We start from the raw sequence: 108814 nt of genomic DNA on the forward strand, positions 1-108814 counted from the left end.
GCTTTTCTGTGGGAGCTGGCTTGCCTGCGATGCAGACAACTCGGTTTTTCAGATGCACCGAGGCGAGGCCATCGCAGGCAAGCCAGCTCCTACAGTTGGACCGTGCCCGCTCTGGCTTTTGATTTTGATTTTGCCTTTGCTTCACACCACTCAAGCCGGCCTGTAGGCCGCTGTGCTGTTGATCTGCTTTTGATCTTGATCTTAGGCGCCCCGTTAAACCACGCTGGCCGAACGCAGGTAGTACGGAGCGGGTAAACCGGCAGGACGCCGGTTTAGCCGCGACGGGGCAGGGACGCCCCGTCGCGGCGGCCCGCGGAGTAGTACCGGAGAGAGGGCACACCGAGCCTGAGCGAGGTGCCGAGTGGTGGGGCAAGAGCGTTTTGCTTACTTTTGCGCTGTTCAAAAGTGAGCCGCTGTAAGAGCGGAACCATAGGCGGCCGTTACCTGAATAACGGATAAACACACCCACCCAGCTCCACATTTTTGATAAGCGTATGTCAGGCGTGTACGCGAACCCACACGCTGACCAACACCGTAGCCGCCATCAACCACGCCACTGCCGCCACAGCCAGCGAAGCCTCCAGCCGCATCCGGTCGACCATCACATACAACGTCGCCAGGTACACAAAGTACGGAATGATCGACCACATCCCGAACACGATGGTGGTCTTCAAATCCTCCACCGAACGGCCCTTGCCGACGATGTAATGCGCGATCAGCGCGAACGTCGGAAACAGCGGCACCAAGCCGGCGATGTAATAGTTCCTGGTCTTGGCCAACGCCGCCAGGATCAGCACGACCCCCGCGCCCAATGCGGCCTTCAGCAATAAATCCACAATGCGCTCCTAGTGGCTCAGCCCGTATTTCTTGACCTTGTCGAACAGCGTGGTCTTGGCCATCCCCAGTTCCTGGCTGGCCTGGGTCAGGTTGCCGCCGCTGCGTTGCAAGGCGTCGTTGAGCAGGTTGCGCTCGAAGGCTTCCACCGCTTCGGTGAACGCCAGGCCGTGGTTGCCACTGCTGGCGCCGCTCTTTTTGAACGCCGGCAAGCCCAGGGCAAAGCGCTCGGCGACGTTGCGCAGTTCACGCACGTTGCCCGGCCAGTCGTGGCTCATGAGGTTGGACAGGGTCTGGTTGTCGAGGTCCGGTGCGGTGCGGTCGAAACGCAGGGACGACTGCTGCAGGAAGTGTTCGAACAACTGCAGGATGTCTTCACGGCGTTCCCGCAGTGGCGGCAGTTCCAGGGTCACCACGTTGAGGCGGTAGTACAGGTCGCTGCGAAACTGGTTGGCGCGGCTCAGGTCGTCGAGGTCGGACTTGGTGGCGGCGATCACCCGGCAATCCACCGCCACGCTCTGGTTCGAGCCCAGGCGTTCCAGGGTGCGTTCCTGCAACACCCGCAGCAGCTTGATCTGCAGGTTCATCGGCATGCTTTCCACTTCGTCGAGGAACAGCGTGCCTTCGTGGGCGTGTTCGATCTTGCCGATGCGGCGTTTGCCGGCGCCGGTAAACGCGTTGGCCTCGTGGCCGAAGATTTCGCTTTCGAACAGGTTTTCCGGCAGGCCGCCGCAGTTCAAGGCGACGAACTGGTGGGAATGCCGGCGGCTGAAATCGTGCAGGCAGCGGGCGACCAGTTCCTTGCCGGTGCCGGTCTCGCCTTCGATCAATACGTTGGCCGAGGTGTCGGCGACGTTGGCGATCAGTTCCCGCAGGTTTTGCATGGCGGGGGAGCGGCCGATGATCCGGCCTTCCAGGGAATCGCGCTCGGCCAGTTGCCGGCGCAGCGACCAGACTTCCCGGGCCAGGCCGCGTTGTTCCAGGGCGCGGCGGGCGACGTCCACCAGGCGCTCGGGGGAGAAGGGTTTCTCCATGAAGTCATAGGCGCCGTTGCGCATCGCGCCCACGGCCATGGAGATGTCGCCGTGGCCGGTGATCAGCACCACCGGCAGGCTTTTATCCAGGGCTTTGAGCCGGGTCAGCAGCTCCAGGCCGTCGATGCCCGGCAGGCGGATATCGCTGATGACGATCCCGGCGAAGTTTTCACCGACCCGGGTCAGGGCCTCTTCGGCGCTGGCCACGCCCACGCTGGGAATGTCTTCCAGGGCCAGGGCTTGCTGGCAGCCGAGCAATACATGGGGGTCGTCTTCGACGATCAGGACGGTCAGGTCGGTGGTTTTTTCTGCGTTCATTTCGACTCGACTTGTTGAGGGTTCACCAGCGGCAAACTCAGGACAAAGGCAGTACCACCGCTGGCCGGGTGCTCGACAGCGAGGTTGCCGCCGGTGGCGGCCGCGAGGCTGGCCGAGAGTGTCAGGCCCAGGCCCAGGCCTTGTTCGCCGGGTTTGGTGGTAAAGAACGGTTCGAACAAATGCTTGCGGGCCTCGGGGTCAATGCCGTGGCCGTTGTCGCGCACCTGCAGGCGGTATTTGCCGTCGACGGTATCGCCTTCCAGCCACAGCTCGGGGGCCGGTTGCGCCTGCATCGCGTCCAGGGCGTTGCCGATCAGGTTGACCAGGATCTGCTCCAGGCGCGTCTGGTCGATCTGCAACTGCGCACTGCTGAAGTGGCGATGCACCGTCAGTGGCAGGGTCTCCAGGCGGCTGCCGAGGATCTGGAACGTGGCGTCCACCGCCTTGCCCAGGCTGGCTTCACCCTGGTCGTCGCCGCGCCGGGCAAAGGAGCGCAGGCTGGCGGTGATGCGGCCCATGCGGTCGATCAGTTCGTTGATGGTCTTGAGGTTGGCACTGGCGGTGTCCAGGGCGCCACGCTCCAGGAAGCGCACGGTGTTGCCCGACAGGGTGCGCAACGCGGCCAGCGGCTGGTTCAATTCGTGGGCGATGCTGGTGGACATCTGGCCGATGGCGGCGAGTTTGCCGGCCTGTACCAGTTCGTCCTGGGCCCGGCGCAAGGTTTCCTCGGCCTGGCGCCGCTCGCGAATCTGGCTCTTGAGCCGTTCGTTGCTGGCTCGCAGGTCGGTGGTGCGTTCGGCAATCCGTCGTTCCAGCTGGTTGTTGGCTTCCTGCAAGGCTTCCCGGGCGGCGAGGCGGGTGGCAATCACCTTGCGCCGCTCGTTCCAGGCGATCAGCAAAAACGCCACCAGGGCGAAGGCCACGGCCACCAGGATGCCCTGGTTGATGGCGGCCCGGCGCAGGTCATTCAGCGGAGTCAGCAGGGTGAAGTTCCAGGGGGTGTCATTCAGCGGGCGGGTCTGGGCCAGGTAGCTCACCTCATGTTCGTCTGCCACCACTTCGCTGTTGGCCGGGAAGGTCAGCTTCTCGGTGCCTTCGTTGAGGCGCTCGCGGGCCAGGGGTTCCAGCTCGTTGAGTGTCGCCCAGTAGTATTGAAGGCTGTGGGCGAGGCGGTCCTTGGTGTCATCGCTCAGGGGGCGCACGGACTTGAGGCGACGGGCCGGGTCGCTGGAGAGAATGATGATGCCGTTCTCGTCACTGACGAAGGCCTCCAGGCGCGCCCGCTGCCAGCGTTCTTCCAGCGCTTCGAGGCGCACCTTGACCACGGCCACGCCGATGATCTTGCCGTGTTCTTCCAGGCCATGGGCCAGGTAATAGCCGGGTTCGCCGTTGGTGCTGCCGATGCCGTAGAACCGGCCGGGCTGGCCGCGCACGGCATTCTGGAAATAGGCACGGAAGGACAGGTCTTCACCCTGGTAACTGTCGGCGTCGCGCCAGTTACTGGTGGCCAGCACACGGCCGGTGGTATCCATCACGTAGATCGCCCGGCTGCGACTGCGCCGGTTCAGGCCTTCGAGGTAGTCGTTGACGGTTTTGCGGGTTTCCTGATTCGGGTCGGCCAAGAGCCTGGAGACGCTGGATTCCAGCTCCAGGAGGCTGGGCAGGTAGGTGTATTTGCTGAGTTCGCTCTCGACGGTGCGGGCGTGCAATTCCAGCTGGCGTTCGCCGGTGTCGGTGAGGGTGCGGATCCCATAGAACTCGCTGATCCAGAAGCCGACGTAACCCAGTCCGATCATCAGGGCGATGATCAGCGGCGGCAGGAACAATTGGCGAATCAGACGAGGCTTCACGGCAAGTGATGGCGGCGCGGCGCGAAAGAGGTTGGGGTCGCATTTCATCACAGATGCCTTGGGTCAACCAGAGCTGCCAGCTTGCGCGGTCCCGTGTGGGAGCAGGCTTGTGTGGGAGCCGGGCTTGCCCGCGATGCAGGCGCCTCGATGTGTCAGTTACACCGAGGTGATGCAATCGCAGGCAAGCCAGCTCCCACACAAGCCTGCTCCCACACAAACCCGGTTTTCACTGGGGAGCAGTGGTGCTTTTAGTGCTGCAGGATTTTCTCAAGGAAGTGCTGCGCACGCTCGGAGCGGGCGCTGATGTCGCCGAAGAACTCCTCTTTCGGGCAGTCTTCGATGATCTTGCCGGCGTCCATGAAGATCACCCGGTCGGCTACCTTGCGGGCGAAACCCATTTCGTGGGTCACGCACATCATGGTCATGCCTTCGTGGGCCAGTTGCACCATCACGTCGAGTACTTCGTTGACCATTTCCGGGTCGAGGGCCGAGGTCGGTTCGTCGAACAGCATGACGATCGGGTCCATGGCCAGCGCACGGGCAATCGCCACACGCTGTTGCTGGCCGCCGGAAAGCTGGCCCGGGTGCTTGTGGGCGTGGGCCGACAGACCGACGCGCTCCAGCAGTTGCAGGCCCTTCTTGGTGGCTTCTTCCTTGCTGCGGCCCAACACCTTGATCTGCGCGATGGTCAGGTTTTCGGTGATGGTCAGGTGCGGAAAGAGCTCGAAGTGCTGGAACACCATGCCAACGCGCGAGCGCAGTTTCGGCAGGTTGGTCTTCGGGTCGGCGATGGAGGTGCCATCGACGACCACGTCGCCTTTCTGGAACGGCTCCAGGGCGTTGACGCACTTGATCAGGGTGGACTTGCCCGAGCCGGACGGCCCGCACACCACGATCACTTCGCCTTTTTTAACCTCGGTGCTGCAGTCGGTCAGCACCTGGAAGTCGCCATACCACTTGTTGATATTCTTGATAGAGATCATACGGCAAACCTTTTTTGCAGACGCTTGACCAGCAGCGAGGCGGAAAAGCTGATGATGAAGTAGACGACACCGGCGAAGATCAGGAACTCATTGGAGCGGCCAATGATGTCGCCGTTGGAGCGGGCGGAGTTGAGGAAGTCCACCAGGCCCACGGTGTAGACCAGCGAGGTGTCCTGGAACAGGATGATCGACTGTTGCAGCAGCAACGGGGTCATCTTGCGGAACGCCTGGGGCAGGATGATCAGGCGCATGGTCTGGCCGTAGGTCATGCCCATCGCTTGTGCGGCGGCCATCTGGCCCTTGGGGATCGACTGCACGCCGGCCCGCACGATTTCACAGAAGTACGCGGCCTCGAACATCATGAAGGCCACGACGCAGGAGGTGAACGCACCGATCGGGGTGTCTTCGCCGGTGATCCAGCGCAGCACGAACGGCACCGCCAGGTAGAACCAGGTGATCACCAACAGCAGCGGGATCGAGCGGAAGTAGTTCACGTAGGCGCCGGCCAGGCGTGACAGCAGTTTGCTGGACGACAGGCGCATCAGCGCGAGGATTGTACCCAGGACGATGCCGCCGACCACGCCCATGACCATCAACTGCAAGGTCATGACCATGCCGTTCCACAGGCCCGGGATGGCGGGGATGATGCCGCTGAAATCGAAGTCCATTATTTACCCCCCACGGAGATCAGGCCGGGCACGGCGACTTTCTTCTCGACCACGCGCATCAGCAGCATCAGGCTCATGTTCAGGGTGAAGTAGATCAGCGTGGCCAGGGTGAAGGCCTCAAACAGGTTGGCCGAGAACTCGGCGGTCTGTTTGGTTTGCGCCAGCAATTCCATCAAGCCGATCAGGGACGCCACGGAGGAGTTCTTGAAGACGTTGAGGAATTCCGAGGTAAGCGGTGGAATGATGATCCGGTAGGCCTGGGGCAGCAGCACGTTCCAGTAGATCTGCGGCAGCTTGAAGCCCATGGCGCGTGCGGCGGATTCCTGGCCACGTGGCAACGCCTGGATGCCGGTGCGCACTTGTTCGCACACACGGGCGGCGGTGAACAGGCCCAGGCACACGACAACGCTCAGGTAGGCCGAGGTGGTCGGGTTGAGGTCTTGTTTGTACCAGTCTTGCAGGTTCTGCGGCAGCAGGTCGGGTATCAGGAAATACCAGATGAACAGCTGAACCAGCAGCGGTACGTTGCGAAACAGTTCCACGTAGCAGGTCGCGATGCCCGATACGATGCGGTTTGGCACGGTGCGCATGACGCCCAGAATGGACCCCAGCAGCAAGGCGATAATCCATGCCACGACGGCGATGGCAATGGTCCAGCCCAAGCCGGCGATGTACCAGTCGAGATAAGTCTCGCTGCCCACGCCGGTGGACTTGAAGAACACGCCCCAGTCCCAGTTGTAATTCATTAGGGTCTCCCCTCGAGATCGATCGATGTACAAGCACCCGCTTGGGGAAGATCCTTTCCCGCCCGGCGGTGAACGCCAGGCACACGCGATCGGCTCGAAAACCGCCAGGTCGAGTGTTCCAAAATAAAAGCCAGCAGGTAGTAACAGACGCCTGAGGGAATGTTGGCTCCCTCAGGACATAAGCTTAGTCAGGTATCAGATTTTTACGTCAGGCGCTGGCTTGTCGCTCGGAGTGGCGATCAGGTCCTTCACCTTGTCGCTCATCGGGAAGTTCAGGTTCAGGCCTTTAGGTGGAATCGGGCTTTCAAACCACTTGCTGTAGATCTTGTTGATCTCGCCGGATTTGTACAGGCCGACAATCGCGTCATCCACGGCTTTCTTGAAGGCCGGGTCGTCTTTACGAACCATGCAGGCGTAGGCTTCGAAGGACTGTGGAGTACCGGTGATTACCCAGTCATCCGGCTTCTTGGCCTTGGCTTCTTCACCGGCCAGCAGGGCGTCGTCCATCATGAAGGCAACGGCGCGGCCGCTTTCCAGCATCTGGAAGGATTCGCCGTGGTCCTTGGCGGAGATGACGTTCATGCCCATCTGCTTGTCAGCGTTCATCGCCTTGATGATGCGCTCGGACGTGGTGCCCGCGGTGGTCACGACGTTCTTGCCTTTCAGGTCAGCGAAATCGCTGTAGGACGGCTTGCCATCCTTGTCTTTCTTGACCAGGAGGCGGGTGCCGATTTCGAAGATGTTGACGGTGAAGTCGACTTGCTGGGCGCGTTCGGCGTTGTTGGTGGTGGAGCCGCACTCGATGTCCGCGGTGCCGTTCTGGATCAACGGGATACGAGTTTGCGAGGTGACCAGGTTGTACTTGGTCTTCAGGTCGGGTTTGTTCAGGTCTTTTTTCAGGGCTTCAACGATAGCCAGCTGAATGTCGTGGGAGTAGCCCACGGGTTTGCCCGAACCATCCGCGATGTAGGAAAACGGAATGGAGCTGTCGCGGTGAGCGAGAGTGATGGTGCCGGAGTCGTTGATTTTCTTCAGCGTGCCGGTGAGCTCGGCGGCGAAAACTGGAGTGCTGATCAGAGCAGCAGCGATAGCTGCGCCCAAAATATGGGGAACGATACGCATCAATACTTCCTCGACATTTGTTTTTTTTATGAGACCGGTTGGACGGCCACGTTTTTATATAAACAGTACTGCGAAAGCCTGAGACGGCTCCTGAGGCGCCTCAGGCAATCGCCTACGAGTGTAGAGCATGAGTCGTGCCAGACCAGGAATAAAAGGTTAACTGCATGATTTATATGGCGATTAAGTTTATGTGACGAGTTTTTTAGGCAGGTGAGGTCCGGCAAACCGAATAGCCGGAGGCATGGCGTTCGGAAAACCGAATGGCGGAACACGCCGGTATCGCCCATGAAAAAGCCCCGGGAGTGTGGGGCCCGGGGCTTTTTTGGTGGGGCGCTGTCAGAACGTGTAGTCGGCCGACACCACCGCTGCACGGCCATCGCCAGGCACCGCCCAGCCGTTGTTACGGATGCGGGTCAGGTACTCCTTGTCGAACAGGTTGTTGATGTTCAACTGCAGGTTCAACTGTTTGTTGACCTTGTAGCCGAGCATCGCACGTTGCACCGCGTAGCCCGGCGCAGTCGGTGCCCCGGCGGCGCTGACCAGGTACTGTTTGCTCTGCGCGGTGATGCCGTAGCCCACCTGGAAGTCGTAGGGCAGGTCGTACACCGTCCAGAGACTGGCCGCATGTTTGGGCGTGAACGGCAGCGGCTCGCCTTTCTGCGCGTCGAAACCGGTGGTTGCCAGGGTGTAGTCGCTGGCACTGCGCAATACGCGGGTGTCCAGGTAGGTGTAATTGGCGAACACCTTCCAGCGGTCGGTTATCGCGCCGCTCAGGCCCAGTGCGACGCCATCTGCACGCGCTTTGCCGTCGAGGGATTGAGTGCCGCTCAGGTTGGTTGGGTCGTTATCGGCGACTTTGTAGTTGGTGCGGTCATTGCGGAAGATCGCGCCGGTGACCGACAAGGCATTGTCGAAGAAGTCCCACTTGGTGCCGATCTCATAGCTGACGGCGGTTTCCGGGGCGACGTTGCAGTTGTTGGTGGCGATGCCTGAGCTTTTGGCCGGGGTGTAGCAACCGCCATTGACGCTGGCTTGTGACGGCGTCTTGCTGTTGCCGTAGGCGATATAGACGCTGCCGTTTTCCGCCGGTTTGTAGACCAGCGCCAGGCGGTAGGATGTCAGGTCATCCGCTTGGCCGTAGCGGGTGCCGGGCGTCTCCACTCCGGTGCTGGAGTAAGCATTGGTCACCGAACTGCCGGCGTTGTGCTCGTAACGCAAGCCGCCGTTGATTTCCCATTGCGGGCTGAGCTTGAGCGTGTCGAAGGCATAGGCGGCGCGGTTGTTCAGCGCGCCATCGACGTGGGCCGCCCGGGTGAAGTTGACCGGGCCGGTCCATTCGGAATTCGGATCGCTGTAGCTGACCGGTGGCGGGATTATCGTGCTGCCGTTGGCGTTGGTCAGCCACTTTCCGGTATCCGCCTCGTATTCCTCGCGGCTGATGGCAATCCCGGTCACCAGCGTGTGGTCGACAAACCCGGTGCTGAAGTGGCTGGTGACGTCGGTCTGGTTGGTGAACATCTTGTTCTGGGTGTTGCGCTCGTTGCCCAGTGAGCCGCCGCTTGGCTGGAAATAGCCTGGTTGCAGGCCCGCGGCGCACGGCGCGCCCGTGATCTGGGTGCCGCTGGCCAGGCAGCCGGCCTGTGCACCTTCGGGGCCGGAGGCGCGCAGGTCCTGGCGAACCCGCTCGACACGGGTGAAGTTGCGCACCGACACGGCGTCGTTGAAGTCGTGTTCGAGCTTCAGGCTGAACGAATCCGAAGTGATCTGCTGGTCATTGATGTTGTGGTAGCCGTAGAAATCGCTCCAGCCCACGCCCGGCATGGGTTTGCCGTTGTAGATGGGGATGCCGTATTGCGGTGTGTTGTCGTCTTTCTGGTGCTCGTAGCTGACGGTCACGCGTGTCGGCGTGCCCAGGCCAAATGCGATGGAGGGTGCAATGCCCCAGCGTGAGTAATCTTCATAATCGCGGCCTGGCACATCGTTACCATGGGCCATCAGGTTCAGGCGGAACGCGGTGGTGTCGTTGAGCGTCTGGTTGGTGTCCAGGGTGGTGCGCTTGTAGTTATCGGTGCCGATGCCGGCACTGATGGTGGTTTTGTCGCGTAATTCTGGCTGCTTGCTCACCAGGTTGATGGTGCCGCCGACCGCACCGGAACCGGAATACACCGAACTGGCGCCGCTGACGACTTCGACCTGTTCCAGGTTGAACGGGTCGGTGCGGCTGTACTGCGCGCTGTCGCGCACGCCGTCCACGTAGATGTCGCCGCTGGCGGAAAACCCGCGCAGGTTGATGCTGTCGCCATACCCGCTGCCACCTTCGCCGGCACCGAAGGTGATGCCGGGCACGGTGCTGAGCACGTCGCGCAGGGTCAGCAGGTTCTGGTCATGAATGACTTCCTTGGGCACCACCGTAATGGTCTGCGGCGTGTCGCGCAGCGCCTCGGTGTACTTGGGGGAAGACGGAGCCACAGGGTTGTAGACGCTCTGGCTCGGGGCCTGGCCTTCGATGCTGGTCGCGCCGAGCTGAATGACCCCTGTGTTGTCCTCTGGTGCGGGCTCCGCCGCGTAACTGAATCCTCCCTGCGCAGCCACTGCCAAGCCCACTGCCGACGCGAGCATATGCCGCGATGAAAGGGGGGCAGAACTGATCCCGGTAGCCATTGAGTAGTCTCTTGTTGGTGTTAGTGAGATGCGATCGTAATTGATAAACGATCTCAAATGTAATACTTTGTAACCAAATAATTCATGAAACTTTTGCGGTCCTTGATCGCCACACGGGGCAGTCATGCAAAGTGCGCAGCCAGGCAGTGAGCCGTCTGATATCGGTGATAACCCGCGTGCCTATGTGCGGTGGGTGATGCATGCCGCTCAACTGGGTGATGCCGACGCACAGGCGACCCTGGCCCAGCTGCTGCTTGACGGTCGCGGCGTGCAGAAAGATGAGGCGCTGGCGCTGAGCTGGTTTCGCATCGCTGCACGGCAGCGCCACCCCATGGCGATCAACATGATCGGGCGCTGCCTGGAGAATGGCTGGGGCTGCACAGTCGACCTGGAAGACAGCGAGTTGCATTACCGCAAGGCTGCCGACCTGGGACTGGATTGGGGCATGTACAACTACGGGCAATTGCTGACACGCGGTCGGGGCGTGGAGCGAGACCTTGTTGCGGCCTATGAGCTGTTCGCTCGGGCTGCGGGCAACGGGCACGCCAAGTCGATGAACCTGTTGGGGCGGTTCCACCACGAGGGCGTTGTGGTGCCCAAGGATGTTCAACTGGCGAGGCAGTGGTACCGGCGCTCGGCCGAGGCCGGGGATTTCCGTGGGCAATACAACCATGCCTCGGAGCTGGCCGAAGACGGAGACGAAGCGCAGGCCTGCCTATGGCTGGAGCGGGCGCTCACAACAGCTACGCCGGGCTTTCTGCAGGCGGCGTATCCGGTGTTGGTGGGCTCTGCCCTCGCCGGGATTCGTGAAATGGGCCTGCGCTATCAGCGCCATCTGCAGGCATGAAAAAGCCCCTGGACCTTTCGGTGCAGGGGCTTTTTTACGGCGGGCTGATCAGGCGGCTTCGATCTTGCCGCGATTGTGCTCAACCTTGGACAGGTAACGCTGCACGTTTTCCTGTTCTTCCGGCGTGGTGAACAAGCCCAGCTTGCTGCGGCGCCACAGAATGTCCTGGGGGTGCGTGGCCCATTCTTCGGCGCACAGGTAATCGACTTCGCGGGTGTACAGGCCGCCACCGAGGTGGTCGCCCATGTCGGCCAGCGATTGCACGCCTTCCAGCAGGCGCCAGGTGCGGCTGCCATAAGTGGTGGACCAGCGACGGGCAATCTCGCTCGGCACCCAGTCGTATTTGCTGCGGATTGCATCGGCCAGGGCTTCTGGCGTGCTCATGTTTTCGCCACCGGGCAGGGTGGCCGTGGCAGTCCAGCTTGGGCGCATCTGGGTGAAGTACGGCGCCAGTTGTGCCATCGCCGATTCGGCCAGCTTGCGGTAGGTGGTCAGCTTGCCGCCGAACACCGACAGCAGCGGCGCCTCGCCCGAGGTGCCCGACAGCGCCAGGGTGTAGTCGCGGGTCACGGCTGACGGGTTGTCGGACTCGTCGTTGCACAGCGGACGCACGCCGGAATAGGTGTGCACGATGTCATCGCGGCTCAGCTGTTTCTTGAAGTGCGCGTTGACCACGTTGAGCATGTAGTCGGTTTCACCTTCGGTAATCGCCACTTTCGCCGGGTCGCCGGTGTATTCGCGGTCGGTGGTGCCGATGATGGTCAGGTGATTCAGGTACGGAATGGTGAAGACGATGCGCTGGTCTTCGTTCTGCAGGATGTGCGCGTGGGCGCCTTCATACAGCTTCGGCACGATCAGGTGGCTGCCCTGAATCAGGCGGATGCCGTAGGGCGAGTCCAGCTTCAAGTCATCCTTGATGAACTTGGCCACCCATGGGCCGGCGGCGTTTACCAGCGCGCGGGCACGGATCGAGAACAGGCTGCCATCGGCGCGCTCCATGTTCATTTCCCACAGGCCTTTACTGCGGTGTGCGCTGACGCAACGGGTCTGGGTGTGGATATGCGCACCCTTTTCCCGCGCGGCCATGGCGTTGAGTACTACAAGGCGGGCGTCGTCGACCCAGCAGTCGGAGTATTCGAAGCCTTTGGTGATTTCGCTTTTCAGCGGGCTGTCGGGGCCGAACTTGAGGCTCTTGGAGCCTTCGAGTTTTTCCCGCTTGCCCAGGTGGTCATAGAGGAACAGGCCGGCGCGAATCATCCACGCCGGGCGCAGGTGCGGGCGGTGCGGCAATACAAAACGCATTTGCTTGACGATGTGCGGGGCCTTGGCCAACAGCACTTCACGTTCAGCCAGGGCTTCGCGCACCAGGCGGAACTCGTAATGTTCCAGGTAGCGCAGGCCGCCGTGGATCAGCTTGCTGCTGGCGGAGGACGTGTGGCTGGCCAGGTCGTCCTTTTCGCAAAGGAATACCGACAAACCGCGCCCGGCTGCGTCTGCTGCGATGCCGACGCCATTGATCCCGCCACCGATAACGGCGACGTCATAGACTTCAGCAAGCGGTGGGGCAGGCAAGGTAGAAGGGTTCATCGGCTGGCCTCGCAATCTTTTTCGTATTGGAATTCGAACATAAATGTTCATTTGCGAAAATGGTAGCTCATAAACGCGGGCACAGCCAGTCCGTTTCGATTGAAAATACTGATCGAAGGGCGAATAAAGGAAAATTTGTGAACATCAGGGGGCAGGGCACCCCCTGTTTGGGCTTACACCACTTCCAGCCGAATCTTGTGCTGATTCAACAGTTGCACCAGCGCCGGAACCGGCTGCTGATCGGTGACTAAACAATCAATCAAACTGATCGGTCCCAAGCGAATCATGGCGTTGCGCCCGAATTTGCTGGAGTCCGCGGCCAGGATCACCTTGCGCGCATTGGCAATGATCGCCTGGGAAACCCGAACTTCCTGATAATCGAAGTCCAAAAGGCTGCCGTCTTCATCAATACCGCTGATGCCTACCAGGGCGAAATCGACCTTGAACTGGTTGATAAAGTCGACGCTGGCCTGGCCCACCACGCCGCCGTCACGGCGTACGTTGCCGCCGGTCAGGAGTACGTCGAAGTCGTCTTTGGCACTCAGCATCATGGCGACGTTGAGGTTATTGGTGATGATTTTCAGGTGGCTGTGGTTAAGCAGCGCACGAGCGATCGATTCGGTGGTGGTACCGATGTTGATAAACAGCGAGGCGTGATCGGGGATTTGCGCGGCAATCGCTTCGCCGATGCGCTGTTTCTCGTCGCGCATCTGGTCGGCACGCATGGCGTACGCGGTGTTTTCAACGCTGGAGTCATAGGCTGCGCCGCCGTGGTAGCGGCGCAACAGATTGGCTTCCGCCAGTTGATTGATATCGCGGCGGATGGTTTGCGGGGTGACAACAAAGAGCTGCGCCATTTCCTCGATACTCACATAGCCGCGTTCGCGGACCAGTTCGAGGATTTGTTGCTGGCGGGGAGGCAGATTCATGGTGCGTCCTTTGGGCTGCCGTAAAAAGTGGCCCATGATGACGCAGGAATCTGCTCCCTGCCAGTTGCAACCCTATGTGGGTCCGGCGCTTGGCTTATTCAGCGCCTTCGTGGGGTTCCCAGTCGCGGGTGCGGCTCACCGCTTTTTGCCAGCCGGCGTAGAGTTTTTCCTTCGCCGCTTCTTCCAGTTGCGGTTCGAATTGACGCTCGATCACCGCCTTGCCGCGCAGTTCGTCCAGGCTGCCCCAGAAGCCGCACGCCAGGCCGGCCAGGTAGGCGGCGCCCAATGCGGTGGTTTCGCGCATTTGCGGGCGTTCAACCTGGGTGCCGAGGATGTCGGCCTGGAATTGCATCAGGAAGTTGTTGGCGACCGCGCCACCGTCTACCCGCAGGGATTTGAGGCGTTCGCCGGAATCCTGCTGCATGGCGTCGAGTACGTCGCGGGTCTGGTAGGCAATCGACTCCAGGGCAGCACGAATGATGTGGTCCACGCGTACGCCACGGGTCAGGCCGAACAGCGCGCCACGGGCATACGGGTCCCAGTAAGGAGCACCCAGGCCGGTGAAGGCCGGGACCAGGTACACGCCGTTGCTGTCCTTGACCTTGCCGGCGAAGTATTCGGTGTCGGTGGCGTCGGCGATGATCTTCAGCTCGTCACGCAGCCACTGCACGGTGGAACCGCCGTTGAACACGGCGCCTTCCAGGGCGTAGGCCACTTCGCCGCGGGGGCCGCAAGCGATGGTGGTGAGCATGCCGTGCTTGGATTTCACCGCCTTGTCGCCGGTGTTCATCAGCAGGAAGCAGCCGGTGCCGTAGGTGTTTTTCGCCTGGCCCGGTTCCACGCACATTTGGCCGAAAAGCGCCGCCTGCTGGTCACCGGCGATACCGCCGATGGCGATGCCGCTTTTGGTGCGGCCGTAGATTTCCGAGGAGGACTTCACTTCCGGCAGCATTTCGCGCGGCACGTCGAGAATCTCCAGCATCTTCGCATCCCACTCCAGGGTGTGGATGTTGAAGAGCATGGTGCGCGAGGCGTTGGTGTAGTCGGTGACGTGGGTTTTGCCGCCGGTAAATTTCCAGATCAGCCAGCTGTCGATGGTGCCGAACAGCAGCTCGCCGTTACGCGCACGTTCGCGGCTGCCTTCGACGTTGTCGAGGATCCACTTGAGCTTGGTGCCGGAGAAGTACGGGTCGGTGACCAGGCCGGTGGTGTCGTTGATGTATTGCTCGTGGCCGTCGCGCTTGAGCTGCTGGCAGATCTCGGTGCTGCGGCGGCATTGCCAGACGATCGCGTTGTAGATCGGGCGGCCGGTGATTTTGTCCCAGACCACGGTGGTTTCACGCTGGTTGGTGATGCCGATGGCCGCGACCTGGTCATGGTGCAGGCCGGCTTGTGCCAGGGCCTCGACCATCACCGCGCTCTGGGTGGCGAAAATTTCCATCGGGTCATGTTCGACCCAGCCGGCTTGCGGGTAATGCTGGGTGAATTCACGCTGGGCGGTGCAGACCACGTTGGCGTCACGATCGAAGATGATCGCCCGGGAACTGGTAGTGCCCTGATCGAGGGCAATGATGTAGTTCTTATTCTGAATGTCGGTCATGTCGATTGCCTTGGACGGAGAATAGGGAAGTCAGTAAACAGCCTGGGCCGCAAAAGGGCAGTACGGCCCAGGCTATCGCATCAGGAAGTACGGGTTTTGCCGGTGGCAGCCGCTTCGGTTGCATCCGTTGTAGCAGGTGCGGCGCTTGGCAGGTGACGGGCAATCAGCCCGCGATACGCTGCTGCACCGAGGCAGGCACCGACAATCGGTGCAAAGATCGGAATCAGGAAATAAGGAATGTCGCGCCCGCCGGTGAAGGCCATTTCACCCCAACCGGCGAAAAAGGTCATCAGCTTGGGACCGAAGTCACGCGCCGGGTTCATCGCAAAGCCGGTCAGCGGTCCCATGGCGCTGCCGATCACGGCGATCAGCAGACCAATCAGCAGTGGCGCCAACGGGCCACGGGGCAGGCCGTTGTTGTCGTCGGTCAGGGCCATGATCACGCCCATCAGGATCGCAGTGATGACCATTTCCACCAGGAACGCCTGGGCCGTGCCCAGCAATGGGTGGGGATAGGTGGAGAACACCGACGCCAGTTCCAGGCTGGCCTGGGTGCCGCGAATCATGTGGTGGGTTTGTTCGTAATCGAAAAACAGGTTGCTGTAGAGCGTGTAAACCAACGCGGCCGAGCAGAAGGCGCCGGCGACTTGAGCGATGATGTAGAACGGCAGTTTGCGCTTGTCGAAATCGGCAAAAATGCACAGGGCGATACTGACGGCCGGATTGAGGTGAGCCCCGGAAATACCGGCGCTCAGGTAGATCGCCATGCTGACGCCGATCCCCCAGATGATACTGATTTCCCACAACCCAAAGCTGGCACCCGCGACCTTGAGCGCAGCAACACATCCGGTACCGAAGAAGATCAGTAACGCAGTGCCGAGGAATTCGGCCATGCATTGACTTGAAAGTGAAGGCTGTTGAAGAGCAGTTGTCATGGAAAACCTCTGTTTTTGTTGTTGTCTGGCGTTTTGCCTCAACGGGCAATCGGCGATTTTCACCGTGGCGAGGATCCCCATCCTGTTCGCGGCTTACTGCTGTGAATCCGTAGGTCTATTCCTACAGTATTCGTAAACGAAAAAATATAGACAAGAATGACGCCTGTCAAAGGTCGAAAGTGAACGATCAGTCATTTTGTAATTATTGGTGTGGTGAATGATCGTGCCGTGGGCGATGGGAGACGCTGGTGGGGACCGCGCGGTGGCGTGGCAGAGGGCTTCGGACTAGAGCCTTTTGCCCTGTGTTGGCCTAGAATTGGCCGTCTGTTTTTTCACCTTTTTGCCAAGCCTGGAGCCCGCATGACGCCCGCATTGGACCTGTTGAAAAAAGTTCGCGCCGAACATCGAATCCACAGTTACGAACATGACCCCAAGGCAGCCTCCTATGGTCTGGAGGCCGCGGAAAAATTGGGGCTTGATCCTGCGCAGGTGTTCAAGACCCTGCTGGCCAGCAGTGAAAAGGCTGAGCTGCTGGTGGCCGTTGTGCCGGTCGTCGGAAGTTTGGATTTAAAAGCGTTGGCGCAGGCGGCCGGGGTGAAAAAGGTCGAGATGGCGGACCCTGCGGCGGCGCAACGGGCGACCGGTTATTTGCTCGGTGGTATCAGCCCGTTGGGGCAGAAGAAGCGCTTGCGCACCTTTGTCGATGTGACGGCGCAGTCGTTTCCGACGATTTTTATCAGTGCGGGGAGAAGGGGGCTCGAAGTGGAGTTGGCAGCAGCGGTGCTGGCCGAACACACCCAGGCCAAGTTTGCGGAAATTGGCCGGGCGTGATGCGTTGACGTCAGGAGGCGGTGCTGTAGCGGCGAACGCCTGACTCAACCTGAGGGATTTGTGCTGCGGTGCTGCCCGAGGCCTGGAACAACACCAGGTGCTCGGCTGCCACGCGAATGCCCACATCGGCACCGACCGAGTGATCGGCGTGGCTGGGAAAGATCGACTCCAGCTGTGCGCCTGTCGGCAGCTGCAAGCGATACAGGGTCGACGCACCGAGGAACGTCTTGCCGACAATCCGTGCTTTCAAGGCACTGTCCGGCGCATAAACGATGTCGTCCGGGCGCAGCAATACATCCACGGCGCCGCCAGTAGGCCAGGTGTAGGCACGGTTGCCGCGCAATTCGCCCAGTTCCGTGGTGACCGATTCCGGCGTGTTCAATTGCCCGCGAATAAAGTAACCCTGGCCAATAAAGCTGGCGACAAAGGGCGTCAGCGGTTCGTGGTAGAGGTTGTAGGGCGTGTCCCACTGCTCCAGGCGGCCTTCCTTGAACACGCCGACATGGTCACTCACCGCGAAGGCTTCTTCCTGATCATGGGTCACCAGAATCGCACTGGTGCCCCGCGCCTTGAGGATGTCACGCACTTCATGGCTGAGCTTGCGCCGCAGTTCGCCGTCGAGGTTGGAGAAGGGTTCGTCCAGCAGCAACAGTTGTGGCTCCGGCGCCAGGGCGCGGGCCAGGGCGACGCGCTGTTGCTGGCCGCCGGAGAGTTCGTGGGGGAAGCGTTTGCCCAGGTTCTTCAGGTTCACCAGTTCCAGCAGTTCGGCGACCACACGCTCTTTTTGCGGGTGTTTGCGAATGCCGAAGGCGATGTTGTCGGCCACGCTGAGGTGTGGAAACAGCGCGTAGTCCTGGAACACCATGCCGATGCGACGTTTCTCCGGGGCCAGTGTGAAACCGGCGCTGGAAATGACTTCGCCCGCCAGGCTGATCTCACCTTCGTGCACCGGCTCAAACCCGGCAATGGCTCGCAGGGTGGTGGTCTTGCCGCAGCCCGAGGAGCCCAGCAGGCAACCGATGTCGCCAGCGTTGAGGTGCAGGTTGAGGTTCTGCACCACCCGTTGATCCTGATAACCGCATGCCAGATTGCGTAGGTTCAGCAGTAATGGCTGGCTCATGCAGGGCGGTACGCCGGCGCAACCAGGAATTCGAGCAAGGCCTTTTGTGCGTGCAGGCGGTTTTCTGCCTGGGCCCAGGCCACCGAGCGCTGATCATCCAGCAGGTCGAGGCTGATTTCTTCGCCGCGGTGGGCGGGCAGGCAGTGCATGAACAGCACGTCCGGCGCGGCCAAGTCGAGCAGGGCGCGGGTCACCTGGAACGGGGCGAACAGCTTGAGGCGCTTGGCGGTTTCTTCTTCCTGGCCCATGGACGTCCACACGTCGGTGCTCACCAGGTGCGCGCCGATGACCGCCTCACGCGGGTCGCGGACGATGGTCACGCGGTCGCCGGCCTGGGCCAGGAAGCGTGCATCCGGCTCGTAGCCTTCAGGGCAGGCAACGCGCAATTGGAAGTCGAACTGGATCGCCGCTTCTATATAGCTGTTGCACATGTTGTTGCCGTCACCGATCCAGGCCACGGTCTTGCCCTGGATCGAGCCGCGCTGTTCCAGGAAGGTTTGCATGTCGGCCAGCAACTGGCACGGGTGCAGGTCATCGGACAGGCCGTTGATCACAGGCACGCGGGAGTTGGCGGCAAATTCGGTCAGGGTGCTGTGGGCGAAGGTACGGATCATCACCGCATCCAGCATGCTCGACATCACAATCGCGCAGTCGCTGATCGGCTCGCCGCGACCCAGTTGGGTATCGCGAGGCGACAGGAAGATAGCCTGGCCGCCGAGCTGGATCATGCCGGCTTCGAAGGACACACGGGTGCGGGTCGACGACTTCTCGAAAATCATCCCGAGCACGCGGTTTTTCAAAGGCTCGAACAGTACGCCGCGGTTACGCAGGTCTTTAAGCTCAATGCCTCGACGGAGCACGCTGACCAGCTCTTCGGGCGTGCAATCCATCAGGGAGAGAAAGTGCCTTGCGCTCATCATTAACTACCTTTTTGCAACAGACCGCAGATACTCAAAGCCTTGTTTATTTTGAAAACGGGCGAGACCTGCGGCGAAAGCCGCACGGGGCGACGAAATAGGGGAAGGCGCGATCTTATAATTAAATGTCGCGTCTTACCAATAGGGCTACAGTTTTTAGGGGAGTTCAAGGACGCGGGGAGGGCGCTTTTGAAGCCTGTTTACTGACAGCAGCGGGTCATTTGTACACTGGCGTTACTTCATATTGCAATGCGCGAGGGCGGGCGCAGGCCAGGGTACGTCGGTTTCAGCGGGCTGCCGGAGGGCGTTGAAACATTTCCTGATGTTTCTTCATGCCCTGGCCTGATGCCGCTGGATTCACACGACGAACGTTGCTGGCGCTGCTGCCTGGGGCGGGCCATAGTTTTTGTCCGAAGCGCTCAGCCCACAATAAAGAGACTGGCCATGACCAAGACTCTCCACCACCGTGCCTGCCATCTGTGCGAAGCCATCTGCGGCCTGACACTGGAAACCACCCAGGGCGAAGACGGGAGCCTGGCGATCACCTCGATCAAGGGCGACCCCCTGGACACGTTCAGTCGTGGTCATATCTGCCCCAAGGCCGTGGCCCTGCAGGACATCCAGAACGACCCGGATCGCCTGCACCAGCCCATGTTGCGGGTGGGCAGCGAATGGCAGCCGATCCCGTGGGACGACGCCTTTGCGCTCGTAGCCGAGCGCCTCGCGGGCATCCAGGCACGCCATGGGCAAAATGCGGTGGCGGTGTACCAGGGCAATCCTAGCGTGCACAACTATGGCCTGATGACCCATAGCAATTACTTCCTCGGCCAGCTCAAGACCCGCAATCGGTTTTCCGCCACCTCCGTGGACCAGTTGCCCCATCACCTCACCAGTCACCTGATGTACGGCCACGGCCTGTTGCTGCCGATCCCGGACATCGACCATACCGATTTCATGCTGATCCTCGGCGGCAACCCGCTGGCGTCCAACGGCAGCATCATGACCGTACCCGACGTGGAGAAACGCCTGAAGGCGATCCAGGCCCGGGGCGGCAAAGTGGTGGTGGTTGATCCGCGCCGCAGCGAGACAGCGGCGATGGCCGACCAGCATCTGTTTGTGCGCCCGGGTGGCGATGCGGCGTTGTTGTTCGGCTTGCTCAATACGCTGTTCGCCGAGAACCTGACCCGTGACAGTCACCTGCCGGTCGACGGCCTGGATGAAGTGCGCCAGGCCGTGGCCGGGTTCACTGCCGAGGCCATGAGCCGCCAATGCGCGGTGCCTGCCGAGCAGATTCGCCAGTTGGCGCGGGACTTCGCTGCGGCTGACAAGGCGGTGTGTTATGGCCGCATGGGCGTGTCGACCCAGGCGTTCGGCACCCTGTGCCATTGGCTGGTGCAGTTGATCAACCTGGTTACCGGCAACCTGGACCGAGTGGGTGGCGCCCTGTGCACTACGCCGGCAGTCGACCTTGTCGCCTCCACCTCCGGCGGGCATTTCAATCGCTGGCAGAGCCGGGTTTCCGGGCGGCCGGAGTACGGTGGCGAGTTGCCGGTGTCGGCGCTGGCTGAAGAAATGCTCACCGAGGGTGAAGGACAGATCCGCGCCCTGGTGACGGTGGCGGGGAACCCGGTGCTGTCCACGCCCAACGGCCGGCAACTGGAGCAGGCGCTGGATGGGCTGGAGTTCATGGTTAGTGTCGACCTGTACATCAATGAAACCACGCGCTATGCCGACCTGATCCTGCCGTCCACCTCGGCCCTGGAAAACGATCACTACGACACCACGTTCAACCTGTTCGCAGTGCGCAATGTCACCCGCTTCAACCGCGCCATCCTGCCAAAACCCGAGGGTGCATTGCATGACTGGGAAATCTTCGTCGGCCTGGCCCAGGCGTTTGCCGCGAAAACCGGTAATGCACTCAAGCCCACCATGCCGCCCGCGCAGATGATCGACTTCGGGCTGCGGGCCGGGCCTTATGGCGATACGTTGTCCATTGCCGCGCTGGCGGATCATCCTCACGGCCTGGACCTCGGGCCGCTGAAGCCGAACCTGGCGGGCCGCATGAAAACCGCCAATGGCCATCTGCAGGCGGCACCGCCGGTGATCCTCGCCGATCTTGCGCGTTTTGCCGCGCAACCGGTGCCCGAGGTGAATGAGTTGCTGCTGATTGGCCGTCGCCATGTGCGCAGCAACAACTCCTGGATGCATAACTACCACCGACTGGTGAAGGGCAAGCCCCGTCACCAGTTGCTGATGCACCCCGACGACCTGGCCCACCGTCAGCTTGTCGATGGGCAGCGGGTGCGCGTGAGTTCGCGCATCGGCATGATCGAAGTGGAGGTATTGGCCAGCCTGGACATGATGCCCGGCGTGGTCAGCCTGCCTCACGGTTGGGGGCACGGCCGCCCAGGCGTGCAGATGACCATCGCGAGCGGGCAGCCGGGGGCGAGCGCAAACGACCTGACGGACGAGCGGCAATTGGATGAGCTGTCGGGTAACGCGGCGTTGAATGGCGTGCCAGTGCAGGTGGCGGCGGCGTAAGGATTGTCTGTCGGGGAGTCCGAGCGTCACGCTGGGGTTTGCGTTACAATGCGCCACCGTGCCGACCCATGAGTCGGAAAGTTCCAGCCGAGGTGTTCCATGGATATCATCGAAACGATCAAAGAGCAGATTGCCAACAACACTATTCTGCTTTACATGAAGGGCGCACCTAACGCGCCTCAGTGTGGCTTCTCCGCAAAGGCTTCCCAGGCAATCATGCAATGTGGCGAGAAGTTCGCCTACGTGGATATCCTGCAGAACCCGGAAATCCGCGCCAACCTGCCGAAGTACGCCAACTGGCCAACCTTCCCGCAGTTGTGGGTGGCCGGTGAGCTGGTCGGCGGTAGCGACATCATCACCGAAATGGCGGCTGATGGTTCGTTGCAGGCACTGATCAAAGACGCAGCAGCCAAGGCTGCGGCGAAGACCGAAGCCTGATTTTTTCCAGGCTGCGGCAATAAAAAGCCCCGCTTCTCGAAAGAGAGCGGGGCTTTTTAGTGGCCGGGAACTAAGGGTTATTCACCCATCTGCGATTGCAGGTAATTCTCGATAGTCACTTTGTCGATCAGGCCGATTTGGGTTTCCAGCCAGTCGATGTGTTCTTCCTGGTCTTCAAGGATATCTTCCAGCAACTCGCGGCTGCCGAAGTCGCCCTTGGTTTCGCAATGAGCGATGGCGGCCTTGAGGTCGGTGTGGCTCTTGCGCTCGAAGTTCAGGTCGCAGTTGATCATTTCCTGGGTGTGCTCGCCGATGTTCAGCTTGCCCAGGTCCTGCACGTTCGGCAGGCCTTCCAGAAACAGGATGCGCTTGATCAGCGCGTCAGCGTCCTTCATGGCCTTGATGGATTCTTTGTATTCACGCTTGCCCAGCTTTTCCAGGCCCCAATCGTCATACATGCGTGCATGCAGGAAGTACTGATTGATCGCGACCAGTTCATTGGCAAGGATTTTGTTGAGTTGCTGGATGACTGTAATGTCGCCTTTCATGATTGGGGTCCTGCCCTGTATTAGCTGTATATAAGGCGGAGTTTGAGCGGCGTAATGACTACTGTCAAACCTAAGTTATTGAATAATAAATGAAAATTAATCGGAATAAGAATGTTTGTGTTCCGCGTCTTGGCGCTAACTGTTTGAATTTCGGGCATAAAAAAACCGGACACTAAGTCCGGTTCTTTAAAACACGCCAATTATGCGTGTGTAAATTCTGCTGAGTAGGGGATCGCAGCCTGGGCAGTTTGCAGCTGCGTCAGGGTTTCCCGTACCACTTGCTTGGCGAGGCAGGCACATTTGCCGCATTGGCTGGCCACGCCGGTGGTTTCACGTACTTCCTTGTAGCTGCAGCAACCTTCATAGATCGCTTCGCGGATTTGTCCGTCGGTGACGCCAGTGCAGAGGCAGACATACATAAGGGAGAACCATCGCGGTTTAAGGCTTAAGTGCGACGGATCTTAATGTTAACGAGAATGATTGTCAAAGTAGTTTCACAAGGCTTGCTGTTTGCAAGCAGGCTCACTGACGAACGGCTTTTTTCCGGTATGATGGTCGGTCTTCACGAAGCGTGATCGCGTCACAGGCCTGTCGTTTAGCTTCGGCACACTGGGGCGGATCCTTTTACTTCAGTCACCACCATCAGGAGATACCCAATGAGCGTACTCGTCGGCAAACAAGCCCCGGATTTCGACGTACCCGCCGTCCTCGGCAATGGCGAAATCGTAGACAGCTTCAAACTGTCTGAAGCCATCAAAGGCAAATACGGCCTGGTGTTCTTCTACCCGCTGGACTTCACCTTCGTCTGCCCTTCGGAGCTGATCGCTCTGGATCACCGCATGGACGATTTCAAGGCACGCAACGTTGAAGTGGTAGCCGTTTCCATCGACTCCCATTTCACCCACAACGCCTGGCGCAACACTGCCATCAATGATGGCGGTATCGGCAAAGTCAAATACACCATGGCTGCCGACATGAAGCACGACATCGCCAAGGCCTACGACGTTGAGTCCGAAGGCGGCGTGGCTTTCCGTGGCGCGTTCCTGATCGACGACAAGGGCGTTGTGCGCTCGCAGATCATCAACGACCTGCCGCTGGGCCGTAACATGGAAGAGCTGATCCGTCTGGTTGACGCTCTGCAATTCCACGAAGAGCACGGCGAAGTTTGCCCTGCCAACTGGAAAAAAGGCGACAAAGGCATGAACGCTTCGCCAGAAGGCGTTGCGGCTTACCTGACCGAGAACGCCGGCAAGCTGTAAGCCGGATTCGCGGGACAAAAAAACCGGCCTGAGAAGGCCGGTTTTTTTATGCGCGGGCGTTGGCTTCAGTCGTTGAAGTCTTCCCAGCCGCCCATCTGTTTCCAGCGGTTGACGATGCCGCAGAACAGCTCGGCCGTCTTCTCGGTGTCGTAGCGGGCCGAGTGGGCCTCACGACCGTCGAAGTCGATACCGGCGGCCTGGCAGGCTTTGGCCAGTACGGTCTGGCCATAGGCCAAGCCAGCGAGGGTCGCGGTGTCGAAGCTGGAGAACGGGTGAAACGGGTTACGTTTCATGTCCAGGCGCGCCACAGCCGCGTTGAGGAAGCCCAGGTCGAAGCTGCTGTTGTGGCCCACCAGGATTGCGCGTTTGCAGCCATTGGCCTTCAACGCCTTGCGTACGCCACGGAAGATGTCGGTCAGCGCCGCTTCTTCACTGACGGCCATGCGCAGTGGGTGGTCGAGCTTGATCCCGGTGAACTCCAAAGCCGCGGCTTCGATGTTGGCGCCTTCGAACGGTTCGACGCGGAAGAAGTGGGTGTGTTCCGGGAACACGAAACCCTGTTCATCCATGCCGATGGTCGTGGCGGCGATTTCCAGCAATGCGTCAGTGGCGCAATTGAAGCCGCCGGTTTCTACGTCGATAACGACCGGCAGGTAGCCACGAAAACGCTCGGCCATCGGGTGACGGGAACCGCCACCACCGCCGCCGTGTTCCTGGTCGTCGTCGTAATGGTCTTCACTCACGGGTGTTCCTCCAGCAGGCGCCAGCGCAGTGTTTCACCGGCGCGCAGCGGGATAACGGTCAGCTCGCCAAACGGCAGGCTGGTGGGGGCGGTCCAGTCTTCACGGACCAGGGTAATGCGGTCGGTATTCGCCGGCAGGCCATAGAAGCGCGGGCCGTTGAGGCTGGCGAACCCTTCAAGCTTATCCAGCGCGTTGCGTTGTTCGAACGCTTCGGCATACAACTCGATCGCCGCATAGGCGGTGTAGCAACCGGCACAACCGCACGCTGCTTCCTTGGCGTGTTGGGCGTGGGGGGCGGAGTCGGTACCGAGGAAAAATTTCTCGCTGCCACTGGTGGCGGCATCCAGCAGCGCCACCTGGTGCGTATTGCGCTTGAGAATCGGCAGGCAATAGAAGTGCGGCCGAATCCCGCCCACCAGCATGTGGTTGCGGTTGTACAACAGGTGATGCGCGGTGATGGTCGCGCCGACGTTGGCCGAAGCCTCGGTGACGAACTGCACGGCATCGGCGGTGGTGATGTGTTCGAACACGACCTTGAGGGTCGGGAACAGCTCCACCACGCGGCGCATGTGCTCGTCGATGAAGATCTTTTCACGATCGAATACATCGACATCGCCACGGGTGACTTCACCGTGGATCAGCAACGGCATGCCGACTTCCGCCATGGCTTCTATGGCCGGCAGAATCTTGTCGATACTGGTTACGCCAGAATCGGAGTTGGTGGTCGCACCGGCCGGGTACAGCTTGGCGGCGTGCACGAAACCGCTGGCCTTGGCCTGGCGAATTTCTTCGGGCTGGGTGCGGTCGGTCAGGTACAGCACCATCAACGGTTCGAAACGGCTGCCGGCCGGTCGTGCAGCGAGGATGCGCTGGCGATAGGCATCGGCTTCCGCGGCGTTACGCACCGGAGGTACCAGGTTAGGCATGATGATGGCGCGGCCAAACGTGCGCGCTACATCGGCCACGGTTTGGGGCAACGCAGCACCATCGCGAAGATGAATATGCCAGTCGTCGGGACGCAGCAGGGTCAGGCGGTCGGACATTGGGGATTCCAGGCGGGTCAATCTGGTGGGAATGCTACCGGAAAAGACTCTTGCAGGCACTCGCTATCAAGTTTTGCAGGATGCGACCGATATCCCTGGGTATGCCTTAACGATGTATGACGCCTTGATGTGTTGTAGAAACCAGTGGAGCCTCCCGTGCGCCAGCATTATCTAGCCCTGCTCAGTGTGTTCGCCAGCCTGCCCGCGATGGCCCTCACGTTCCAGACACGTCTGGAGAATATTGAGTGGAAAGTGGAGGGCGATAAATTCGAGTGCCGCTTGAGCCAGCCGATCACCGATTTCGGCACGGGCGAGTTCGTACGCCGGGCCGGCGAGCAGGCGACGTTTCGTCTGAAAGCCTTTAACGGTTCGATGGGCGGCGGTTCCGCAACCCTGCTGGCAGCGGCTGCGCCGTGGCAACCGGGACGTGGTGATATCAACCTGGGTGCGGTGCGGATCGGTAGTGGCGATGTGCTGTTTAACAGTTCCCAGGCCCAGGCGGGACGCTTGTTTACCGGCCTGCTTGAAGGTCGCAGCCCGACGGTGCGCCACTATAGCCGTGAGGGTGGTTACTCCGAAATCCGCCTGTTACCGGCGAAATTCAGCAAGGCCTACAACGACTACCAAATGTGCACCACCAAGCTGCTGCCGATGAATTTCGAGCAGGTGAAGCAGACCGAGGTGGGCTTCCCGGGTGGAGGCATTGAACTGGACGTGGCGGCCAAGAAAAAACTGTCGGTGATTCTCGAATTCCTGAAAGCCGACCCTACGGTCAATCACATCGAGTTGAACGGGCACTCCGACAACAGCGGCAATCGCCTGACCAACCGTGATGTTTCCCGGCGTCGTGCCCTGGCAGTGATGGACTACTTCAAGGCCAATGGCATTGAGGAATCGCAGATTACCCTGCGCTTTCACGGCGAAAGCTACCCATTGGCGCCGAACACCAACCCGGCCAACCGGGCGAAAAACCGCCGGGTGAATATTCAACTCGAACGGGTGGCCGCCCCCGAGAAACCGGCGCCCCAGGCCAAAGCGCCGGGCAACGCCGCCGCCACCTCATAAGGTGTGGCGTTTCGTCGCCCGCTCGACATAATCTGTCGCTTTATCTTCATTTGCTGTCGCGCCTCTGTAATTTCACGGTTTTGGTCGGTAGAATCGACGCCTTTCCGTACAACCCCGTGGAGTGATGGCATGGCCGACGTAAACAAGGTCGTTCTCGCGTATTCCGGCGGCCTGGACACTTCGGTGATCCTCAAGTGGCTGCAGGATACTTATAACTGTGAAGTGGTGACCTTCACCGCTGACCTGGGTCAGGGCGAAGAGGTCGAACCTGCACGTGCCAAGGCGCAAGCCATGGGCGTGAAAGAGATCTACATTGACGACCTGCGCGAAGAGTTCGTCCGCGATTTCGTTTTCCCGATGTTTCGCGCCAACACCGTCTACGAAGGCGAGTACCTGCTGGGTACCTCCATCGCACGTCCGCTGATCGCCAAGCGCCTGATCGAAATCGCCAACGAAACCGGCGCCGACGCCATTTCCCATGGCGCCACCGGCAAGGGCAACGACCAGGTGCGTTTCGAACTGGGTGCCTACGCCTTGAAGCCAGGCGTAAAAGTGATTGCTCCGTGGCGCGAATGGGACCTGCTGTCCCGTGAAAAGCTGATGGACTACGCTGAAAAGCACGCCATCCCGATCGAGCGTCATGGCAAGAAGAAGTCTCCGTACTCGATGGACGCCAACTTGCTGCACATCTCCTATGAAGGCGGCGTGCTGGAAGACACCTGGACCGAGCACGAAGAAGACATGTGGAAGTGGACCGTCTCCCCGGAGAACGCTCCTGACAAGGCCCAGTACCTGGAACTGACCTACCGCAACGGCGACATCGTCGCGCTGGACGGCGTCGAAATGACCCCGGCCACCGTACTGGCGACCCTGAACCGTATCGGTGGCGAACACGGTATCGGCCGCCTCGACATCGTCGAGAACCGTTACGTGGGCATGAAGTCCCGTGGTTGCTACGAAACCCCGGGCGGCACCATCATGCTGCGCGCTCACCGCGCCATCGAGTCCATCACCCTGGACCGTGAAGTGGCTCACCTCAAAGACGAGCTGATGCCCAAGTACGCCAGCCTGATCTACACCGGCTACTGGTGGAGCCCTGAGCGTCTGATGTTGCAACAGATGATCGATGCTTCCCAGGTCCACGTGAACGGTGTTGTGCGCCTGAAGCTGTACAAGGGCAACGTGATCGTGACTGGCCGCAAGTCCGACGAATCGCTGTTCGATGCCAATATCGCCACCTTCGAAGAAGATGGCGGCGCCTACAACCAGGCGGACGCGGCAGGCTTCATCAAGCTGAACGCGTTGCGCATGCGCATTGCGGCCAACAAGGGTCGCAAGTTGTTCTGAGTGTTTTAAGTTGCAATGAAAAATGGCCCCATTAAGGGGCCATTTTTTTTGGCCGAAAATACGCAGGAAATCATTATGGATGATGTGATGTTTATCGTTCGGCTCAAAAAAGCCAGTCCTGAAGGATGCGGGGTGGAATGTTTATGTTTTTACGGGGGCAATGTTTATTAGTTTCGCTCGATAAGTGATGCATTGTTGAAAGTGGCTTTTTTTTCTTGTGTGCAGGAACTATGTACTACAGAAATTTCACTCAGAAATGTACTGCGAATATGTCGGATGCCGACATGGCTGTAGGATTTATGGAGCGTAACTAGTTATGACGAATGGAACTTTAAAAAAACCGGTTTCACCCCCGATTCACAGGTTTTTCGAGGAGGCACAAGGGGTATTTGCTGAAACTTGTGTACGGCACGTTTACGCTGTCCCCGGTAATCCTGGGAATTTTCACTCAAAATATTTTTGTGCTCGGAAAGTTCTGAAGGCCTCAACAAAACTGGACACCTCCGGGTTGGCGTTTTTTTGTAGGTTAAATCCGATGTCTCTGTGGGTTGGGTCTCTGCTTGCTGTTGTTTGGGGGGGAGCACTATGCCCAGCGTGAAACGACTAGGCTATTGTGCTTACTCTTAATAATTCGAACAGCGAAATTGGACTTGCCCATGAATAAAGTGCTGATCGTGGATGATCATCCCGTCATTCGTCTTGCTGTGCGTATGCTAATGGAACGTCATAGTTATGAGGTCGTTGCCGAGACCGATAACGGTGTCGATGCCTTGCAACTTGCACGGGAGCATATGCCGGACATTGTCATACTGGATATTGGAATTCCCAAACTCGATGGCCTGGAAGTTATATGCCGGCTGTCCTCTACCAAACAGGCCCATCCGTTCAAGGTGCTGGTGCTGACGTCCCAGGCGCCCGGGCATTTTTCCATGCGGTGCATGCAGGCGGGGGCTGCCGGCTACGTGTGCAAGCAGCAGGACCTCACCGAGCTATTGAGTGCTGTCAAGGCGGTGCTGTGCGGTTACAGCTACTTCCCCAACCAGGCGCTGAATTCGGTGCGCTCCACAATGGGCAACGCCAGCGAAGCCGACATGGTCGAGCGCCTGTCTGGCCGGGAGATGATGGTGTTGCAGCAGTTGGCCCGCGGCAAGACCAACAAGGAGATCGCCGATGGCATGTTCCTGAGCAACAAAACCGTGAGTACCTACAAGACGCGCTTGCTGCTCAAGCTCAACGCGCGCTCCCTGGTGGACTTGATCGAGCTGGCCCAGCGTAACGGGTTGGTATAGATCGGCGGCACGCTTACATGCAGTCAGAAAAAAGCCTCCGCAAGGGAGGCTTCTGCTTGTCGTTGGGTCGATTAGAGATCGAAGTCGTAATCGGCCAACTGTTTTTGCAAGCGCCGCTCTTCCAGAAGGTTGTCGATGGTGCGGCGTTTGCTCAAATTGGTCTTGGCCACCTCTACCGGTGCTTCTGCTGCATCATCGTCGGATTCAGCGCCAACAACGTCGTCTTCTACATCCAGTTGCTCTTTGCCAGTGCTCATAACGTTAACTCCAGGCTAAGACTGCCGTTGGCGCTCCTTATAACGATAATCCTGGGCCTGGTAAAAAAGATTTTTTCAATCGACTCATCGATAAAAGCAATGAAGGCTCAATCGTCGGAAGTCTTTTCCTTGTATTCGCACAGGTCTTCGATGCGGCAACTGCCACAGCGCGGCTTGCGGGCCTGGCAGACGTAGCGCCCGTGAAGGATCAACCAATGGTGTGAATCCAGCAGATACGGCTTGGGCACAAACTTCATCAGTTGTTTTTCCACCTCCACCACATTCTTTCCGCGGGCGATGCCGGTACGGTTGCTGACCCGGAAAATGTGCGTGTCCACGGCCATGGTCAATTGGCGAAATGCCGTATTGAGCACCACATTGGCGGTTTTGCGTCCTACGCCCGGGAGTGCTTCCAGGGCTTCGCGTGTCTGCGGCACTTCGCTGCCGTGCAACTCCACCAGCAGCCGGCATGTCTCGATGACATTCTTCGCCTTGCTGTTGTACAGGCCGATGGTCTTGATGTATTCGGAAAGCCCCTCCACCCCAAGCGCATAGATCGCCTCCGGAGTGTTGGCCACGGGATACAGCTTGGCGGTGGCCTTGTTGACGCCGACGTCTGTGGACTGGGCCGAGAGAATCACGGCGATCAGCAACTCGAACGGCGAGGAATAGGCCAGTTCGGTCTTCGGTTCCGGATTGTCTTCGTGAAGCCGGCGGAAAATTTCCAGGCGTTTTGCGGCGTTCATGGCGCGAGCGGTTCCTTGCAGACAGTCAGTGTGATTTTGAAAAATGGGCCCAGGCTTGTCGCCCGGCCAGCAACAACCCGAGCAGGATAAACCCGACGGGGGCCAACGCGGTGACAGAGCCGCTACCGATCAGCCCACGCAGTATGCCGAGGGTGACCAGCAGTACGCCAAACAGGCCGAACAGTTGCACGCGTGCATTGCCCTGGCCTGCTTCGAAAAAGCCCGAAAACTCAAGCAACACGCATTGAACACTGATCAGTGCCAGGTAAATACCCAGTTGCTGATATAAGGGCAACGCGAACGCTTGCAAGAGCAGTTGTACGCAACTGACCAGTGTCGCGGCGATCAGCAGGCTGGCCATCAGTTGCATACGCTCGCCGAGGCGGTTGCGCAGGGTGTGCATGCCCAGGCCATACAGCGCCACGATCAGCACCGAGAGCACCCAGAAGCCCAACGCCTTGGGCAGCGTGTCGCTCACGCCAATCAATGGCGCCAGCATCAGCGAGCGGGCCAGGGCTTTAGTCATGGGTTGACGGCTCCAACACCCGTTGGCGGTGCTCATCAAAGTAACGCAACGCATCGTGAACCCCATTGATCACCGCGCGGGACGTGATGGTCGCGCCAGCCATCTGATCGAATTGGCCGTGGTCTTTCTTCAGCGCCCAGGCGGAATCCTTGGAGTCGTCTCGGGACAGTCCCTTGAATGCTGCCAGCCACGGATTGCCAGGTTCTGCGATATGCCCACCGAGGCTTGGGGTTTCCGACTGACTCAAGGTTTTTACCGCCAACAGCTTGCCGTTGTGGGAGATGGCGATCAGCAATTCGATGGGGCCGCCATAGCCATTGGTTTGCGAGCGCAGCAGCACTGCGCTGGGTTGCCCGTTCAAGCTGGCGAGGTAGCCGCCCAGCAATTGGCTGTTTGCCAGTGCCTGTGGATGTATCGCGAGCGGGTGTTGCAGGGGCTGATTGTCGTAAGTGCCGACGGGGAGGATATCCAGCAAGGCCTGGCGCTGGAGGTTGTGTTGGGCTTCGCTGGCACGGTTGGCAGTCAACTGCTGCACGCCCAACGTCAGTGCGATCCCCGCCGCAGCGATCAGTAACACCGTCATCAGGCCCCGTGTGGTGTTCATGAGCTCACCGCAGGCTGTCTGGGTGTTGTCAGGCGCTCAAGCGCCGGCACCGCCAGGTTCATCAGCAGCACGGCGAACGCCACGCCGTCGGGGTAACCGCCCCACGTACGAATCAGGTAAACCAGCAAGCCCACGCCGACGCCGAACATCAGGCGCGCACGCGGGCTTTTCGCGCCGGACACCGGTTCGGTCACGATAAAAAACGCCCCGAGCATGGTGGCACCGCTGAGCAGATGGAACAGCGGCGAACCGTGGGAATCCGAGCCCGAACCGTTCCAGCACAACAGGCTGATAACGAACACGCTACCGAGCATTCCCACAGGCGCATGCCAACTGAATACCCGTTGTTGCAACAGCCACAGCCCGCCTGCCAGAAAGGCCAGGTTCACCCATTCACTGCCCTTGCCGGCGACGTGCCCGAAAGCGGAGTGGCTGGCAAACAGCTCATCCATGGTCAGGCTCTTATTGATCCGCAGGGCATCCAGGGCGGTCGCCTGGGCCCAGGCATCCGGCGCATCACCTTGCACACCGAACACCTGTTGCAGGCCGGCCAGCAGGTCCATGCCGTGGGAGACGGGCCAATGGGTCATGGGTTGGGGAAAGGCCACCAGCATCAGTGCATAGCCGACCATGGCCGGGTTGAACGGATTCTGGTTGCCGCCATACAGGTGCTTGCCCAGCAATAATGCACCGGCGACTGCGGCCACGCATAACCACCACGGACAATAAGGTGGCAGCGCCAGGGCCAGCAGCGTGGCCGTGACAAGGCCGCCGAGATCACTGACCGAACGCCCGCGCAGCCGCTGAACGCCGGCCTCCACGACCCGCGCACAACCACAAGCCAGCAATAGATTGATCAACACGCCCCAGCCATACAGCCAGAACATCCCCAGCAAACCCGGCACCGTCGCCAGCAGCACACGCGTCATCGCGTGCTGCTGACGATCAACGGCTTCAAGCACTGACATCGTCGCCCACCAGCGCCGCAAGCGCCTGTTCTGCGGTTTCGAAGTGCTGTTGCAGGATGATCAATTGCGACTGCTGCTCAAAGGTCGGCGGATGCCCGAACGCTTTCAGCGACTTGTGCAACTGGGCGCGGCTCATGGCCAGGTTGATCTTTGCCTTCTTCAGGGCGGCGTCCATCGCGGCGGCTTTTTGCGCGCGAACCCGCTCAATGGCTGCCTGGACCGGGTTAACCGTGACCGCGGCCGCAGCCACGGGTGCCGCGCGCTGGGTGCGGGCCAAACGCTCGGCGAGCTTCTGTTCTTCCTCACGTTGCAGCCGCGCGTTGCGCTGTTCAAACCGCCGTCGGGCCCGGTCACGCTTGAGGTCGCGCGCCTGGCGCTCGGCATCATTGGAGGCCAGCCCGCCGACTATCGGCAGCACCGTGGTCAACGGGCGCATCTCGATGCAATCCACCGGGCAGGGCGCGACACACAGGTCACAACCGGTGCACTCGTCGATAATCACGGTATGCATCAATTTGGCCGCCCCGACGATGGCGTCCACCGGGCAGGCCTGGATGCATTTGGTACAGCCGATGCACTCTGCTTCACGGATAAACGCGATCTGCGCGGGCGCTTCGCCCCGGGAAGTGTCCAGCTCCAGCACCGGGAGCTTCAGCAACTGCGCCAGGCCGGTGATGGTTTCCTGCCCGCCGGGTGGGCACTTGTTGATCGCCTCGCCCTGGGCAATGCCTTCGGCGTAGGGCTTGCAGCCAGGGTGCCCGCACTTGCCACATTGGGTCTGCGGCAGCAGGGCGTCGATACGTTGAATCAGGCTCATGGTTTGATCATTGCGTTGAAACCCAGAAAAGCCACGGCCATCAGCCCGGCGCTGATCAACGCCACCGGCAGACCCCGAAAGGGCAGCGGTATGTCGTTGTCGGCAATACGTTGGCGCAGGTCACTGAACAGGCTCAGCACCAGCCAGAAGCCCAGCCCTGCGCCCAGGCTCAGAGCGGCCATGTGTGTCAGCCCTTTATCCGCTTGCGTGCCCAGCAGCACCACGCCCAACACCCCGGCATTCCCCAGCAATAACAGCCACAGGCCATCGAACGGCAGCTTGGGTAACCGGCGGGACAGGACGCTCAACAGCGGCTGGATCAACAACACCGTCACCGGCAAAAATACAAACAGCCGCAGGGAGGTCAGCGCCAGCGGCTGCAGAAGATAGTGATCAAGCAGATAACCCAGGATGCCACTCAGCAGCATCAGCACCGTGGTGGCGATGCCCAGCGCATGTACGCGCCGGCGTGAGTCGGCCGTGGATGCCAACACCGGGTCGACAGCCAGCGGCATCTGCAACACGAGGTTGCTGATCAGGGCTGTGCTGACAAGGGTGAGAAGCATATCGGTCATGGTCGTGCCGGGTTAAGCCAACAGAATCCGATTATCCGGCAAGCGAGGAGGGGGTACTAGCTGAAACCGCCCCATGGCCGAGACCATGGGGCCGTTCGCAGTTTTACTTGATGCGCTGACCGGGCTTGGCGCCGCTGTCCGGGCTCAACAGGTAGATCTCTTCACCGCCAGGGCCCGCCGCCATCACCATGCCTTCGGAGATGCCGAACTTCATTTTCCGTGGCTTGAGGTTGGCGATCATCATGGTCAGGCGCCCGTCGAGCTTGGACGGGTCCGGATAGGCGCTCTTGATCCCGGAGAACACGTTGCGTTGCTCGTCACCGATGTCCAGGGTCAGGCGCAGCAGCTTGTCGGCGCCTTCCACGGCTTCGGCCTTGATGATCAGCGCAACCCGCAGGTCTACCGCAGCGAAGGCGTCGAAGTCGATTTCCGGCGACAATGGATCTTTCGCCAGCTCGCCGTTGCCTGCCGGGGCCGCGTCGCCAGTGTCGGTCTTGCTGGCTTCGAGGTCTTCTTTCGACGCGTCGGTCATGGCCTGGACTTTTACCGGGTCGATACGGGTCATCAGCGGCTTGAACTCATTCAGTTGATGGTTGCCGAGCAAGGTCGCGTGGTCGTTCCAGGTCAGCGGCGGCACGTTGAGGAACGCCTCGGCGTCAGCCGCCAGCAGTGGCAGTACCGGCTTGAGGAAGATCACCAGTTGGCGGAACAGGTTGACGCCCGTGGCGCAGATGGCCTGGACTTCAGCCTGCTTGCCTTCCTGTTTGTTCAGCGACCACGGTGCCTTGTCGGCGATCCAGGCGTTGGCACGGTCGGCCAGGCCCATGATCTCGCGCATGGCGCGGGCAAAGTCGCGGGCTTCATAGGCGTCGGCGATGCTTGGCGCAGCAGCCAGGAACGCATCGGTCAGCTCGGGTGCGGCATTTTCAGCCACCAGCACACCGGCGTTGCCCTTGTGGATAAACCCGGCGCAACGGCTGGCGATGTTGACGACCTTGCCCACCAGGTCCGAGTTGACCTTCTGTACGAAGTCTTCCAGGTTCAGGTCGAGGTCGTCGACGCCACGGCCCAGCTTGGAGGCGTAGTAGTAGCGCAGGTATTCCGGCGACAGGTGGTCCAGGTAAGTGCGCGCCTTGATAAAGGTGCCACGGGACTTGGACATTTTCTGGCCGTTGACGGTCAGGTAGCCGTGAACCGCGATGCCGGTCGGCTTGCGGTAGCCCGAACCTTCGAGCATTGCCGGCCAGAACAGCGCGTGGAAGTTGACGATGTCCTTGCCGATGAAGTGATACAGCTCGGCCGTGGAATCCTTGGCCCAGAACGCGTCGAAGTCCAGCTCCGGCGTGCGGTCGCACAGGTTCTTGAAGCTGGCCATGTAGCCGATTGGCGCGTCCAGCCATACATAGAAGTACTTGCCAGGTTCGCCCGGGATCTCGAAACCGAAATACGGCGCATCGCGGGAGATGTCCCACTGTTGCAGGCCGGCATCCAGCCATTCGGCGATCTTGTTGGCCACGGCATCCTGCAGGGTGCCGCTGCGAGTCCAGGTTTGCAGCATCTGCTGGAAATCCGGGAGCTTGAAGAAGAAGTGCTGGGAATCCTTGAGCACCGGGGTGGCGCCAGAGATGGCCGACTTCGGATCCTTCAGGTCGGTAGGCGCGTAGGTGGCGCCGCATTTTTCGCAGTTGTCGCCGTACTGGTCTTCAGTGCCGCATTTCGGGCAGGTGCCCTTGATGAAGCGGTCGGCCAGGAACATTTTCTTTTCCGGGTCGAAATATTGGGTGATCGAACGCGTGGCAATGTGCCCGGCGTCTTTCAAGCGCAGGTAGATCTGGCTCGACAGCTCGCGGTTTTCGTCGGAGTGGGTCGAGTGGAAGTTGTCGAAATCCACCAGGAACTCGGCAAAGTCGGCGCTGTGTTCAGCCTGGACGTTGGCGATCAGTTGTTCCGGGGTGATGCCTTCCTTCTCGGCGCGCAACATGATGGCCGAACCGTGGGCGTCGTCCGCGCAGACATAAATGCATTGGTTGCCGCGATGCTTCTGGAAGCGCACCCACATATCGGTCTGGATGTACTCAAGCATATGGCCAAGGTGGATGGAACCATTGGCATAGGGCAGGGCGCTGGTGACGAGGATCTTGCGTGGCTCGGACATGGGGCTCGGCTACTTGATGAAACGGAGGTCGGCCACTATAAAGCGCCGGGAAATTTATTTCACCCCGTGCGGCTGTTTCAGGATTTTCCCGGCGGCCGAAAGCGTGCCGCTGAAGCGCTGGAACGGTTAGGATAGCCGCCTGTTTTAGTCAGTCTTTTTTCGGGAGTAGCCCATGAGCGCCGTCAATCGCGCAGCGGTGGAAGCCGTTCTTCGCCAATACACCGACCCCTACCTGAACCAGGACCCGGTCAGCGCCGGGTGCGTACGGGCCATCGACGTGCAGGGTGACAAGGTTTCGGTCCAGCTTGAGCTGGGCTATGCCGCCGCGCTGTTCAAGAGCGGCTGGGCGCAGATGCTGCAAATGGCCATTGAAGGCCTGGACGGCGTCAGTTCGGCCAAGGTCGACATCCAGTGCGTGATCGCCCCGCACAAGGCCCAGGCGCAGATCCCGGGCCTGGCCAACGTCAAGAACGTGGTGGCCGTGGCCTCCGGCAAGGGTGGCGTGGGCAAGTCCACCACCGCGGCCAACCTGGCCCTGGCCCTGGCCCGCGAAGGCGCGCGCGTCGGCATTCTCGACGCTGACATCTATGGCCCCAGCCAAGGCGTGATGTTCGGCATCGCCGAAGGCACCCGGCCGAAGATCAAGGACCAGAAATGGTTCGTGCCGATTGAATCCCATGGCGTGGAAGTCATGTCCATGGCCTTCCTGACCGACGACAACACGCCGATGGTCTGGCGTGGCCCGATGGTTTCCGGCGCCTTGCTGCAACTGGTCACCCAGACCGACTGGGGCAACCTGGACTACCTGGTGATCGACATGCCACCGGGTACTGGTGATATCCAGCTGACCCTGGCGCAGAAAGTCCCGGTGGCCGGCGCGGTGATCGTCACCACGCCGCAGGACCTGGCGCTGCTGGATGCCCGCAAGGGTGTGGAGATGTTCCGCAAGGTCAACATTCCGGTGCTGGGTGTCGTGGAAAACATGGCGGTGCACATCTGCTCCAACTGCGGCCACGCCGAGCATCTGTTCGGTGAAGGCGGCGGCGAGAAGCTGGCGACCCAGTACGGGGTTGAACTGCTGGCGTCGTTGCCGCTGTCCATGGGGATTCGTGAGCAGGCCGACGGCGGCAAGCCAACGGTCGTAGCCGAGCCCGATGGCCAGATTGCCATGGTCTACCAGGAACTGGCCCGTCACGTAGGCGCGCGAATCGTCCTGCAGGAAGCCGAGGCCCAGGCGATGCCGACCATCACTGTCAGCGACGACTGATCCACTGGATGGGAAAAAAGCCTCGACTGTGTCGGGGCTTTTTCTTGTCTGGCGAACACGCAGGGGGCGCTTGTTACCCTTTTGCGTAATTGCTGGTGTAAGCATTCACTTACTTTTTCGTAAGCGTTTGGGTTTTTTCGCCGGTGCGGACGTCTCGAATCGGCTGCCTATATTTCTATCTAATTGAAATATAACAATTATTTATTCGTGTCTGAACATCGAAACCTGTAGTCCGGCGATTTGGATCCCGTTGAACTTCCTCGGGAACTCTCTAAGATCAGCCCTGTGTCCACGGATTGACACAGTCATCACGGAACGATGATTCAGGGAACCTCGCAGGATGCGATTCATCAGGACGATGAAAAGGAACACAGGGACTAGGGAAAAAATGTGGGCGGGTCATACCGCCCCTTTTTTTTGCCTGTAGAAAAGTGAAACTCGCCCCGCAGAAATGCAAAAAGGCCCGTAACGGGCCTTTTGGAGGGCATCGACGCTATCAGCGCTCGAGGTCTGCAATCTTGCCTTTTTTGCCATCCCACTCTGCCGCATCCGGCATCGGGTCTTTGCGCTCAGTGATGTTTGGCCAGATTTCCGCCAGCTCAACGTTCAACTGAATAAATTCCTGCATCTCTGCCGGGACTTCGTCCTCGGAGAAAATCGCGACGGCCGGGCATTCTGGCTCACACAGGGCGCAGTCAATGCACTCGTCCGGGTGGATGACCAGGAAGTTCGGGCCTTCGTAGAAGCAGTCCACCGGACACACTTCTACGCAGTCGGTGTACTTGCACTTGATGCAGTTGTCGGTGACGACGAAGGTCATTTCTAATTCTCTCCTCAGGCGGCGGCAGCGAAACCCTTTGTGGCAGGGCTCGCGAGGTTCGGGAGCGATAGTCTGCAGGCCAGGCTAAAAGCCCGCAGCATCCCAAACCGCGCGAGAGTCTACCAGCTTGCAAGCGTCTGCGTTATATCCGAGTCTTAAGTGCATATAACATTTCGAGCGCTTTTCGCGGCGTCAAGTCGTCCAGGTCAAGTTTAGCCAACTCATCCAGTACCGGGTGAGGCAGGCTGGCGAACATGTCGCTCTGGTGCGGCGTGCTCGGTTTGTTGCTGGTTTTGGCCGGGCTGGCCACGGGAAGCTCGTGGGGCAGGGCGGTTTCTTCCAGGCGGCTCAGGTGCTCGCGGGCACGGGTGATCACTTCAGCCGGCACACCGGCCAGTTGTGCCACGGCCAAGCCGTAACTCTGGCTCGCCGGGCCGGGCAGCACGTGGTGCAGGAACACGATGCGCTCGTTGTGCTCGGTGGCATTGAGGTGCACGTTGGCGACCAGCGGCTCGTTTTCCGGCAGCACGGTCAGCTCGAAGTAGTGGGTCGCAAACAGCGTATACGCCCGCAGGTGCGCCAGCCGCTCGGCGGCGGCCCAGGCCAGGGACAGCCCGTCAAAGGTGCTGGTGCCGCGGCCCACTTCGTCCATCAGCACCAGGCTGCGTTCGGTGGCGTTGTGCAGGATGTTGGCGGTTTCGCTCATTTCCACCATAAAGGTCGAACGGCCACCAGCCAGGTCATCGCTGGAGCCGATCCGGGTGAAGATGCGGTCCACCAGGGACAACTCGCAACTGGCTGCCGGTACGAAGCTGCCGATGTGGGCCAGCAGCACGATCAATGCGGTCTGGCGCATGTAGGTGGATTTACCGCCCATGTTCGGACCGGTGATCACCAGCATGCGGGTGTCGTCGTCCAGCGACAGGTCGTTGGCGACGAACGGCGTGGTCAACACCTGTTCCACCACCGGATGGCGACCTTGCACGATGCGCATGCACGGCTCGCTGACAAAACGCGGGCAGTTCAGGTCAAGGTTCAGGGCGCGCTCGGCCAGGTTGCTCAGCACATCCAGTTCGGCCAGGGCGGCGGCGGTGTCCTGCAACGGCGCCAGCTTGTCGATCAAGCTTTCCAGCAACGCTTCATAGAGCATCTTCTCCCGAGCCAGGGCGCGGCTTTTCGCTGACAGCGCCTTGTCTTCGAACTCTTTCAGTTCCGGGGTGATAAAGCGCTCGGCGCCCTTGAGGGTCTGGCGGCGCTGGTAGTCGATCGGCGCCTGCTCGGCCTGCTTGCTCGGCAACTCGATAAAGTAGCCGTGCACGCGGTTGTAGCCGACTTTCAGGTTGGCCAGGCCCGTACGGGCTTTTTCACGGGCTTCCAGGTCGATCAGGAACTGCCCGGCGTTCTCGCTCAGGGATTGCAGTTCGTCCAGCTCGGTGTCGTAACCGGTCTTCAGCACGCCACCGTCACGGATGATCGCGGGCGGGTTGTCGATGATGGCTTTTTCCAGCAGCGCCGCCAGGTCCGGGTAGGTGCTGGTGGTGACGGCCAGCTGTTGCAGGTGCGGCGCTTCCAGTTCGGTCATCGCCGCTTGCAGTTGGGGCAGGGCGCCAAGCGCGTCCCGCAGGCGCGCCAGGTCACGGGGCCGTGCGTTACGCAGGCCGATCCGTGCGAGGATCCGCTCGATATCGCCGATTTCCTTGAGCTGCGGTTGCAGCTTTTCAAAGCGATAGCGGTCCAGCAGGCAAGTAATGGAGGTTTGACGGGCTTGCAGCACGGTCAAATCCCGCAGCGGACGGTTCAACCAGCGAGTCAACAAGCGGCTGCCCATGGCGGTCTGGCAACGGTCGACCACCGATTGCAGGGTGTTGTCGCGCCCGCCGGCCAGGTTGGTGTCCAACTCCAGGTTGCGACGGCTCGCGCCGTCCAGCACCACGGTGTCGTCCAGGCGTTCATGACGCAGGCTGCGCAAGTGCGGCAGGGCGGTGCGCTGGGTTTCCTTGGCGTAGCTGAGCAGGCAACCGGCGGCGCCGATGGCCAGGGTCAGGGTTTCGCAACCAAAGCCCTTGAGGTCTTGCACGGAGAATTGCTGGCACAGGCTTTTCAGCGCCGAATCACGCTCGAAATCCCACGGCGCGCGGCGCTTGGTCCCACGACGACGTTCCGCCGGCAAGTCCTTTGGCCAGTCGTCCGGGATCATCAACTCCACCGGATTGACGCGCTCCAGCTCCGCCAGCAGGTTCTCCCAGCCCTTGATCTCCAGCACCGTGAAGTTGCCACTGGTGATATCCAGCACCGCCAGGCCGAACAGCCGCTCGTCCCCCAATACCGCAGCGATCAGGTTATCGCGACGCTCATCCAGCAGCGCCTCATCGCTCACCGTGCCCGGGGTAATGATGCGCACCACCTGACGTTCCACCGGGCCCTTGCTGGTAGCCGGGTCGCCGATCTGCTCACAGATCACCACCGACTCGCCCAGCTTCACCAGCTTGACCAGGTAACCTTCCAGCGAATGATAAGGAATCCCGCACATCGGAATCGCCTGCCCGGCCGACTGCCCGCGCGCGGTCAGGGTGATGTCCAGCAACTTGGCGGCCTTCTTCGCATCTTCATAGAAGATCTCGTAGAAGTCGCCCATGCGATAGAACATCAACTGATCAGGGTGCTGGTTTTTCAAGCGCCAGTACTGCTGCATCATCGGGGTGTGGGAGGACAGATCGGAGGTGTTTTTACTCATTGGATAGTTAGCAAATTCGTTGAAAGTGATGGGGCAAAGGGGGCGCTTGGCCCAGCATTTTTTGCAATGGGCGCAAGGTTAACACGCGAGGTCGGGGCTTCGCAGTTCACAAACGGTCAGGTCAAATTCGCCGCTCGATGCATAAAATATGCAAATTAGCATTTGCCAAGCATCAAAACTGCCTGCACTATCCGCGTTATGCAAAAACGCAACGTTTCTATCGTCTTAAGAGAGCTGCTGGACCGCGACCGGATCTCCCCCACGGAGCTTCACCGGCGTACCGGCGTGCCTCAATCCACGCTGTCCCGGATCCTCAGCGGCAAGATCGTTGACCCGTCTGACAAGCACATCTCGCGCATCGCAGATTACTTCCAGGTCAGCACCGACCAGCTGCGCGGGCGCGCGGCGCTGGTGCCGGCGCGGTCGGAAGAGCGCGACCCGATGCATTCGGAACTCAAGGACATAAGCCTGTGGGACGACGACACCCCCGTTAATGATGACGAGGTGTCGATCCCCTTTCTGCGCGAGGTTGAATTGGCTGCTGGATCAGGAAGATTCGTCATCGAGGAAAGCGAGAAGGCCAGCCTGCGTTTTGGCAAGCGCAGCCTGCGGCACAACGGTGTGCAGTTCGACCAGGCCAAGTGCGTGACGGTGCGCGGCAACAGCATGTTGCCGGTACTGCGTGATGGTGCGACGGTGGGCGTCAACGCCGGCAAGTGCGGGATCGGCGACATCGTCGATGGCGACTTGTATGCCATCAACCACAACGGCCAACTGCGGGTGAAACAGCTCTACCGCCTGCCTTCCGGGATTCGCCTGCGCAGCTTCAACCGCGATGAACACCCGGACGAGGACTACAGCTTCCAGGACATCCAGGATGAACAGATCAGCATCCTCGGTCACGTCTTCTGGTGGGGCATGTACGCCCGCTAACCCCTCCGCGTAGGACAAAGCCCGCCAATGAGCGGGCTTTTTTTCGCCTGTGCAAAACCACCAAACCCCATGCCTGCAAGGCGATGAATGCATGCGTGCATATCTATCGCAAAAATAAATGCATTTGTGCATTGACTGTATATGCATACATGCATATTCTCCATTTCAAGCCAGCCAAGAAGGTCTGGTGGAGGCGGCAAGGATGCTGCCAGGGAAGACAAGGACGTTACGCAACACCGGCAAGGACGCCATCGAAGCGATGGCAGGGATGCCAGGCAACACCGGCAAGGATGCCGACGCTCTTTAGTTTCAAACCGCTTCAAGAACAGGCAGCGATGAACCGGCCTTAATGGTTCAGAGGGTTGGCAACTGGCCCGGGTGTGCAGCGTAAAGCACCAGAAGCAGTTATCCGGCAGACAGGGATCGTGGTCGGAAAAACATTGAGGAAAGGTCCGTACCGCGCCAGTAGCGCCGAAAGACCGAGGAAATCATTACTGAAAAGCCCGGGCAACCGGGCTTTTTGGAATGCCTACCTATAAATGGAATTACCCAAAACCCGGCACTGCGCCGGTAATGCTCAGCCAGGAGGCGTGACATGACAAACGAGCAGCAGGCGTTAGCGGAAATGCCTATCTGGCTGGTGATCGTATTGGCCCTGATCGGCGGTGTATCCGGAGAAATGTGGCGCGCCGACAAGGAAGGCGCCCGTGGTTGGTCGCTGTTGCGGCGCCTGGCCCTGCGTTCCGGGGCCTGCATGGTGTGCGGGGTATCAGCCCTGATGCTGTGCTACGCCGCCGGCATGTCGATCTGGACGGCCGGCGCCATTGGTTGCCTGACCGCCATGGCCGGTGCAGACGTGGCCATCGGCCTTTATGAACGGTGGGCCGCCAAGCGGATTGGCGTCAACGAAGGCACCCGTCAGGACCCGCAGTAACCGTTGCAAGGACGCTACTTAAATGACCCTCATCGAAAAACCTTCCCAACTCCCTCAAGCCATCAGCGAGGCGCTGCATATTGCCTTTCCGGACCTGAAGGTCGGCAATCACCAGGATTTTCAGGGCGCCGGGGATAACACCGGCGTATTGATCACGGTTGAAGGCAATGGCCCGGGCATCCGCTCCCGTGAAGGGCGCAAGGCCCATGCCCTGGGGATTTCACTCAAGGCCATGGTCGCTCCGGGTGCATTGCCCTTTGATGCCTGTGACCTGGCCAGTCGACTGATGGACCTGGTGCTGGACAACCGCTGGAACCTGCCGCAGGCGCAGTGCGACCTGCCGACCAACATAGTCGCCGCGCCCTCAATACGCACTCCCGCCGAAACGGACTACGACACCTGGACCGTCACCTTCACCCAAACCCTCTATATCGGACCGCCGTTGCTCAACGACCCCACAGGCAAACCGCTGTTCGCCTGCACCTGGGAAGTCTCGAACATCGACGACCCCGACCAATACAAACCACTGGCGGAGTAACCCATGTTTGACGCGCTGTTACGCATGCAACTGGGGCCAATCATCGAGCGCCTGGCTGAAATGGAAGCCCAGCTCGAAGACCTCTATCGACGCGCCGAAAGTTTCTGCCGCATCGGCGTGTGCCAGGAGGTCGATGCCGCCAGCAACACCTGTAAGGTCAGCCACGGCGACTTGCTCACGCCGGCGATCCGGTTTTTCAACCCCAGCGCCGGTGCGCAGACCGAAACCCGCATCCCTTCGGTGGGCGAGCAATGCGTGTTGCTCAACTACGGCGGCGGCGAGGGCGGGGCGCAATCGGTGGCCTTGTTCGGCTTGAACAGTGATCGTTTTCCGCCGGTTTCCAGCGTTCCGACGCTGACCCGGCGGCGCCATCAGGACGGCACCCAAAGCGACTACGACGACGCCAGCCACACCTTCAACTGGGTCAATGGCCCCACCACGTTCATCGGTTCCCGCGAGCAGGTCGATCTCAAGGTCGGCGCCGCCAGCCTGACGATGAGCGGCCAGAGCATCACGCTGCAAGTCGGCGGCACCAGCCTGTTGCTGGATGCCGGCGGTGCGCACTTCAGCGGCCCGGTGGTGGACCACCAGGGCCGGGTCATCAGCCCCAGATAAGGACATCCCATGATTGGAATCGATCGGAACACCGGGGCGGCCGTCGATGACTGGCTGCAATTCGTACAGCGCGCCACCCGAGCGCTGACCACGCCCTTGGGCACCCGCCAGAAGCGCCCGCTGTACGGCTCAATGATCCCGCAACTGCTCGGGCAAAACCTCGGCGACGACCTGCTGATTCTCGCCCAAAGCCATGCCGCCCAAGCGTTCTACAACCCACAGAACGGCATCGCCGACTTCGAGCCGCAAGTCATCGTCGCCAACCGCCAGGGCGCCGGCCTGTTGTTGCGCTTCGCCGGCACCTGGAAAAACCGCAAACAAACCTTCGAGGTGGTGACATGAGCATGCTGATACCCGGCCAGAACCAGTTGGCCGAGCCGGCGATCATTGCCGTTGACGAGTTCGAACCGCTGTTGGCGGAGTTCAAGGCGTTTGTGGTTGATTACGTCGCTGGCCGAGCGCCGGAAAATGCGGCCAAGCTCAAGGTCAGCCTGGAGAACGAGAGCGAGTTGCTGACGTTGGCGTTGGAAGCCTTCTGCGTTCGCTTGCAAACCCACGAGCGCAAATACAACGCCCGCATCAAGCAGATGCTGGCGTGGTGGGCCACCGGCAGCAACCTCGACGCACGCCTTGCCGATATGGGCCTGGAGCGTCAAGTGCTCGACCCTGGTGACCCGGCGGCTTTCCCTCCAGTGCCGCCGACGCTGGAGAGCGACGATGACGCCCGACTGCGTTACTACCTCGCGCCCCATGCTCCAGCGGCAGGGTCGCGCATGCAGTATCGCCGGGAGGTTTTCACCCTGGGTGAGCGTCCATCGGTGAAAGTGCAAAGTGCTACGCCCGGTGTGGTGACGGTCACTTATACCTTCGACCCGGACGGCTACGCGGCACGGGTCAAGGATGGCAACGGCCGTCGCACCGCGCCGGGTGAAGTGATGGTGACGGTCTTGGCCCGAGACGGAGATGGCACGCCACCTGCTGATCTGCTCGACGGTGTACGCCGGCATTTCGCCCGGCCTGATGTGCGGCCGGAAACGGATCTCGTCACGGTGCAGGCGGCTCAGATCCTGCGCTACAAAATTCGCGTGGTGGCGAAGATCAACGCCGGCCCGGATTCCGGGCTGACCCAAGTGGCCGCGCAACAACTGCTGCAAACCTACGCCGAGTCTTGTCATCGCCTGGAAGGGCGGGTGGACCCGAGCTGGATCGACTACGCCATCCACTCGGCGGGCGCTGCGCAACTGCAAATCCTTGAGCCGCTGGAGCCGATCGTCACCACGGCGTTTCAGGCGCCGTATTGCACGGGTGCCGAGGTGGAGGTGCGCACGCTATGACTGAGCCAAAAGGCAGTTTGCTGCCTGCCAACAGTTCTCCGTTGGAGAAGGCGCTGGACATGGGTTTCGGGCAGTTGCTCGACCGGGTTACTCCACCGTTCCCTGAACTGATGGATCCGGCTCGAACGCCAGTGGCGTTTTTGCCCTACCTGGCGGCGGATCGGGCGGTCAACGAATGGAGCGCCACTGCCCCCGAAGCTGAAAAGCGCTTGACGGTCAAACTCGCCTGGCCCACTGCCCGGCAAGCGGGCACTCGCCAAGCGCTGGAAAATGCGGCCAAGGGTTTGCAATTGGCACCGGAGGTTCGCGCCTGGTACGAACAGACGCCGCCCGGCGAGCCCTACAGCTTCTCCGTGCGGGCTTACACCGAGCTGCCCTACAGCGAAGAAATTGACGCCCGTCTAGACCGTCGCCTGTCCGATGCCAAAAGCGAGCGCGACATGCTCTCGATCTCCGTGGGCTTGAGCGCGTTCGGTGGCCACAGCATCGGCGCCGCCACCGTGTGCGGCGAGCTGACCACGATTTACCCGCTGGTGCTTGCCGGGCTCGAGGCGTCTGGCAGGGCCTTCATGGCCGCCGGCCTCTACACCGTCGAAACCACCACCCTTTATCCACAGGAGTCCTAAATGGCTGACTACTACACCCTGCTTACCAATGCGGGGATCGCCTACGAAACAGCCTGCAAGGCTGCTGGCGTGCCGATCAAACTTGCGCAAATTTCAGTTGGTGATGGAAATGGGGCGGTCTACAACCCGGATGCCACAGCCAAAGCGCTGAAGCGTGAAGTCTGGCGCGGGCCGCTGAATGCGTTGTTCCAGGATGAGAAAAATCCGAGTTGGTTGCTGGCTGAAGTGACTATTCCGGCTGAGGTCGGTGGTTGGTATGTACGTGAAGCCGGGCTTTGGACGGACACGGGAATTCTTTATGCGATCGTGAAATATCCGGAATCTTTCAAACCGGTGTTGGCAACGTCAGGGACGGGGAAAGAGTTTTATATTCGGTCGATTTTCGAGACTAGTAATGCCTCACAAGTAGCACTGACGATTGACGATACGGTCGTAAAGGCTACACGGAAATGGGTATTCGGCTATGTGGCGGATGAGCTGGAAAAGCTTGATGGCAAGCAGTCGGTGCGCGTTGTCACGAACGTCAATATTGGGTTGAGTGGTGCACAGCCGGTTGACGGAGTTGCTGTTGTGGCGGGTGATCGCGTTGGGGTTGTTCGCCAAACTGCAGCAAAGGAAAATGGTATTTACATCGTCGCCAACGGTCCGTGGATTCGGGCTGTTGACGCAAATTCCAGTCAGAAGGTGACGCCAGGCCTGAGTTTTTTTGTCGAGGAAGGCGAGGCTAACGCGGGCTCGACTTGGCAGTTGATCACGAAAGCACCAGTCGTCTTAGGTACCACAGCGCTTGTGTTTGAGAGGGCCGTAGGGCGCACAGGTGTGGTACCCGGGGCTTACGGTGTTTTGACTGTTGATAAGAACGGTCGTGTTACTAGTGGTGCAAACCCCAAGACCCTTGCCGAAAATGGAATTACCGATGGTGCAACAAAGTCGGAGCTTGCTGACGCAGTTATTAAGTTATTGCCCAAGACTGACGGTGCAACTAAGGCAGAACTTTCCACTGCGGTCAATGCGCTGGTGCCCAAGACGGGCGCTGTAATGTCAGGAACCGTGACGCTGTTAACTGACTTGGAGGACTCCCCGCAAATCGGATTTAGTACACCAAGTACAACCGTATATATTGATGTCGTTAATAAAAGCCTAAGGGCTTATGGAGTTTGTGATGGAGCTAATTACACTCCGTTTCTTTTCAATCTCCCTACAGCAACTGCCTATGCATTTGGTAGTTTGATATGGACTGCAGCTAATTTTAATCCAGCTTCCCTCGCAACCGCCGCGAGCGCATTTGGCGTTGGTCAGACCTGGCAGGATGTAAAGGCATCACGGGCACCAAGCACCACCTACACCAATACTACGGGTCGCCCGATTCAGGTGAATATTTCAAGCGTAGATGCTAATCCGCGCTCACTGATTGTGAGCGGTGTTGTTGCTGCATACACAGGATCGGCCTACGGAGGGAATTATTTCATGTCGGTAGTAGTGCCAAATGGTAGCTCGTATTCCTACGTAGGCACATTCTCCAATTGGGCGGAGTTGCGTTAATGAAGTATTACAAAGATAAAGTCGGCAATATTTACGCCTTCGAGTCTGACGGTTCACAAGATGCGTTCATTGCTCCAGACCTCACCTTGCTCGACGCTGCAGGCTTGGCTGCCGCGCGTGCAGCTCAAGCGGCGGTCAACGCTCCAACGCCTGAGCAGGTTCTGGCTGCCGCAAATACTCGGCGAGACAGCTTGCTCGCAGTAGCTGCTTTGCGTATTGCGCCATTGCAATACGCAGTCGACCTGAACACCGCGACCGATGCAGAGACGAAGAACCTCATGACTTGGAAGCAGTACAGCGTTGATATCAATCGAGTGTCCGAGCAGATAGGTTTCCCTTTGACAATTGCGTGGCCTGTGCAGCCGTCTTGACTCTACTAAGAAAGTCGGTGCCAAACCGTTCACGAAGGTTTCGCTCCTGAACTTCAGCCTTTAAATACTTCCTGATAACCCTCGGCCGCTTTGCGGCTTTTTTTGTGCCCGGAGAATGACTCAATGGCCATACGCAAAAATTATACCGTACTGATTCCCTACCCCACCGGCGCCGGCCATTGGTCCACCGCAGGCGAAGAACTCGACCTGCTGGACGTCGAAGCCTCCGCCCTGCGCACCGCTGGCCGCCTGGAACTCACCAGCGTCCTCAACTCCACTCCGGCCAAAAAGGCCACCACCAAGAAGGCTGAATAACCATGGCTGAGGTTTTGAACTTCGAGCACAACGGCATCACTGTGAATGCCACCGAATCCCCCGAGGCCATGGGTGGCCTTGGCGATAACGTGATCGGCCTGGTGGGCACCGCGCCCAACGCCCATGCGTCGATCCCGAAAAACGCCCCGTTCCGCATCAACAGCTTCACCACCCAGGCGCTGCTGGACCCGACTGGCGCTGAAACCGGCACGCTGTTCCATGCCGTGTACCAGATCCTCAAAGTGGTCAAGGTGCCGGTCTACGTGGTGATCGTCGACGAGGGCACCACCCCGGCCGATACCCTCAATAACGTAATCGGCGGTGAAGAGCCGGTTACCGGCCGCAAACTGGGCCTCGCGGCCCTGGCCAGCGTCCCCGAAGACCTGACCATCATCGGTGCTCCAGGCTTCACCGGCACCAAGGCCGTGGCCGGCGAATTCGCCTCCTTCGGCAAGCGCATCAAGGCCCGTGTGGTACTGGATGGCAAGGACGCAACCGTCGCCGATCAAGTGACCTACAGCGGCGAACTGGGCGGTGCCGACCTCGGCTTCGACCGTTGCCTGCTGGTGCACAACATGCCGTCGGTGTATTCCAAGGCCGCGAAGAAAAACGTGTTCCTGGCGCCGTCGTCCCTGGCCATCGCTGCACTGGCCAAGGTCAAGCAGTGGGAAAGCCCGGGCAATCAGGTGACGTTCGCCGAGGACGTTTCCCGCGTCGTCGAGTACAACATCCTCGACACCTCCACCGAAGGCGACCTGCTTAACCGCTACGGCGTGAGCTACTACGCCCGCACCATCCTCGGCGGTTTTTCGCTGCTGGGTAACCGTTCCATTACCGGCAAGTTCATCAGCTACGTCGGCCTGGAAGATGCGATCAGCCGCAAGCTGGTCAAGGCCGGCCAGAAAGCCATGGCCAAGAACCTGACCAAGTCGTTCATGGACCAGGAGGTGAAACGTATCAACGACTGGCTGCAAACCCTGGTGGCTGACGAAACCATCCCCGGCGGCAGCGTGTACCTGCACCCGGAATTGAACAGTGTCGAGAAGTACAAGAACGGCACCTGGTTCATCGTCATCGACTACGGCCGCTACGCGCCGAACGAACACATGATTTATCAACTCAACGCCCGCGATGAAATCATCGAGCAGTTCCTGGAGGACGTTCTCTAATGTTTACCAACCGTGTAAGACAGGCCATTGCGGCCACCCTTCAGGGCTTGCCGTTGTCGGCTACCGTCAATTCCTTCACCCCGCCGAAGATTGACTTCGATATGGAGCTCATGACCGGCGGGCGCTTTATCGCCGAGGAAATGGCCAAGAGCGCCAAAGCGCTCAACGCCACATTGGAGCTGCAAGGCGCAGGTCCGGAAATCATGCTTGCCCTGGGCGTGCGCCTGGGCGACGACATTTTGCTGAACGTGCGCGAAGCCGGCCAGGACCAGGATGGCAAGACTTACTTCACCTACCACACCATCGGCGGCAAGCTGAAGACTCTGACCGAGGCACCGGTGAAGATGGGCGATAAACCCACCATCACCCTGGAGTTCTCCTGCCGCACCTACAACCGCCTGGAAAACGGCATCCCGGTAATCGACATCGACGTACGCACCCAGAAGTTCGTGCTCAACGGCGTCGACATCCTCGGCGATGCCCGCCGCGCGGTGCTGATGCCGTAAGGGCCTTGCGATTTCTGTAGGCGCTGGCTTGCCTGCGATGCAGGCGACTCGGTGTATCAGTTGCACCGAGGCGATGCCATCGCGGGCAAAGCCCGGCTCCCACAGTGATCGCGTTCGCCCCGAGAGGTGCGGTGCTTTTCAACAACGTTTGACCAAGGAATTGACTCATGGCCTGGATGCCTCCGCTGCACATCCTGCTGTCGCCGATCACCGCCGATACCGGCGCGACAATCGAGCAGGTGCAACTCAAGCCGCTGTACTACGCCGCGCAAAAAGACGCGCTGGCCCGGGCCGGTGACGACGAGGACGACCAGTTTTTCGAACTGGCGAAACTCGCCACCGGCCTGTCGGAAAAAGAGCTCGACCAGCTCAAACGTCCGGACTACGTGAGCATCGCGCAATACGTACATGACATGTCGACCCGCCCGGCTTCGTTCTTCCTGGACGAATCCCGCACGCCTGGTGACTCAACCATCTCCGAACAGGTGAAGCTGCTGCTGCCGCTGAACGCAGCGGGCCGAACCCTGACCGATGTGACCCTGGAAATGCCTGCCCTGCGCGCTACCAAAGTGATGAAAAAACTCACCACGGCCAAGGAACGCGCCGAGTTCATCACTGCCCATTGTTCCGGGCTGATGATCCCCGACCTAGCGGGCCTTACCGTGCCCGACTGGACGGAACTGCAGGGGCGCATCGACGATTTTTTAAACAAACCGGCGGACTTCTTTCGGAGCGCGACATCGAAGTAATTCTCGACATCGTGCCGCTCATTTACTCGGTAAATGAAGCGGAAATCCTGGACTGGGACGCCGGAAAAGCATTGCGCCGCTACGACATCGCGATCACTCGCCTTGGCGTCAAACAGGAGTAGAGCGGATGGCAGACAGTAAATTTGGATTGAAGTCGCTCATCGCCAGGGATGGCCAGGCGACTTACGGCTCGCTTGAAACGGCCGGGGCAGGCGCCAGCATCCAGCCCATTGCGCCGATGCTGGCTGGCCCGTCCTTGCTTGATGCCTTACCCAAGGACATGCCGGGCCTTCAACTGGCAAATGTCGGTGTGCAACTGGCGCAACTGGTCACGGGGCAGGCCCGGCTCATTGACACGTTGGAGAGGTTCAACGGCTCATTGCTGGATGTGATGAGGGCCCTGCAGGCCGGCAAAGGCAATAGCACGAGCGGCGCCTCATCCGATCCAGCCCAACCCTCGCAGGCGCTGGAAACGGCGATGACCGACCTGCATGAAGTGGTGGGGTTTGCCGGGCGTGAACGCACACAACTGCGCGAGGCCAACCTGGCCATGGCGTCCGACCCACTGGTTGCCGCGAGTGGCGCAGGTGCTGTCGATCTGGCCAGGGTCGAGCAGGTAGGTGCCCGGTCCGGTGTAGGCAAGGACCTTGAAACTCGCCAGGCTGATTTGCTGCAGTTCGCCCGCGATTCCGCGATCATCGCCGCGGCCTTTCAGACCGATATCAAGACGGCCGGCGAGATGATGGGCGGCTGGCGTGGGTCGATGAAGTTGGATCGCCCGCAGGCGCTGGATCTGGCTGACGCCACCAACGTGCTGGGCTCCCACGCTTCGCTCAAGGCCGATGCGGTGGATATCGGTACGATTGTGCGTCAGAGCACGGCCGCGAGAATGTCGGGCATGCGCCCCGAACAGGTCGCGGCGTTCTCGGCGGCGTTGCTCACGGCCGGTAACAACCGGGCGTCTGCCGGGCTTGCGGTGGAAAAAGTCGGCGCCGCGCTGGCCAAGGGTGATGGTGCCTCCGAGGGGCAGCGCGCTGCCTGGGCAGAGCTCAAGCTTGACCCGAAGGTGCTTGCGGCAGGCATGAAGCAGGACGCACCGCACACAGTGCTGACGGTCCTCGAAGCGCTCAAGGCGCAGCCCCAGGAAAGGCAGGCGGCACTGGCCACTCAGTTGTTCGACGGTAACCGCTCGATTCTGAGCCTGGTGCCGGTGATCGACACGGTGAAGCAGGCCTTCACGGCGGTGGCCGACAAGTCGACTTACGCGACTTCGGCTCTGGGCGACCAGGGCTCGGTCATGCGTTCGGCTACCGGCCGGGCAGACTCCACCAAAGCCCATGAACAGGCCTTCCAGGCCAGTACCACCCGCCTGGAGACAGCCTCCGATACGGCAATTGCACCCCTGAAAAATGGCGCGCTGACGGTGCTGACCTCTGTGGTCAACGGCTTGGGATGGCTGGCTGAATCGCTGCCCAAAGCCACGGCCGCCCTCGCATTGGCCGCCGTGGTGATGGTACCGCTGGCGAAGAAGCTCGGCGGTACTGTCGTGGACAAGGTCTTTGACAAGGTCGCCGGGAAAGTTCTTGGCGAGGATGGCGCACCCCGCGATGCAGGCGGCAACAAGTCCAACCCGTCCGGGAGCAAAGGGACGTCACAAGGCAGCGACACACGCCAGGCCGACCGCACTCCAGGCAAAAACTCAGGCCCAGATGCGCCTACGAAAACCGACAGAGCCAGCCGAATCGCGAAGCGAGGATCGTTGGCGGTGGTGGTGGCGGACGCTGGTGTCAATCTCATCAAAGGTGCGAACAACGGCACTCTGAAAGAGTCCGTTGGCGCCAGTGTGGGGTCGATAGGCGGTGGTATCGCGGGCGGTTTGGCCGGCGAGGTAGCAGGGCTGGCCATTGGGCGTGCCGTTGGCACGCTCGCAGGGGCGGCGCTGGGTTCGATTATTCCGGGCGCCGGCACATTGTTGGGCGGTGTGATCGGCGGCTTTGCCGGTGGTGCAATTGGCAAGGTGGTGGGCGGTGTTGTCGGCACTTTCGTCGGCAGCGACGTCGGTGCCAGCCTCGGCGAGAAAGTCATGAGCAGCGACGACCGTCTCCCGCCACCCGAACAGGTCAGCCAAAGCCTTCCCAACGCTCAAACAGACAACCGCCAAATCAACTTCGCCCCGCAGATCAACATCACCGCCCCCGAGCAGGCCAGTTACCAAGCGCTGGCGGCGCTCGTCGTGCAACAGATCGAGGCGCAGTTCACGCCGCTCTCGATGGATAACCTGCTGGCGACGCGACGCGACGCGGCACTCACCGATGGAGCAGTCTGATGCGACAACAAATGGTGTTGGGCAGCTTTATTTTCGGGCTGTCGCGCGGGTTTGCCTACGCGACCCTCGACCGTAAGAGTAGCGGTGGCTGGGTCGCGCTGGACATCATTGCCGGCAAACCCAAGTCCAGCCAGACCGGCCAGCCCCTCGAAACATTGACCTTTGGCGGCAAGGCGGCGCGTGGCATTGGTATGGCCAGGCTCGACGAGCTGCGCGACTTGCAGGTCTTGCGTACACCGCTGCCGTTAGTGGACGGGATTGGCCGTAACTGGGGGCTGTGGACGATCAAGTCGGTGGACGAGAAACAAGCCAACGTGATCGACGACGGCACGGCCATGCTGATCAATTGGACGTTGGTACTGGAGGAATTCGTCAATGCGTAGAGTCCGAAGTATTGCCGGTGACTCAGTCAACCTGCTGCTCTACCGCGAACTGGGTCGTAGTGACGACGCCGCTGAGGAAGCACTGTGGCACCTCAACCCGGACCTCGCGGAACACGGGGCGGTATTGCCGGCCGGCATCGGTGTGATCGTGCCGGAACTGGGCGCGCGCCCTGTCGCAAAAAAGCCGGTTTCGGTTTGGGATTAAGGAGGAACCATGGCACTTGGATTCACACCGATGGTGGAAATTTATGGGATCAATGCCGCGCTGCTCAACGAGCGATTATTGGAGTGGGAACACACCGATGCCGCAGGCTTCGTATCCGACCAGCTAAAGCTGACCCTTGATATCGAAGGGCTTGAGGGCTTGCCCCGCATGGGTGGAAGGATCGGCCTGCGGGTCGGTTACCTCGAGACTGGCCTGGAGGACAAGGGGCTGTTCAAGATTACCCAACGCACCCCATACCTGTTCCCCATGCGCCTGGTGCTGGTGGCCACGGCAGCGCCGTTCGACCACGACGAATTCAAACAGCGCCGCACAGCCAGCCATGGGCCGACCACCCTGGGCGCACTGTTCCGCCAACTGACCACACGTTATGGATTCTCACCCAGGGTCGCCCCGGATCTGGACGCTGAAAAGATCGCTCACATCGACCAGACCAACGAAAGCGACATGAGCTTTCTGACCCGGCTTGCCAAGCGTTTTGATGCGGTGGCCAAGCCTGTCGACGAACTGTACGTGTTGGGCCGTAAAGGCCAGCTCACCTCGTTGTCGGGCAAGCCGCTGCAAGAAGTGCGGCTGTCGGTCACCCGCGATAACCGTCCGGGCGACCACGCGTTTATCAGCGCCAGTTTTACCGAGACCAGCCGGGCCAAGTTCGAAGGGGCCAAGGCGTCCTGGTGGGATGCCGCTACTTGCAAGAAACGTGAGGTGGAGGTGGGTGGCGCGCCGTTCAAAGTGCTTGCCCAGCGCTACCAGAGCGAAGACGAAGCCAGGACAGCGGCCGAGGGCGAGATGCGCCGGGTTGGCCGTGAAGGCCTGCAGATCAATGTGATATGCCCCGGCAACCCGGCGCTCCAGGCCGAAGGGCTGCTGATGCTGGATGAAACCTGGCCCGGCTTCATGCAGGGGCGCTGGTCCATCGACACGCTGACGGCCATCGGCAAACGCAAGGAAAGCTACCGATGCACGATCAAGGCGACCGGGCTGTCATCACCTGAATGACGCGCCCGATCGGTCCCCTCTACCCACCCGCTTCGGCGGGTTTTTTATTGCCTGGTGAGGCGCCATGAAGATCACCCCTCTGGTCAGTCACCTGCGGGATCGCTGCCCATCGTTCAACCAACACATCCGCGCCGGCCTCGACCTCGACGCGCTGCAAAACCTGCCAGTGCTTGACGCGCCCCAGGCGGTCGTCACGCCGATCTGCGACAAGGCCAGCCCTAACACTACGCAAAACAGCAGCCGCCAAACCCTGCGCGAGCATTTTGGCGTGGTGCTGGTGCTGGATCTGCCGGAAGGCCAGCACGCCCAGGCGATGGACCAACTGCATGCCCTGCGCGCCGAGGTCTGGCGGGCGCTGGTGGGCTACAAGCCCGAAGGGTTCTACGAGCCTATCCAGTACGACGGCGGCGAATGGCTGTTGCTTAGCAAGGTTCGCGGGTTGTACCGGCTGCGGTTTTTTCTTGAGAGCCAGTTGGGACGCAACCTCAGCACACAGCCAGCGGAAACCTGGCTCGAGCTTGAGCTGGACGCTCTGCCGTCCTTCAACGGGGTGACGGTGCGGGTCGATGCCATCGACCCGGCCGACCCCAATCTGCAACACCCAGGCCCCGACGGGCGCCTGGAAATGACCTTTTCTGCCGAGGTAAAACCATGAGCAAACGCATCACCGTACTGCCGGTTTCCGGCCGTGCCGTACCTGACCCGGAGGCGGGCGATCTGCTGCCGGCCGAAGGTCGCGAAGTCCCGGACAACGCCTGGTGGCGTCGACGTCTGGCCGATGGCGACATCACCACCAAAGCCGTCAAGGCGGCAAAACCACAGGGAGCCAAATAATGGCGATTGGATTCAGTCATATTCCGGCGGACATTCGTGTGCCGCTGTTCTACGCCGAGATGGACAATTCGGCGGCCAATAGCGCGTCGTCGGCCTTGCGCCGGCTGATCGTGGCTCAGGTCAACGACAACGTCACCAGCCCGGAAATCGGCAGCCTGGTGCTGGTGTCGAGCGCGGCGATGGCCAAGCGTATCGGCGGCCAGGGTTCGATGCTGGCGTCGATGTACGAGACGTTCCGCAAGAGTGACCCGGTGGGCGAGATCTGGTGCCTGCCGCTGCACAGCACCGAAGGCAGTGCGGCCAAGGCCGATCTCACGCTGAGCGGTGCCGCCACCCAGGGTGGTGTTCTCAGCCTGTACGTCGGCGGCACCCGGGTTCAAGCGACCGTGATCAATGGCGCCACGGCGGCCGTTGCCGCCACCGCCCTGGCGCTGAAAATCAACGCCAGCGCCGACCTGCCGGTCAGTGCGGTAGCCGCCGAAGGCACCGTCACCCTGACCGCCAAATGGACCGGTGAGAGTGGTAACGACATCAGCCTGCAGCTCAACCGTTTGGGCCAGAGCAACGGCGAGCAAATTCCCGACGGCCTGACCGCCGTCCTCGGCAAAATGGCGGCGGGCGCCGGTGTACCGGACCAACTCGCAGCGCTGGCGGCACTGGGCGACGAGCCGTTTGAATTCATCTGCATGCCCTGGGCCGACACCACCAGCCTCAACGCCTGGCAAGCGGTGATGGATGACAACGGCGGTCGCTGGTCCTGGGCCAAGCAATTGTTCGGCCACGTCTACACGGCCAAGCGCGGCACCATCGGTACCCTGGTGGCCGCCGGGCAAGGGCGTAACGACCAGCACGTGACCATCCAGGCCATGGAGCCGGGTGTGCCGCAACCGTTCTGGGTTCAGGCAGCGGCATTGGCCGCGCGCACCGCGGTGTTTATCTCCGCCGACGCCAGCCGTCCGACCCAAAGTGGCAGCCTGCCAGGCCTCGACCCGGCCGACGCCAGCGAGCGTTTCACCCTGACCGAGCGCCAATCGCTGCTCAACTACGGCATCGCCACGGCTTACTACGAAGGCGGCTACGTGCGCATTCAGCGGGCGATCACCACCTACCAGAAGAACGCCTTCGGCCAGGCGGACAACTCCTACCTGGACAGCGAAACCCTGCACCAGTCGGCCTTTATCGTGCGCCGCCTGCAAAGCGTGATCACCAGCAAGTACGGGCGCCACAAACTCGCGGCGGACGGCACGCGCTTTGGCGCCGGCCAGCCGATCGTGACCCCGAGCACTATTCGCGGTGAGCTGATCGCCCAGTACGCCAAGCTGGAACTGGAAGGCCATGTGGAGAACGCCGAACTGTTCGCCGAGCACCTGATTGTCGAGCGTGACAGCCAGGACCCAAGCCGGGTCAACGTGCTGTTCCCGCCCGATTACGTCAATGGGCTGCGGGTGTTTGCGCTGCTCAACCAGTTCCGTTTGCAGTACGACGCGGCGGTGTAACCCCCGCGCTTTTCGCAACTGATTCCAGCCCGCCGCGTGCGGGCTTATTTTTGGGAGAAACATCATGGGTCAACTGATTGCGGGCACCTGCTACGTCAAAGTGGACGGCGCTCAACTGACCATCAACGGCGGCTGCGAAGCACCGTTGATGGCCGTCAAACGGGAAACTGTGGTGCCGGGTTTCTATAAGGAAACCGACATCACCCCGTCCTTCAAAGTCACCGCACTGCACACGCCGGACTTTCCGCTCAAGCAGCTGATCGCGGGCACCGACATGACCGTCACCTGCGAATTCAACAACGGCAAAGTCTACGTGCTGGCCGGTGCCTACCTGGTGGAAGAACCGGTGGCCAAGGGCGACGATGCCGTGATCGAGCTGAAATTCGAAGGCATCAAGGGGACCTGGCAATGAGCGATACGGTGAAGCTGCAAGTGGCCATCGAGGCCCACGGCGAGCCACTGGCCGAACTCACCCTGCGCCGCCCGACGGTGCAGGAAGTGCGGGCGATCAAGGCGCTGCCGTACAAGATCGACAAGGGCGAAGACGTGAGTCTGGACCTCGACGTGGCCGCCAAGTACATCGCGGTGTGCGCGGGTATTCCGCCGTCGTCGGTCAACCAGCTCGACCTGGTGGACTTCAACGCGCTGAGCTGGGCCGTCGCCGGTTTTTTCATGAGTGCGGCGCAGGCTCCGTCGCCGAGCTGATTGCGGTGGCCTATGACCTGGCCTGGTTCTGGAAGGTTGACCCCGAACAGATGCTGGCCAGGCCTTTGGATACGCTCCGGGAATCCCTGGAGCATGCGCAACGGATCAATGCGATGCAGCAGGTGCAGTGATGGCAGAAGCTCAGAAAGTAGAAAGTACCGCCGTGCGCCTGACCGGCATCGACCAGCTGTCGCCCAAGCTTGCTGCGTTGCAGGCCACCGTCGGGCGCTTCCGGCAGAACCTGGAACAGACCGGCCTCGGCAAGCTGGACATCGCTGGTTTGGTGAAAGGCGGTGGGCTGGCGGCGCCGTTTGTCAGCGGTATCAAATCGGCGTTGGCGTTCAAGGCTGAGGTCGGCGGGGTGAGTGCCGCCGTGGGGCAGGGCGTTACCGAAGCGGCGGCGCAGGGGATGAAGGATTTCAACGCGTCGCTGGACAAGGTCTCGGTGGCTTTTGGTACTGCACTGTTGCCGGCCGTCACGGCGGTGGTGGTCGGGCTGGAGCCGTTGCTGGCGTCGGTGGCCCAGGTGCTCACTGAAAATCCGCAACTGGTGCAGGGCCTGGCTGCCGGCGCGGTGGCGTTTACCGCGATACAGGCGGCCGTCACCGGCGTGTCTCAGGCACTGGGCTTGATGCAACTGGTGCTCAGCGCCAATCCGATTGTGCTGGTTGCCGTCGGCATTGCGGTGGCCGCGGGATTGATCGTCGCCAACTGGAAGCCGATATCGGCGTTTTTTGTCGGGCTTGGCGAGCGCGTGATGTCGGCGATTGGAACCCTGGGCGAGTTTTTTCAGACGGTCTTTGCGTTTCGTCCGCTGGAACAACTGATGCGCCTGTGGGGGCCGATCAGCGGTTTTTTTGCGGGGCTGTGGACGTCGCTGAAGGTGGCGGCGCAGCCGGTGATCGGCTTTTTCAAGACGCTGTTTTCCTGGTCGCCGATCGGGTTGGTCGTCGATAACTGGACGCCGTTGAGCGGTTTTTTTGCCGCGCTTTGGGACTTGCTCAAGGCGCTCAGCGTGCCGGTAGTCGAGTTCATGAAAAGCCTGTTCAGTTGGTCACCCTTGGGGCAAATCATTGCCAACTGGGGCGTGATCAGCGGGGTGTTTACGGCGATCTGGAGTGACTTCAAGCTCACCGCGCTGGCGGCCTTCACCGTCGTCAGCAGTTACTTCGACTGGTCACCCCTGGACAAGATCTCTGCCGTCTGGGGCACCGTCACCGGTGCATTTGCCTCGATCTGGAGCGATATCAAGTTGCAGGCCCAGGATGCCTTTGTGGTGTTGAGTGGCCTGTTCGACGATTGGCATCCGATGGAACAGCTCGAAGCCCTGTGGGCGCCGGTACTGAGTTGGTTCACCGAGTTGTCGGAGAAGTTTGCGGTGATCACCGCGCCGATTCGCAAGCTGTTTGATGGTGGGCTGGGTGAAGCGATCAACCGGGCTACCGGCAGTGTGGTGGAGTTGACCACCGAGCAGCAGGCGCGCAATGCCGAAAGCGCGCGTAATCCATCCTGGTTTCGCAAGGGGCCTGAGTTGATTTCGCCGCTGGCGTCCAGCTCCAGTTCGCTGCTGCAACAAACCGCCGCCAACAACCGCACGCAGCTTAATGGCGACTTGCGGGTGAGCTTCGAGAATGCACCGGCTGGCCTGCGGGTCGACCAACCCCAGACCAACCAGCCCGGCCTGAGTGTCACTCCGCGTGTCGGCTACCGTTCCCTGTCCCTTGGAGGCTCCAATGAGCTGGCGTGATCGTTTGTTGCCGGCGTCGTTTCGTGGCGTCGGATTTTGGGTCGATCAGGCAAAAGTCCCGGTCGGCAAGAAGGGCCAGTTGCACGAGTACCCTCAGCGCGACCTGCCGTTCTTTGAAGGGCTCGGCCAGCAATCCAGGGTGCATGAGCTGACGGCGTTTGTGGTGGGCGAGGATTGCCTGGAGCAGCGCGACAAGTTGCTCAAGGCCCTGGAGGAGGGCGCCGGTGAGCTGGTGCACCCTTGGCTTGGACGGTTGCAGGTCAAGGTCGGCGAATGCGAGATGACCCAGACCCGTCAGGACGGCGGGCTGGTGACATTTGCCCTGAAGTTCTATCCCGACGAACCCTTGAAGTTTCCCACGGCAGCGGTCAATACCCGCCAGTTGTTGCTGGTGTCGGCCGACAGTTTGCTGGGTTCGGCAGTACTGCGTTTTGAGCAGGCCGTCGCGCTGGTGAAGCAGGCGCGGGTGGGCATCCAGGCGTTGCGCAATGGCCTGGCAGAGGTTTACCAGGTGATTGAGCAGCAGTTTGCCCCACTGATTCAGTTGTATGGCGACCTGAACGCGCTGGTCAAGGCCATCAAGGAAGTGCCCAAGGAGTTGAGCGCCGAGTTCAAGGGCCTGCTCGGCGATGTGAAGGAGCTGAAGGCGTTTGCCCGCACTGGCTACCGCGGCATGTTGGCCAACCTCTCGCAGCAGGTGGAAGCTGCGCGCAACATCGACGTGCCGAAGCTGACCACCGGCAAGGACAGCGTCGCGGCAGTGCAGGCTACTGCCAACCTCGTACAGGATGCGTTGTGGGTGAAGATCGCCCATTGGCTGGCGGACGTACCGGTGGCGACCAAACCGGTGACCCTCAGCACCACGCCGTCCCTGGCGCAACAGGCGGCACAGCCGGTGCAGCGCCGTGAGGTGCCGGTAGCTGACGACGTACTGGTGCTGCGTGACCTTCTGAACGAGGCCATGTGGCAGTCCGCACTCAAGGCCGACGCCGGGCACTACGTGGCGCTGAACGACCTGCGCCAACAGATGTTCACTCACCTGACGGCAGTGGCCTCGTCCGGCGTTCGGCTGGTCAACCTGACACCGATGCGCAGCATGCCGGCCCTGGTGCTGGCCTATCAGCGCTTTGGTGATGCGACGCGAGTGGGCGAGGTGGTGCAGCGCAATCGGGTGGCCCATCCGGGCTTCCTGCCGCCTGCCGATCTGCAAGTGGTCAGGGAGTAATCCATGAACGAGTCGGACAATGCCGTCACGCTGACGGTTGATGGCCTGGACTATGGCGGCTGGAAAAGCGTCGAAATCAGCGCCGACCTGGAACGCCAGTTTCGCACCTTCACCCTCAACATCACCTGGCAATGGCCCGGGCAAACCCTGGCGGTGCCAGTCAAACCGGGTGCCCGCTGCCAGGTACGGATCGGTTGCGACCTGGTGCTCACCGGCTTTGTGTTCAAGGTGCCGGTCAGCTATGACGGCAAACAGATCAGCCTGAGTATCGAGGGCGGTTCGCTGACCCAGGACCTGGTGGACTGCGCCGCGATCAACCAGCCCGGCCAGTGGCGCGGGCAAAGTGTGCTGAGCATCGTGCGTGCACTGACGGCTAGCTATGGCGTCGAGGTGCTCAGCGAGATTGCCGAGACCACCCGTTTGCATACTCACAGCATCGTGCCCGGCGAGACGGTATTTCAATCCATCGACCGCTTGCTGACGTTGTATCGGGTGTTCTCTACCGACGACGCGGACGGACGCCTGGTGTTGGCGTTGCCCGGCAGTGCCGGGCGCGCAAATGACAGCCTGGAGCTGGGCAAGAACATCCTTTCGGCGAATGCTCCGAGGGACTTTGGCTCGGTGTTTTCCGAGTACCGGGTCATCGGCCAGCACAAGGGCGATGATCAGAAAAGCGCGACGGCGGTGAGTGAGGTTTCAGGCATTTCCCGGGATGAAAAAGCCACGCGAAAACGCGTCACGGTGATCAGCGAACCGACGCAGTTGACGCCTGAGCTGGCTCAGCAACGCGCCGACTGGGAGCGTGCTACTCGCACTGGGAAGGCCCTGACTACCACCTACACCGTGCAAGGCTGGCGGCAGTCCAACGGCGATCTGTGGCGCCACAACCTGTTGGTGCGAGTGATCGATCCGGTGCTGGGTTTCGACCAGGACCTGCTGATCTCCAGGATTACTTATTCGCTTTCCGAGCAAGGTTCGATCACCACCCTGCAGGTGGCGCCGCCGTCCACCTTTGATGCCAATCCGTTGCCCTCTGCTTAACCTCCAAGGAATTTCCATGAGCCTACTGACTCGCCTGCTGGCGCGCGGCACTGTCGTGCTCGCCCACTCGGCCACCAAGCTGCAATCGCTGCAAATGCGCCTGACCGCAGGCGAAGTGAACGACGACATGGAGCACTTCGAACCCTACGGTTTCACCAGCAACCCGTTGGCCGGTGCTGAAGGCATCGCCACGTTCCTGGGCGGCGACCGCTCCCACGCCATCGTGCTGGTGGTAGCGGACCGTCGCTATCGGTTGCAGTCCCTGGCACCGGGTGAAGTGGCGATCTACACCGACGAAGGCGACAAGGTTCACTTCAAGCGCGGGCGGGTGATCGACATTGAAACCGCCACCCTGAATATCCGCGCCAGCAGCGCCGTGAACATTGATACGCCGACCCTGACCCAGAGCGGCAAGATCATTTCCCAGGGCGACCAGATTGCCGGCGGTATCAGCCAGATCCGGCACGTGCATGTGGGCGTACAGCCCGGCAATGGCCAGACCGGCGCGCCGGCGGGAGGCCAGTGATGTTTGTCTCCGACAACCTGAAAAATGCCCTGACCCGTTCGGTGCTGATCAGCCTGTTCACCTGGCGCCGTGCCGCGCCGGACGATGCCGTTGACGATGACGAGCGCTTCGGCTGGTGGGGCGACAGTTTTCCCAGCGTGGCCGACGACCGTATCGGCTCAAGGCTGTGGCTGCTGCGCCGGGTCAAGCTGACCCGCCAGACGCAACTGGACGCCGAATTCTATGCCCGCGAAGCCCTGCAATGGCTGATCGACGATGGGCATTGCAGCGCCATCGAAGTCCTCAGTGAACGCCTCGACGCCCAGCGCCTCAACCTGCGCACGCAGCTGACCCTGGCCGACGGCGAGCGCCTGGACATCAACCCTGATAACAGTTGGCAGGTGATCTATGCCGTTTGAAACCCCTTCGCTGCCGGTGCTGATCAAACGCACCCAAAGCGACCTGGCCAGCGACTCGCTGCGCCAGTCCGATGCCCAGGTTCTGGCGCGTACCCTGAGTGGTGCGGCGTTCGGCCTGTACGGTTATCTCGATTGGATCGCTGAGCAGATCCTGCCGGATACCGCTGATGAATCCACCCTGGAGCGCATTGCCGCGTTGCGCTTGAACCAGGCGCGCAAGGCCGCGGTGGCGGCCACTGGCAGCGTGAGTTTTACCGCCGCGGCGGGCGCGGTGCTGGATGTGGACACGGTGCTGCAAGCCAGTGATGGCCGCAGCTTCAAAGTCACTGCTGCCGGTACAACCCACGCGGGCCTCAACACCACCACGGTGCAGGCGATGGACGCCGGCGCACTGGGTAATGCCGACGCCGGGCTGAGCCTGGTTGCGGTGCAGCCGCTGCAAGGTATCGGCTCGACCTTTACCGTGCTGGCGCCGGGGCTGACCGGCGGTGTGGCGCGGGAAACCCTGGAGTCGCTGCGGGCGCGGGTGATTCGTTCCTACCGGGTTATTCCCCAGGGCGGTTCGGCGCAGGATTACGAGACCTGGTCACTCGAAGTGCCCGGGATTACCCGCGCGTGGTGTCGCGGCAATTACCTCGGGCCGGGGACGGTGGGGGTGTTCGTGATGCGTGATGACGATCCGCAGCCGATCCCGAATGCAGCGCAGTTGGCGCAGGTGCAAGCCCATATCGAACCACTGCGGCCGGTGACGGCTGATGTGTATGTGTTGGCGCCCGTGATGAAGCCGGTGGCTTATCAGCTGCGGCTGACACCCGACACCAGCGCCGTGCGGGCGGCGGTCGAGGCCCAACTGCGGGACTTGCACAACCGCGAGGCGGGGCTGGGTGAGACCTTGTTGCTGACCCATATCGCCGAAGCCATCAGCACTGCGACCGGTGAGACCGATCACAAACTGACAAGCCCGCTGGCGGACGTTACGGCAGCGACGAATCAGTTGCTGGTGTTCGGAGGTATCACATGGCTGGAGTAAGGACCGCTGGCCAGTATCAAGAACAACTGATCGCCTTGTTGCCCAGCGGTCCGGCCTGGGATCTGGAGACGGTGCCGCAGTTGGAGACGGTGCTCAAAGGCATCGCCGAAGAACTCACGCGCATCGACGCCCGGGCCTGCGACCTGCAAAACGAGATGGACCCGGTGACGGTCAGCGAACTGGTGCCCGAGTGGGAAAGGGTGATGCAACTGCCCGACCCTTGCCTGGGCTTGAGCCCGCTGTACGACGACCGTCGCCTGGCGGTGCGTCGACGCTTGTTGGCGGTGGGCAGCCAGCGCGCCGCGTACTACATCGAAATCGCCCGCAGCCAGGGCTATCCGGACGCCAGTGTCACTGAGCATCGCGCCCCGCGCATGGGCCGCTCGCGGTTTGGTGCCGCGCATTTCGGCACCTGGCAGGCGCACTTCATGTGGACCCTCAACACCGGCGGCCGCCAGCACCTGGGCCGACGGTTTGGGGCGAGTTATTGGGGGGAGCGGTTTGGCGTCAACCCGGGGAATGCCCTGGAGTGCCTGATTCATCGCAGCGCACCTGCTCATACGCAGGTGCACATCAATTATGACTAGAGGATAGAAGCGTGGATTATCCAAAGAGTGTGCCCAGCGTTGGGCTGGTGAATGGCAAGTTTGTGGATGAAAACCCGGTGACGGGGACGCCGGGGAGTTTGATTCCGGCGGCGTGGGGGAATGGGGTTACGCAGGAGATAGTTAACGCAATTACTGCGGCCGGTTTAGCGCCGAACGAGTCTCAAAATAATCAGCTGACGTTGGCGATTAAAGAATTGGCGAAGCTGGACCCGCAGCAAAATTTTCCGGCTCAGGTTTATCGCAAGAATCTGGTCATCAATGGCGGGTTTGATATTTGGCAACGAGGTGTGGTCAACGTTGGGCCCAATGTAGGCGGGTTTCTTGCCGACCGATTTCGTTGTGATTGGGACGGCGCTGCCGGGGTGAACATTTCTCGGCAGAGCTTCGCACCGGGCCAGACTGATGTTCCCAACGAACCGCGATTTTTTTTGCGTTGGCAGCAGGTGACAACCGGTTCGGGTTCAACCACTCATAAGATTTCACAAAAAATTGAGTCAGTAAGAACGCTGGCTGGAAAAGTGGCGACGATTTCGTTTTGGGTTCGTGGTGATGCGGCGCGTCGGGTGACCTTTTCGATTACGCAGTACTTCGGCAATGGTGGATCTGTTCCCGCCACTATGTCGGTTAACTCGTTTCAAGTGACGAATGGTTGGACGAAGTGCCAGGCGACGTTTCAAGTTCCGTCCATTGCTGGCAAGACGTTGGGCGCTGGAGATAACGACTGCCTGCGGATTGAGTTTGATCTTGCATTGAATGCACTGCAAACGATCGACGTTGCGCAGGTGCAGTTGGAGGAAGGACCCGTAGCCACTCTGTTTGAGCGAAGACCCATCGGGGAGGAGTTGAGACTTTGTCAGCGCTACTACGAGAAGACCTTTAATCAAGATGTTGTACCTGGTGATTCGACGTCCTCTACCGCGGGTTCGCTGATTTCAATCGTCATGCAAGGGCAGGTGGCTTCTTCGGGACAGCCAGCGACTCAGTGGTCTTTCAAGGTCGAGAAGCGTGCTATTCCCAGCACAACGCTCTACCGCGCGTTTGGCTCTGGAGCGCCTGGCCAATGGCGATCTGGCAGTGACCTGGTCTCATCCGGCAATGCGCGAACCTATACCGCGTCAACCCGGTCTGTCTGGGTGGATAACACGGATGTCGGCGTGGTCACTCAGTCCTATTACATCCACGCAGCGGCCGATGCCGAGCTTTAGGAGCGTTTTATGAGCTATCAGTTGACACATGATCCAGACACCGTTTTACGCATCATCGATAGAGCTACGGTTCCACGGTCTCATCGTTACTGGTCCGAATATGAGCAATGGTTAGAGGCAGGCGGGATTCCTGCGCCCCAGGACGGCCCTGATGCACAGAGTCTGGAGCGTGATTGGCGGAACGTTCAGATCGAGAGCATCAAGTGGCTACGTGAACGCCATCGAGATGAAGCTGATATGGCGGCGAATACGACGCTGAGTGGCACGCAGTTTTCTGAGTTGCTTGCCTATTTGCAGGAACTTCGAGATTGGCCTCAGGCTTTGGGATTCCCTGAAATAGACAAGCGTCCAAAGGCTCCAGGCTGGATTTTACAGCAGGTGGAGTAATGCCTGACGGAGTTTTTATGCAAATTTCGCAGCTTCAGGCAATTTTGCCCGGCGCCGGCCTTAGAGCCGGCGTTTTTATACCCGCTTTAAACGCCGCCATGGCTCACTACCAGATCACCACCCCCAAACGCATCGCCGCCTTCCTCGCTCAAATTGGCCACGAATCCGGCGAACTGCGTTACGTACGTGAACTGGGCAGCGATCAATACCTCAGCAAATACGACACCGGCACCCTGGCAGCCCGCCTGGGCAACACACCCGAAGCCGATGGCGACGGCCAGAAGTACCGTGGCCGCGGCCTGATCCAGATCACCGGACGGCGCAACTACCTGGCGTGCAGCCAGGCGTTGTTCGGTGATGAGCGTCTGTTGCAGCAACCGGAGTTGCTGGAGCAGCCGCAATGGGCGTGCGAATCCGCCGCGTGGTTCTGGCAAAGCAATGGCTTGAACGAGCTGGCCGACAACGACCAGTTCACCACCATCACCCGGCGCATCAATGGCGGCCTTAATGGTCTGGATAACCGTCTGCAGTTGTGGGCGCGGGCGAAGGCGGTGCTATGGGCATCCTGACGTCGTACCGCCTGCTTGGCTTTTTGCTGTTGTTGGCGGTTTCGGCGGCAATTGCATGGCAGGTACAGGCTTGGCGGTACGGCACGCAACTGGAGCGACTGGAGGCTCTGCACGCCGAAGCGCAAAGCCAGCAACAACAGGCCGAACAGGACAAACGGCTGGCACTGGAGCAACAACTCAGTGCCAGCGACCAACAACACGCCCGGGAGCTTTCCGATGCACAACGTGATCAGGCTCACCTGCGGGATCGCCTGGCCACTGCTGATGTGCGGTTGTCAGTCCTTCTCGACGCCAGCGACCCCGCCAACGGGTGCGCAATGCCAGCCACCGCCGCCCCCGGCGGCGTGGTTCATGCAGCCCCGCGAGCCCGACTTGACCCGGCGCATGCTCAACGAATTATCGCCATCACCGACGATGGCGATAACGCATTGATCGCCTTGCGCGCCTGCCAGGTGTATGTCCGGGCCGTCGCGCGTTAGTCTCTTGTAACTTGCATGGCCCATGGGCTCCTGTAGGGTAGGCAAACGCCCGCGCACTCCAGGAGACGACCGTGAAGGAAATTACTCAACTCGCCGCTGAACTTGGCCGACGCTTGCAGGTTCTGAACGCCCACGTCACCACGGCCGAGTCCTGTACCGGCGGCGGTATCGCCGAGGCGATCACGCGGATTCCCGGCAGTTCGGCCTGGTTCGAGGCCGGTTACGTCACGTATTCCAATCGCCAGAAGACCCGGCAGTTGAATGTGCCGGAAGCCTTGTTCCCGAAAGTCGGTGCCGTCAGCCGCGAAGTGGTGGAAGCCATGGTCCGCGGCGCCCAGGAGAAAAGCCTGGCGCGTTTTGCCGTCGCAGTCAGCGGCGTGGCCGGCCCCGATGGTGGTTCGCCGGACAAGCCGGTGGGCACCGTATGGCTGGCCTTTGGGGTTGGCGATGAGGTTACCGCCGAGCTCGAACACTTCCCCGGCAACCGCGACGAGGTCCGCCGACAAACGGTAAAGGCCGCGCTAGAGGGCTTGTTGCGACGAGCTGCAGCAGAAATAGAAAATCAGGGGTAGGCGATCACGGATCTTTGTGGAACAATACTGTCTACTTATACAGGTGTTGGCCGCCAGGCCTTATTGATTACGTGAGGACTTTAATGGACGACAACAAGAAGAAAGCCTTGGCTGCGGCCCTGGGTCAGATCGAACGTCAATTCGGCAAGGGTGCCGTAATGCGTATGGGCGATCACGACCGTCAGGCGATCCCGGCTATTTCCACTGGCTCTCTGGGTCTGGACATCGCGCTCGGCATTGGCGGCCTGCCAAAAGGCCGTATCGTTGAAATCTACGGCCCTGAATCTTCCGGTAAAACCACCCTGACCCTCTCGGTGATTGCCCAGGCACAAAAAATGGGCGCCACCTGTGCGTTCGTCGATGCCGAGCACGCCCTGGATCCTGAATACGCCGGCAAGCTGGGCGTCAACGTTGACGACCTGCTGGTTTCGCAACCGGACACCGGTGAGCAAGCGCTGGAAATCACCGACATGCTGGTGCGCTCCAACGCCATCGACGTGATCGTGGTCGACTCCGTGGCAGCCCTGGTACCGAAGGCTGAAATCGAAGGCGAAATGGGCGACATGCACGTGGGCCTGCAAGCCCGTCTGATGTCCCAGGCCCTGCGTAAAATCACCGGTAACATCAAGAATGCCAACTGCCTGGTGATCTTCATCAACCAGATCCGGATGAAGATCGGCGTGATGTTCGGCAGCCCGGAAACCACCACCGGTGGTAACGCGCTGAAGTTCTACGCTTCGGTCCGTCTGGACATCCGTCGTACCGGCGCGGTGAAGGAAGGTGACGAGGTTGTTGGTAGCGAAACCCGCGTTAAAGTCGTGAAGAACAAGGTGGCTCCGCCGTTCCGTCAAGCCGAGTTCCAGATCCTCTACGGCAAGGGTATCTACCTGAACGGCGAGATGATCGACCTGGGCGTGCTGCACGGTTTCGTTGAGAAGTCCGGTGCCTGGTATGCCTACAACGGCAGCAAGATCGGTCAGGGTAAGGCCAACTCGGCCAAGTTCCTGGCAGACAACCCGGATATCGCGGCCACGCTCGAGAAGCAGATTCGCGACAAGCTGCTGACCGCTGCACCGGACGTGAAAGCTGCCGCCAATCGTGAGCCGGTTGAAGAAGTCGAAGAAGTCGACACTGACATCTGAAGCAAACGATGACCGTTGTCCTGGATACACTCGTCGCCGTAAGGCGCACTGCAATGGACCTGCTCGCACGGCGCGAGCACGGTCGTGTCGAGCTGACGCGCAAACTGCGGCAGCGCGGGGCAGATCCCGAGATGATCGACACAGCCCTTGACCGTTTGACGGAAGAAGGGCTGCTGTCGGAATCCCGTTACCTCGAAAGTTTTGTTTCCTACCGAGCCCGATCCGGCTATGGCCCGGCACGCATTCGTGAAGAGCTGAGCCAGCGTGGCCTGCAACGTGCTGATATTGAACTCGCCTTGCGTGAGTGCGGCATCAGCTGGCAGGCGCAATTGGAAGATACCTGGCGCCGCAAGTTTGCCGGTCATCTGCCCATTGATGCGCGGGAGCGGGCGAAGCAAGGTCGCTTCCTGAGTTACCGTGGATTCTCGATGGAGATGATCAGCCGCCTGTTGAGCGGTCGGGACATGGATGACTGAAGGCTGCGCCTGGTAAATGGTTGCGCTGATTATTGCGGGGCTTGGTGTGGCGAGGGAGCTTGCTCCCGCTGGGCTGCGCAGCGGCCCCAACCTGCGCATCGTTCTACCGGACACAACCCAAAAGGCCCGCTATGAAAATAGCGGGCCTTTTTGCGTTTCAGGGGCAGATCACGCCGTCTCCGTCACCCGCTGCTGCGTTTTCCCCTGAGCCTGGGCCCAGTTCTCCGGCAAGTTGATGTAGTCCACCAATTCCCGCAGCCGTCCCTGATCGCGCCCATTGAAGTTGAACACCAGCCGCGTCAGGTGGCTGAAGCTTGGCTCGTCATGCTCCTCGCCAACGTACGCCGTTTGCTGGAACTCCCCACTCAGCCGCAGGCTGGCAAACGCCTCTTGCAGGTGAGCGAGTGCACGGTCGCTCAACGGATGATGCATGCGAATCACAAACTGGCGCTTCAGCCAGCGCGTGGAGTGGAAGTTGGCGTAGAACTGGTTGATTTCTTCCACCGCCTCTTCAGCGCTGTACACCAGGCGCACCAGCTTGAGGTCGGTGGGCAGGATGTAGCGATTGGCTTCAAGCTGGCTGCGGATAAAGTCCAGGGCCCCTTGCCAGAAGCTGCCACCCGGTGCGTCCAGCAGTACCACCGGAACCAGCGGGCTTTTGCCGGTCTGGATCAGAGTGAGTACTTCCAACGCTTCATCCAGGGTGCCAAAGCCGCCCGGGCACAAGATCAGGGCGTCGGCTTCCTTGACGAAGAATAGCTTGCGGGTAAAGAAGAAGTGGAAGGACAGCAGGTTCTCGGTGCCATCGATGGTCGGGTTGGCATGCTGTTCAAACGGCAGGGTGATATTGAACCCCAGGCTGTGTTGCAGGCCGGCCCCTTCGTGGGCAGCGGCCATGATGCCGCCGCCGCCGCCGGTAATCACCATCAGGTCCGAGCGGGCCAGAACCGCGCCCACTTCCCGGGCCAACGCATACAGTGGGCTTTCCACCGGCGTACGCGCCGAGCCGAACACGGTGACTTTGCGGCGTCCCTTGAACTGTTCGAGTACGCGGAAGGCGTGGTCTAGTTCGCGGATCGCCTGGAGGGTGATCTTGGCGTTCCAGCGGCTGCGGTCGTCCTGGGCCATGCGCAACACGGTGAAGATCATGTCGCGATAAAGGGGGATATTTGGGCTGTTGGGCGCAATCAGGTGGAGTTGCGCGTCGACCTGCTGCGTGAGGTCGGTGCCGTTTTCTTCAAATTGACGGATCAGGAGTTCATTCGGTTCGTAAGGCATTCAACTTCTCCTTCTTCACAGAACCCTGGGTGCCGGCGAGAAATTCGTCGGGACCACGACACTGCATGTGTCGCTGCCTCTGTTTAACGAGGTGGGCGAAACCGGTTCTGTATGTTCCTTATGTTTAAAAACCTTTGCACTGCACGCACGGGAGGGCAACCCTCTTTTGCCCTGAAAATGTTACAAAACGGTGTGAAAACCCGCTGTTTCAGGCTTTCGGGATGAATTGATCATGAGCCTATAAAGTCTTGGCTGGCAACCGCTTATTGATCACTTGTGAGGGAGTTTAGACGCTGCCGCGAGCGGGCAAGGGCGAATGGTTCAGAGGGGCATTTTGCGCGCCGCTGGTCAGCGGCGCGCGAAAGGGGGGATCGCTTACTTTTTCTTTTTTGCGGCGGCCGGTGCAGGGCAGTCAGCTTCCTGGAACTTCACCGACGCCACCGGGCGGTTGGTTTTGTTCTCGGTAATGTCGTAGCGCATGATCGCGCCCTTGGCCATCAGCTCGCGATAACCCTTGTTGAGGCACACGCTTTGTCCCAGCTGGAAGTACACCGCCTTGGGATTGGCGCGCATTTGTTCGGCACGGTCCGGCAGTACGCTGAGATGATCGATCAGCTGCAAGCCTTCAACGGTGTAGGCCACTTCCAGGGTCTTGTCGTCAATTTCCCGTGGCAGGTCCTTGTTGCTTTCCTCTGCGACGCTTTGCAGCTTCTTGTTCAGTTGAGCCTCCAGCAGCGAGGCCGCTTGAGCGCCCAAGGGCAAGATCAGCGCCAGGGCGACGGACGGAACTAGAACACGTGGCATAAGACGCAGCATGAAACTCTCCTGATTCGGTTACTGGTGCATAGACCAGCCACTGCGCTGTGCGTTCAGTGGCGCGGGATTATAGGTGACCGCTTGCCACTACGGCCAGCGTATTACCGGGAAGTGCAGGTGGGCGCGGGCGCCTCTGGTAAACTGCGGCAACTTTTGCCTTCCCGAGTTCTATCCGTGTCGATTTCCACTTTCCGGCGGCGCACCCGATGAGCCATGCCGTTTCCCGCTTGCGCACCCAGCGCCTGGCCCGCGCCGTAAAGCCCTTTGTTGCGCGGGGCTCGCGTGCCGAGCGCTGCCCCGGCTGCCGGGTGATTCCCGAGTACTGCCTGTGCGCCTGGCGGCCCAAGGTCGAGGCGAAATCCGCCATGTGCCTGTTGATGCACGACGTAGAACCCATGAAACCCAGCAATACCGGCTGGCTGATTGCCGATGTGATCAACGACACCACCGCGTTCCCCTGGTCGCGAACCGAAGTCGAGCCCGAGTTGCTGACCTTGCTCGCCGACCCGCAATGGCAGCCTTACATCGTGTTCCCCGGCGAATTCGTGGCGCCGGAGCGAGTGGTCAATCAGGTCAAGCTGGAGGAGGGCAAGCGCCCGCTGTTCATCCTGCTGGACGGTACCTGGAGCGAAGCGCGCAAGATGTTCCGCAAGAGCCCGTATCTGGAGCACTTGCCGGTGCTGAGCCTGGCGCCCGAGCAACTGTCGCGCTACAAACTGCGCCGGTCCAAGCGTGATGATCACTTCTGCACCGCCGAAGTGGCTGCCCTGTGCCTGGAGCTGGCCGAAGACCTGGCCGCCAGCGAAGTGCTGGATGCCTATCTGGATGTGTTCAGCACCCACTACCTGGCCGCCAAGTTTCAGCTGGCACTGGACCCGGCCGACATCGTCCATACTCGTCTTGCACCTTATCTATAGGGGTCATGGCCAGCCGACCTTTGCATGATGGCCGCGTAAACGCGCAGCCCGCTAAAATAGCCACGGGCGTAGCGCTTGACCACCCAGGCTACGCTGGGCATGCTTGGCGCCGATTGGGGCGCTGTCACAGATTGGATACGTCGTTTTTTGACGTTGAGCGCGCCCTTTGGTGACTGCTGGCCTGGCAGCCACCTTGCGCGTTGGCGAGCACTGAACCCATCAGTGCCCCCCTAAAAAACAGGATCATTTAATAAATGGCCACATACGAAATCCTGATTGCCGATGACCACCCGCTGTTTCGCAGCGCGCTGCACCAGGCGGTCACGCTGGGCCTGGGGCCGGATGTACGCCTCGTCGAAGTCGCCAGCATTGCCGAGCTGGAAACCCGCCTCACCGAAAAATCCGATTGGGACCTGGTCCTGCTGGACCTGAACATGCCCGGTGCCTATGGTTTTTCCGGGCTGGTGCTGCTGCGCGGGCAATACCCGCAGATTCCGGTGGTGATGGTCTCGGCCCAGGAGGAGGCCTCGGTGGTGGTGCGCTCCAAGGAGTTCGGCGCCAGCGGTTTCATTCCCAAGTCCAGTTCCATGGAAGACATCCAGAAAGCCGTGCGCACGGTGCTGGACGGCGACGTCTCCTGGCCGCCGCAAGCCTTTGAAGAGATCAATGTCTCGGACGAAGCCAAGGCCGCCCGCGATGGCCTGGCCAGCCTGACGCCCCAGCAGTTCCGCGTGCTGACCATGGTCTGCGAAGGCCTGCTGAACAAGCAGATTGCCTATGAGTTGAGTGTGTCGGAAGCGACCATCAAGGCTCACGTCACGGCGATTTTCCGCAAGCTGGGCGTACGTACGCGAACCCAGGCGGCGCTGCTCTTGCAACAACTTGAGTCAATTTCGCAGCACTAAGACGCTGTTCATTCACGTTTTTTTGACTTTGCTTGCTCTAGTTTCCCCACACCTTTTTGCTCAGTTGCCTACTCTATGTCGCCTTTCAAAGGTCAAACCGGTATCAAACGTATCTTCAACGCGGGGGGATATTCCCTGGATGGCCTGCGCGCGGCTTTCACCGGCGAGGCGGCGTTTCGTCAGTTGGTGTTGCTCAACGTTATCCTGATCCCGCTGAGTTTCTTCCTGAACGTCAGCCGGGTGGAGCGGGCGTTGCTGATTGCCGTGTGCCTGCTGGCGTTGATCGTCGAGTTGCTCAACTCGGCAGTCGAGGCGGCGATCGACCGGATTTCCCTGGACCTGCACCCCTTGTCGAAAAACGCCAAGGACATGGGCAGCGCCGCTCAGTTCGTCGCGCTGACCATGATTACCCTGGTGTGGGCCGTCATCCTGATCTAGGCGATGGTGGGCAACACAATCTCGTCGCTGCGCTGCACCCCGGCGGTAAAGGCGCGGCACAGTTCAAGAAATTCGCGCATCGCCGAGGTCTGGTACTTCTGCTTGTGCCAGATGAAGTAGAACTGCCGGGCCAGGTCCAGGTCCGGGGTTTCCACCGGTACCAGGCTGCCGCGCCGGAAGGCATCGCGCAGCGCCAGCCGCGAAATACAGCCAATCCCCAAACCTGACTCCACGGCCCGCTTGATCGCCTCGGTGTGTTCCAGCTCCAGGCGGATATTCAGCGCGCTGCGGTGATGACGCATGGCCTGGTCAAAGGTCAGGCGCGTGCCGGAGCCTTGTTCCCGCAGGATCCACGCCTCATGGGTCAGCTCTTCCATAGTCGCCTGGCCGCGTTTGGCCAGGTGATGCTGGGGCGCACAGAACACCACCAGTTCATCTTCCACCCAGGTTTGCACCTCGATGTCCGGGTGGCTGCAGTCGCCTTCGATTAGACCCAGATCAATTTCGTAGTGCGCCACCTGATGCACGATATGCGCAGTGTTCTGCACATGCAGCTTCACCTGGCTCTCGGGGTGCTGCTGCATAAAGCTGCCGATCAGCAGCGTGGCCAGGTAATTACCGATGGTCAGTGTGGCGCCGACCGCCAGGGAGCCGAAGCCCGACTTGCCGTTGAGCAGGTCCTCGATCTCCTTGGCCTGGTCCAGCAGCGCCACCGCCTGGGGCAATAGCTGGTGACCGAGGGCGTTCAAGCTCAGGCGTTTGCCCGCGCGGTCGAATAATTGGCAGCTGGATTGGCGCTCCAGCTCGGTGATCGAGGTGCTGGCGGCGGATTGAGATAAGGCCAGAAGGCCAGCAGCGCGCGAGACGCTTTCCTGCTGGGCGACGGCGACGAAGACTTGCAGTTGACGTAGAGTAAATCGCATATCTATATAACCGATAACCCTTATCTTAATAATCCAGTTAACAGATATTGTCGCCGCCATTAGAATGCTGTGCAATTGCGCATCCAACAGTTGGCGCAGACCCATTTCCAGGAGTTCCCCGTACATGAGCAACATGAACCACGAGCGTGTCCTCAGTGTTCATCACTGGAACGACACTCTGTTCAGCTTCAAGTGCACCCGCGATCCGGGCTTGCGCTTCGAGAACGGTCAGTTCGTGATGATCGGCCTGCAACAGCCGAATGGCCGCCCGCTCATGCGCGCTTACTCCATTGCCAGCCCGAACTGGGAAGAGCATCTGGAGTTCTTCAGCATCAAGGTGCCTGATGGCCCGCTGACTTCCCAATTGCAGCACTTGAAGGAAGGCGACGAGATCATCATCAGCAAAAAACCGACGGGCACCCTGGTGCTTGACGATTTGAAGCCGGGCAAGCACCTGTACCTGCTCAGCACCGGTACTGGCCTCGCGCCCTTCATGAGCGTGATCCAGGACCCGGAAACCTACGAGCGTTTCGAAAAAGTGATCCTGTGCCACGGCGTGCGTTACGTCAACGAAGTCGCTTACCGCGAATTCATCACCGAGCACCTGCCGCAGAACGAGTTCTTCGGCGAGGCCCTGCGTGACAAGCTGATCTACTACCCGACCGTGACTCGCGAGCCGTTCGAAAACGAAGGCCGCCTGACCGACCTGATGCGCAGCGGCAAGCTGTTCAGCGACATCGGCCTGCCGCCGATCAATCCTGAAGACGACCGCGCCATGCTGTGCGGCAGCCCGAGCATGCTGGATGAAACCAGCGAAGTGTTGAACAGCTTCGGCCTGAAGGTTTCCCCGCGTATGCGTGAGCCGGGTGACTACCTGATTGAGCGTGCGTTCGTCGAGAAATAAGGGAACCGATTTGCTTTTGTGGCGAGGGAGCAAGCTCCCTCGCCACATGACTTTCGTGCGACTAAAAAGCCCGCGTTGCCTTCACAGGCAGCGCGGGCTTTTTCGTTTCCGGGATTTACTTGGCGGCAATCACTTCCAGCACACAAATCATCCCGGCCTCGGGATAGTGCCAGCGCACATCCACATCCCAGAACTGCGCCCCGTATTCCCGCTCCGGCCCCGGCGTCTGGTACGCCGGCCGTGGATCCTGGGCCAGGCACTGCTCGATCAGCGCCACCAATGGCTCGCCAAGGCGCTGAGCGTGGCCTTCTGCCTGTTGCAGTGCCGTCTTCAGCCACTGCACAGGAATCAGCGCTGGCGCGGCGCTGGCGATGCTGTTGGTCGCGGTGTCAACGATGTCTGCGTACGGTACGTACGGCTTGATGTCGAGAATCGGCGTGCCGTCCAGCAGGTCGATGCCGGATATCCACAGCCGGCCGTCTTCCACCTTGTCCAGCTTGACCACCGACTGGCCAATGCCATTGGGCCGGTGCGTCGCGCGGGTGGCAAACACGCCCATGGACGTGTTGCCGCCCAGGCGAGGCGGGCGCACTTTCAGTCGGGGCTTGTCTTCCAGCGCCTGGTGGAACAGGAACAGCAGCCACACATGGCTGACCTGCTCCAGGCCCTGCACAGCCTCACCCTGATCGAACGGCGCCACCAACTCCACCACGCCCCGAGCGGCAGACGCCAGTTGCGGCTGGCGCGGGATGGCGAACTTCTCCTTGAAACAGGAGCGGACAAAGCCGATGGGCGAGACGCTGTAGGTCACGGGCTTAGGCGCGAACGCGCAGGGTCAGGCCCTTGAGGAAGTTGCGCAACAACTGGTCGCCGCAGGTGCGGTAGTTGGTGTGGCCGAACTTGCGGAACAGCGCGCTCAGTTCAGGCTTGGACACCGGGAACTCGGAAGCCTTGAGGATCGCATGCATGTCGTCTTCCTTCAGTTCGAAGGCGACGCGTAGTTTCTTCAGGACGATGTTGTTGGTCACCGGCAGTTCGATCGGCTGCGGCGGGCGGCTTTCGTCCTTGCCGCGCTTGAAGATCACCAGGCCGTCGAGGAAGTGCGCCATGACTTCATCCGGGCAGAACACGAAGCCTTCTTCCTCGTCTTTCTTGAGGTAGGTCAGCAGGTCGTCCTTGGTGACTTCCATGCCACCGAGCTTGGTGATCTCGACCATCTTGTTGTCGCTGATGTCGAGCATGTAGCGCACGCTGCGCAGTACGTCGTTGTGAATCATGTGGGCAATCCTGGTCATTCAACTGTGAGCACCGCCCAGGCAGGCGGTGCCTTACGATTCGGCGACAAAAGAGGTGTCAGAACTTCTCTTTGCCGGACAGATAGCGCCATTGGCCTACCGGCACTTTGCCGATGGAGACTCCGCCGATGCGGATGCGTCGAATGGCGACGACTTTCAGGCCAACGGCTTCGCAGAACAAGGCAATCACACCCGGTTGCGGGTTTTTCAGCGCAAAGCGCAGGCGGTTCTCGTTCTGCCAGCTGGCTTTCACCGCGGGCAATTCCTTGCCTTTGTAGGTCAGGCCATGGTTCAGGCGGTTCAGGCCGTGGGCGACCATGTCGCCGGACACCTCCACCACGTATTCCTGTTCGATCTTGTTCGCGTCAGCCGTCAGCTTGCGCAGGATCTTCCAGTCCTGGGTGAACACCAACAGGCCGCTGGCCTTGGCTTGCAGGTCGCTGCTGGCGGTCAGGCGCAGGAAGTGGCCTTTGAGCGGGCGCTTGCTGAAGCGGTGTTCTTCCGACAGGGTCTCGGCGTTGATCGACGCCATGGCCGTCTCGGCGTCCACACCCGCAGGGGCGTGGAACAGGATGGTCACTGGCTCCGGCGCGGTGGCCTTGGCCTCAGGGTCAAGTTCGACCTTCTGGGTGGTGACCTTGAACTGCGGCTCGTCGATCACTTCGCCATCCACCGTGACCCAGCCGCCTTCGATGAACAGCTCAGCCTCCCGACGGGAGCAACCGACCAGTTCGATGAGGCGTTTGGAGAGGCGTAGGGGTTCAGTCATGACAAGGGCCGAAACAAAAGGGGGCGGCTATTGTACCTGTGTGGCGCCGGTTAATCCCGGCTCCATTTCATTTAGCCGCGGCGCGCCTGTTGCTGGGCCTGGCGCAAACGCATGTGCAGTAACGGATAGGGCTGCCCCATGCCGTCATGCTCGGTGCGTCCGATCACCTCGAAGCCCTGCTTGAAGTAAAAGCCCAAGGCCTGCGGGTTCTGTTCATTGACGTCCAACTGGTCGGCGTTCATGCACTCGATGGCATAGCGCAACAATTGCCGTCCCAGGCCCTGGCCACGGTGCGCGGGGTCGATAAACAGCATCTCGACCTTGCCCGCCGCCACCCCGGCAAACCCGGTGATGTGCTGGCGTGAGTCCTTGGTGCAGATCAGCATCACCGCGTCGAGGTAGCGGGTCAGCACCAGGTTTTTCAGCAACTCGATGTAACTGTCCGGCAGGAAATCATGGGTGGCCCGCACCGATGCCTCCCAAATACGGGTCAGTTCCTGGTAGTCGCTGGATTTGGGTGTATGGATAACCGAATGCTGACGCATGCCCGCTGCCCCTTGCCGATGATTGGCGCTGATGGGCAAAACGATAGACCTAAAAAAGCCCCGCATCTTGTCCAGAAGCAGGGCTTTTTCAATTCTTTACACCTTAAGCGCGCTTTTCAGCCCACAGGTCGTACTCGTCGGCGTCGGTCACGGTGCACCAGACCTTGTCGCCTGGCTTCAGACCGCTGGCATCGTCGATGAACACGTTACCGTCGATTTCCGGCGCGTCGAAGAAGCAACGGCCAACCGCGCCTTGCTCGTCGACTTCGTCGATCAGTACTTCGATCTCCCGGCCGATGCGCAGTTGCAGGCGCGCGGAGCTGATGGCCTGTTGGTGCGCCATGAAACGCTCCCAACGGTCCTGCTTGACGTCGTCCGGAACGATCGCAGCGTCCAGCAGGTTGGCCGGCGCGCCTTCAACCGGCGAGTACTGGAAGCAGCCAACGCGGTCGAGCTGGGCCTCGGTCAGCCAGTCCAGCAGGTACTGGAAGTCTTCTTCGGTCTCGCCCGGGAAGCCGACGATGAAGGTGGAGCGGATGATCAGTTCCGGGCAGATCTCGCGCCAGTTCTTGATGCGCGCCAGAGTCTTGTCTTCGAAGGCCGGGCGTTTCATGGCCTTGAGGATTTTCGGGCTGGCGTGCTGGAACGGGATGTCCAGGTACGGCAGGATCTTGCCGGCGGCCATCAGCGGGATCAACTCATCAACGTGCGGGTACGGATAAACGTAGTGCAGGCGCACCCAGACGCCGAGGCTGCTCAGGGCTTCGCAGAGTTCGGTCATGCGGGTTTTCACCGGCGCGCCGTTCCAGAAGCCGGTGCGGTATTTGACGTCAACGCCGTAGGCGCTGGTGTCCTGGGAGATCACCAGCAGCTCTTTGACGCCGGATTTGACCAGGCGCTGGGCCTCGTCCAGGACGTCGCCCACCGGGCGGCTCACCAGCTTGCCGCGCATCGACGGGATGATGCAGAAGCTGCAGCTGTGGTTGCAGCCTTCGGAAATCTTCAGGTAGGCGTAGTGGCGCGGGGTCAGTTTGATGCCTTGTGGCGGCACCAGGTCGATCAGCGGGTTGTGGTCCTGGCGCGGCGGCACCACATCGTGAACGGCGTTGACCACCTGCTCGTACTGCTGCGGGCCGGTCACGGCCAGCACGCTCGGGTGCACGTTGCGGATGTTGCCTTCTTCCACGCCCATGCAGCCGGTGACGATCACCTTGCCGTTTTCCTTGATGGCCTCGCCGATCACTTCCAGGGACTCTGCCTTGGCCGAGTCAATGAAGCCGCAGGTGTTGACCACCACCACGTCCGCGTCCTGGTAGGTGGACACGACGTCATAACCTTCCATGCGCAGCTGCGTAAGGATGCGTTCGGAGTCGACCAGAGCCTTTGGGCAACCCAGGGATACAAAGCCGACCTTGGGGTTGGCTTTTGCGATGGTGGTGGACATGTCTAACCTCGGTATTGAATGACGCCGCCAGTCGTGCACGAAAGGCGGCGGACGGGCGCTTGGCGCGCCTCTGATCAAAAAGTGCGCAATTCTATCGACGGGAATCGCTCTTGACCAGCTTTATGCAGGGAAATACGACGAGTGCTGCGCTATGCTTCGCGCCGTTGCACCTGAGTGAATTTCCTCGGTCAATAAATCGTCTGTAACGAGAAGTAAAACAGCGCATGCTGTGGACAGCATAGGCGCCCGCAGCAGGCGCGCTGTTTATAAAAGACCGCAGGTCAAAGGGCAGGAGTGGTTGATGGGTCAGGCAAGTAGTCAGGCAGCAGGTGCCGAGCAGTCCAACGCAAAGCCGATCGGCATGCTGGTGGCGGCGGTGGGGGTGGTTTATGGCGATATCGGCACCAGCCCGCTCTACACCCTTAAAGAGGTGTTTACCGGCGGTTATGGGGTTCAGGTCAACCATGACGGTGTGCTGGGGATCCTGGCACTGATCTTCTGGTCGCTGATCTGGGTGGTCTCGATCAAATACATGCTGTTCGTGTTGCGTGCCGATAACCAGGGGGAAGGCGGCATCATGGCCTTGACCGCGTTGGCGCGACGGGCGGCGGGCGAGCGTAAGCGGCTGCGCAGTTTCCTGGTGGTTTGTGGCCTGTGTGGCGCGGCGCTGTTCTACGGCGACAGCATGATCACCCCGGCGATTTCCGTGTTATCGGCGGTTGAAGGTCTGGAGTTGGCCTTCGATGGCCTGGAAAAATGGGTCGTGCCGATCGCCCTGATTGTGCTGGTGGCGCTGTTCCTGATCCAGAAACACGGCACCGACCGCATCGGCAAGTTGTTCGGGCCGGTAATGGTGACCTGGTTCCTGGTGCTGGGCGGCCTCGGCGCCTATGGCATCACCCAGCATCCGGAAGTGCTCAACGCCATGAACCCGATGTGGGGCGTGCGTTTCTTCGAGGCCCACCCGGGTATTGGCGTGGCGATCCTCGGTGCGGTGGTGCTGGCGCTGACCGGTGCCGAAGCGCTGTACGCCGACATGGGCCACTTCGGTCGCAAACCCATCGCTCGCGCCTGGTTCATGCTGGTGTTGCCGGCGCTGGTGCTCAATTATTTCGGCCAGGGCGCCTTGTTGCTCGGCGATCCTGAGGCCGCGCGCAACCCGTTCTACCTGCTGGCGCCGAGTTGGGCGCTGATCCCGCTGGTGGTGTTGTCCACGCTGGCTACGGTGATCGCGTCCCAGGCGGTCATCTCCGGCGCGTTCTCCCTGACTCGCCAGGCGATCCAGCTCGGTTATATCCCGCGCATGCACATCCAGCACACTTCCAGCGCCGAACAGGGCCAGATCTACATCGGTGCGGTGAACTGGTCGCTGATGGTTGGCGTGATCCTGCTGGTGCTGGGCTTTGAGTCTTCCAATGCACTGGCCTCGGCCTACGGCGTGGCGGTGACTGGCACGATGCTCATGACCACCATCCTGGTGTCGGCGGTGATGCTGCTGCTGTGGAAGTGGCCACCCATACTGGCGGTCCCGGTATTGGTCTGCTGCCTGTTGGTGGACGGGCTGTACTTTGCTGCCAACGTGCCGAAGATCGTCCAGGGTGGTGCCTTTCCGGTACTCGCGGGGATTGTGCTGTTCGTGCTGATGACCACGTGGAAGCGTGGCAAGCAACTGCTGGTGGACCGCCTGGATGAGGGGGGGCTGCCGTTGCCGATCTTTATCAGCAGTATCCGTGTGCAGCCGCCCCACCGGGTCCAGGGCACGGCGGTGTTCCTCACTGCGCGGCCCGATGCCGTGCCCCACGCGCTGTTACACAACCTGCTGCATAACCAGGTACTGCACGAGCAAGTGGTGCTGTTGACGGTGGTCTACGAAGACATTCCGCGAGTGCCGGTCGCACGTCGCTTTGAGGTGGATGCCTACGGCGAAGGCTTCTTCCGGGTGATCCTGCATTTCGGCTTTACCGATGAGCCAGACGTGCCCGAGGCGCTGAAGCTGTGCCATCTGGATGACCTGGACTTCAGCCCGATGCGCACCACGTACTTCCTCAGCCGCGAGACCGTGATCGCTTCCCGCATCAAGGGCATGGCGCGTTGGCGCGAAGGGTTGTTCGCCTTCATGCTCAAGAACGCCAACGGCAACCTGCGCTTCTTCAAGCTGCCGGTTAACCGGGTGATCGAACTGGGTACCCAGGTAGAAATGTAAGACCAACAAAAAGCCCCCGGTGCCTGGCGGCAGCGGGGGCTTTTTTGTGGGCGCTTATTCGGCCTTGGGGGTGCCTTGGCGCTTATTGATGATGTCCACCAGGCGCTGGGCCAGCGCCGGGTAATTCTCGTCGAAGTGATGGCCGCCAGGCAGCTTCATCGCTTCGCCGACGGCGGTCTTGTCGGTACAGCCGCTTTCATCGACTTCTTCGGCTCCGTAGATGCACACCACTTTGGCCGGTGGCAGCTTGGCCATTTCCGGGCCGGTGGCGGCTTCTTTGCCGGCGTTGCCCAACCAGCCTTCCACTTCGATCTCGAAGCTGCCGGTGCGGGCGAAGGCCAGCAGGATAATTGCGTCTACACGCTGCTGCTCGCTTTCCGGCAGGCGGTTGTAGATGGCCGGCAGCACGTCGGCACCGAACGAGTATCCGGTCAGCACGAAGCGCTTGGTGCCCCACTTCTGCCGGTAGTGCTGCATCAGTTCGGTGAGGTCCTTGGCGCTTTGTTCCGGGGTCTTGTGCTGCCAGTAGTAGCGCAGGGTGTCGATGCCGACCACCGGGTAGCCGATCTTGGCCATCTCTCCGGCCACGTCGCGGTCCAGGTCACGCCAGCCGCCGTCACCGGAGAGGAACAGGGTGACGGTGTCCTTGGCTTGGCCGGCAGGCACTTCGACCACCGGGATCGCCAGGCCGCCGTTGTCCGAACCCACCAGTTGCTTGCGCAGTTCGTTGTTCAGCACTTGCGGGTAGTGAACGTCGTAGTCGCTGATGCTGGTGGTGGCGCGCGGTGTGTCGCGTACGAAACTGGCGGCATCATCGTCAGGGTTATCGTTCCAGGCCACCAGCCAACTGCCGTGAGCCGAGGTTTTCGGCAGCGGGTCGCTGCAGCCCGGTTGTGCCAGGGCGAAGCCGACGGAGATGGCGTTGGCCTTGTCGTCGTTCTGGGCAGCCAGCCAGCGCCAGGCCAGGGCTGCGCCAGGGCCGATGCCGCTGACCAGCGTCGCCGGGCCTTTAAGCTGGCCGAGGGCGGTCTGCAGGGCTTGTTCCTGCAGCTTGCAGTCTTCCTTGGGCAGGATCACCTGGACGATCTGCGCCGCGCCGCCCTGGCTCAGGGCGATCAGTTGGCTGTCGGTCAGGGTTTCGTCGGCCAGCACGGCCACGGCCACGCGGGCCTTGGGTGCGGTGCCCGGGGTTACGCGGGTCAGGACGGTGCCGTCGGCCTGTGGCAGTTGTTCCAGAGTCGGTTGCGGTGCAGGGCGGTTCCAGTACCAGTAACCGCCACCGAGGATCAGTGCCAGTACCACCAAAAATGCCAATACATACCGCCAGGAGCGTCGAATCATCAGCGTTTCACCAATCCAGTCAAGCCGCCCGCAATCAGGGCGGCGGTGTCGGCCAGTGCCACCAGCGGATCAAGTCCTGCGGGCACGGCCATATAACGGGGTTCCCAGTCAGGCTGGAACTTGTCTTTGAAGCGGCGCAAGCCTTGGAAGTTATACAGTTGCTCGCCACGGCGGAACACCATCGAGCCCAGGCGTTGGGTCAGCGGGGCGCCACGTCGTGGTTGCAGGCCCGACAACGGCACCATGCCGAGGCTGAAGCGGGCGTAGCCATGGTTCTTATAATGTTGAATCAGGCCGACCATCATGAATTCCATGGTCAACTTCGGCGCGTCCGGGTGCGCACGCATCAGGTCGAGACTGGCCAGGTCGTGGCTGTAGGTCTCAAGCAGGTTCGCAAACGCTACCGGGCGCCCTTCGAAGCGAATGATCGCAATACGAAAGTGCTTGAGGTAGTCGTCGCTGAATCGTCCCAGGGAAAAGCCTTTTTCCCGCACGTTCTTGCCGGTCAGCCACGCGTCGGAGATGACTTTCAGCTCCTCCATCGGAGCCTGGCCGGGTTCGTGGATCTCCAGGGACAGGCCATCGCGGGTCCCGCGGTTCCAGGTGTAGCGCAGGTCCTTCATCTCTTTGCCCTTGGCTTCCAGGTCAAAGCGTTTCAGGTCGACCCGGGCTTCTTCACCCAGCTTGATCGCGGTCAGGCCGATGTCCATGTAGTACGGCAGGTTCTCCGCGCGCACCTGGTAGAACACCGGGCGGGCATGGTGAATATCACACAGGTCACGGAACTGCCAGATCATCTCGGCCCGTTGCAGGGTCGGGCCGATCGGGTCATACAAGGCCACCAGGCTGCGACCGCGACGGGCGTACATCAGGAACGCCTCGTCGTTGGGGTGAAACAGCAGGGCTTTGTCGCCGGTCAGTGCCAGGCCGCCATCGGGTTGCGCCGAGTTCATCAGGATCGTGGTGGCGCGCTCCAGTTCATCCGGTGTCGGCAGGTGGATGATCGGGCGCGCGGTGCGCAGCAGCCAGGTCAGCGAGACCACCACCAGCACCACGGCAGCGCCCAGCAGCGAGCGCAGGCCACGCGGGGCGTTGGCGTCGAGGGTGAACTGCCACCACAGTTGATGGCTGTAAGGCACATCCTGATAGGCAAACAGCAGCAGCCAGATCGACGCGCCGAGCACGCACACGCTGGCTACCAGGTACAGCGGCGAGAACGGCAGTTCGGTCAGGCGGCTGGCGCGATAGAACGAGCGTCGAAAGATCGCCAGCAGCACCGCCGTCATGGTCATCAGGCTGGCTTCTTCCCAGTCGAAACCCTTGAGCAGCGAGAGCAGGGCGCCGGTCAGCAGCAGCACCATGGTCAGCATCCATGCGGCGGACAACCGGCGACGCAGGCCTTGTGCGAGCAACAGGCAGAGCACGCCGATCAGGCTGGCACCAAAGTGCGAAGCGTCAATCAGGCGATGAGGAATCAGGAAGCCGATGTTTTCCAGGCGTGAGTCGATTTCCGGGGTTGCGCCGGAAAACAGCAGGACCACGCCGGACAAAAAAACCAGTACGGCCAGGATCGGTGCCGCGAGGCCGGAGGCCGCCCGCAGGCTTTGTTGCGTCTGGAACAGGCGCTGGGCTTCATTGACCAGCAGGAACACACAGGCGATCAACAGCGGCAGCACCACGTAGATCATCCGGTACAGCAGCAATGCGGCAGCCAGTGGTGCGGCGCCGAGCTTGTCGGCAAAGGCCGCCAGCAGGATCGCTTCGAACACCCCGACACCGCCCGGTACATGGCTGAGCACGCCGGCGGCCAGGGCCAGCAGGTAGACCAGCAGGAACGGGCCAAAGGGCGGCGCTTCCGGCAGCAGCATATACAGAACCGTGGCGGCGGCGGCGACGTCGAGGGCGGTGATGATCAGTTGCAGGAAGGTCAGGCGACGGCCCGGCAGGCGCAGGGTGCGGCGCCCGGCCTTGACCAGCAGGTTGTCGGGGTACGGTTGTTCCGGCAGCCGACGGCGGTAGATGCCGATACACAGCGCTGCTGTCAGCAACAGCACCGCGCCGGCGATACCGCCGAGCAGGCTGGCCGGTAAATGCAGCGCGTTGGATGCGGCGGGCAGGTTGCTCAAGGTGGCCAGTGCAGCCAGTGGCGGCAGGGCACAACCCAGTGCCAGGCTGGCAAACACGGTCATGCGCGCCACTTCGGAGGCGCCGATGCCATACCGTGCATATAAACGGTAGCGAACCGAACCGCCCGAGAGCATCGACAGGCCAATCGCATTGCCAATGGCGAAGGCGGTAAAGCCACCGTAGGCCAGGGTCTTGGCCGGCAGTTTCACGCCTGCATAGCGGGCGCCGGAAAATTCATAGCCCAACAAAATGATAAAGCCGGCGACCGCGGCACCGAATGCGCCCAGCAGTGCAGGTTTCGGCACTTCCAGGATCGAGTCGTGGAGCGCGTACAAGTCCAGCTCAAGCAGCAGGTGGCGACAGGCGATAAGGGCGATTGCGAACAGCAACAAGGTGACGGCCAGCCCGATGGGTTGGCGGTATTTGCTCAACAGATCCAGCCAGCGCAAACGGGTGGGAGTGATCGGTTGTGTCGCTGTGACAGTGTCTTGTGGTTCAGACGAGTTGGCGCGCATCAATCACCTCGTGGATTGTGCGCGACAGGATGGAGGTATCCAGCCAAGTTACCAATCCCTATGGACAAAATAATTACAAATATTAACGCGTATCGCGAAGTGCAGCGACAGCGCCCATTGGTCGTAGAAGGACAGTGCTTGAAGACTTAGCATAGCTTGCAATGAGATGGACTCTACAAACCGTGTACGGTTTCATGAAAGATGCCATGCCATTGTTTCAAAAGGACTTTTTCGTCAGATACAAAAAAGGCCACTCTTTCGAGCAGCCTTTTTTGATGTTTGGTTGCGGGAGCCGGATTTGAACCGACGACCTTCGGGTTATGAGCCCGACGAGCTACCAGACTGCTCCATCCCGCGTCTGTGTGGCGGCATTCTACAGAGCAACGACAGGGTGTCAACCGTTAATCGGCTGATGGGTCAAATAAGTGCGAATAAGCGTCAAATTGTCACGCACCAGCGGTAAGTGCGCGATTGGGAAAGGTTTTTTGTCAGACAATCGAAAAGGGCGCTAAAACAGACGCGCACAAAAAAGGCCACTCTTTCGAGTAGCCTTTTTTGATGTTTGGTTGCGGGAGCCGGATTTGAACCGACGACCTTCGGGTTATGAGCCCGACGAGCTACCAGACTGCTCCATCCCGCGTCTGTGTGTCGGCATTCTACAGAGGAACGCGGGTGTGTCAACCGCTGATTCAAAGAAAAGCGCTTGTGGTTCAATCGGTTAGCTCTCCAAGGCGACCCCTTGATTGGCCGCGGGGCCAGTCTGGCCGAGGCTTTCAGCTCTATTGGGGGGTGGTTTTCGATTGAGAAAATGAATTCATCTACGAATTTTCCTACCGCTTAAGCGGAAGATTCAAACTACTGGTGCTATATACAGGTGTGAGTGAGATACTGCCCACCTGTTCGTTTTCTGCCCAGAACCACTGCCTTATATATGACGCAGCGCAAAATCATCCACGTCGACTGTGATTGCTTCTACGCCGCCATCGAGATGCGCGACGACCCGACCCTGGCGCAAAAGCCCCTGGCGGTGGGCGGCTCGGCAGACCGTCGCGGAGTGATCGCCACCTGTAACTACGAAGCCCGGGCCTACGGGGTGCGCTCGGCCATGTCGTCCCGGCACGCCTTGAAGCTGTGCCCGGACCTGACCATCGTCAAGCCGCGCATGGACGCCTATAAAGAAGCGTCGAAGGAAATCCAGACGATCTTTCGCGACTACACCGACCTGATCGAGCCGTTGTCCCTGGACGAAGCCTACCTGGACGTCTCCGACAGCCCGCATTTCGGCGGCAGCGCCACGCGCATTGCCCAGGACATTCGTCGGCGGGTCTCCAACCAGTTGCACATCACCGTTTCTGCGGGCGTGGCGCCGAACAAGTTCCTCGCCAAGATCGCCAGCGACTGGAAAAAGCCCAACGGATTGTTTGTGATCACCCCGGATCAGGTCGAAGACTTTGTCTCGGCACTCCCGGTGAAAAAGCTCCACGGCGTGGGCAAGGTCACCGCCGACAAACTGGCGCGTCTGGGGATTGAGGATTGTCTGCAGCTGCGGGAGTGGAACAAGCTGGCGCTGGTGCGTGAATTTGGCAGCTTCGGCGAACGCCTGTGGAGCCTGGCCCGTGGGATCGATGACCGTGTGGTGCAGAACGACAGCCGCCGGCAATCCATCAGCGTGGAAAATACCTACGATGTGGACCTGCCGGATCTGCCCAGTTGCCTGGAAAAATTACCTGAACTGATGGAAACCCTGGCCGGGCGCATGGCGCGCATCGACAGCAGCTACCGGGCGGGCAAGCCGTTCGTCAAAGTGAAGTTTCACGACTTTACCCAGACAACCCTGGAGCAGGCCGGGGCAGGGCGGGACCTGGAGAGTTACCGGCAGTTGCTGACCCAGGCATTCAATCGTGGCGGCAAGCCGGTGCGATTGTTGGGGATCGGGGTTCGATTGCTGGATTTGAGCAGCGGCAACGAGCAGCTCCAATTCCCCTGGTAGAAACCGAAAACCAAATGTGGGAGCGGGCTTGCTCGCTCCCACATTTAAAGGCTTCAGCGTGCCTCAGGATCCGCCACCAGACGCCCCGCGTCCTTGGTCAGGGCCTGCAGGAATTCCTGCTGCAATTCCGGATCATTGCGAGTCAACTCGATCAGGCTTTGTTCCAGCTCGCTGGCTTCCTCTTCCAGGCCCAGCTCCGACAGGCGCTTGACCCGGTGCACCCACTCGCTGACCTCGTCGTCTTCCAGGTCGTCGTAGATCAACCCGTGAGCTTCGAGCAATTTGCCCCGCAGGGTGCTGCTGATAGCCAGGGATGAGTCCGAGTGCACGTCGTCCTGGGCATCTTCAACGCTGATCTTCAGGGTGCTGATGCGGTTCAGGTCCTGCTCGGCAAACGGGCTGTCCAACAGGTTCAGGCGCAGTACGCCATTGCGGTCGGTGGTCAGCTCATGGGTTTGCTTGCCAGCCGTCACCTGCACCGGGCGCTCGCTCCAGGGCAGGCTCGAATACTCCACGCGCTTGTCGCGCTGGACTTCATCGATACCCGCCAGGTTCTGTTGCGCACGGCCGTTGGACTGCACGTTCATGAACGGGTTGACCCCGTCCACGCCGTAGCTGAGCCAATCGCGGGTCATGCTGGCAGGCAGGTTGCCCAGGGCAAAGATATTCGCCACGTTGGCGCCGACGCCCGCCACCAGCGCGACCGCGCCAAGGGGCATCTCATAGAGTTTGCGCCAGGGCTGGTAGGGCGTGTAACGGTCGTAACGACGGGTGACTTCGAATTCGGTGACCTCAAAGGTCTTTTGCTCATGAATGCGAACCCGGCGTTGCGGCAGCTCCAGCACTTTGGGCTCGCCTACATCGATCTGCAGGCTGTGATCGAGCAATTTGCGCTCGATGCGTTCCTCGTGCTCGCTGCGTTGCGACATCTGGTTGGCGCAGCCGCTGACCAGCAGGGCGCCACATAACGTGGCGCCCCCCAGGGCTATGGTGTTTCGCTTGAACATGACGACTCTTGATCTGGTTTTCAGCGACGAATACGCGCCTGAAGGAAAGACAGCACGTCAGCCACTGGCAACGGTTGGGCTTCGGCTTCGGTCCGGCTCTTGTATTCCAGATTGCCATCGGCCAGGCCGCGGTCACTGACCACGATCCGGTGCGGGATGCCAATCAGTTCCATGTCGGCGAACTTGATGCCCGGGCTGGTCTTCTTGTCCCGGTCATCCAGCAACACTTCAAAACCGGCAGCCGTCAGTTCGGCATACAGCTTGTCGGTGGCTTCGCGCACTTGCTCGGTTTCGTAGCGCAGCGGTACCAGGGCGACCTGGAACGGCGCCAGGGCGTCACTCCAGATGATCCCTTTCTCGTCGTTGTTCTGCTCGATGGCAGCCGCAACCACGCGGGAAACACCAATGCCGTAGCAACCCATTTCCAGGGTGATCGGCTTGCCGTTCTCGCCCAGCACCTCGCACTTCATCGCCTTGCTGTACTTGTTGCCCAGCTGGAAGATGTGCCCGACTTCGATGCCGCGCTTGATTTCCAGGGTGCCCTTGCCGTCCGGGCTCGGGTCGCCTGCAACCACGTTGCGCAGGTCGGCCACGGTCGGAACCGGCAGGTCACGTTCCCAGTTCACGCCGAAGTAGTGCTTGTCATCGATGTTGGCACCGATGCCGAAGTCGCTCATCAGCGCCACGGAACGGTCGATGATGATAGGCAGCGGCAGGTTCAGCGGGCCCAGGGAACCGGCGCCGGCGCCAATGGCGTCGCGCAGTTCGGAGTCGGTGGCCATCACCAGCGGGCTGGCAACGCCTGGCTGCTGGGCGGCCTTGATTTCGTTGAGCTCGTGGTCGCCACGGATCACCAGGGCGATCAGCTTGCCTTCTTCCTCGGCGCGCACGATCAGGGTCTTGATGGTCTTTTCAATCGGCAGATTGAATTTCTCCACCAGGGCCGCGATGGTCTTGGTCTCAGGCGTATCCACCAGGCGCAGCTCTTCGCTTGGCGCAGGGCGGGAGGTTTCCCGTGGCACGGCTTCGGCTTTCTCGATGTTCGCCGCGTAGTCGGAACCGTTGCTGAACACGATATCGTCTTCGCCGGATTCGGCCAGTACGTGGAACTCGTGGGAGCCGGCGCCGCCGATGGAGCCGTTGTCCGCTTCAACCGGGCGGAACTTCAGGCCCAGGCGGGTGAACACGTTGCAGTAGGCGGTGTGCATGCGGTCGTAGGTGACCTGCAGGGACGCCTGGTCAGCGTGGAACGAATAGGCGTCCTTCATGATGAATTCACGGCCGCGCATCAAACCGAAGCGTGGGCGGATTTCGTCACGGAACTTGGTCTGGATCTGATACAGGTTGAGGGGCAGCTGTTTGTAGCTGCTCAACTCGTTGCGCATCAGGTCGGTGATCACTTCTTCGTGGGTCGGGCCGGCGCAGAAATCGCGGCCATGACGATCCTTGAAGCGCAGCAATTCAGGGCCGTACTCTTCCCAGCGCCCGGATTCCTGCCACAGCTCAGCCGGTTGGGTGCTCGGCATCAACACTTCCAGAGAGCCGGCGGCGTTCATTTCTTCACGAACGATGGCTTCGACCTTGCGCATCACCTTCAAGCCCATGGGCAGCCAGGTGTACAGGCCCGAGGCCAGTTTGCGGATCATGCCGGCGCGCAGCATCAGCTGGTGGCTGATCACGACCGCGTCGGAAGGCGTTTCTTTCTGTGTGGCGAGCAAATATTGACTGGTGCGCATGGTAGGCCGTTGTCGGTTGCTTGGACTTGAAATGACTTTTGATTGTACGGGCGGTCGCTGCCGGAGTACAGGCATGAGGGTGTTTGTGGGAGCCAGGGCCCCCACCGGTCAGCTTTCTTCGGGAGGGTTCAAGCGAACCCGCCGGCTTTCCTGGAACCAGTGCAAGGCAATCAGGATCAGCGTCGGCACACCCAGCAGGCAGGTGATCAGGAAGAAGTTGTGGTAACCGAACTTCTCGACCATTACCCCCGAATACCCGCCGATCAAGCGTGGCAGCAGCAACATGATCGAGCTGAGCAGGGCGTATTGGGTGGCGGAGAACTTCAGGTTGGTCAGGCTCGACAAGTACGCAACAAACGCCGAGGTCGCCATGCCCGAACTGAAGTTATCCAGGGATATGGTGAAAATCAGCATCTGCAGGTCCGGGCCCATGTCGGCGAGCATTACGAACAGCAGGTTGGTACCGGCCGATGCTATACCGCCGATAAACAGGATCGGCAGGATGCCGAAGCGCACGATCAGCAGGCCGCCCATGCCGGCACCCAGCAGGGTCATGATCAGGCCGAACACCTTGCTGACGCCGGCGATCTGGTCCTTGGTAAAACCCTGGTCGATATAGAACACGTTGGCCATGACGCCCATCACCGTGTCCGACATGCGATAGGTGGCAATCAGCCCCAGCAGCAGGAGGGCCTGCCAGCGGTAGCGCAGGATAAAGTCGTTGACCGGCGTGAGCACCGGCGCCAGGCCCCGGCGACCCATGGTCGACAGGCACAGGGTGGTGAGGATGATATAGAGGATGGCCCGCAGGAACGCGCGGTCTTCCAGCAGCAAGTCCAGCAGGCTGACGCCTTGGAACAGCACGCTGGCGAAGTCTGTGTTGTACAGCTGGGTAAACATCGCCGGCACCGACACCAGCAGCACGATCAACACGAATACGGAGACCAGTTGGTGCGCAAAGCTGTAGCGGCCGGCCTGCAACTGGGTGCGCAGTGGCACATTGGGTTCGCGCATGAACAGGGTGGTCAGCAGCGCTGGCACCATCAGCACACCGAACAGCACATACGTGCCGGCCCACGCCGAGTGCTTGTAGTTGAACCCGGTGGAACCGAAGCCTTCAGCGAAAAACAGTGCGCCGGCGGTGGCCAGCAGGGCGGCCACGCGATACCCGGACATATAGCTGGCGGCCAGCGCGGCCTGCTGGCTGTCGCTGGCGATTTCCAGGCGGTAGGCGTCTACGGCGATATCTTGCGTGGCGGAAGCGAAGGCGACGATAACGGCGATGGCGATCAGCCAGGACAGGTGCTTTTGCGGATCGCAGAACCCCATGCCGATCAATCCGAGGATCACCAGCGTCTGGGACAGTACCAGCCAGGAACGACGACGTCCGAGCTTGCCGAGCAGCGGCAGGCGCCATTGGTCGAGCAAGGGCGACCAGACCCACTTGAAGGCATAGGCCAGGCCGATCAGGCTCGCATAACCGATGGTTTCGCGGGCCACACCGGCCTCACGCAACCACACCGAGAGCGTCGAGAACACCAACATGTAAGGCAAGCCGGCAGCAAAGCCGAGCAGCAACAGCACTAACGTCGAGGGGCTGGCATAGGCGGCGAGCGCGGCGCGCCAGGTTTTACGGGGCATGGGCTGGAGTCTGCCTCAGAATTACGCAAATAAAGCGCGCACTCTAACCGCTGTGCTCTACCGGGCGCCAGCCATGACGCTGAATATCAACACGATTGTTCAGGATGCTGACACCTTCGCCGCGCAAACGCGCGCGTTGCTCGTCCCCCGAGGCACTGCCCGCTGGCAGACTTATCCGACCGCCGGCACCCAACACGCGGTGCCAGGGCAGTTTGGTGTCTTCTGGCAACTGGCTCAGGGTGCGGCCCACCCAGCGCGCGGCGCGACCCAAACCGGCCAGGTGCGCCAGCTCCCCGTAGCTGATCACGCAGCCTTCGGGCACTTGGGCGAGGGTCAGGTACAGCACGGTGCGGCGCATTTCGGCCGGGCTTTGCGGGGCGTCGGTCGTTTCGTTCACGGTGGGCATGTCCGATGAAAATATCCGTCTATTCGTAGGAAATGTCTGCAAATGTGCCGCCGGGCACGGAACTCGATACAAATACCCGAGTCAGTCCTTGCTAAGAAGTTATCCGCCCCGATAATGCCCGTTTTTTCGCCAAACTCGAGCCCCAAATCCGCTTATGTTGTCCAGAACCCTGCTGTGCCTCGCTGTTTTCAGCGCCTCCACGCCGCTGCTCGCCGATACCGTCTGGTTGAAGAACGGTGACCGCCTGACCGGCAAGATCAAGGTTTTCGACGGTGGCAAGCTACTGATCCAGACCGACTACGCCGGTGCCATCCCGGTGGACTGGAAGCAGGTCAAGACCCTGGAAAGTGACCAGGAGTTGCTGGTCAAACAGGATGCCTACACCGGTGAGAAGGCCAAGTCCCTGCAGGCGGCCGATGACGGCAAAGTCATCCTGGCCAACGGCGAGGCGCCGAAGACCGTCGAGCTGGCCAGCATCCAGCAGATCATCAAGCCCAAGCCGGTGATTGAAGACCTTGTGTGGAAGGGCAATGTCGACATGGCGCTGGACTACAAGCGTGCGGAAAAAGACACCAACGACTACGACATCGACTTCAAGACCACTGCCCGCCATGGCCAGTGGCGCCATACCGCCCAGGGCGAGTACAACCGCGAATTCCAGGACGACGTGACCACCACCGACAACTGGGCGCTGGAATATGACCTGGACCGCTTCATCACCGAACACTGGTTCTGGCAGGGTCGCTTGACCTACAAGCGTGACAAGGTCGAAGACCTGTCCCGCCAGCGCACCGTGGGTACCGGCCCGGGCTATCAATTCTGGGACGACGAGCTGGGTGCGTTCTCCCTTGGTTCGCTGGTCAACCGCACGGATTACGAATATCAGGACGGCGGCAAGGACAACTTCTACTCGCTGGCCATGAAGTGGAACTACAACCGCTACCTGGTGGGCAAGACCGTCGAATTCTTCACCAATGGCGAGCTTGGCAAGCCGTTGGCCGGGCCGTCCGACTATTCCCTGGATGCGGAAATGGGCCTGCGCTACAAAGTCACCGAGTGGGCCTCCCTCAACCTCAAGGCCGAGCGCGACATTATTAGTGGCGACTCGGAGAGTGCGTTGAGCAAGACCCGCTACACGGCAGGTTTCGGCGTCGCCTGGTAAAGAGGCGCCTGGTAAAGAGCTGCCTGGTTAAAGGCGCAACCCGCCGTCCATTTCCAGGATCCGCCCGGTGTAGTAGTCGTTCTCAAAGATATACGCCGCCGAATGGGCAATCTCCTCGGGCCGCCCCATGCGCTTGAGGGGAATGCCCGAGGTCATCTTCTCCAGGGCCTCGGGCTTCATGCCCAGGGTCATCTCCGTCTCGATAAACCCCGGTGCAATGCCCGCCACGCGGATACCGTAACGCGCCAGCTCCTTGGCCCAGGTCACAGTGGCGGCTGCTACACCGGCCTTCGCGGCGGAGTAGTTGGTCTGGCCGACGTTACCGGCGCGGGAGATCGACGAAATGTTGATGATGGTGCCCTGATTCTTCAGCTCCACCATTTTTGCCGCCACCTCGCGGGTGCACAGGAACACCCCGGTGAGGTTGACGTCGATCACCGCCTGCCACTGGGCCAGGCTCATTTTGGTCATCTCGCCGTCCTTGACCTTGAGCAGCAGGCCGTCACGCAAAATCCCCGCGTTGTTGATCAAGCCGTTGATCGCACCAAAGTCGTCGGCGATCTGCGCCACGGTGTGGGTGACCTGCTCTTCATCCGCCACGTTGCACAGATAGGCCCGGGCTTTCACGCCATGGGCCTGGCAGGCTGCCACGGCCTGGTCGAGTTTTTCCTGATTGAGGTCCACCAGCGCCAGGTGTGCGCCTTTGGCGGCAAAATACTCGGCCATGGAACGGCCCAAACCCTGGCAACCGCCGGTGATAATGATTACTTTGTCGTTGAGATGCATTCGCAAGTCCTGTGGGCAGAATTAAGCGGCTATCCAAGTTTGTTTTTTGACGAAATTTATCAAAGGAGTCATAAGTTGAGCGCGCACGTTGCCAAGAATGCCCGAGAACTACTGCTCAAGGAATACCGTGGGGCACTCTCCACCTTGTCCAAGGCCATGCCCGGTTTCCCGTTTGGCTCAGTGGTGCCGTACTGCCTGGACGCCGAGGGCCGGCCGCTGATCCTGATCAGCCGGATCGCCCAGCACACCCATAACCTGCAGAAAGACCCCAAGTGCTCCCTGTTGGTGGGTGAGCGTGAGGCGGACGATGTGCAAGCCGTAGGGCGCCTGACCTACCTGGCCGAAGCCGAAAAGCTCGAAGACAGTGCTGCGATTGAAGCCGCCGCCGAGCGTTATTACCGCTACTTCCCGGACTCTGCGAACTACCACAAGGCCCATGATTTTGACTTCTGGGTGCTCAAGCCGGTACGCCACCGTTACATCGGCGGGTTTGGCGCGATCCACTGGGTCGACAACTTGACCCTGGCCAACCCGTTCGCCGGCAAGGCCGAGCTGAGCATGATCGAGCACATGAACAGCGACCACACCAAGGCCATCGCTCACTACGTCGAGCTGGCAGGGCTACCGACTTCCGAACCTGCGCAACTGGCCGGTATCGACAGCGAAGGCATGCACCTGCGCATTGGCCAGGCCCTCTATTGGCTGCCCTTTGCAGAGCCTTGCAACACGCCGACACAAGTACGCGAAGCCTTGGTTTTCCTGGCTCACGCCGAGGTCTGGCCGAAAAAAGCAGCCGCTGAAGCTTGAATTCACGAAACGGCGACGTCATCTAAGGTGAAGTAGCAAGGCATTCTTGCGTTGAGGAACCATTTGATGCGCCCTTTTTTGTTGCTCTTTTTGTTGTTTCCGGTGCTGGAGCTGTTCGTATTCGTACAAGTCAGCGGTGCAATCGGGTTTTTCCCGGCGCTGCTGCTGATCATTCTCGGCTCGATGCTCGGCGTCCTGGTGCTGCGCGTCGCCGGCCTGGCCACGGCGCTGCGTGCCCGTGAAAGCCTGAATCGCGGCGAACTGCCGGCCCAGACCATGCTGGAAGGCCTGATGATGGCGTTGGCCGGTGGCCTGCTGATCCTCCCGGGTTTCATCAGCGACGTGGTGGGTCTGGTGATGTTGCTGCCGTTCACTCGCAAGCTGCTGGCGGGCAAGATGCGCCAGCGTGCCGAAGAGGCGGCGATCCGCCAGCGCGCCTTTGCCGACGACCTGCAACCCCGCGGCGGCCCGGCTCCGCGCCAGCCCCTGGGGCGTGAAGGTGACGTGATCGAAGGCGAGTTCGAACACCGCGACCCCAAGTAATCCCCTCACTGGCACGGCACCTTCGGGTGCCGTGTGGCTTTTAAAGACGCCCCCGACACAAAAATTTTCATCTCTGCACCCTTGTAATAAGCTTATGCGCCCTTATGTAACGGTCACCGCAAGGTTTCTGGTGGCGACACCAGACAGACTTCCGCGTTTCGCACCGCGAACCGCGACCGGCACCGCCGGAATTTAACTAGCCGGAATTGACACCGGCCGATGAAAAACACAATTAGGAGAGATCGACAATGAGCAAGCTTCGTCCTCTGCATGACCGCGTCGTCATCCGTCGCAGTGAAGAAGAAAAGAAAACCGCTGGCGGTATCGTTCTGCCAGGTTCGGCTGCTGAAAAAGCCAACCACGGTGTGATTCTCGCTGCTGGCCCAGGCAAAACCCTGGAAAACGGTGAAGTACGTGCGCTGGCTGTGAAAGTGGGTGACAAGGTTGTTTTCGGCCCTTACTCCGGCAGCAACACTGTGAAAATCGACGGCGAAGACCTGCTGGTAATGGCTGAGAACGAGATTCTCGCTGTTCTGGAAGGCTGATTTCCCCGCTCATCTTCCCGTTACTACAAAGTATTTAAGGAATATCGATCATGGCTGCTAAAGAAGTTAAATTCGGCGATTCCGCCCGTAAGAAAATGCTCGCCGGTGTCAACGTCCTGGCTGACGCAGTAAAAGCGACCCTGGGCCCTAAAGGCCGCAACGTGATCATCGAGAAGAGCTTCGGCGCTCCGACCATCACCAAGGACGGCGTTTCCGTCGCCAAAGAAATCGAGCTGAAAGATCGCTTCGAAAACATGGGCGCGCAGCTGGTCAAAGACGTTGCCTCCCGTGCCAACGATGACGCAGGCGACGGCACCACCACCGCCACCGTTCTGGCTCAGTCGATCGTCAACGAAGGCCTGAAAGCCGTCGCTGCCGGCATGAACCCGATGGACCTGAAACGCGGCATCGACAAGGCGACCATCGCCATTGTCAAAGAGCTGAAGTCCCTGTCCAAGCCATGCGCTGACACCAAGGCAATCGCTCAGGTCGGCACCATCTCGGCCAACTCCGACAGCTCCATCGGCGACATCATTGCCGAAGCCATGGAAAAAGTCGGTAAAGAAGGCGTGATCACCGTTGAAGAAGGCTCGGGCCTGGAAAACGAACTGTCGGTTGTTGAAGGCATGCAGTTCGACCGTGGCTACCTGTCCCCGTACTTCGTCAACAAGCCAGACACCATGACCGCCGAGCTCGACGGCCCGCTGATCCTGCTGGTTGACAAAAAGATCTCCAACATCCGTGAACTGCTGCCAGTTCTGGAAGCTGTTGCCAAAGCCGGCCGCCCACTGCTGATCGTTTCCGAAGACGTTGAAGGCGAAGCCCTGGCGACCCTGGTTGTGAACAACATGCGCGGTATCGTGAAAGTGGTTGCTGTTAAAGCACCTGGTTTCGGCGATCGTCGCAAAGCCATGCTGCAGGACATCGCTGTTCTGACTGGCGGTACCGTTATCTCCGAAGAGATCGGCCTGAGCCTGGAAAGCGCTACCCTGGAACACCTGGGTAATGCCAAGCGCGTCACCGTGACCAAGGAAAACACCACCGTGATCGACGGTGCTGGTGTTGAAGCTGACATCCAGGCACGTGTTACCCAGATCCGCGCTCAAGTGGCTGATACCACTTCCGACTACGACCGTGAAAAACTGCAAGAGCGTCTGGCCAAGCTGTCCGGCGGCGTTGCAGTGATCAAGGTTGGCGCAGGTTCCGAAGTTGAAATGAAAGAGAAGAAAGCCCGCGTTGAAGACGCCCTGCACGCTACCCGTGCAGCCGTTGAAGAAGGCGTGGTACCTGGCGGCGGCGTGGCACTGGTTCGCGCTCTGCAGGCTATCTCCGAGCTGAAAGGCGACAACGCTGACCAGGACGTCGGTATCGCTCTGCTGCGTCGTGCGGTTGAAGCACCTCTGCGCCAGATCGTTGCCAACTCCGGCGACGAGCCAAGCGTAGTCGTCGACAAGGTCAAGCAGGGTTCGGGTAACTTCGGTTACAACGCTGCTACCGGCGAATACGGCGACATGATCGAAATGGGCATCCTGGACCCGGCTAAAGTGACTCGTTCGGCTCTGCAAGCGGCTTCGTCGATTGCCAGCCTGATGATCACCACTGAAGCAATGATCGCCGAGATCAAAGAAGATGCTCCAGCTGGCGGCGGTATGCCAGACATGGGCGGTATGGGTGGCATGGGCGGCATGATGTAAGCCAGCCTTACCCCGATACTGAAAAACCCCGCCTGCAGCGATGCAGGCGGGGTTTTTTTATGCGCGCAGGTCAACTGACGCCGCGACGCCCGAGGAGTTTCTTGAACATGAAGCCACGGGCCAGCATCAGGTGCGAGGCGGGCGGCAAAGATGCCACGGGTCCCGGTGCCGCAGTGCCGGATGACGGAGGGACAGGCACGTTTGCGGTTTTTTTGAGGGGCGCCGGTTGGGGCCGCTCCCAATGGCCGGACATGACGACCATGCCCAGCAGTTTGAGGGTGTTGCCGTAGTAGTCATGGTCCCGGATGGACTGGTGTTGCAGGTTGTCCCAGATGTTATTGAGCCACAGCTGATTGTCGGGGCTGATCATTGCGCTGACCCCGAGTGCCGCCACAAAGGCCGGCTCATTCTGCGCTTCATCAATGGTACTGCCGTCGATCCGGTAACCACTGTTGAAGTTACCCGGCTCATCGTGAGTGGTGGCGCGTGCCCAGCGGTTGAAAGTGGTCAAGGTGTACAGAGCGCGAGGGTCACCGTACATCAGGTAATCCAGGCCGATGCGCCACGGGTAACGGGCGGCATTCCACGCGTAGGCGCCGTCGTATTTGCCTTCCACCAGCTCGGGCCGCGCCGGGGTGAGCGAGGTGTCCAGGTGGCTGATAAAGTCCGGCACCAAAGCACTTTTGGCACTGTAGCGCTGGGTAAAGGTGCTGATGATCGAATAGGTCTTGTCGCGAACCGCCTGCCAGCGTTTATCCCCGGTCATGGCGAAAAAGCTGTAGAGGTGCGACTGCATGAAGTCCGAGCTGCGAGTCGTGTACTCCAGCTCTGCATCGCCGTCGGTACCGGCCCAGTCGCCGAGCATCAAATGGTGGGTCCTGGGATGCACCTCGTGTTTCATGATCGCCGCCATGACCGTGTTGGCCTCGCTGCGATAGTCAATCGTGCCCTGGCTGCCCCATTTCTGGTCGGCCAGCAGCAGGGCGTAGGCGATGTCCAGGTCGCCGTCGGTGGCGCTGACGTCGCCGCGAAAGGCGTCGGTGGAGTCGCCGCATCCCTCGACCTGGTTCCAGGCCATCAAGCCGGGATCGGACGCGGCCGGGTGATCCTGGAAGTAGCGCACCATGGCGTCGAAGGTCTTTTGCGCGTCGTCATCGTAGTCCGCCATCATCACCGTGAGCAGCATGCCGTAACCATGGGCCTCGGACACCGTGATCGTGCCGGGCGCAGTGCCACCGCCCACCGGTTTGTGGTCGGCGTTGACCTTGACGAAAACCCGGCCGCTGCCGCATTCGCTCGACAGATACACCGCCTTCCAGTCCTTGTAGAACGTGACCAGTTGCTGATCCATGAGCGCCTGGGACTGGCGATTGGGCAGGATGGTGCCGGGGTAATAGGGCGCGTGGACACTCTGGGCCGCGAGGCTGCCTGACCATGAACCGGCGGCCATGCACAGTGATAACACCAGCGTAGGCAGATGCCGTTTAAGGTGACGCATGAAATGACTCTCCAACCTGATCCAAAGGGCATGGACTCAGGATGGCGCGTGCGATCCTGAATCAGGTCGCGAGGTTAGCGGCAGCGGGGAGGTTCCACTGTCACAGGCTGTAACAGCCTAACCCGGGCGCAGCGCCAGGGTCAGGGTCAGGCGTGCACCGCCCAACGGGCTGCGGGTGATCGACAGCTCCCCACGGTGCCAATGGCTGGCGCGTTTGGCCAGCGCCAGGCCCAGGCCAAACCCGCCGGGTTCGTCGCCGCCCATGGCCAGGCGCACGAAGGGCTCGAAGATCTTTTCGCGGTTTTCCGGCAGCACGCCGGGGCCGTCATCGTCCACATGCAGCACCAGCTGCTGGCCTTGGGATGAAGCGCTGACATTCACCCGTTCGCGGGCGTAGGTGATGGCGTTGCTCAGCAGGTTACGCACGATCAAATGCAGCAGGGCGCGATCACCGATCAGCTCCAGGTCGGCCGGGTCGGTGTCCAGGGTCAGCAAGCGATGGTGCCCGTCCAGCAGGGCGAACTCCTGTTGTAGCCAGTCATGGATATTGATCGGCTCATGCTGCAGGTCGCTGGGCGCGTCGGCCAGCCGGGCAAAGGCGAGGCTGGCGCGAACCAGCGACTCCAACTCTTCGATGTCGGTTTGTAGGCGCTCCTGCAGGCGGGTGCGGGTGTCGGGGTCGGCACTTTTGCTCAGCAGCGCCAGGGCAAACCGCATCCGCGCCAGGGGCGTGCGCAGTTCGTGGGACACCGCCTGCGAGACCTCCCGGTGGCGCTCACCCATCGACGTGATGTCCTGGGCATGCTGGCGCAAGGTCTGCTGCAACGGTGCCCATTCCTGGCTCATGGCCGGCAGCAGCGTGTTCGGCGTGCGGGCGAGGGTAGCAATGCTGGCGTTGAGGGTGTTGAGGTCGTGGGTGTACTTGCGCCGGGCACGCAACGCGATCCAGAGAAACAGCACCACCGGCAGGCCGGCGACACAGGCGGTCACCCAATACACCGGATATTGCAGCAGGTCCTTCACTTCGGCGGTTCCCCACATGGGGCCGAATTGAATCACCGTATCGTCGTCCAGCGGGAAGTAGGTGACGTCCTCATCACTGTTCTGCGCGGGCTGATGGTGGTCGAGCATGACCAGGGCTTCCGGCGGCAGCTCAATATCATCCTTTTTCACCAGGCTGACCGGGTACTGAAAGCGGGCTTGCAGCGCCTCGATATGCGCCTCCCGCTGTTCGGCGGGCAAGGCCTTGAGTTGCTCGGCCACCAGATAACCCGGGCCGGCCATCAAGCGCAGAAAACTGTAGTCGCCGACAAACACCGCTGCGTTCGTGCACAGCCACAACAGGTAGAAGGTGAGGGCCGCCCAACTGGTGCCGGCGGCGATGGCCATCCACGGGCGCACTTTAGACAGCATGCTGGCTCCCCGTCGGGATTTCGACGAACAAGTAACCCTGCGCGGTGATGGTCTGGATGGTCACGGGGCACTCAAGGCTCATCAGTTTTTTGCGCAAGCGCGACACCCGCATGTCAATTGAACGATTCAGGCCGTCGTACTCCAGGCCACGCAGGCGCTGGAGCAGTTTTTCCCGGGTGAGCAATACGCCGCAATGGCGGGCGAAGATGGCAAGCAACTCGAATTCGGCCACCGAAAACTGCAAGGGCGCCTCGCCAAGCCAGGCGAAGTGGTTGTTCAGGTCCAGCCGAAACGTGCCCCACTGATAGTAGCTGCGGGGGGCCTGGGGATGGCGGCGCAGCAGCGAGCGGATTCTCGCCAACAACAACAGCGGGTCGATCGGCTTGACCACGTAGTCGTCGGCCCCGGCGGCAAACCCCACCAATTGTTCGGCGTTCTCGTCCAGGGCGGTCATCATCAGGATCAGCCCGGGATAATGGTCGCGAATCTGTCGGCACAGGGTAAAGCCGTCGATGCCCGGCAGCATCACGTCGAGGATCAACAAGGCCGGCTGCTCATCACGGATGCGTTGGGCTGCGCGGTCGCCACGGTGTTCTACCGCCACGGTAAACCCCTCGGCGCGCAGGAACTCGGCGGTGAGCGCCGCCAGGGGCAGGTCGTCTTCGATCAGCAGCAGGGTATCGGACATGGCTCAGCGGGATCATTGCCAAAAAAGTGCGCAGAGTGTTGCGCCCTTGCCCCCGGCGAGGCAAGGGGTGTTCATCAAGCGGATGCGGCGGGGCGGTACAGCAAAAAGTAATACGCGCCCAAGCAAATCAGCCAGCTGAAAATCGCCGTCCACACGTTATGGGAAAGAAAGTGCGCGCCTTGCATGGTGCGGCTCACCGAAAGCACTGTGCCCAGCCCCAGCGCAAATATAAAAGCCCAGCGCGCCATTCGTGGCCGGCGATCCCTCAGGGCAAAAAACAATGCAAACAAGGCAAACCCGGTCGCCGCATGCCCACCCGGCCAGCAACGGCCCGGCTTGTCGGTAGGCGGCCTGGGGCTGAGCAGTTCGCTGTAAGTCTCCTGGCCGCCAAACTCCTTGACGCTCCACGGGCATTGCACCGCGGTTACCGTCTTCAAGGGTGAGACAAACGAGGTAGCCAGGCCCAGGGACAGCACCAGGCAGCCCAGCTCCCGACGATAGGGCTTAAGCCGTTCAACAATAAAGGCTCCGGCAAACCCGGCGATCGCCAGTACGGAAAACACGATCACCATCTGCTTGGCGCGATCGTGAAGAATGTCCTCCAGAAAAAAACTGTGCCGGCCCACAAAGCCGCCTTCGGCAGCGTTGTAGAACAGTTTGGCCACGTCCATGTCCAGCGATGTCAGCTCCAGCAACAGCATGACCACCGCCAAAACGGCCGGCACGCCGAGACCGAGCCAAAAGTTGAGGGGTTTGGAAACCGGGCGAACAGCGATTGCGTGCATGGTGAACTCAGATTCTAAAAAAAGCCCCGGGCAGACCTGGCCGGGGCGTTTCGGTTAGCGTGCACTCACCTGGGGGACCTCGTCCTTGGGCGCCCTCCAGCTCAGCAACTGTTGTTTGTAGCCGTAACTGGCGCCCTGGTAGTAGGTAATGGCCCGCTGGATCAACGGGTCATCGCTGCCAACACGGGACTCATGGCTGTCACCCAGCGCCTGGTCATGGCGGCGCAGGCCCTGGCGTGGGCTGAGGATCGCCAGGTCGTTACCGTCGAATAAACCGAGGTACTGGTAATTGCCGACCACTACCCGTGGCGGCAGCGGGTTGTCTTGCAGCAGGTTGCGGCCAAAAAACGTCGACTCGTAGCTCAGGTTCAACAAGCCCAGCAGCGTCGGCGCGAGGTCGATCTGGCTGGCCAGCTTCGCGTTCTCGGCGGCATCAATCAGCTTGGGCGCGTAGATGAACAGCGGGATCTGGTAATTGACCATGGGCAGGTCTTCCTTGCCCGCGCTGCCTGCCGTGTGGTCGGCGACGAAGATAAAGATGGTGTTGTCGAACCATGGCTTCTGGCGCGCCGCCTCCAGGAACTGGCCGATGGCGTAGTCGGTGTACTTCACCGCGCCATTGCGCCCGTCGCCGGATTTGATATCAATGCGGCCTGCCGGGTAGGTATAGGGGCGGTGGTTGGAGGTGGTCATCAGTTGCAGCAGGAACGGTTGCTGCTTGGCATAGTCTTCGTCCGCCAGTTTCAGCGTCTGTTTATAGAGGTCTTCGTCGGCCATGCCCCAGGCGTTTTTGAAGCTGATTTCCGCTTCGGGCACGCTGCTTTGGTCGACCACCCGGTAACCATTGCCGCTGAAAAACGCGTTCATGTTGTCGAAGTAGCCACGGCCGCCGTAGACAAACACGCTGTCATAGCCGACGGCGTTGAGCTGCTGGCCCAGGCTCCCGAAGCCGCTCTCCCGGCCGATGCGCTTGACGATGGAGCGTCCTGGCGTCGGCGGAATGGCCAGGGTGATGGCTTCCAGGCCACGGTCGGTGCGGGTACCGGTGGCGTAGAAGTTATTGAAGTACAGGCTTTGCTTGCGCAGCGCGTCGAGGTTGGGCGTGAGGTTATTCGGGTCGCCGTTGCTGCCCATGTACTTGGCGCTGAAGCTTTCGATGGTCACCAGCACGATATTGGGTTTGCGCAGCGTGCCCGGGTTGGTAATGGCGCGGCGGATATCCAGCGGATCAGTGCCGATAAACCGTGCGTTCGGCTCGCTGAGTTCGGCGCGCAACTGCTTGGCGACCACATCCGCCGGGAGGCTCTTGTAGAACTGGTTATAGTCCAGCTCGTTATTACGGAAGGCGGCGAAGAACTGATACGGGCCGTTGCTCGCCAGTTCATTGTTGTAGGCGTTACCGCCCTGGCTGCGCGGTCTGTCCTGGTTGATCAATTGCAGGCTCAGGCCGGCCACCACCAACAAACCGAGTGCGTTGAGCAGGCGCTTGCGCATCGCGGGCAACGGCGCATTCATCGCCGTGTTGAACGGTTTACGCAAGGCCAAGCTCAAGACGATTGCCATCACCGCCAGCAGGCTCAGCAGCTTGCCGATCGGATAGGACTCCAGCAGGTTGTTCAGCACCTCTTTGGAGTAAACCAGGTAATCCACGGCAATAAAGTTGAAGCGCACGCCGAACTCGTCCCAGAACAACCATTCGGCCACGCTGGTGAAGAGCATGGCGAACAGGCTGACGGTGAGTACGGCCTGCAGGAACCAGCGATGGCCCCGGCGACGCCACAACCCCGGCGGGCACAGCAGCAGGTACAGGCCCAGGGGCAGTGCAGCATAGGCGAGGAAACCGAGGTCATAGAGCAGGCCCACGCCAAATACCGGCAGCAGGTTACCGCTTACTTCGTCCAGGTGGGTTACCAGCAGCAGAATCCGGGTCAGTAGAAAAACAACCAGCCAGGCACCGGTCACCAACAGCAAATAGCGCATTGGCGCCGTTTTTGGAAAACCCATGTCAATGTTCCTTATTTTCGATGGGCGCGATCTTCGCGCTGACACTGTAGTCAGGTTGTGAACCTATAGTGAAAAACTCGTTAAGTCCCGCAATCGGTTGAAAACAGTAATTGACGCGGCCTTCAGCCCTAGCCGTGAGCCATACTTGGCCTTAAGCTGCGCGAGCCAACACGGCCGTTACCGCGTACGGAGACACTGCCCATGCGAATTTTATTGGTTGAAGACAACCGCGATATTCTGGCCAACCTGGCCGATTACCTGGGGCTGAAGGGCTACACCGTAGACTGTGCGCAGGACGGTTTGTCGGGCCTGCACCTGGCTGCAACCGAACATTACGACCTGATCGTGCTCGACATCATGCTGCCCGGCATTGATGGCTACACCCTGTGCAAACGCCTGCGTGAAGACGCACGCCGCGACACGCCGGTGATCATGCTCACCGCCCGTGACCAACTGGATGACCGGCTGCAGGGCTTCAAGTCCGGCGCCGATGACTACCTGCTCAAGCCGTTTGCGCTGTCGGAATTGGCCGCACGCATCGAAGCGGTGCTGCGCCGTGCCCAGGGCGGCGGTCGCCGTGCCTTGCAAGTCGGTGACCTGAGTTACGACCTCGACACCCTGGAAGTCACCCGCGAAGGGCGCCTGCTCAAGCTCAACCCGGTCGGCCTGAAGCTGCTGGCGGTGCTGATGCAAAAAAGTCCTCACGTGTTGCGCCGCGAAATTCTCGAAGAAGCCCTGTGGGGTGATGACTGCCCGGACAGTGACAGCTTGCGCAGCCATGTCCATCAACTGCGTCAGGTGATTGATAAACCCTTCGCCAAACCGTTGCTGCAAACGGTGCACGGTGTGGGTTATCGCCTGGCCGAGGGTCGTGATGGAGTTTAAGCAAAGCCTTGCCCAGCGGATCATCATTGCCTTCGCCTTGATGAGCGCGCTGGTGGCGGGGGCCTTCGCCATGGGCATCGTCGCCACGGTGCACCTGGTGGAAGAAAAACTCATTTCGGCAGGCCTTGGCGGTGACTTGCAACGCCTGCTGCTGATGGACAGCGTCGAGGACTGGAGCCACCGTCCCGAGCCGGACCAGCTGTTCTACTTCAGCGGCGGCCCCGGCGATTTCGAGCTGCCCAAAGACTTGCGCCACCTGGACGCCGGTTTTCACGAGGTATTCCGCGAGCAGCTTTCCTACCACGCGATGGTCGAAATCGTCGACGGTCGCCGCTACGTCCTGCTGCAAGACCAGAGCGATTTCGAAGAGCGCGAGCGCGTGCTGTTTGCCGTGGTGCTGGTGGGGTTTGTGCTTAGCCTGGCGCTGGCGGTGTTCCTCGGTTGGGTGCTGGCGCGCAAGGTCATGGCACCGGTGGTGCGCCTGGCTCGCCAAGTGCGCCATCGGGACCAGTTACTCGGCCTGGCGCCGCCCCTGGCCCCGGACTATGCCGCGGATGAGGTCGGTGAGCTGGCCGTGGCCTTCGACGCGACCCTGGGCCGTTTGCGCCAGGCGTTGTCCCGGGAGCAGCTGTTTACCAGCGACGTCAGCCACGAGTTGCGCACCCCGCTGATGGTGCTCGCCAGTTCCTGCGAACTGTTGCTGGAGAACCCGGCGATTGATCAGCGCGGCCGCAAGCAGGTTGAGCGCATTGCGCGGGCCTGTGAGGAAATGCGCGAACTGGTACAGACCTTCCTGATGCTGGCCCGTGCCCAGCGCGAAGAGGCGGGCATGTCGCCCCAGGCCAACCTGGCGCAGGTGGCCGACGACCTGCTGGGGATCTGGCGTGAGCCGATCGAGCGCAAAGGCCTTGAGCTGATTTATCAGCCCGGGGCACCACTGGATACCCGCTACAACGCGACCTTCCTGCATGCGGTGATGGGCAACCTGCTGCGCAATGCACTGCATTACACCGAGCAAGGCTTTATCCGCCTCACCCTGGAGCCGAGTGGCTTTGTGGTGGAAGACTCCGGTGTGGGAATTCCCGAGGACAAGCGCGAAGCGATGTTCGAGCCGTTTGTGCGCGGCAGTGAAAAGCGTGGTGAAGGACTGGGCCTGGGGTTGTCGCTGGTCCAGCGCATCTGCGAGAACCAGGGCTGGAGCGTCAGCCTCAGTACCATGGAGCCCAACGGTTGCCGTTTTCACGTCGAGTTGAGTCAGGTCAAACCCTGATGCCTGCCCTGCCGCTACCCTGCGGCAGACTCCTCGATTTTCGCCGAAGATGGCACCATGCCACGACTTGTATCTGCAAAGTTTTGTAATGTATACGATTCGACAGGACAAGTTTTTCACAATGTGTTGACCTGTTGATCACAGGATTCTGCTTAAGGTTGTAGGCATCAGTAACTGGAGACCCGTTGATGCCTACTCCGATCAAGCTCGAATTTTCCGAAAAGTACGACGATCAGCACGCGCAGAATTATTTGCTCAAACATCAGGACAATCTGGCTCGCCGGTTGTCCCACAAACGCGACGAGCAATTGGCGCGTGGTGCGCTGGCCATGGCCGGTGAGCCTGGCCTGGTGCTGGACTTGCCGTGTGGGGCCGGGCGTTTCTGGCCATTACTGGCAGAAAAGCCCAACCGCGTGATCATTGGCGCCGACAATTCAGCGTCGATGTTGAAGATCGCCACCGTCGCCCAACCGGCGGATGTGGTGAAACGGGTACGCCCCTTGCAGACGTCTGCCTTTGATATTGATTTGCCCGACAACGCAGTCGACAGCATTTTCTGCATGCGCTTGATGCACCACATTGGTGACCCCGAGCACAGGCTGGCAATACTGCGCGAATTTCAGCGTGTTACCCGCGACAGCGTGATTATCTCGTTGTGGGTGGACGGCAACTTCAAGGCGTGGAAACGCAAGCGTGCCGAAGTGCGGCGTCGCAAGAAAGGTGAGCAGGAAGGTTACCAAAATCGGTTCGTGTTACCGGCTGCTACTGTTGAGGCAGAGTTTGAACAGGCCGGTTTCCGTGTTCAGGAATCTCTGGACTTCATACCGCTCTACGCCATGTGGCGAGTGTATGTATTGCGCAAGAGGTAACAGGATGGCTGTCGAGTGTTTAGCAGGTAGTGAAGTAGCTCCCGAAGAGCGATTTGATTATTTCTGGCGCCAGCAGGGCGAGTGGGTCGAGGAACCCAATCGTCGTCGTGGCGGTGAAAGTGGTGTGCAACGGGTAGTGGGCACCAATGGTCGTTTGCTCTACAGCAAGCGCCAGACCGGCCATATCTACCGCAGTTGGCTCCATCCTTTTGGACGCCCCACTGTTTTACGTGAGCGCGATGCCCTCAAGGGCCTGCGTTTGCTGGATGTACGCGTGCCGGAACTGGTGTTCTGCGAAGCCCGCCGCGACCCTGAGCACCAATGGAAAGCGTTGTTGGTGACGGCGTCGCTGGACGGTTTCGACGAGATCGAAAACTGGTACGCCGCCGGTGGTCGTGAGCAGTATGGCGAGTTGGTGCATGAGCGCCTGCTCAAGGAACTGGCCGGTACCCTGGCGCGGATGCACAAGGGCCGTTGGCAGCATGGTTGCCTGTATATCAAGCATATCTTTGTGCGGGTGACGGGCGAGGGTGATGCGGCCAAGGTAGAAGTGGCGCTGCTGGACTTCGAGAAGTGCCGCCAGCGGTTGACCGCGTTTCGGGCGGCTCGGCACGACATGTTGCAGTTGCGCCGCCATTCGTCGTGGAATTCTACGGACTGGAAAAAACTCAGCTACTTTTACGAGACGGCGTTTGGCAGCGCTATCAAAGGTTTAACGTAATGAAGCTAGAAATTGCACGAGGTTTGTTTCTGTTGGGGGCGTTGGGCATAGCTGCCCTGGCCCTGGCTGCCTGGGAGCAGCCCCGGACACAAGTCCTCAGTGCGGTGCAGGGTGTCGGGCAGCAGTGCCCGATGCCGCGGATCGCCAAGGTCGGTGTCACGGCCAAGCCTGATCATGAGTTGTTGTTATTCATGTTCGGGATGTCCCAAGGGATGAGGCCACAAAGTTGAAGAGATTGAAGCCCAAATAAAAGGCCTCGCTGGTTCGAGGCCTTTTATTTGGGCTTGGGTTTTTGGGGGTTGGGTGTATATCCGTTTCTTCGGTAACGGCTACTTGTGGTTCCGCTCTTACAGCGGGTCACTTTGCAAAAGCGGCAAAGTAACCAAAACGCTCTGCCCCGCCTGTCGGCGCCTCGCCTAGGCTCGGCGTTCCCTTGTAAGATTGTTTTCACCTGCTTCAGACCGTAGTGCCCTCTGATTTCGAGATCGTGAGTGAGCATGGGTCGGAGCAGGTTCCTTCCTAAACTAGTCCGAACGGTTGCCTGGGCGCAAAGCCCGATTCTGCAAGGTTGGACGTGAGGAAAACGCTATGGACCATGACTCTGCGTTCGTCGGAATTGATGTTTCCAAAAACAAGCTCGACTCATTCGTCAGCACTACTGGCCAAGTCGAACAGTTTTCCAATACTCAAGAAGATATCCAGCGTTTAGCTAAACATCTCAAGGCTCAGGAGCCGGTTTTGGTGGTGCTGGAAGCRACTGGTGGATATGAGCGGCTTGCCGCTGCCGAGCTTTGTGCTGCTGGATTACCCGTTGTTGTTGTCAATCCCCGTCAGGTTCGTGATTTCGCCAAGGCGACCGGTAGGCTGGCGAAAACCGACGCTCTRGATGCCCAGGTGATTGCTGAGTTTGCCCAGGCGGTCAAACCCGAGATTCGGGAGATCCCAGATGAACACGCTCGTGAACTGGCGGATCTACTGACTCGACGCCGCCAGCTCATCGATATGATCGTGGCGGAAGAGTCTCGACTGAAACAGGCGGTATTCAAGGCACTTCGACGGGACATCAAGGCACATATCGTCTGGCTTCAAAAGCGCCTTAAAAGCACAGACGATGACTTGCACGAAGCGATCAAAGCTTCGCCGGCTTGGAAGGCCAATTATGATTTGCTGCGCGAGGTATCGGGCGTTGGCAATGTGCTCGCACTTTCGCTGCTGGC

110 protein-coding genes, 2 tRNA genes and 1 pseudogene are annotated in these 108814 nt (G+C 60.5%); 63 read left to right on the forward strand and 50 right to left on the reverse strand.

What is annotated here, in order from left to right; translation table 11 throughout:
• Positions 1 to 497 precede the first annotated feature (497 nt).
• From P3C29_RS24330 to P3C29_RS24365, 8 genes are all read right to left on the reverse strand, one after another.
• Positions 498 to 827, reverse strand: a complete 330-nt coding sequence (locus P3C29_RS24330) for a GlpM family protein (RefSeq protein WP_177324997.1) — start codon at positions 825 to 827, stop codon at positions 498 to 500.
• Between the two features lie 18 nt (positions 828 to 845).
• Positions 846 to 2186: a sigma-54 dependent transcriptional regulator gene (locus P3C29_RS24335; RefSeq protein ID WP_088422911.1), complete on the reverse strand. Its 1341-nt coding sequence runs from the start codon at positions 2184 to 2186 to the stop codon at positions 846 to 848.
• Positions 2183 to 4084 (reverse strand): sensor histidine kinase, encoded by a 1902-nt coding sequence (locus P3C29_RS24340; protein ID WP_169386203.1) that lies wholly within the window; start codon positions 4082 to 4084, stop codon positions 2183 to 2185. Before P3C29_RS24340 ends, P3C29_RS24335 begins: the two co-directional genes overlap by 4 nt.
• Positions 4085 to 4284: 200 nt before the next feature.
• On the reverse strand, positions 4285 to 5019 hold the full coding sequence (locus P3C29_RS24345) for an amino acid ABC transporter ATP-binding protein (protein ID WP_010170183.1): 735 nt from the start codon (positions 5017 to 5019) through the stop codon (positions 4285 to 4287).
• A complete protein-coding gene (locus P3C29_RS24350; protein ID WP_010170181.1) occupies positions 5016 to 5687 on the reverse strand; it encodes an ABC transporter permease subunit in 672 nt (223 codons plus the stop codon). Before P3C29_RS24350 ends, P3C29_RS24345 begins: the two co-directional genes overlap by 4 nt.
• Positions 5687 to 6433 (reverse strand): amino acid ABC transporter permease, encoded by a 747-nt coding sequence (locus P3C29_RS24355; protein WP_003208731.1) that lies wholly within the window; start codon positions 6431 to 6433, stop codon positions 5687 to 5689. Before P3C29_RS24355 ends, P3C29_RS24350 begins: the two co-directional genes overlap by 1 nt.
• 195 nt (positions 6434 to 6628) lie before the next feature.
• Complete coding sequence (locus P3C29_RS24360) at positions 6629 to 7555, reverse strand: glutamate/aspartate ABC transporter substrate-binding protein (RefSeq protein ID WP_010170177.1); 927 nt, start codon at positions 7553 to 7555, stop codon at positions 6629 to 6631.
• A gap of 336 nt (positions 7556 to 7891) precedes the next feature.
• Positions 7892 to 10216, reverse strand: coding sequence for a TonB-dependent siderophore receptor (locus P3C29_RS24365; RefSeq protein WP_201125256.1), 2325 nt, complete (start codon positions 10214 to 10216; stop codon positions 7892 to 7894).
• A gap of 124 nt (positions 10217 to 10340) precedes the next feature.
• On the opposite strand from P3C29_RS24365, the gene P3C29_RS24370 reads away from it, so the two are divergent.
• On the forward strand, positions 10341 to 11063 hold the full coding sequence (locus P3C29_RS24370; protein ID WP_275965674.1) for a tetratricopeptide repeat protein: 723 nt from the start codon (positions 10341 to 10343) through the stop codon (positions 11061 to 11063).
• A 48-nt stretch (positions 11064 to 11111) separates the two neighbouring features.
• On the opposite strand, the gene glpD is transcribed toward P3C29_RS24370, so the two are convergent.
• From glpD to P3C29_RS24390, 4 genes are all read right to left on the reverse strand, one after another.
• Entirely contained in the window at positions 11112 to 12650 is a 1539-nt protein-coding gene (gene glpD, locus P3C29_RS24375; protein WP_275965675.1) for a glycerol-3-phosphate dehydrogenase, read from the reverse strand.
• 173 nt (positions 12651 to 12823) lie between these two features.
• Positions 12824 to 13579 (reverse strand): DeoR/GlpR family transcriptional regulator, encoded by a 756-nt coding sequence (locus P3C29_RS24380; RefSeq protein ID WP_003208723.1) that lies wholly within the window; start codon positions 13577 to 13579, stop codon positions 12824 to 12826.
• Positions 13580 to 13673: 94 nt separating this feature from the next.
• Complete coding sequence (gene glpK / locus P3C29_RS24385; RefSeq protein WP_003208721.1) at positions 13674 to 15179, reverse strand: glycerol kinase GlpK; 1506 nt, start codon at positions 15177 to 15179, stop codon at positions 13674 to 13676.
• 80 nt (positions 15180 to 15259) lie between these two features.
• A complete protein-coding gene (locus tag P3C29_RS24390) occupies positions 15260 to 16114 on the reverse strand; it encodes an MIP/aquaporin family protein (protein WP_010170168.1) in 855 nt (284 codons plus the stop codon).
• Between the two features lie 360 nt (positions 16115 to 16474).
• Here P3C29_RS24390 and ybaK point away from each other — a divergent pair, with 360 nt between their 5' ends.
• Positions 16475 to 16945: a Cys-tRNA(Pro) deacylase gene (ybaK, locus tag P3C29_RS24395; protein ID WP_010170166.1), complete on the forward strand. Its 471-nt coding sequence runs from the start codon at positions 16475 to 16477 to the stop codon at positions 16943 to 16945.
• 10 nt (positions 16946 to 16955) lie between these two features.
• Here the strand turns inward: ybaK and P3C29_RS24400 are convergent, their stop codons facing one another.
• Positions 16956 to 18065 carry an ABC transporter ATP-binding protein gene (locus tag P3C29_RS24400; protein ID WP_010170164.1) on the reverse strand — a complete coding sequence of 370 codons (1110 nt, stop codon included), beginning with the start codon at positions 18063 to 18065 and terminating at the stop codon, positions 16956 to 16958.
• Positions 18062 to 18982 carry an ornithine carbamoyltransferase gene (gene argF, locus P3C29_RS24405; protein WP_010170162.1) on the reverse strand — a complete coding sequence of 307 codons (921 nt, stop codon included), beginning with the start codon at positions 18980 to 18982 and terminating at the stop codon, positions 18062 to 18064. Before argF ends, P3C29_RS24400 begins: the two co-directional genes overlap by 4 nt.
• A 444-nt stretch (positions 18983 to 19426) precedes the next feature.
• On the opposite strand from argF, the gene P3C29_RS24410 reads away from it, so the two are divergent.
• Entirely contained in the window at positions 19427 to 21523 is a 2097-nt protein-coding gene (locus tag P3C29_RS24410; RefSeq protein WP_275965676.1) for a molybdopterin oxidoreductase family protein, read from the forward strand.
• Between the two features lie 99 nt (positions 21524 to 21622).
• A complete protein-coding gene (gene grxD / locus P3C29_RS24415; protein WP_003208710.1) occupies positions 21623 to 21961 on the forward strand; it encodes a Grx4 family monothiol glutaredoxin in 339 nt (112 codons plus the stop codon).
• Between the two features lie 77 nt (positions 21962 to 22038).
• On the opposite strand, the gene bfr is transcribed toward grxD, so the two are convergent.
• Positions 22039 to 22509 carry a bacterioferritin gene (bfr, locus tag P3C29_RS24420; RefSeq protein ID WP_010170157.1) on the reverse strand — a complete coding sequence of 157 codons (471 nt, stop codon included), beginning with the start codon at positions 22507 to 22509 and terminating at the stop codon, positions 22039 to 22041.
• A gap of 200 nt (positions 22510 to 22709) precedes the next feature.
• Complete coding sequence (locus P3C29_RS24425; protein WP_003208706.1) at positions 22710 to 22928, reverse strand: bacterioferritin-associated ferredoxin; 219 nt, start codon at positions 22926 to 22928, stop codon at positions 22710 to 22712.
• 237 nt (positions 22929 to 23165) lie between these two features.
• On the opposite strand from P3C29_RS24425, the gene P3C29_RS24430 reads away from it, so the two are divergent.
• Entirely contained in the window at positions 23166 to 23768 is a 603-nt protein-coding gene (locus P3C29_RS24430; protein ID WP_003172097.1) for a peroxiredoxin, read from the forward strand.
• 65 nt (positions 23769 to 23833) lie between these two features.
• Here the strand turns inward: P3C29_RS24430 and rnt are convergent, their stop codons facing one another.
• Positions 23834 to 24511, reverse strand: a complete 678-nt coding sequence (gene rnt, locus P3C29_RS24435; RefSeq protein ID WP_010170149.1) for a ribonuclease T — start codon at positions 24509 to 24511, stop codon at positions 23834 to 23836.
• Entirely contained in the window at positions 24508 to 25554 is a 1047-nt protein-coding gene (gene pyrC / locus P3C29_RS24440; RefSeq protein ID WP_003208703.1) for a dihydroorotase, read from the reverse strand. Before pyrC ends, rnt begins: the two co-directional genes overlap by 4 nt.
• A 156-nt stretch (positions 25555 to 25710) precedes the next feature.
• Here pyrC and P3C29_RS24445 point away from each other — a divergent pair, with 156 nt between their 5' ends.
• The 3 genes from P3C29_RS24445 to P3C29_RS24455 all read left to right on the forward strand — a co-directional run bounded on the left by P3C29_RS24445 (position 25711) and on the right by P3C29_RS24455 (position 29255).
• The gene (locus P3C29_RS24445; RefSeq protein ID WP_275965677.1) at positions 25711 to 26619 is read left to right on the forward strand and encodes an OmpA family protein; all 909 of its coding nucleotides are present in this window, start codon (positions 25711 to 25713) and stop codon (positions 26617 to 26619) included.
• 129 nt (positions 26620 to 26748) lie between these two features.
• Entirely contained in the window at positions 26749 to 27966 is a 1218-nt protein-coding gene (locus tag P3C29_RS24450; RefSeq protein WP_003208700.1) for an argininosuccinate synthase, read from the forward strand.
• A 656-nt stretch (positions 27967 to 28622) separates the two neighbouring features.
• Positions 28623 to 29255 (forward strand): response regulator transcription factor, encoded by a 633-nt coding sequence (locus tag P3C29_RS24455; RefSeq protein WP_003208698.1) that lies wholly within the window; start codon positions 28623 to 28625, stop codon positions 29253 to 29255.
• 71 nt (positions 29256 to 29326) lie between these two features.
• On the opposite strand, the gene P3C29_RS24460 is transcribed toward P3C29_RS24455, so the two are convergent.
• The 8 genes and pseudogenes from P3C29_RS24460 to metG form a co-directional block, all read right to left on the reverse strand.
• Positions 29327 to 29512, reverse strand: a complete 186-nt coding sequence (locus P3C29_RS24460; RefSeq protein ID WP_003208696.1) for a hypothetical protein — start codon at positions 29510 to 29512, stop codon at positions 29327 to 29329.
• Between the two features lie 107 nt (positions 29513 to 29619).
• The gene (gene nth / locus P3C29_RS24465) at positions 29620 to 30258 is read right to left on the reverse strand and encodes an endonuclease III (RefSeq protein ID WP_010170146.1); all 639 of its coding nucleotides are present in this window, start codon (positions 30256 to 30258) and stop codon (positions 29620 to 29622) included.
• A 25-nt stretch (positions 30259 to 30283) separates the two neighbouring features.
• Positions 30284 to 30784 (reverse strand): Rnf-Nqr domain containing protein, encoded by a 501-nt coding sequence (locus tag P3C29_RS24470; RefSeq protein ID WP_275965678.1) that lies wholly within the window; start codon positions 30782 to 30784, stop codon positions 30284 to 30286.
• Positions 30777 to 31388, reverse strand: coding sequence for an RnfABCDGE type electron transport complex subunit G (locus P3C29_RS24475; protein ID WP_275965679.1), 612 nt, complete (start codon positions 31386 to 31388; stop codon positions 30777 to 30779). The genes P3C29_RS24470 and P3C29_RS24475 overlap by 8 nt, the downstream gene beginning before the upstream one ends.
• Entirely contained in the window at positions 31385 to 32356 is a 972-nt protein-coding gene (locus P3C29_RS24480) for an RnfABCDGE type electron transport complex subunit D (protein ID WP_275965680.1), read from the reverse strand. Before P3C29_RS24480 ends, P3C29_RS24475 begins: the two co-directional genes overlap by 4 nt.
• Positions 32357 to 32372: 16 nt before the next feature.
• Positions 32373 to 33173, reverse strand: a pseudogene (gene rsxB, locus P3C29_RS24485) (electron transport complex subunit RsxB); the annotation flags it as partial.
• On the reverse strand, positions 33170 to 33748 hold the full coding sequence (locus P3C29_RS24490) for an Rnf-Nqr domain containing protein (protein WP_275965682.1): 579 nt from the start codon (positions 33746 to 33748) through the stop codon (positions 33170 to 33172). The gene P3C29_RS24490 and the pseudogene rsxB, both read right to left, overlap by 4 nt.
• A 103-nt stretch (positions 33749 to 33851) precedes the next feature.
• The gene (metG, locus tag P3C29_RS24495; protein WP_275965683.1) at positions 33852 to 35903 is read right to left on the reverse strand and encodes a methionine--tRNA ligase; all 2052 of its coding nucleotides are present in this window, start codon (positions 35901 to 35903) and stop codon (positions 33852 to 33854) included.
• Positions 35904 to 36075: 172 nt separating this feature from the next.
• Between metG and apbC the strand changes: the two genes are divergently transcribed.
• Positions 36076 to 37170 carry an iron-sulfur cluster carrier protein ApbC gene (gene apbC / locus P3C29_RS24500; protein WP_201125244.1) on the forward strand — a complete coding sequence of 365 codons (1095 nt, stop codon included), beginning with the start codon at positions 36076 to 36078 and terminating at the stop codon, positions 37168 to 37170.
• 496 nt (positions 37171 to 37666) lie between these two features.
• Here the strand turns inward: apbC and fdxA are convergent, their stop codons facing one another.
• A complete protein-coding gene (gene fdxA / locus P3C29_RS24505) occupies positions 37667 to 37990 on the reverse strand; it encodes a ferredoxin FdxA (RefSeq protein WP_003208688.1) in 324 nt (107 codons plus the stop codon).
• Between the two features lie 142 nt (positions 37991 to 38132).
• Entirely contained in the window at positions 38133 to 40724 is a 2592-nt protein-coding gene (mutS, locus tag P3C29_RS24510; RefSeq protein WP_275965684.1) for a DNA mismatch repair protein MutS, read from the reverse strand.
• 198 nt (positions 40725 to 40922) lie between these two features.
• Here mutS and P3C29_RS24515 point away from each other — a divergent pair, with 198 nt between their 5' ends.
• From P3C29_RS24515 to recX, 37 genes are all read left to right on the forward strand, one after another.
• Positions 40923 to 41657 (forward strand): XRE family transcriptional regulator, encoded by a 735-nt coding sequence (locus tag P3C29_RS24515; protein ID WP_029615867.1) that lies wholly within the window; start codon positions 40923 to 40925, stop codon positions 41655 to 41657.
• Between the two features lie 595 nt (positions 41658 to 42252).
• Entirely contained in the window at positions 42253 to 42591 is a 339-nt protein-coding gene (locus tag P3C29_RS24520; protein WP_177046859.1) for a phage holin family protein, read from the forward strand.
• A 22-nt stretch (positions 42592 to 42613) separates the two neighbouring features.
• The gene (locus P3C29_RS24525; RefSeq protein WP_201125241.1) at positions 42614 to 43129 is read left to right on the forward strand and encodes a hypothetical protein; all 516 of its coding nucleotides are present in this window, start codon (positions 42614 to 42616) and stop codon (positions 43127 to 43129) included.
• Between the two features lie 3 nt (positions 43130 to 43132).
• A complete protein-coding gene (locus P3C29_RS24530) occupies positions 43133 to 43744 on the forward strand; it encodes a phage baseplate assembly protein V (protein ID WP_275965685.1) in 612 nt (203 codons plus the stop codon).
• A 9-nt stretch (positions 43745 to 43753) separates the two neighbouring features.
• Complete coding sequence (locus P3C29_RS24535; protein ID WP_010170122.1) at positions 43754 to 44086, forward strand: phage baseplate protein; 333 nt, start codon at positions 43754 to 43756, stop codon at positions 44084 to 44086.
• Complete coding sequence (locus tag P3C29_RS24540; protein ID WP_275965686.1) at positions 44083 to 45078, forward strand: baseplate J/gp47 family protein; 996 nt, start codon at positions 44083 to 44085, stop codon at positions 45076 to 45078. Before P3C29_RS24535 ends, P3C29_RS24540 begins: the two co-directional genes overlap by 4 nt.
• A complete protein-coding gene (locus P3C29_RS24545; protein WP_275965687.1) occupies positions 45075 to 45704 on the forward strand; it encodes a phage tail protein I in 630 nt (209 codons plus the stop codon). The genes P3C29_RS24540 and P3C29_RS24545 overlap by 4 nt, the downstream gene beginning before the upstream one ends.
• Entirely contained in the window at positions 45705 to 47246 is a 1542-nt protein-coding gene (locus P3C29_RS24550; protein ID WP_275965688.1) for a phage tail protein, read from the forward strand.
• On the forward strand, positions 47246 to 47617 hold the full coding sequence (locus tag P3C29_RS24555; RefSeq protein ID WP_275965689.1) for a tail fiber assembly protein: 372 nt from the start codon (positions 47246 to 47248) through the stop codon (positions 47615 to 47617). Before P3C29_RS24550 ends, P3C29_RS24555 begins: the two co-directional genes overlap by 1 nt.
• Positions 47618 to 47740: 123 nt before the next feature.
• Entirely contained in the window at positions 47741 to 47932 is a 192-nt protein-coding gene (locus tag P3C29_RS24560) for a hypothetical protein (RefSeq protein ID WP_275965690.1), read from the forward strand.
• A gap of 2 nt (positions 47933 to 47934) precedes the next feature.
• Positions 47935 to 49101, forward strand: coding sequence for a tail protein (locus P3C29_RS24565; protein WP_010170109.1), 1167 nt, complete (start codon positions 47935 to 47937; stop codon positions 49099 to 49101).
• Positions 49101 to 49607, forward strand: a complete 507-nt coding sequence (locus P3C29_RS24570) for a phage major tail tube protein (RefSeq protein ID WP_201125234.1) — start codon at positions 49101 to 49103, stop codon at positions 49605 to 49607. Before P3C29_RS24565 ends, P3C29_RS24570 begins: the two co-directional genes overlap by 1 nt.
• Positions 49608 to 49774: 167 nt before the next feature.
• Positions 49775 to 50356 carry a phage tail assembly protein gene (locus P3C29_RS24575; RefSeq protein ID WP_201125233.1) on the forward strand — a complete coding sequence of 194 codons (582 nt, stop codon included), beginning with the start codon at positions 49775 to 49777 and terminating at the stop codon, positions 50354 to 50356.
• 127 nt (positions 50357 to 50483) lie between these two features.
• Positions 50484 to 52682, forward strand: coding sequence for a phage tail tape measure protein (locus P3C29_RS24580; RefSeq protein ID WP_275965691.1), 2199 nt, complete (start codon positions 50484 to 50486; stop codon positions 52680 to 52682).
• Positions 52682 to 53065, forward strand: a complete 384-nt coding sequence (locus P3C29_RS24585; RefSeq protein ID WP_201125231.1) for a phage tail protein — start codon at positions 52682 to 52684, stop codon at positions 53063 to 53065. The genes P3C29_RS24580 and P3C29_RS24585 overlap by 1 nt, the downstream gene beginning before the upstream one ends.
• The gene (locus tag P3C29_RS24590; RefSeq protein ID WP_275965692.1) at positions 53058 to 53270 is read left to right on the forward strand and encodes a tail protein X; all 213 of its coding nucleotides are present in this window, start codon (positions 53058 to 53060) and stop codon (positions 53268 to 53270) included. Before P3C29_RS24585 ends, P3C29_RS24590 begins: the two co-directional genes overlap by 8 nt.
• Positions 53271 to 53279: 9 nt before the next feature.
• A complete protein-coding gene (locus P3C29_RS24595) occupies positions 53280 to 54287 on the forward strand; it encodes a phage late control D family protein (protein ID WP_201125229.1) in 1008 nt (335 codons plus the stop codon).
• Positions 54288 to 54351: 64 nt separating this feature from the next.
• Positions 54352 to 54942: a hypothetical protein gene (locus P3C29_RS24600; protein ID WP_201125228.1), complete on the forward strand. Its 591-nt coding sequence runs from the start codon at positions 54352 to 54354 to the stop codon at positions 54940 to 54942.
• A complete protein-coding gene (locus P3C29_RS24605) occupies positions 54939 to 55121 on the forward strand; it encodes a DUF2635 domain-containing protein (RefSeq protein WP_010170093.1) in 183 nt (60 codons plus the stop codon). Before P3C29_RS24600 ends, P3C29_RS24605 begins: the two co-directional genes overlap by 4 nt.
• Complete coding sequence (locus P3C29_RS24610; RefSeq protein WP_201125227.1) at positions 55121 to 56617, forward strand: phage tail sheath subtilisin-like domain-containing protein; 1497 nt, start codon at positions 55121 to 55123, stop codon at positions 56615 to 56617. The genes P3C29_RS24605 and P3C29_RS24610 overlap by 1 nt, the downstream gene beginning before the upstream one ends.
• A gap of 64 nt (positions 56618 to 56681) precedes the next feature.
• The gene (locus P3C29_RS24615; protein WP_010170089.1) at positions 56682 to 57029 is read left to right on the forward strand and encodes a phage tail tube protein; all 348 of its coding nucleotides are present in this window, start codon (positions 56682 to 56684) and stop codon (positions 57027 to 57029) included.
• Entirely contained in the window at positions 57026 to 57322 is a 297-nt protein-coding gene (locus P3C29_RS24620; RefSeq protein ID WP_010170087.1) for a phage tail assembly protein, read from the forward strand. The genes P3C29_RS24615 and P3C29_RS24620 overlap by 4 nt, the downstream gene beginning before the upstream one ends.
• A 5-nt stretch (positions 57323 to 57327) precedes the next feature.
• Positions 57328 to 57453 (forward strand): hypothetical protein, encoded by a 126-nt coding sequence (locus P3C29_RS24625; RefSeq protein WP_010170085.1) that lies wholly within the window; start codon positions 57328 to 57330, stop codon positions 57451 to 57453.
• Positions 57453 to 59069 (forward strand): hypothetical protein, encoded by a 1617-nt coding sequence (locus P3C29_RS24630; protein WP_275965693.1) that lies wholly within the window; start codon positions 57453 to 57455, stop codon positions 59067 to 59069. The genes P3C29_RS24625 and P3C29_RS24630 overlap by 1 nt, the downstream gene beginning before the upstream one ends.
• Positions 59056 to 60294: a DNA circularization N-terminal domain-containing protein gene (locus P3C29_RS24635; RefSeq protein WP_010170081.1), complete on the forward strand. Its 1239-nt coding sequence runs from the start codon at positions 59056 to 59058 to the stop codon at positions 60292 to 60294. Before P3C29_RS24630 ends, P3C29_RS24635 begins: the two co-directional genes overlap by 14 nt.
• Before the next feature lie 3 nt (positions 60295 to 60297).
• Positions 60298 to 61335, forward strand: coding sequence for a phage baseplate assembly protein (locus P3C29_RS24640; RefSeq protein WP_275965694.1), 1038 nt, complete (start codon positions 60298 to 60300; stop codon positions 61333 to 61335).
• A 16-nt stretch (positions 61336 to 61351) separates the two neighbouring features.
• Positions 61352 to 61861, forward strand: coding sequence for a phage baseplate assembly protein (locus P3C29_RS24645; RefSeq protein ID WP_010170077.1), 510 nt, complete (start codon positions 61352 to 61354; stop codon positions 61859 to 61861).
• A complete protein-coding gene (locus P3C29_RS24650) occupies positions 61861 to 62259 on the forward strand; it encodes a phage GP46 family protein (RefSeq protein ID WP_010170074.1) in 399 nt (132 codons plus the stop codon). Before P3C29_RS24645 ends, P3C29_RS24650 begins: the two co-directional genes overlap by 1 nt.
• Complete coding sequence (locus tag P3C29_RS24655) at positions 62249 to 63289, forward strand: baseplate J/gp47 family protein (RefSeq protein ID WP_275965695.1); 1041 nt, start codon at positions 62249 to 62251, stop codon at positions 63287 to 63289. The genes P3C29_RS24650 and P3C29_RS24655 overlap by 11 nt, the downstream gene beginning before the upstream one ends.
• Positions 63277 to 63876 (forward strand): putative phage tail protein, encoded by a 600-nt coding sequence (locus P3C29_RS24660; RefSeq protein ID WP_169386173.1) that lies wholly within the window; start codon positions 63277 to 63279, stop codon positions 63874 to 63876. Before P3C29_RS24655 ends, P3C29_RS24660 begins: the two co-directional genes overlap by 13 nt.
• A gap of 11 nt (positions 63877 to 63887) precedes the next feature.
• On the forward strand, positions 63888 to 65102 hold the full coding sequence (locus P3C29_RS24665) for a carbohydrate-binding protein CenC (RefSeq protein WP_275965696.1): 1215 nt from the start codon (positions 63888 to 63890) through the stop codon (positions 65100 to 65102).
• Between the two features lie 9 nt (positions 65103 to 65111).
• Positions 65112 to 65489 (forward strand): phage tail assembly chaperone, encoded by a 378-nt coding sequence (locus tag P3C29_RS24670; RefSeq protein WP_275965697.1) that lies wholly within the window; start codon positions 65112 to 65114, stop codon positions 65487 to 65489.
• 17 nt (positions 65490 to 65506) lie between these two features.
• Positions 65507 to 66058 (forward strand): glycoside hydrolase family 19 protein, encoded by a 552-nt coding sequence (locus P3C29_RS24675; protein ID WP_275965698.1) that lies wholly within the window; start codon positions 65507 to 65509, stop codon positions 66056 to 66058.
• Positions 66046 to 66537: a lysis system i-spanin subunit Rz gene (locus tag P3C29_RS24680; RefSeq protein WP_275965699.1), complete on the forward strand. Its 492-nt coding sequence runs from the start codon at positions 66046 to 66048 to the stop codon at positions 66535 to 66537. The genes P3C29_RS24675 and P3C29_RS24680 overlap by 13 nt, the downstream gene beginning before the upstream one ends.
• 71 nt (positions 66538 to 66608) lie before the next feature.
• On the forward strand, positions 66609 to 67109 hold the full coding sequence (locus P3C29_RS24685; RefSeq protein ID WP_010170066.1) for a CinA family protein: 501 nt from the start codon (positions 66609 to 66611) through the stop codon (positions 67107 to 67109).
• 83 nt (positions 67110 to 67192) lie between these two features.
• Positions 67193 to 68251, forward strand: a complete 1059-nt coding sequence (recA, locus tag P3C29_RS24690; protein ID WP_010170065.1) for a recombinase RecA — start codon at positions 67193 to 67195, stop codon at positions 68249 to 68251.
• 8 nt (positions 68252 to 68259) lie between these two features.
• Positions 68260 to 68727 carry a recombination regulator RecX gene (recX, locus tag P3C29_RS24695; RefSeq protein ID WP_010170064.1) on the forward strand — a complete coding sequence of 156 codons (468 nt, stop codon included), beginning with the start codon at positions 68260 to 68262 and terminating at the stop codon, positions 68725 to 68727.
• Between the two features lie 168 nt (positions 68728 to 68895).
• Here recX and P3C29_RS24700 read toward each other — a convergent pair whose 3' ends face one another.
• Together P3C29_RS24700 and P3C29_RS24705 are read right to left on the reverse strand one after the other, a co-directional pair.
• Positions 68896 to 70005, reverse strand: a complete 1110-nt coding sequence (locus P3C29_RS24700; protein ID WP_010170063.1) for a TIGR00730 family Rossman fold protein — start codon at positions 70003 to 70005, stop codon at positions 68896 to 68898.
• A 375-nt stretch (positions 70006 to 70380) separates the two neighbouring features.
• Positions 70381 to 70821: a PA3611 family quorum-sensing-regulated virulence factor gene (locus tag P3C29_RS24705; RefSeq protein ID WP_010170062.1), complete on the reverse strand. Its 441-nt coding sequence runs from the start codon at positions 70819 to 70821 to the stop codon at positions 70381 to 70383.
• 206 nt (positions 70822 to 71027) lie between these two features.
• Here P3C29_RS24705 and P3C29_RS24710 point away from each other — a divergent pair, with 206 nt between their 5' ends.
• The 3 genes from P3C29_RS24710 to P3C29_RS24720 all read left to right on the forward strand — a co-directional run bounded on the left by P3C29_RS24710 (position 71028) and on the right by P3C29_RS24720 (position 73081).
• On the forward strand, positions 71028 to 71738 hold the full coding sequence (locus P3C29_RS24710) for a tRNA-uridine aminocarboxypropyltransferase (RefSeq protein WP_201125218.1): 711 nt from the start codon (positions 71028 to 71030) through the stop codon (positions 71736 to 71738).
• Between the two features lie 254 nt (positions 71739 to 71992).
• Positions 71993 to 72643, forward strand: coding sequence for a response regulator transcription factor ErdR (erdR, locus tag P3C29_RS24715; protein WP_003208636.1), 651 nt, complete (start codon positions 71993 to 71995; stop codon positions 72641 to 72643).
• 75 nt (positions 72644 to 72718) lie between these two features.
• The gene (locus P3C29_RS24720; RefSeq protein ID WP_003208635.1) at positions 72719 to 73081 is read left to right on the forward strand and encodes a diacylglycerol kinase; all 363 of its coding nucleotides are present in this window, start codon (positions 72719 to 72721) and stop codon (positions 73079 to 73081) included.
• Here the strand turns inward: P3C29_RS24720 and P3C29_RS24725 are convergent.
• Positions 73078 to 74004 carry a LysR family transcriptional regulator gene (locus P3C29_RS24725; RefSeq protein WP_010170057.1) on the reverse strand — a complete coding sequence of 309 codons (927 nt, stop codon included), beginning with the start codon at positions 74002 to 74004 and terminating at the stop codon, positions 73078 to 73080. The genes P3C29_RS24720 and P3C29_RS24725 overlap by 4 nt on opposite strands.
• A 124-nt stretch (positions 74005 to 74128) precedes the next feature.
• Here P3C29_RS24725 and fpr point away from each other — a divergent pair, with 124 nt between their 5' ends.
• Entirely contained in the window at positions 74129 to 74908 is a 780-nt protein-coding gene (fpr, locus tag P3C29_RS24730) for a ferredoxin-NADP reductase (RefSeq protein WP_003189055.1), read from the forward strand.
• 115 nt (positions 74909 to 75023) lie between these two features.
• Here the strand turns inward: fpr and tsaA are convergent, their stop codons facing one another.
• The 5 genes from tsaA to rimO form a co-directional block, all read right to left on the reverse strand.
• Entirely contained in the window at positions 75024 to 75719 is a 696-nt protein-coding gene (gene tsaA, locus P3C29_RS24735; protein ID WP_275965700.1) for a tRNA (N6-threonylcarbamoyladenosine(37)-N6)-methyltransferase TrmO, read from the reverse strand.
• 4 nt (positions 75720 to 75723) lie between these two features.
• Positions 75724 to 76185 (reverse strand): DUF1456 family protein, encoded by a 462-nt coding sequence (locus P3C29_RS24740; RefSeq protein WP_010170047.1) that lies wholly within the window; start codon positions 76183 to 76185, stop codon positions 75724 to 75726.
• Positions 76186 to 76261: 76 nt separating this feature from the next.
• A complete protein-coding gene (locus P3C29_RS24745) occupies positions 76262 to 76972 on the reverse strand; it encodes an rRNA pseudouridine synthase (RefSeq protein ID WP_003208627.1) in 711 nt (236 codons plus the stop codon).
• A 71-nt stretch (positions 76973 to 77043) separates the two neighbouring features.
• Positions 77044 to 77517, reverse strand: a complete 474-nt coding sequence (locus tag P3C29_RS24750) for a GNAT family N-acetyltransferase (protein WP_275965701.1) — start codon at positions 77515 to 77517, stop codon at positions 77044 to 77046.
• Between the two features lie 103 nt (positions 77518 to 77620).
• Positions 77621 to 78949 (reverse strand): 30S ribosomal protein S12 methylthiotransferase RimO, encoded by a 1329-nt coding sequence (gene rimO / locus P3C29_RS24755; RefSeq protein ID WP_178121014.1) that lies wholly within the window; start codon positions 78947 to 78949, stop codon positions 77621 to 77623.
• Between the two features lie 313 nt (positions 78950 to 79262).
• Between rimO and P3C29_RS24760 the strand changes: the two genes are divergently transcribed.
• A complete protein-coding gene (locus P3C29_RS24760) occupies positions 79263 to 81164 on the forward strand; it encodes a potassium transporter Kup (RefSeq protein WP_010170040.1) in 1902 nt (633 codons plus the stop codon).
• 54 nt (positions 81165 to 81218) lie between these two features.
• Here P3C29_RS24760 and P3C29_RS24765 read toward each other — a convergent pair whose 3' ends face one another.
• The 4 genes from P3C29_RS24765 to P3C29_RS24780 all read right to left on the reverse strand — a co-directional run bounded on the left by P3C29_RS24765 (position 81219) and on the right by P3C29_RS24780 (position 85787).
• Complete coding sequence (locus P3C29_RS24765) at positions 81219 to 82505, reverse strand: AcvB/VirJ family lysyl-phosphatidylglycerol hydrolase (protein WP_275965702.1); 1287 nt, start codon at positions 82503 to 82505, stop codon at positions 81219 to 81221.
• Positions 82505 to 85147 carry a bifunctional lysylphosphatidylglycerol flippase/synthetase MprF gene (gene mprF / locus P3C29_RS24770; protein WP_275965703.1) on the reverse strand — a complete coding sequence of 881 codons (2643 nt, stop codon included), beginning with the start codon at positions 85145 to 85147 and terminating at the stop codon, positions 82505 to 82507. The genes P3C29_RS24765 and mprF overlap by 1 nt, the downstream gene beginning before the upstream one ends.
• Before the next feature lie 280 nt (positions 85148 to 85427).
• A tRNA-Met gene (locus tag P3C29_RS24775) sits at positions 85428 to 85504 on the reverse strand.
• 206 nt (positions 85505 to 85710) lie between these two features.
• Positions 85711 to 85787: transfer RNA gene (locus tag P3C29_RS24780), tRNA-Met, on the reverse strand.
• Between the two features lie 291 nt (positions 85788 to 86078).
• On the opposite strand from P3C29_RS24780, the gene dinB reads away from it, so the two are divergent.
• Positions 86079 to 87137: a DNA polymerase IV gene (gene dinB, locus P3C29_RS24785; protein WP_010170027.1), complete on the forward strand. Its 1059-nt coding sequence runs from the start codon at positions 86079 to 86081 to the stop codon at positions 87135 to 87137.
• 53 nt (positions 87138 to 87190) lie between these two features.
• Here dinB and P3C29_RS24790 read toward each other — a convergent pair whose 3' ends face one another.
• The 4 genes from P3C29_RS24790 to P3C29_RS24805 all read right to left on the reverse strand — a co-directional run bounded on the left by P3C29_RS24790 (position 87191) and on the right by P3C29_RS24805 (position 91927).
• Positions 87191 to 88144, reverse strand: coding sequence for a hypothetical protein (locus tag P3C29_RS24790; RefSeq protein ID WP_010170025.1), 954 nt, complete (start codon positions 88142 to 88144; stop codon positions 87191 to 87193).
• A gap of 20 nt (positions 88145 to 88164) precedes the next feature.
• On the reverse strand, positions 88165 to 89880 hold the full coding sequence (locus P3C29_RS24795) for a proline--tRNA ligase (protein WP_201125214.1): 1716 nt from the start codon (positions 89878 to 89880) through the stop codon (positions 88165 to 88167).
• A gap of 108 nt (positions 89881 to 89988) precedes the next feature.
• Positions 89989 to 91521: an AmpG family muropeptide MFS transporter gene (locus P3C29_RS24800; protein WP_275965704.1), complete on the reverse strand. Its 1533-nt coding sequence runs from the start codon at positions 91519 to 91521 to the stop codon at positions 89989 to 89991.
• 43 nt (positions 91522 to 91564) lie between these two features.
• On the reverse strand, positions 91565 to 91927 hold the full coding sequence (locus P3C29_RS24805) for an MGMT family protein (protein WP_275965705.1): 363 nt from the start codon (positions 91925 to 91927) through the stop codon (positions 91565 to 91567).
• Positions 91928 to 92081: 154 nt separating this feature from the next.
• Here P3C29_RS24805 and P3C29_RS24810 point away from each other — a divergent pair, with 154 nt between their 5' ends.
• Entirely contained in the window at positions 92082 to 93089 is a 1008-nt protein-coding gene (locus P3C29_RS24810) for a DUF481 domain-containing protein (RefSeq protein ID WP_201125211.1), read from the forward strand.
• A 27-nt stretch (positions 93090 to 93116) separates the two neighbouring features.
• Here the strand turns inward: P3C29_RS24810 and P3C29_RS24815 are convergent, their stop codons facing one another.
• Positions 93117 to 93875, reverse strand: a complete 759-nt coding sequence (locus tag P3C29_RS24815; protein WP_010170018.1) for an SDR family oxidoreductase — start codon at positions 93873 to 93875, stop codon at positions 93117 to 93119.
• 75 nt (positions 93876 to 93950) lie between these two features.
• Here P3C29_RS24815 and P3C29_RS24820 point away from each other — a divergent pair, with 75 nt between their 5' ends.
• From P3C29_RS24820 to groL, 4 genes are all read left to right on the forward strand, one after another.
• A complete protein-coding gene (locus P3C29_RS24820) occupies positions 93951 to 94682 on the forward strand; it encodes a HugZ family protein (RefSeq protein ID WP_010170017.1) in 732 nt (243 codons plus the stop codon).
• Between the two features lie 66 nt (positions 94683 to 94748).
• Positions 94749 to 95225 (forward strand): FxsA family protein, encoded by a 477-nt coding sequence (locus P3C29_RS24825; protein WP_008433587.1) that lies wholly within the window; start codon positions 94749 to 94751, stop codon positions 95223 to 95225.
• A 248-nt stretch (positions 95226 to 95473) separates the two neighbouring features.
• Complete coding sequence (locus P3C29_RS24830; protein WP_003208599.1) at positions 95474 to 95770, forward strand: co-chaperone GroES; 297 nt, start codon at positions 95474 to 95476, stop codon at positions 95768 to 95770.
• A 50-nt stretch (positions 95771 to 95820) separates the two neighbouring features.
• A complete protein-coding gene (gene groL, locus P3C29_RS24835) occupies positions 95821 to 97464 on the forward strand; it encodes a chaperonin GroEL (RefSeq protein ID WP_003208597.1) in 1644 nt (547 codons plus the stop codon).
• 70 nt (positions 97465 to 97534) lie between these two features.
• Here the strand turns inward: groL and P3C29_RS24840 are convergent, their stop codons facing one another.
• From P3C29_RS24840 to P3C29_RS24860, 5 genes are all read right to left on the reverse strand, one after another.
• A complete protein-coding gene (locus P3C29_RS24840; RefSeq protein ID WP_275965706.1) occupies positions 97535 to 98962 on the reverse strand; it encodes a glycosyl hydrolase family 8 in 1428 nt (475 codons plus the stop codon).
• Between the two features lie 117 nt (positions 98963 to 99079).
• Complete coding sequence (locus tag P3C29_RS24845; protein ID WP_275965707.1) at positions 99080 to 100375, reverse strand: ATP-binding protein; 1296 nt, start codon at positions 100373 to 100375, stop codon at positions 99080 to 99082.
• Positions 100365 to 101063, reverse strand: a complete 699-nt coding sequence (locus P3C29_RS24850) for a response regulator transcription factor (protein WP_010170013.1) — start codon at positions 101061 to 101063, stop codon at positions 100365 to 100367. The genes P3C29_RS24845 and P3C29_RS24850 overlap by 11 nt, the downstream gene beginning before the upstream one ends.
• 74 nt (positions 101064 to 101137) lie before the next feature.
• Positions 101138 to 101848, reverse strand: coding sequence for a phosphatase PAP2 family protein (locus P3C29_RS24855; RefSeq protein ID WP_275965708.1), 711 nt, complete (start codon positions 101846 to 101848; stop codon positions 101138 to 101140).
• Between the two features lie 54 nt (positions 101849 to 101902).
• Entirely contained in the window at positions 101903 to 103852 is a 1950-nt protein-coding gene (locus P3C29_RS24860; protein ID WP_275965709.1) for an LTA synthase family protein, read from the reverse strand.
• A gap of 201 nt (positions 103853 to 104053) precedes the next feature.
• Here P3C29_RS24860 and colR point away from each other — a divergent pair, with 201 nt between their 5' ends.
• From colR to P3C29_RS24890, 6 genes are all read left to right on the forward strand, one after another.
• Complete coding sequence (gene colR, locus P3C29_RS24865) at positions 104054 to 104737, forward strand: two-component system response regulator ColR (RefSeq protein ID WP_003175870.1); 684 nt, start codon at positions 104054 to 104056, stop codon at positions 104735 to 104737.
• Positions 104727 to 106007, forward strand: coding sequence for a HAMP domain-containing sensor histidine kinase (locus tag P3C29_RS24870; protein WP_010170010.1), 1281 nt, complete (start codon positions 104727 to 104729; stop codon positions 106005 to 106007). The genes colR and P3C29_RS24870 overlap by 11 nt, the downstream gene beginning before the upstream one ends.
• A gap of 188 nt (positions 106008 to 106195) precedes the next feature.
• Positions 106196 to 106876: a class I SAM-dependent methyltransferase gene (locus P3C29_RS24875; protein WP_003208584.1), complete on the forward strand. Its 681-nt coding sequence runs from the start codon at positions 106196 to 106198 to the stop codon at positions 106874 to 106876.
• Between the two features lie 4 nt (positions 106877 to 106880).
• Positions 106881 to 107597 (forward strand): lipopolysaccharide kinase InaA family protein, encoded by a 717-nt coding sequence (locus P3C29_RS24880; protein WP_029615863.1) that lies wholly within the window; start codon positions 106881 to 106883, stop codon positions 107595 to 107597.
• Positions 107597 to 107827, forward strand: a complete 231-nt coding sequence (locus P3C29_RS24885) for a hypothetical protein (RefSeq protein WP_010170008.1) — start codon at positions 107597 to 107599, stop codon at positions 107825 to 107827. The genes P3C29_RS24880 and P3C29_RS24885 overlap by 1 nt, the downstream gene beginning before the upstream one ends.
• A 358-nt stretch (positions 107828 to 108185) precedes the next feature.
• The coding region (locus P3C29_RS24890; RefSeq protein WP_275965710.1) for an IS110 family transposase at positions 108186 to 108814 on the forward strand (629 nt) is incomplete at its 3' end.

The organism is Pseudomonas sp. 1912-s, from assembly GCF_029269205.1.
Taxonomy (GTDB): domain Bacteria; phylum Pseudomonadota; class Gammaproteobacteria; order Pseudomonadales; family Pseudomonadaceae; genus Aquipseudomonas.

Excerpts from the sequence above, each read along its gene's own strand:
- P3C29_RS24335 (WP_088422911.1), bottom strand. The coding sequence starts at position 2,186 with ATGAACGCAGAAAAAACCACCGACCTGACCGTCCTGATCGTCGAAGAC.
- P3C29_RS24340 (WP_169386203.1), bottom strand. The coding sequence starts at position 4,084 with ATGAAATGCGACCCCAACCTCTTTCGCGCCGCGCCGCCATCACTTGCC.
- P3C29_RS24345 (WP_010170183.1), bottom strand. The coding sequence starts at position 5,019 with ATGATCTCTATCAAGAATATCAACAAGTGGTATGGCGACTTCCAGGTG.
- P3C29_RS24350 (WP_010170181.1), bottom strand. The coding sequence starts at position 5,687 with ATGGACTTCGATTTCAGCGGCATCATCCCCGCCATCCCGGGCCTGTGG.
- P3C29_RS24355 (WP_003208731.1), bottom strand. The coding sequence starts at position 6,433 with ATGAATTACAACTGGGACTGGGGCGTGTTCTTCAAGTCCACCGGCGTG.
- P3C29_RS24360 (WP_010170177.1), bottom strand. The coding sequence starts at position 7,555 with ATGCGTATCGTTCCCCATATTTTGGGCGCAGCTATCGCTGCTGCTCTG.
- P3C29_RS24365 (WP_201125256.1), bottom strand. The coding sequence starts at position 10,216 with ATGGCTACCGGGATCAGTTCTGCCCCCCTTTCATCGCGGCATATGCTC.
- P3C29_RS24370 (WP_275965674.1), top strand. The coding sequence starts at position 10,341 with ATGCAAAGTGCGCAGCCAGGCAGTGAGCCGTCTGATATCGGTGATAAC.
- glpD (WP_275965675.1), bottom strand. The coding sequence starts at position 12,650 with ATGAACCCTTCTACCTTGCCTGCCCCACCGCTTGCTGAAGTCTATGAC.
- P3C29_RS24380 (WP_003208723.1), bottom strand. The coding sequence starts at position 13,579 with ATGAATCTGCCTCCCCGCCAGCAACAAATCCTCGAACTGGTCCGCGAA.
- glpK (WP_003208721.1), bottom strand. The coding sequence starts at position 15,179 with ATGACCGACATTCAGAATAAGAACTACATCATTGCCCTCGATCAGGGC.
- P3C29_RS24390 (WP_010170168.1), bottom strand. The coding sequence starts at position 16,114 with ATGACAACTGCTCTTCAACAGCCTTCACTTTCAAGTCAATGCATGGCC.
- ybaK (WP_010170166.1), top strand. The coding sequence starts at position 16,475 with ATGACGCCCGCATTGGACCTGTTGAAAAAAGTTCGCGCCGAACATCGA.
- P3C29_RS24400 (WP_010170164.1), bottom strand. The coding sequence starts at position 18,065 with ATGAGCCAGCCATTACTGCTGAACCTACGCAATCTGGCATGCGGTTAT.
- argF (WP_010170162.1), bottom strand. The coding sequence starts at position 18,982 with ATGAGCGCAAGGCACTTTCTCTCCCTGATGGATTGCACGCCCGAAGAG.
- P3C29_RS24410 (WP_275965676.1), top strand. The coding sequence starts at position 19,427 with ATGACCAAGACTCTCCACCACCGTGCCTGCCATCTGTGCGAAGCCATC.
- grxD (WP_003208710.1), top strand. The coding sequence starts at position 21,623 with ATGGATATCATCGAAACGATCAAAGAGCAGATTGCCAACAACACTATT.
- bfr (WP_010170157.1), bottom strand. The coding sequence starts at position 22,509 with ATGAAAGGCGACATTACAGTCATCCAGCAACTCAACAAAATCCTTGCC.
- P3C29_RS24425 (WP_003208706.1), bottom strand. The coding sequence starts at position 22,928 with ATGTATGTCTGCCTCTGCACTGGCGTCACCGACGGACAAATCCGCGAA.
- P3C29_RS24430 (WP_003172097.1), top strand. The coding sequence starts at position 23,166 with ATGAGCGTACTCGTCGGCAAACAAGCCCCGGATTTCGACGTACCCGCC.
- pyrC (WP_003208703.1), bottom strand. The coding sequence starts at position 25,554 with ATGTCCGACCGCCTGACCCTGCTGCGTCCCGACGACTGGCATATTCAT.
- P3C29_RS24450 (WP_003208700.1), top strand. The coding sequence starts at position 26,749 with ATGGCCGACGTAAACAAGGTCGTTCTCGCGTATTCCGGCGGCCTGGAC.
- P3C29_RS24455 (WP_003208698.1), top strand. The coding sequence starts at position 28,623 with ATGAATAAAGTGCTGATCGTGGATGATCATCCCGTCATTCGTCTTGCT.
- P3C29_RS24460 (WP_003208696.1), bottom strand. The coding sequence starts at position 29,512 with ATGAGCACTGGCAAAGAGCAACTGGATGTAGAAGACGACGTTGTTGGC.
- nth (WP_010170146.1), bottom strand. The coding sequence starts at position 30,258 with ATGAACGCCGCAAAACGCCTGGAAATTTTCCGCCGGCTTCACGAAGAC.
- P3C29_RS24470 (WP_275965678.1), bottom strand. The coding sequence starts at position 30,784 with ATGACTAAAGCCCTGGCCCGCTCGCTGATGCTGGCGCCATTGATTGGC.
- P3C29_RS24475 (WP_275965679.1), bottom strand. The coding sequence starts at position 31,388 with ATGAACACCACACGGGGCCTGATGACGGTGTTACTGATCGCTGCGGCG.
- P3C29_RS24480 (WP_275965680.1), bottom strand. The coding sequence starts at position 32,356 with ATGTCAGTGCTTGAAGCCGTTGATCGTCAGCAGCACGCGATGACGCGT.
- P3C29_RS24490 (WP_275965682.1), bottom strand. The coding sequence starts at position 33,748 with ATGACCGATATGCTTCTCACCCTTGTCAGCACAGCCCTGATCAGCAAC.
- metG (WP_275965683.1), bottom strand. The coding sequence starts at position 35,903 with ATGTCCGAGCCACGCAAGATCCTCGTCACCAGCGCCCTGCCCTATGCC.
- apbC (WP_201125244.1), top strand. The coding sequence starts at position 36,076 with ATGAGCGCCGTCAATCGCGCAGCGGTGGAAGCCGTTCTTCGCCAATAC.
- fdxA (WP_003208688.1), bottom strand. The coding sequence starts at position 37,990 with ATGACCTTCGTCGTCACCGACAACTGCATCAAGTGCAAGTACACCGAC.
- mutS (WP_275965684.1), bottom strand. The coding sequence starts at position 40,724 with ATGAGTAAAAACACCTCCGATCTGTCCTCCCACACCCCGATGATGCAG.
- P3C29_RS24515 (WP_029615867.1), top strand. The coding sequence starts at position 40,923 with ATGCAAAAACGCAACGTTTCTATCGTCTTAAGAGAGCTGCTGGACCGC.
- P3C29_RS24520 (WP_177046859.1), top strand. The coding sequence starts at position 42,253 with ATGACAAACGAGCAGCAGGCGTTAGCGGAAATGCCTATCTGGCTGGTG.
- P3C29_RS24525 (WP_201125241.1), top strand. The coding sequence starts at position 42,614 with ATGACCCTCATCGAAAAACCTTCCCAACTCCCTCAAGCCATCAGCGAG.
- P3C29_RS24530 (WP_275965685.1), top strand. The coding sequence starts at position 43,133 with ATGTTTGACGCGCTGTTACGCATGCAACTGGGGCCAATCATCGAGCGC.
- P3C29_RS24535 (WP_010170122.1), top strand. The coding sequence starts at position 43,754 with ATGATTGGAATCGATCGGAACACCGGGGCGGCCGTCGATGACTGGCTG.
- P3C29_RS24540 (WP_275965686.1), top strand. The coding sequence starts at position 44,083 with ATGAGCATGCTGATACCCGGCCAGAACCAGTTGGCCGAGCCGGCGATC.
- P3C29_RS24545 (WP_275965687.1), top strand. The coding sequence starts at position 45,075 with ATGACTGAGCCAAAAGGCAGTTTGCTGCCTGCCAACAGTTCTCCGTTG.
- P3C29_RS24550 (WP_275965688.1), top strand. The coding sequence starts at position 45,705 with ATGGCTGACTACTACACCCTGCTTACCAATGCGGGGATCGCCTACGAA.
- P3C29_RS24555 (WP_275965689.1), top strand. The coding sequence starts at position 47,246 with ATGAAGTATTACAAAGATAAAGTCGGCAATATTTACGCCTTCGAGTCT.
- P3C29_RS24560 (WP_275965690.1), top strand. The coding sequence starts at position 47,741 with ATGGCCATACGCAAAAATTATACCGTACTGATTCCCTACCCCACCGGC.
- P3C29_RS24565 (WP_010170109.1), top strand. The coding sequence starts at position 47,935 with ATGGCTGAGGTTTTGAACTTCGAGCACAACGGCATCACTGTGAATGCC.
- P3C29_RS24570 (WP_201125234.1), top strand. The coding sequence starts at position 49,101 with ATGTTTACCAACCGTGTAAGACAGGCCATTGCGGCCACCCTTCAGGGC.
- P3C29_RS24575 (WP_201125233.1), top strand. The coding sequence starts at position 49,775 with ATGGCCTGGATGCCTCCGCTGCACATCCTGCTGTCGCCGATCACCGCC.
- P3C29_RS24580 (WP_275965691.1), top strand. The coding sequence starts at position 50,484 with ATGGCAGACAGTAAATTTGGATTGAAGTCGCTCATCGCCAGGGATGGC.
- P3C29_RS24585 (WP_201125231.1), top strand. The coding sequence starts at position 52,682 with ATGCGACAACAAATGGTGTTGGGCAGCTTTATTTTCGGGCTGTCGCGC.
- P3C29_RS24590 (WP_275965692.1), top strand. The coding sequence starts at position 53,058 with ATGCGTAGAGTCCGAAGTATTGCCGGTGACTCAGTCAACCTGCTGCTC.
- P3C29_RS24595 (WP_201125229.1), top strand. The coding sequence starts at position 53,280 with ATGGCACTTGGATTCACACCGATGGTGGAAATTTATGGGATCAATGCC.
- P3C29_RS24600 (WP_201125228.1), top strand. The coding sequence starts at position 54,352 with ATGAAGATCACCCCTCTGGTCAGTCACCTGCGGGATCGCTGCCCATCG.
- P3C29_RS24605 (WP_010170093.1), top strand. The coding sequence starts at position 54,939 with ATGAGCAAACGCATCACCGTACTGCCGGTTTCCGGCCGTGCCGTACCT.
- P3C29_RS24610 (WP_201125227.1), top strand. The coding sequence starts at position 55,121 with ATGGCGATTGGATTCAGTCATATTCCGGCGGACATTCGTGTGCCGCTG.
- P3C29_RS24615 (WP_010170089.1), top strand. The coding sequence starts at position 56,682 with ATGGGTCAACTGATTGCGGGCACCTGCTACGTCAAAGTGGACGGCGCT.
- P3C29_RS24620 (WP_010170087.1), top strand. The coding sequence starts at position 57,026 with ATGAGCGATACGGTGAAGCTGCAAGTGGCCATCGAGGCCCACGGCGAG.
- P3C29_RS24630 (WP_275965693.1), top strand. The coding sequence starts at position 57,453 with ATGGCAGAAGCTCAGAAAGTAGAAAGTACCGCCGTGCGCCTGACCGGC.
- P3C29_RS24635 (WP_010170081.1), top strand. The coding sequence starts at position 59,056 with ATGAGCTGGCGTGATCGTTTGTTGCCGGCGTCGTTTCGTGGCGTCGGA.
- P3C29_RS24640 (WP_275965694.1), top strand. The coding sequence starts at position 60,298 with ATGAACGAGTCGGACAATGCCGTCACGCTGACGGTTGATGGCCTGGAC.
- P3C29_RS24645 (WP_010170077.1), top strand. The coding sequence starts at position 61,352 with ATGAGCCTACTGACTCGCCTGCTGGCGCGCGGCACTGTCGTGCTCGCC.
- P3C29_RS24650 (WP_010170074.1), top strand. The coding sequence starts at position 61,861 with ATGTTTGTCTCCGACAACCTGAAAAATGCCCTGACCCGTTCGGTGCTG.
- P3C29_RS24655 (WP_275965695.1), top strand. The coding sequence starts at position 62,249 with ATGCCGTTTGAAACCCCTTCGCTGCCGGTGCTGATCAAACGCACCCAA.
- P3C29_RS24660 (WP_169386173.1), top strand. The coding sequence starts at position 63,277 with ATGGCTGGAGTAAGGACCGCTGGCCAGTATCAAGAACAACTGATCGCC.
- P3C29_RS24670 (WP_275965697.1), top strand. The coding sequence starts at position 65,112 with ATGAGCTATCAGTTGACACATGATCCAGACACCGTTTTACGCATCATC.
- P3C29_RS24675 (WP_275965698.1), top strand. The coding sequence starts at position 65,507 with ATGCAAATTTCGCAGCTTCAGGCAATTTTGCCCGGCGCCGGCCTTAGA.
- P3C29_RS24680 (WP_275965699.1), top strand. The coding sequence starts at position 66,046 with ATGGGCATCCTGACGTCGTACCGCCTGCTTGGCTTTTTGCTGTTGTTG.
- recA (WP_010170065.1), top strand. The coding sequence starts at position 67,193 with ATGGACGACAACAAGAAGAAAGCCTTGGCTGCGGCCCTGGGTCAGATC.
- recX (WP_010170064.1), top strand. The coding sequence starts at position 68,260 with ATGACCGTTGTCCTGGATACACTCGTCGCCGTAAGGCGCACTGCAATG.
- P3C29_RS24700 (WP_010170063.1), bottom strand. The coding sequence starts at position 70,005 with ATGCCTTACGAACCGAATGAACTCCTGATCCGTCAATTTGAAGAAAAC.
- P3C29_RS24705 (WP_010170062.1), bottom strand. The coding sequence starts at position 70,821 with ATGCTGCGTCTTATGCCACGTGTTCTAGTTCCGTCCGTCGCCCTGGCG.
- P3C29_RS24710 (WP_201125218.1), top strand. The coding sequence starts at position 71,028 with ATGAGCCATGCCGTTTCCCGCTTGCGCACCCAGCGCCTGGCCCGCGCC.
- erdR (WP_003208636.1), top strand. The coding sequence starts at position 71,993 with ATGGCCACATACGAAATCCTGATTGCCGATGACCACCCGCTGTTTCGC.
- P3C29_RS24720 (WP_003208635.1), top strand. The coding sequence starts at position 72,719 with ATGTCGCCTTTCAAAGGTCAAACCGGTATCAAACGTATCTTCAACGCG.
- P3C29_RS24725 (WP_010170057.1), bottom strand. The coding sequence starts at position 74,004 with ATGCGATTTACTCTACGTCAACTGCAAGTCTTCGTCGCCGTCGCCCAG.
- fpr (WP_003189055.1), top strand. The coding sequence starts at position 74,129 with ATGAGCAACATGAACCACGAGCGTGTCCTCAGTGTTCATCACTGGAAC.
- P3C29_RS24740 (WP_010170047.1), bottom strand. The coding sequence starts at position 76,185 with ATGATTCACAACGACGTACTGCGCAGCGTGCGCTACATGCTCGACATC.
- P3C29_RS24745 (WP_003208627.1), bottom strand. The coding sequence starts at position 76,972 with ATGACTGAACCCCTACGCCTCTCCAAACGCCTCATCGAACTGGTCGGT.
- P3C29_RS24750 (WP_275965701.1), bottom strand. The coding sequence starts at position 77,517 with ATGCGTCAGCATTCGGTTATCCATACACCCAAATCCAGCGACTACCAG.
- P3C29_RS24760 (WP_010170040.1), top strand. The coding sequence starts at position 79,263 with ATGGGTCAGGCAAGTAGTCAGGCAGCAGGTGCCGAGCAGTCCAACGCA.
- P3C29_RS24765 (WP_275965702.1), bottom strand. The coding sequence starts at position 82,505 with ATGATTCGACGCTCCTGGCGGTATGTATTGGCATTTTTGGTGGTACTG.
- mprF (WP_275965703.1), bottom strand. The coding sequence starts at position 85,147 with ATGCGCGCCAACTCGTCTGAACCACAAGACACTGTCACAGCGACACAA.
- dinB (WP_010170027.1), top strand. The coding sequence starts at position 86,079 with ATGACGCAGCGCAAAATCATCCACGTCGACTGTGATTGCTTCTACGCC.
- P3C29_RS24790 (WP_010170025.1), bottom strand. The coding sequence starts at position 88,144 with ATGTTCAAGCGAAACACCATAGCCCTGGGGGGCGCCACGTTATGTGGC.
- P3C29_RS24795 (WP_201125214.1), bottom strand. The coding sequence starts at position 89,880 with ATGCGCACCAGTCAATATTTGCTCGCCACACAGAAAGAAACGCCTTCC.
- P3C29_RS24800 (WP_275965704.1), bottom strand. The coding sequence starts at position 91,521 with ATGCCCCGTAAAACCTGGCGCGCCGCGCTCGCCGCCTATGCCAGCCCC.
- P3C29_RS24805 (WP_275965705.1), bottom strand. The coding sequence starts at position 91,927 with ATGCCCACCGTGAACGAAACGACCGACGCCCCGCAAAGCCCGGCCGAA.
- P3C29_RS24810 (WP_201125211.1), top strand. The coding sequence starts at position 92,082 with ATGTTGTCCAGAACCCTGCTGTGCCTCGCTGTTTTCAGCGCCTCCACG.
- P3C29_RS24815 (WP_010170018.1), bottom strand. The coding sequence starts at position 93,875 with ATGCATCTCAACGACAAAGTAATCATTATCACCGGCGGTTGCCAGGGT.
- P3C29_RS24825 (WP_008433587.1), top strand. The coding sequence starts at position 94,749 with ATGCGCCCTTTTTTGTTGCTCTTTTTGTTGTTTCCGGTGCTGGAGCTG.
- P3C29_RS24830 (WP_003208599.1), top strand. The coding sequence starts at position 95,474 with ATGAGCAAGCTTCGTCCTCTGCATGACCGCGTCGTCATCCGTCGCAGT.
- groL (WP_003208597.1), top strand. The coding sequence starts at position 95,821 with ATGGCTGCTAAAGAAGTTAAATTCGGCGATTCCGCCCGTAAGAAAATG.
- P3C29_RS24840 (WP_275965706.1), bottom strand. The coding sequence starts at position 98,962 with ATGCGTCACCTTAAACGGCATCTGCCTACGCTGGTGTTATCACTGTGC.
- P3C29_RS24845 (WP_275965707.1), bottom strand. The coding sequence starts at position 100,375 with ATGCTGTCTAAAGTGCGCCCGTGGATGGCCATCGCCGCCGGCACCAGT.
- P3C29_RS24850 (WP_010170013.1), bottom strand. The coding sequence starts at position 101,063 with ATGTCCGATACCCTGCTGCTGATCGAAGACGACCTGCCCCTGGCGGCG.
- P3C29_RS24855 (WP_275965708.1), bottom strand. The coding sequence starts at position 101,848 with ATGCACGCAATCGCTGTTCGCCCGGTTTCCAAACCCCTCAACTTTTGG.
- P3C29_RS24860 (WP_275965709.1), bottom strand. The coding sequence starts at position 103,852 with ATGGGTTTTCCAAAAACGGCGCCAATGCGCTATTTGCTGTTGGTGACC.
- colR (WP_003175870.1), top strand. The coding sequence starts at position 104,054 with ATGCGAATTTTATTGGTTGAAGACAACCGCGATATTCTGGCCAACCTG.
- P3C29_RS24870 (WP_010170010.1), top strand. The coding sequence starts at position 104,727 with ATGGAGTTTAAGCAAAGCCTTGCCCAGCGGATCATCATTGCCTTCGCC.
- P3C29_RS24875 (WP_003208584.1), top strand. The coding sequence starts at position 106,196 with ATGCCTACTCCGATCAAGCTCGAATTTTCCGAAAAGTACGACGATCAG.
- P3C29_RS24880 (WP_029615863.1), top strand. The coding sequence starts at position 106,881 with ATGGCTGTCGAGTGTTTAGCAGGTAGTGAAGTAGCTCCCGAAGAGCGA.
- P3C29_RS24885 (WP_010170008.1), top strand. The coding sequence starts at position 107,597 with ATGAAGCTAGAAATTGCACGAGGTTTGTTTCTGTTGGGGGCGTTGGGC.